At 63.8% G+C, this 115,343-nt stretch carries 94 protein-coding genes and 1 pseudogene (1 of these 95 running past the window's edge); 33 read left to right on the forward strand and 62 right to left on the reverse strand.

All coding sequences use genetic code 11. The annotated features are described in order from the left end of the window. Window positions 1-1,151: outer membrane protein assembly factor BamA (gene bamA, locus G7016_RS05205; protein WP_181111784.1), on the forward strand; the 1,151-nt coding region annotated here is incomplete at its 5' end. Window positions 1,152-1,168: 17 nt separating this feature from the next. On the opposite strand, the gene G7016_RS05210 is transcribed toward bamA, so the two are convergent. From G7016_RS05210 to G7016_RS05220, 3 genes are all read right to left on the reverse strand, one after another. Next, window positions 1,169-1,306 (reverse strand): hypothetical protein, encoded by a 138-nt coding sequence (locus G7016_RS05210; protein WP_181111785.1) that lies wholly within the window; start codon window positions 1,304-1,306, stop codon window positions 1,169-1,171. Window positions 1,307-1,478: 172 nt separating this feature from the next. Then, a complete protein-coding gene (locus G7016_RS05215; RefSeq protein ID WP_181111786.1) occupies window positions 1,479-1,733 on the reverse strand; it encodes a hypothetical protein in 255 nt (84 codons plus the stop codon). 121 nt (window positions 1,734-1,854) lie between these two features. Next, on the reverse strand, window positions 1,855-2,271 hold the full coding sequence (locus G7016_RS05220; protein ID WP_181111787.1) for a J domain-containing protein: 417 nt from the start codon (window positions 2,269-2,271) through the stop codon (window positions 1,855-1,857). A 180-nt stretch (window positions 2,272-2,451) separates the two neighbouring features. Here G7016_RS05220 and G7016_RS05225 point away from each other — a divergent pair, with 180 nt between their 5' ends. Both G7016_RS05225 and G7016_RS25780 read left to right on the forward strand, forming a co-directional pair. After that, the gene (locus G7016_RS05225) at window positions 2,452-3,333 is read left to right on the forward strand and encodes a hypothetical protein (RefSeq protein WP_181111788.1); all 882 of its coding nucleotides are present in this window, start codon (window positions 2,452-2,454) and stop codon (window positions 3,331-3,333) included. A 103-nt stretch (window positions 3,334-3,436) separates the two neighbouring features. Beyond that, window positions 3,437-5,059 carry a methyl-accepting chemotaxis protein gene (locus G7016_RS25780; RefSeq protein WP_181111789.1) on the forward strand — a complete coding sequence of 541 codons (1,623 nt, stop codon included), beginning with the start codon at window positions 3,437-3,439 and terminating at the stop codon, window positions 5,057-5,059. 44 nt (window positions 5,060-5,103) lie between these two features. On the opposite strand, the gene G7016_RS05235 is transcribed toward G7016_RS25780, so the two are convergent. Continuing rightward, window positions 5,104-5,988, reverse strand: a complete 885-nt coding sequence (locus tag G7016_RS05235; RefSeq protein WP_181111790.1) for a LysR family transcriptional regulator — start codon at window positions 5,986-5,988, stop codon at window positions 5,104-5,106. Between the two features lie 124 nt (window positions 5,989-6,112). On the opposite strand from G7016_RS05235, the gene G7016_RS05240 reads away from it, so the two are divergent. From G7016_RS05240 to G7016_RS05255, 4 genes are all read left to right on the forward strand, one after another. Beyond that, window positions 6,113-7,453, forward strand: coding sequence for an MFS transporter (locus G7016_RS05240; RefSeq protein WP_308812133.1), 1,341 nt, complete (start codon window positions 6,113-6,115; stop codon window positions 7,451-7,453). A 36-nt stretch (window positions 7,454-7,489) separates the two neighbouring features. Beyond that, window positions 7,490-8,764, forward strand: a complete 1,275-nt coding sequence (locus G7016_RS05245) for a glucarate dehydratase family protein (protein WP_181111792.1) — start codon at window positions 7,490-7,492, stop codon at window positions 8,762-8,764. 86 nt (window positions 8,765-8,850) lie between these two features. Further along, window positions 8,851-9,777, forward strand: coding sequence for a Gfo/Idh/MocA family protein (locus tag G7016_RS05250; protein WP_181111793.1), 927 nt, complete (start codon window positions 8,851-8,853; stop codon window positions 9,775-9,777). A gap of 77 nt (window positions 9,778-9,854) precedes the next feature. After that, the gene (locus G7016_RS05255) at window positions 9,855-10,040 is read left to right on the forward strand and encodes a hypothetical protein (RefSeq protein WP_181111794.1); all 186 of its coding nucleotides are present in this window, start codon (window positions 9,855-9,857) and stop codon (window positions 10,038-10,040) included. Between the two features lie 5 nt (window positions 10,041-10,045). Here G7016_RS05255 and G7016_RS05260 read toward each other — a convergent pair whose 3' ends face one another. From G7016_RS05260 to G7016_RS05285, 6 genes are all read right to left on the reverse strand, one after another. Continuing rightward, complete coding sequence (locus G7016_RS05260; RefSeq protein WP_181111795.1) at window positions 10,046-11,656, reverse strand: gamma-glutamyltransferase family protein; 1,611 nt, start codon at window positions 11,654-11,656, stop codon at window positions 10,046-10,048. A 21-nt stretch (window positions 11,657-11,677) separates the two neighbouring features. Further along, the gene (locus G7016_RS05265; RefSeq protein ID WP_181111796.1) at window positions 11,678-12,448 is read right to left on the reverse strand and encodes an amino acid ABC transporter ATP-binding protein; all 771 of its coding nucleotides are present in this window, start codon (window positions 12,446-12,448) and stop codon (window positions 11,678-11,680) included. A gap of 1 nt (window position 12,449) precedes the next feature. Continuing rightward, a complete protein-coding gene (locus G7016_RS05270; RefSeq protein ID WP_181111797.1) occupies window positions 12,450-13,217 on the reverse strand; it encodes an amino acid ABC transporter permease in 768 nt (255 codons plus the stop codon). Between the two features lie 11 nt (window positions 13,218-13,228). Next, complete coding sequence (locus G7016_RS05275) at window positions 13,229-14,017, reverse strand: ABC transporter substrate-binding protein (protein WP_375139204.1); 789 nt, start codon at window positions 14,015-14,017, stop codon at window positions 13,229-13,231. A gap of 87 nt (window positions 14,018-14,104) precedes the next feature. Then, on the reverse strand, window positions 14,105-14,776 hold the full coding sequence (locus tag G7016_RS05280; protein ID WP_181111799.1) for a GntR family transcriptional regulator: 672 nt from the start codon (window positions 14,774-14,776) through the stop codon (window positions 14,105-14,107). 268 nt (window positions 14,777-15,044) lie between these two features. Then, a complete protein-coding gene (locus tag G7016_RS05285; RefSeq protein WP_181111800.1) occupies window positions 15,045-15,968 on the reverse strand; it encodes an NADP-dependent oxidoreductase in 924 nt (307 codons plus the stop codon). Between the two features lie 199 nt (window positions 15,969-16,167). Here G7016_RS05285 and G7016_RS05290 point away from each other — a divergent pair, with 199 nt between their 5' ends. The 4 genes from G7016_RS05290 (at window position 16,168) to G7016_RS05305 (ending at window position 33,619) form a co-directional block, all read left to right on the forward strand. Beyond that, window positions 16,168-24,081, forward strand: a complete 7,914-nt coding sequence (locus G7016_RS05290; RefSeq protein ID WP_181111801.1) for a SpvB/TcaC N-terminal domain-containing protein — start codon at window positions 16,168-16,170, stop codon at window positions 24,079-24,081. A gap of 25 nt (window positions 24,082-24,106) precedes the next feature. Then, complete coding sequence (locus G7016_RS05295; RefSeq protein ID WP_181111802.1) at window positions 24,107-32,686, forward strand: Tc toxin subunit A-related protein; 8,580 nt, start codon at window positions 24,107-24,109, stop codon at window positions 32,684-32,686. Further along, window positions 32,686-33,090, forward strand: a complete 405-nt coding sequence (locus tag G7016_RS05300; protein WP_181111803.1) for a nucleotidyltransferase domain-containing protein — start codon at window positions 32,686-32,688, stop codon at window positions 33,088-33,090. The genes G7016_RS05295 and G7016_RS05300 overlap by 1 nt, the downstream gene beginning before the upstream one ends. A gap of 142 nt (window positions 33,091-33,232) precedes the next feature. Continuing rightward, on the forward strand, window positions 33,233-33,619 hold the full coding sequence (locus tag G7016_RS05305) for a response regulator (RefSeq protein ID WP_181111804.1): 387 nt from the start codon (window positions 33,233-33,235) through the stop codon (window positions 33,617-33,619). Window positions 33,620-33,837: 218 nt separating this feature from the next. Here G7016_RS05305 and G7016_RS05310 read toward each other — a convergent pair whose 3' ends face one another. After that, window positions 33,838-34,509, reverse strand: coding sequence for a response regulator (locus tag G7016_RS05310; protein WP_181111805.1), 672 nt, complete (start codon window positions 34,507-34,509; stop codon window positions 33,838-33,840). A 3-nt stretch (window positions 34,510-34,512) separates the two neighbouring features. After that, window positions 34,513-35,898, reverse strand: coding sequence for a sensor histidine kinase efflux regulator BaeS (baeS, locus tag G7016_RS05315; RefSeq protein ID WP_181111806.1), 1,386 nt, complete (start codon window positions 35,896-35,898; stop codon window positions 34,513-34,515). Between the two features lie 61 nt (window positions 35,899-35,959). Between baeS and G7016_RS05320 the strand changes: the two genes are divergently transcribed. The 4 genes from G7016_RS05320 to G7016_RS05335 are packed head-to-tail and all read left to right on the forward strand — an operon-like array spanning window position 35,960 to window position 44,956. Further along, window positions 35,960-37,249, forward strand: a complete 1,290-nt coding sequence (locus G7016_RS05320) for an MdtA/MuxA family multidrug efflux RND transporter periplasmic adaptor subunit (protein WP_258195080.1) — start codon at window positions 35,960-35,962, stop codon at window positions 37,247-37,249. Beyond that, a complete protein-coding gene (locus tag G7016_RS05325; protein WP_181111807.1) occupies window positions 37,246-40,419 on the forward strand; it encodes an efflux RND transporter permease subunit in 3,174 nt (1,057 codons plus the stop codon). The genes G7016_RS05320 and G7016_RS05325 overlap by 4 nt, the downstream gene beginning before the upstream one ends. Beyond that, the gene (locus tag G7016_RS05330; protein ID WP_181111808.1) at window positions 40,416-43,529 is read left to right on the forward strand and encodes an efflux RND transporter permease subunit; all 3,114 of its coding nucleotides are present in this window, start codon (window positions 40,416-40,418) and stop codon (window positions 43,527-43,529) included. The genes G7016_RS05325 and G7016_RS05330 overlap by 4 nt, the downstream gene beginning before the upstream one ends. Further along, window positions 43,526-44,956, forward strand: a complete 1,431-nt coding sequence (locus tag G7016_RS05335) for an efflux transporter outer membrane subunit (protein WP_181111809.1) — start codon at window positions 43,526-43,528, stop codon at window positions 44,954-44,956. Before G7016_RS05330 ends, G7016_RS05335 begins: the two co-directional genes overlap by 4 nt. A gap of 173 nt (window positions 44,957-45,129) precedes the next feature. Here G7016_RS05335 and G7016_RS05340 read toward each other — a convergent pair whose 3' ends face one another. From G7016_RS05340 to G7016_RS05405, 14 genes are all read right to left on the reverse strand, one after another. Then, window positions 45,130-45,528: a hypothetical protein gene (locus G7016_RS05340; RefSeq protein ID WP_181111810.1), complete on the reverse strand. Its 399-nt coding sequence runs from the start codon at window positions 45,526-45,528 to the stop codon at window positions 45,130-45,132. A 397-nt stretch (window positions 45,529-45,925) separates the two neighbouring features. Next, on the reverse strand, window positions 45,926-46,195 hold the full coding sequence (locus G7016_RS05345; RefSeq protein ID WP_181111811.1) for a hypothetical protein: 270 nt from the start codon (window positions 46,193-46,195) through the stop codon (window positions 45,926-45,928). After that, window positions 46,192-46,836, reverse strand: a complete 645-nt coding sequence (locus tag G7016_RS05350) for a cytochrome c oxidase subunit 3 (protein ID WP_181111812.1) — start codon at window positions 46,834-46,836, stop codon at window positions 46,192-46,194. The genes G7016_RS05345 and G7016_RS05350 overlap by 4 nt, the downstream gene beginning before the upstream one ends. After that, entirely contained in the window at window positions 46,823-48,436 is a 1,614-nt protein-coding gene (locus G7016_RS05355; RefSeq protein WP_181111813.1) for a cytochrome c oxidase subunit I, read from the reverse strand. Before G7016_RS05355 ends, G7016_RS05350 begins: the two co-directional genes overlap by 14 nt. Next, a complete protein-coding gene (gene coxB, locus G7016_RS05360; protein ID WP_308812134.1) occupies window positions 48,433-49,380 on the reverse strand; it encodes a cytochrome c oxidase subunit II in 948 nt (315 codons plus the stop codon). The genes G7016_RS05355 and coxB overlap by 4 nt, the downstream gene beginning before the upstream one ends. Beyond that, window positions 49,377-50,177: an SCO family protein gene (locus G7016_RS05365; RefSeq protein WP_181111814.1), complete on the reverse strand. Its 801-nt coding sequence runs from the start codon at window positions 50,175-50,177 to the stop codon at window positions 49,377-49,379. The genes coxB and G7016_RS05365 overlap by 4 nt, the downstream gene beginning before the upstream one ends. After that, window positions 50,174-50,554 carry a hypothetical protein gene (locus G7016_RS05370; RefSeq protein ID WP_181111815.1) on the reverse strand — a complete coding sequence of 127 codons (381 nt, stop codon included), beginning with the start codon at window positions 50,552-50,554 and terminating at the stop codon, window positions 50,174-50,176. Before G7016_RS05370 ends, G7016_RS05365 begins: the two co-directional genes overlap by 4 nt. Next, entirely contained in the window at window positions 50,544-51,518 is a 975-nt protein-coding gene (locus tag G7016_RS05375) for a hypothetical protein (protein WP_181111816.1), read from the reverse strand. Before G7016_RS05375 ends, G7016_RS05370 begins: the two co-directional genes overlap by 11 nt. Further along, window positions 51,515-52,054: a c-type cytochrome gene (locus G7016_RS05380; RefSeq protein ID WP_181111817.1), complete on the reverse strand. Its 540-nt coding sequence runs from the start codon at window positions 52,052-52,054 to the stop codon at window positions 51,515-51,517. Before G7016_RS05380 ends, G7016_RS05375 begins: the two co-directional genes overlap by 4 nt. Then, the gene (locus tag G7016_RS05385) at window positions 52,051-52,584 is read right to left on the reverse strand and encodes a DUF3341 domain-containing protein (protein ID WP_181111818.1); all 534 of its coding nucleotides are present in this window, start codon (window positions 52,582-52,584) and stop codon (window positions 52,051-52,053) included. The genes G7016_RS05380 and G7016_RS05385 overlap by 4 nt, the downstream gene beginning before the upstream one ends. Further along, the gene (gene nrfD / locus G7016_RS05390; protein ID WP_181111819.1) at window positions 52,581-53,930 is read right to left on the reverse strand and encodes an NrfD/PsrC family molybdoenzyme membrane anchor subunit; all 1,350 of its coding nucleotides are present in this window, start codon (window positions 53,928-53,930) and stop codon (window positions 52,581-52,583) included. The genes G7016_RS05385 and nrfD overlap by 4 nt, the downstream gene beginning before the upstream one ends. Beyond that, entirely contained in the window at window positions 53,930-56,845 is a 2,916-nt protein-coding gene (locus G7016_RS05395) for a TAT-variant-translocated molybdopterin oxidoreductase (protein WP_181111820.1), read from the reverse strand. Before G7016_RS05395 ends, nrfD begins: the two co-directional genes overlap by 1 nt. A gap of 4 nt (window positions 56,846-56,849) precedes the next feature. Then, window positions 56,850-57,506 (reverse strand): cytochrome c3 family protein, encoded by a 657-nt coding sequence (locus tag G7016_RS05400; RefSeq protein WP_181111821.1) that lies wholly within the window; start codon window positions 57,504-57,506, stop codon window positions 56,850-56,852. 12 nt (window positions 57,507-57,518) lie between these two features. Then, the gene (locus tag G7016_RS05405) at window positions 57,519-58,517 is read right to left on the reverse strand and encodes a COX15/CtaA family protein (RefSeq protein WP_181111822.1); all 999 of its coding nucleotides are present in this window, start codon (window positions 58,515-58,517) and stop codon (window positions 57,519-57,521) included. Window positions 58,518-58,659: 142 nt separating this feature from the next. On the opposite strand from G7016_RS05405, the gene G7016_RS05410 reads away from it, so the two are divergent. Further along, window positions 58,660-58,827 carry a hypothetical protein gene (locus tag G7016_RS05410; RefSeq protein ID WP_181111823.1) on the forward strand — a complete coding sequence of 56 codons (168 nt, stop codon included), beginning with the start codon at window positions 58,660-58,662 and terminating at the stop codon, window positions 58,825-58,827. A 133-nt stretch (window positions 58,828-58,960) separates the two neighbouring features. On the opposite strand, the gene G7016_RS05415 is transcribed toward G7016_RS05410, so the two are convergent. Continuing rightward, the gene (locus G7016_RS05415) at window positions 58,961-59,245 is read right to left on the reverse strand and encodes a hypothetical protein (RefSeq protein ID WP_181111824.1); all 285 of its coding nucleotides are present in this window, start codon (window positions 59,243-59,245) and stop codon (window positions 58,961-58,963) included. Window positions 59,246-59,447: 202 nt separating this feature from the next. Here G7016_RS05415 and G7016_RS05420 point away from each other — a divergent pair, with 202 nt between their 5' ends. After that, a complete protein-coding gene (locus G7016_RS05420) occupies window positions 59,448-60,593 on the forward strand; it encodes a zinc-dependent alcohol dehydrogenase (RefSeq protein ID WP_181111825.1) in 1,146 nt (381 codons plus the stop codon). Here the strand turns inward: G7016_RS05420 and ftrA are convergent. After that, complete coding sequence (gene ftrA / locus G7016_RS05425) at window positions 60,565-61,566, reverse strand: transcriptional regulator FtrA (RefSeq protein WP_181111826.1); 1,002 nt, start codon at window positions 61,564-61,566, stop codon at window positions 60,565-60,567. The two genes, G7016_RS05420 and ftrA, sit on opposite strands and share 29 nt — an antisense overlap. A 93-nt stretch (window positions 61,567-61,659) precedes the next feature. Here ftrA and G7016_RS05430 point away from each other — a divergent pair, with 93 nt between their 5' ends. Then, window positions 61,660-62,097, forward strand: coding sequence for a rhodanese-like domain-containing protein (locus G7016_RS05430; RefSeq protein WP_181111827.1), 438 nt, complete (start codon window positions 61,660-61,662; stop codon window positions 62,095-62,097). Window positions 62,098-62,109: 12 nt separating this feature from the next. On the opposite strand, the gene G7016_RS05435 is transcribed toward G7016_RS05430, so the two are convergent. From G7016_RS05435 to galB, 9 genes are all read right to left on the reverse strand, one after another. Next, entirely contained in the window at window positions 62,110-63,219 is a 1,110-nt protein-coding gene (locus G7016_RS05435) for an L-dopachrome tautomerase-related protein (RefSeq protein WP_181111828.1), read from the reverse strand. Window positions 63,220-63,323: 104 nt separating this feature from the next. Then, window positions 63,324-64,067: a GGDEF domain-containing protein gene (locus tag G7016_RS05440; RefSeq protein ID WP_181111829.1), complete on the reverse strand. Its 744-nt coding sequence runs from the start codon at window positions 64,065-64,067 to the stop codon at window positions 63,324-63,326. Between the two features lie 82 nt (window positions 64,068-64,149). Then, window positions 64,150-64,584 (reverse strand): hypothetical protein, encoded by a 435-nt coding sequence (locus G7016_RS05445; RefSeq protein WP_181111830.1) that lies wholly within the window; start codon window positions 64,582-64,584, stop codon window positions 64,150-64,152. A gap of 130 nt (window positions 64,585-64,714) precedes the next feature. Further along, entirely contained in the window at window positions 64,715-65,665 is a 951-nt protein-coding gene (locus G7016_RS05450) for a GlxA family transcriptional regulator (protein WP_181111831.1), read from the reverse strand. Between the two features lie 66 nt (window positions 65,666-65,731). Next, window positions 65,732-66,634: an NAD(P)-dependent oxidoreductase gene (locus G7016_RS05455; RefSeq protein ID WP_181111832.1), complete on the reverse strand. Its 903-nt coding sequence runs from the start codon at window positions 66,632-66,634 to the stop codon at window positions 65,732-65,734. Continuing rightward, window positions 66,631-67,932, reverse strand: a complete 1,302-nt coding sequence (locus G7016_RS05460; protein WP_181111833.1) for a cation:dicarboxylate symporter family transporter — start codon at window positions 67,930-67,932, stop codon at window positions 66,631-66,633. The genes G7016_RS05455 and G7016_RS05460 overlap by 4 nt, the downstream gene beginning before the upstream one ends. 67 nt (window positions 67,933-67,999) lie before the next feature. Further along, window positions 68,000-69,073, reverse strand: a complete 1,074-nt coding sequence (locus G7016_RS05465; RefSeq protein ID WP_181111834.1) for a 4-oxalomesaconate tautomerase — start codon at window positions 69,071-69,073, stop codon at window positions 68,000-68,002. Between the two features lie 3 nt (window positions 69,074-69,076). Then, window positions 69,077-69,793 (reverse strand): 4-carboxy-4-hydroxy-2-oxoadipate aldolase/oxaloacetate decarboxylase, encoded by a 717-nt coding sequence (locus G7016_RS05470; protein ID WP_181111835.1) that lies wholly within the window; start codon window positions 69,791-69,793, stop codon window positions 69,077-69,079. After that, entirely contained in the window at window positions 69,790-70,530 is a 741-nt protein-coding gene (gene galB / locus G7016_RS05475) for a 4-oxalmesaconate hydratase (protein ID WP_181111836.1), read from the reverse strand. Before galB ends, G7016_RS05470 begins: the two co-directional genes overlap by 4 nt. Before the next feature lie 130 nt (window positions 70,531-70,660). Here galB and G7016_RS05480 point away from each other — a divergent pair, with 130 nt between their 5' ends. Then, window positions 70,661-71,842, forward strand: a complete 1,182-nt coding sequence (locus G7016_RS05480; protein WP_181111837.1) for a LysR substrate-binding domain-containing protein — start codon at window positions 70,661-70,663, stop codon at window positions 71,840-71,842. Window positions 71,843-71,888: 46 nt separating this feature from the next. Here G7016_RS05480 and G7016_RS05485 read toward each other — a convergent pair whose 3' ends face one another. Then, window positions 71,889-72,200, reverse strand: coding sequence for a hypothetical protein (locus tag G7016_RS05485; protein ID WP_181111838.1), 312 nt, complete (start codon window positions 72,198-72,200; stop codon window positions 71,889-71,891). Between the two features lie 14 nt (window positions 72,201-72,214). Beyond that, complete coding sequence (locus G7016_RS05490; protein WP_308812136.1) at window positions 72,215-72,853, reverse strand: nuclease-related domain-containing protein; 639 nt, start codon at window positions 72,851-72,853, stop codon at window positions 72,215-72,217. A 181-nt stretch (window positions 72,854-73,034) separates the two neighbouring features. Here G7016_RS05490 and treA point away from each other — a divergent pair, with 181 nt between their 5' ends. Further along, a complete protein-coding gene (gene treA, locus G7016_RS05495) occupies window positions 73,035-74,663 on the forward strand; it encodes an alpha,alpha-trehalase TreA (protein WP_181111839.1) in 1,629 nt (542 codons plus the stop codon). 41 nt (window positions 74,664-74,704) lie between these two features. Here the strand turns inward: treA and G7016_RS05500 are convergent, their stop codons facing one another. Further along, window positions 74,705-75,985 carry an MFS transporter gene (locus G7016_RS05500; protein WP_181111840.1) on the reverse strand — a complete coding sequence of 427 codons (1,281 nt, stop codon included), beginning with the start codon at window positions 75,983-75,985 and terminating at the stop codon, window positions 74,705-74,707. Between the two features lie 121 nt (window positions 75,986-76,106). Then, window positions 76,107-77,054, reverse strand: coding sequence for a LysR family transcriptional regulator (locus tag G7016_RS05505; RefSeq protein WP_181111841.1), 948 nt, complete (start codon window positions 77,052-77,054; stop codon window positions 76,107-76,109). Between the two features lie 166 nt (window positions 77,055-77,220). Here G7016_RS05505 and denD point away from each other — a divergent pair, with 166 nt between their 5' ends. Genes denD through G7016_RS05530 form a run of 5 tightly spaced genes read left to right on the forward strand, consistent with a single transcriptional unit; the run spans window position 77,221 to window position 83,511 of the window. Further along, entirely contained in the window at window positions 77,221-78,192 is a 972-nt protein-coding gene (gene denD / locus G7016_RS05510) for a D-erythronate dehydrogenase (RefSeq protein ID WP_181111842.1), read from the forward strand. Window positions 78,193-78,250: 58 nt separating this feature from the next. Continuing rightward, the gene (locus tag G7016_RS05515; RefSeq protein WP_181111843.1) at window positions 78,251-79,624 is read left to right on the forward strand and encodes an MFS transporter; all 1,374 of its coding nucleotides are present in this window, start codon (window positions 78,251-78,253) and stop codon (window positions 79,622-79,624) included. Next, on the forward strand, window positions 79,621-80,529 hold the full coding sequence (locus G7016_RS05520) for an NAD(P)-dependent oxidoreductase (protein ID WP_181111844.1): 909 nt from the start codon (window positions 79,621-79,623) through the stop codon (window positions 80,527-80,529). The genes G7016_RS05515 and G7016_RS05520 overlap by 4 nt, the downstream gene beginning before the upstream one ends. Further along, window positions 80,522-82,306, forward strand: a complete 1,785-nt coding sequence (locus G7016_RS05525; RefSeq protein WP_181111845.1) for an IlvD/Edd family dehydratase — start codon at window positions 80,522-80,524, stop codon at window positions 82,304-82,306. The genes G7016_RS05520 and G7016_RS05525 overlap by 8 nt, the downstream gene beginning before the upstream one ends. A 26-nt stretch (window positions 82,307-82,332) precedes the next feature. Further along, a complete protein-coding gene (locus G7016_RS05530; RefSeq protein ID WP_181111846.1) occupies window positions 82,333-83,511 on the forward strand; it encodes a fumarylacetoacetate hydrolase family protein in 1,179 nt (392 codons plus the stop codon). Window positions 83,512-83,573: 62 nt separating this feature from the next. Here the strand turns inward: G7016_RS05530 and G7016_RS05535 are convergent, their stop codons facing one another. Together G7016_RS05535 and G7016_RS05540 are read right to left on the reverse strand one after the other, a co-directional pair. Then, window positions 83,574-84,152, reverse strand: coding sequence for a plasmid pRiA4b ORF-3 family protein (locus G7016_RS05535; protein ID WP_181111847.1), 579 nt, complete (start codon window positions 84,150-84,152; stop codon window positions 83,574-83,576). 84 nt (window positions 84,153-84,236) lie between these two features. Then, on the reverse strand, window positions 84,237-84,446 hold the full coding sequence (locus G7016_RS05540) for a hypothetical protein (RefSeq protein ID WP_181111848.1): 210 nt from the start codon (window positions 84,444-84,446) through the stop codon (window positions 84,237-84,239). A gap of 125 nt (window positions 84,447-84,571) precedes the next feature. Here G7016_RS05540 and G7016_RS05545 point away from each other — a divergent pair. From G7016_RS05545 to G7016_RS05555, 3 genes and pseudogenes are all read left to right on the forward strand, one after another. Next, window positions 84,572-84,808 (forward strand): annotated as a pseudogene (locus G7016_RS05545) (Na+/H+ antiporter NhaA); the annotation flags it as partial. A 124-nt stretch (window positions 84,809-84,932) separates the two neighbouring features. Continuing rightward, window positions 84,933-89,105 (forward strand): PAS domain-containing hybrid sensor histidine kinase/response regulator, encoded by a 4,173-nt coding sequence (locus tag G7016_RS05550; protein WP_181111850.1) that lies wholly within the window; start codon window positions 84,933-84,935, stop codon window positions 89,103-89,105. A gap of 102 nt (window positions 89,106-89,207) precedes the next feature. After that, window positions 89,208-89,486: a DUF6021 family protein gene (locus G7016_RS05555; protein ID WP_181112217.1), complete on the forward strand. Its 279-nt coding sequence runs from the start codon at window positions 89,208-89,210 to the stop codon at window positions 89,484-89,486. A 40-nt stretch (window positions 89,487-89,526) separates the two neighbouring features. Here G7016_RS05555 and G7016_RS05560 read toward each other — a convergent pair whose 3' ends face one another. The 5 genes from G7016_RS05560 to G7016_RS05580 form a co-directional block, all read right to left on the reverse strand. Continuing rightward, window positions 89,527-89,868, reverse strand: a complete 342-nt coding sequence (locus G7016_RS05560) for an FxLYD domain-containing protein (protein ID WP_181111851.1) — start codon at window positions 89,866-89,868, stop codon at window positions 89,527-89,529. Window positions 89,869-90,041: 173 nt separating this feature from the next. Next, window positions 90,042-90,452 (reverse strand): low affinity iron permease family protein, encoded by a 411-nt coding sequence (locus tag G7016_RS05565; RefSeq protein ID WP_181111852.1) that lies wholly within the window; start codon window positions 90,450-90,452, stop codon window positions 90,042-90,044. A gap of 73 nt (window positions 90,453-90,525) precedes the next feature. Further along, window positions 90,526-92,454, reverse strand: coding sequence for a DNA topoisomerase III (locus G7016_RS05570; protein WP_181111853.1), 1,929 nt, complete (start codon window positions 92,452-92,454; stop codon window positions 90,526-90,528). Window positions 92,455-92,539: 85 nt separating this feature from the next. Next, window positions 92,540-94,879 carry an FdhF/YdeP family oxidoreductase gene (locus G7016_RS05575; RefSeq protein ID WP_181111854.1) on the reverse strand — a complete coding sequence of 780 codons (2,340 nt, stop codon included), beginning with the start codon at window positions 94,877-94,879 and terminating at the stop codon, window positions 92,540-92,542. A gap of 117 nt (window positions 94,880-94,996) precedes the next feature. Next, entirely contained in the window at window positions 94,997-96,034 is a 1,038-nt protein-coding gene (locus G7016_RS05580; RefSeq protein ID WP_181111855.1) for an NADP(H)-dependent aldo-keto reductase, read from the reverse strand. Window positions 96,035-96,346: 312 nt separating this feature from the next. Here G7016_RS05580 and G7016_RS05585 point away from each other — a divergent pair, with 312 nt between their 5' ends. Beyond that, window positions 96,347-96,535, forward strand: a complete 189-nt coding sequence (locus G7016_RS05585) for a hypothetical protein (RefSeq protein ID WP_181111856.1) — start codon at window positions 96,347-96,349, stop codon at window positions 96,533-96,535. A 63-nt stretch (window positions 96,536-96,598) separates the two neighbouring features. Here G7016_RS05585 and G7016_RS05590 read toward each other — a convergent pair whose 3' ends face one another. The 4 genes from G7016_RS05590 to G7016_RS05605 form a co-directional block, all read right to left on the reverse strand. Next, on the reverse strand, window positions 96,599-97,726 hold the full coding sequence (locus G7016_RS05590; protein ID WP_181111857.1) for a mechanosensitive ion channel family protein: 1,128 nt from the start codon (window positions 97,724-97,726) through the stop codon (window positions 96,599-96,601). Between the two features lie 72 nt (window positions 97,727-97,798). Beyond that, a complete protein-coding gene (locus G7016_RS05595; protein WP_181111858.1) occupies window positions 97,799-98,086 on the reverse strand; it encodes a hypothetical protein in 288 nt (95 codons plus the stop codon). Between the two features lie 3 nt (window positions 98,087-98,089). Further along, window positions 98,090-98,263 (reverse strand): hypothetical protein, encoded by a 174-nt coding sequence (locus tag G7016_RS05600; protein ID WP_181111859.1) that lies wholly within the window; start codon window positions 98,261-98,263, stop codon window positions 98,090-98,092. Between the two features lie 56 nt (window positions 98,264-98,319). Next, the gene (locus G7016_RS05605) at window positions 98,320-98,712 is read right to left on the reverse strand and encodes a hypothetical protein (RefSeq protein WP_181111860.1); all 393 of its coding nucleotides are present in this window, start codon (window positions 98,710-98,712) and stop codon (window positions 98,320-98,322) included. Between the two features lie 123 nt (window positions 98,713-98,835). Here G7016_RS05605 and G7016_RS05610 point away from each other — a divergent pair, with 123 nt between their 5' ends. Next, a complete protein-coding gene (locus G7016_RS05610; protein ID WP_181111861.1) occupies window positions 98,836-99,363 on the forward strand; it encodes a DUF4946 domain-containing protein in 528 nt (175 codons plus the stop codon). Window positions 99,364-99,386: 23 nt separating this feature from the next. Then, the gene (locus G7016_RS05615; RefSeq protein ID WP_181111862.1) at window positions 99,387-100,079 is read left to right on the forward strand and encodes a metallophosphoesterase; all 693 of its coding nucleotides are present in this window, start codon (window positions 99,387-99,389) and stop codon (window positions 100,077-100,079) included. A 71-nt stretch (window positions 100,080-100,150) separates the two neighbouring features. On the opposite strand, the gene G7016_RS05620 is transcribed toward G7016_RS05615, so the two are convergent. Further along, entirely contained in the window at window positions 100,151-101,683 is a 1,533-nt protein-coding gene (locus tag G7016_RS05620; protein ID WP_181111863.1) for a sensor domain-containing diguanylate cyclase, read from the reverse strand. A gap of 228 nt (window positions 101,684-101,911) precedes the next feature. Between G7016_RS05620 and treS the strand changes: the two genes are divergently transcribed. Further along, on the forward strand, window positions 101,912-103,978 hold the full coding sequence (gene treS, locus G7016_RS05625) for a maltose alpha-D-glucosyltransferase (RefSeq protein ID WP_181111864.1): 2,067 nt from the start codon (window positions 101,912-101,914) through the stop codon (window positions 103,976-103,978). Window positions 103,979-104,153: 175 nt separating this feature from the next. On the opposite strand, the gene tkt is transcribed toward treS, so the two are convergent. Both tkt and G7016_RS05635 read right to left on the reverse strand, forming a co-directional pair. Beyond that, a complete protein-coding gene (gene tkt, locus G7016_RS05630) occupies window positions 104,154-106,226 on the reverse strand; it encodes a transketolase (RefSeq protein WP_181111865.1) in 2,073 nt (690 codons plus the stop codon). A gap of 196 nt (window positions 106,227-106,422) precedes the next feature. Further along, entirely contained in the window at window positions 106,423-107,145 is a 723-nt protein-coding gene (locus G7016_RS05635; RefSeq protein ID WP_181111866.1) for a pirin family protein, read from the reverse strand. Window positions 107,146-107,256: 111 nt separating this feature from the next. Here G7016_RS05635 and G7016_RS05640 point away from each other — a divergent pair, with 111 nt between their 5' ends. Further along, window positions 107,257-108,144 (forward strand): LysR family transcriptional regulator, encoded by an 888-nt coding sequence (locus G7016_RS05640; RefSeq protein WP_181111867.1) that lies wholly within the window; start codon window positions 107,257-107,259, stop codon window positions 108,142-108,144. Here the strand turns inward: G7016_RS05640 and G7016_RS05645 are convergent. The 7 genes from G7016_RS05645 to G7016_RS05675 all read right to left on the reverse strand — a co-directional run. Continuing rightward, window positions 108,127-109,344 carry an MFS transporter gene (locus tag G7016_RS05645; RefSeq protein WP_375139678.1) on the reverse strand — a complete coding sequence of 406 codons (1,218 nt, stop codon included), beginning with the start codon at window positions 109,342-109,344 and terminating at the stop codon, window positions 108,127-108,129. The two genes, G7016_RS05640 and G7016_RS05645, sit on opposite strands and share 18 nt — an antisense overlap. Continuing rightward, window positions 109,345-109,980 carry a response regulator transcription factor gene (locus tag G7016_RS05650; RefSeq protein WP_181111868.1) on the reverse strand — a complete coding sequence of 212 codons (636 nt, stop codon included), beginning with the start codon at window positions 109,978-109,980 and terminating at the stop codon, window positions 109,345-109,347. Next, window positions 109,977-111,062, reverse strand: a complete 1,086-nt coding sequence (locus tag G7016_RS05655; protein WP_181111869.1) for a sensor histidine kinase — start codon at window positions 111,060-111,062, stop codon at window positions 109,977-109,979. The genes G7016_RS05650 and G7016_RS05655 overlap by 4 nt, the downstream gene beginning before the upstream one ends. A 160-nt stretch (window positions 111,063-111,222) precedes the next feature. Continuing rightward, the gene (locus G7016_RS05660) at window positions 111,223-112,821 is read right to left on the reverse strand and encodes an ABC transporter ATP-binding protein (RefSeq protein ID WP_181111870.1); all 1,599 of its coding nucleotides are present in this window, start codon (window positions 112,819-112,821) and stop codon (window positions 111,223-111,225) included. A gap of 12 nt (window positions 112,822-112,833) precedes the next feature. Beyond that, entirely contained in the window at window positions 112,834-113,856 is a 1,023-nt protein-coding gene (locus tag G7016_RS05665; RefSeq protein WP_181111871.1) for an ABC transporter permease, read from the reverse strand. Further along, a complete protein-coding gene (locus G7016_RS05670; RefSeq protein ID WP_181111872.1) occupies window positions 113,853-114,911 on the reverse strand; it encodes a microcin C ABC transporter permease YejB in 1,059 nt (352 codons plus the stop codon). Before G7016_RS05670 ends, G7016_RS05665 begins: the two co-directional genes overlap by 4 nt. Continuing rightward, on the reverse strand, window positions 114,908-115,343 hold the 3' portion of the coding sequence (locus tag G7016_RS05675) for an extracellular solute-binding protein (RefSeq protein WP_181111873.1). 1,415 nt of this gene lie beyond the right edge of the window; 436 of the gene's 1,851 nt are visible here — the last part of the coding sequence; its start codon lies beyond the right edge, outside the window — the gene reads right to left on this strand; its stop codon occupies window positions 114,908-114,910. Before G7016_RS05675 ends, G7016_RS05670 begins: the two co-directional genes overlap by 4 nt.

Genomic DNA, 115,343 nt, shown 5'->3' on the forward strand with positions numbered 1-115,343 from the left:
GCACCGACGACCAGGTGGACGTGAACTACACCGTGGAAGAACAACCGTCCGGCTCGATCACCGCCAGCGTGGGCTTCGCCCAGAGCGCGGGCCTGATCCTGGGTGGCTCGATCAGCCAGAGCAACTTTTTGGGTAGCGGCAATCAGGTCAGCATCGGGCTTACCCGCTCCGAATACCAAAGCAGCTATAACTTCGGCTTCACCAACCCGTACTTCACGCCAGACGGCGTGAGCCTGGGCTACAACGTGTTCTACAAGAGCACCGACTACAGCAAGCTTTATGACGATGACGATGTTTCCTACTACTCGATCAACAGCCTGGGCACCGGTATCACCCTGGGCTACCCGATCAGCGAAACCTCGCGCCTGACCTATGGGCTGTCGGTGCAGCACGACTCTATCGAGCTGGGCACCTACAGCGCCGACGAGCTGTACGACTTTGTGCAGCGCGAAGGTACCGAGTTCACTAACTTCAAGGCCACCGTGGGCTGGTCCCAGTCGGCATTGAACCGAGGCACGCTGCCCACCAAGGGCTACTCCCAGAACGTAAGCCTGATGGCCACCCTCCCGGGCAGCGACCTGCAGTTCTACAAGCTCGATTACTCGGGCCAGGTGTTCGCGCCAGTGGGGGATAACCAGGCCATTCGCTTCCACACCAAGCTCGGCTATGGCGGCGGCTACGGCGGCACCGACGGGCTGCCGTTCTACGAGAACTACCTGGCCGGTGGCCTGAACTCGGTGCGCGGTTTCAAGGACAGTACCCTGGGCGCGCGCAGCACCCCCGCAACTGGTGCCTACAGCAGCATGGGGCAGGCGTACTACAGCGACCGCGACACCGACGCGCTGGGCGGCAACATCATGATCACCGGCGGGGTGGAGTACCTGTTCCCGCTGCCGTTCATCAAGGACCAGAGGTCGGTGCGTACCAGCCTGTTCATGGACGGCGGCAGCGTGTTCAGCAGCAAGTGCTACCTGGCGACAACAGGCAGTTGCGGCGGGGTGGACTTCAGCGAAATGGCCGCGTCCCTGGGCGTTGGGGTGACGTGGTATTCAGGGCTGGGCCCGCTGAGCTTCAGCCTGGCGCTGCCGATCAAAAAGCCTGACGGCGCCGAAACCCAGGTGTTCCAGTTTTCGCTGGGGCAAACGTTCTGACGTAGGTTTTACAGGGCTCACGCCATCCACAACCAGGCCAGGGATACCGCCCATCCACAGATGGCGGCGCAGGCAGCAGCGAGCAGCGCGCGGTCAGCGCGGAAGAATGCAGCGGGTGTGCGAGATGAAGCGGTGGTGTGATTGTAATGTGGCATGGCTTATGTCCCCTTTTGCTATGGGACGTATCGGCGCAGCCAAGCGGTTCTTTATTAAAAAAGTAACCCGAAGTTCAACTAATTGTGGATCCGCTAGTTAAACGTGTTGGATCCGTTACAGAACTTATTACTTGTGTGCATTCTCTAACGAAAGTTGGGCGAATGGCCACCATTACCAAGGGTCGGCCGAGCCGGACGCCGCCCTGCGCAAGGCCTCCAGCCGCTGGGTGGAAACCGTGTCGATGCGTTCGGCCATGGCCTTGCGCTGGCCCAGGTTCACCAGACCGAAGTCGGTGAGGCATCGCAGGTAACCTGTCGCCCGGGCCGCGCTCTCGCGGATCTCTACGTAGTCCGTGGCCTTGTTGACGCCTTCGAGCATGTGGCGCCAGGTCGGTGCATGGAGATCGTCAAGATGAGGCGTCGGCATATGGAGGCTCCTCGTTACCGCTGCGAATCAGCGTTAAGTTAGGCTCCCAAGTCGCTGGGAACACCGGGTAATGTTCATAGACTCACCCCTGTAGCGATAATTCCCGAAAGCGTTGTGCGGTTCAGCGCCGCCACGAAACGGTCGCGGGCGGCTTGGCCTGGCTGGTGAACTGGCTTGCCAGTCCCATACCCAGGCCGAAAGCCAGCACCAGCGCGAGGCCAACCCAAACGCGGCGAGGGGTGGGGGAGGCTGCCTTGGCGCTGGCTTTGCCGGGTGCCCCCAGTTGTGCCAGCTGCGCACGCAGGCGTTGTTCCTTTTGGGAAGCGATCCATGCATCGTGCCGCGCCCGCTGTTCGGGGTCGTTGAGCACGGCGTACGCCTCGTTGATCAGCCGTACGATCCGTTCGGCGTCGGTGTCTCCCGGGTTTCGGTCCGGGTGATGCTTCTGCATCAGCGCCTTGTACGCGGCGCGGATGACTTCGGGCGGGGCGTTGCGTGCCACCCGCAGGTTGGCGTAATGAGTGGGGACTTCGGGCATTTATAGTATTCCGTCCGGTGGCCGTCCGCGCAGGTGCCTGGGGGTGATCGCCAGGGCGAGGGGCGGCGTGCAAGCGTATCGGCGCTGTTACATGAAACTTTATCCCCATCACCAAAAGTGGAGTTTGCCGGCATCCGCGCCTAGGCTTCACAGCGACATAACTGCCTGGGACCAAACCGAATGTGTTGTAAGCGTCGTCTGCTGCCGCTGGCCTTTGCCTTGGTACAGGGCACTGCCCTGGCCACGAGCATGAGCGGCGTCAAGCCCACTGTCCGGTGGATGACCGTGGATTTTCCGCCGCTGTTCATGGTCACCGGCCCTGAGCACGGCGTAGGCGATTATGCCCAGGGTATCGCCGTGGCCAGGCTTGGCGATTACGAGCATCAGCTTCAGGCCGTGCCCCCCAATTACCAGCGGATAGAACAGGAAATGAAAACCCGCGGTGACGTGTGCTTCGCCGGCTTTCTGAAAACCGCCGCGCGTGAACGGTTTATGGTATTCAGCGAGCCTTACCTGATGATGTTGCCCATTCAGTTGTTCGTCCCGGCCGACCACCCGCAGCCGCCCGCGACCGATAGCGCGGTGGACCTGGCTGGCCTGTTGGCGGCAGGTACGTTCCGCCTCGGCATACTCGGCGGCAGGCGATATGGCGCTTCGGTGGACCCTGTCATAGACACCTACAAGGACAGCCCCTCGGTGTTCCGTCGCTACTCCAAGGACCAGCTCGGCGGCCTGGTAAGCATGATGGCGGCTCACGAGCATGGGCTGGACGGCATTCTGGCCTACCCCAGCGAGATCAACTACCTGCAAAAGCAGCCCAAGGCCACGCCGTTGGCGCTTCGTGCCTACCCGCTCAAGGGCGCGCCCGCCTTCATGTATGGGTATTTTGCGTGCTCCAACAGTGATCTCGGCCGCGCGGTCATCGCAGGCATCAACCAGACCATCCCCGGGATACGCGCGCAAGTGGCCGAGCTCTACGCGCACAATCTCACCCCGGCCGCCCGGGCCTCATACCTGCGCCTGGTGCGGAGCGAGTGGGGCGTGGAGCTGTTCCCCAATTAAGGCGGGGCAAGGGGGCCTGCGGCTAAAGTTCGGCAGTGTGGGGCCGATATACGTAGCACTGGAAACCCGCCCGCGTGCCCGCTGCCTACCTCGGACCCTTGCCATGCTTAGAAAAATAAAGATCGCCCACCGTACGCTGTTGTTTTTTGCCCTGGTAGCACTGTTGCTGGCCGCTGTGGGTGCCTTCAGCCTGATGAAGATGGCTGCGATTCGGGCCTCAGGCGCCACGGTCGAGAATCATTGGATGCAGAGCCAGGCCACTGCCGACAACATCGCGCTGAGCTTCGCCCGCATCCGCGTGGAATCCCTGCGCCAGCTGGCCTTTAAAGACCCTGAGACCTACCGCAAGAGCGACGATCTGGTGGCTGCGTCCATTCAGGACATCAAGCGATTGTTGCAGCAATACGAAGCGTTGATTGCAAGCCCCGAGGAGCGTCAGGTGTTCAACGCGGCGCGGGACACTTTTGGCCAGTACGCCAGCAAGCTCGATGAGCGCCAGCGCTCTATCGCGGCCAGCGCACCCGAGAGTGTGATGGGCCCGATCAACCAGGCGCTCGCAGGCCTGGGCCCGGTGTTGAATGAAAAGCTGTCGGCCCTTCGTGATTTCAACCAGGCGGGCGCCACCCGCGCCGCCGCCTATTCCGACGATACCTACAGCAGCGCACGCAGCGTGATCATCGGCGCTATCATCGCCGCGCTCGCCGCGACTTTGGTACTGGCCCTTACGCTCACACGCAGCATCATCACGCCGATCCGCCAGGCCGTTGGTTTCGCCGATGGCATTGCTCAGGGCAACCTCAGCGGCACCATCCAGCGCGAAGGTGATGATGAAGCCACGCAACTGTTTGCCGCACTCGGCACCATGCAGGCCAACCTGCGTGAAACCATCGGGCAGATCGGCGAATCGGCTCACCAACTGTCCGCTGCCGCTGAAGAAATGAGCGCGGTGATGGAGGAGAGCACCCGTGGCATGCAGCGCCAGAACGACGAGATCGAACAGGCCGCCACGGCGGTTAACCAGATGACCGCTGCGGTGGAAGAGGTTGCCACCAACGCGGTGTCCACCTCCGAAGCGTCCCAGGCTTCGAGTCGATCGGCCGAGCAGGGGCGAGTGCAGCTGACCGACGCCATTGCCTCCATCCAGTCGCTCACCGACGACGTGATGAGCGCCTCCGAGCGCGCCGCCGCACTGGCTACCCAAACCCGAAGCATCAGCACGGTGCTGGACGTGATCCGCGCGGTCGCCGAGCAAACCAACCTGCTGGCCCTCAACGCTGCGATCGAAGCGGCGCGTGCCGGCGACGCAGGGCGCGGGTTCGCCGTGGTAGCCGATGAAGTGCGTGCGCTGGCTCACCGTACGGGCGAATCCACCCGTGAGATCGAGAACATGATCGGCAGTATCCAGCAGGGCACCGGGCTGACCGTGGACGCCTTGCAGCACAGCGCCGAGCGCGCCCGCACCACCATGGACAAGGCCAACGCTGCCGGGCAGGCCCTTGGCGCGATCACCGAAGCCGTGGCCAGCATCAACGATCGCAACCTGCTGATCGCCAGCGCCTCGGAAGAACAGGCCCAGGTGGCCCGTGAAGTGGACCGCAGCCTGGTGAGCATTCGCGACCTGTCAGTACAAACCGCCACTGGCGCCCAGCAAACCAGCGTGGCCACCCACGAACTGGCGCGGCTGGCCACCGACCTCAACGGCCTGGTGAAGCGCTTCTCGCTGTAAGCCTTGGCTTCCCGCAAGGTCCGCGAACAAGGGCGCCCTGTGCTTCAAACCGCCCCGCGTATGGCCTGTATCAACATGCCGCACGCGGGGTTGTCGTTGTCTTCCCGCCAGATCAGGTGCAGCTCGCTCTGTACCCCTTCACCCAGTTCCATCTCGTGGAACACCACGTTCTTGAACACCACGTTAGTGGCGCAGCGGGGCACGAAGGCCAGTCCCAGGCCGGCGTTCACCAAAGCCAGGATCGTCAAGGACGAGCCCAGCCACTGTACGTAGTCGGGCGTAACCCCAGCTGAACGAAACATGCCGGTGAGCAGTTCGTTGAACGGGGCATAGGCGGCGTGGGAGTACATCAGGAACGGTTGCCCTTGCAGGTCCGTAATCTCTACCCGGACCCGCCTGGCAAGGGGGTGCGCTGTGTTCACCGCCAGCACGAACGGTTCGCGCACCAACCGCTCGCTGGAAAACCCTGGCTCGGGCAGCGGCGCCCGTGCAATGCCCAGGTCCAGGCGCCGCGCCCGCAAGGCTTCCTGCTGTTGCGCGGTGTTCATCTCCGTGAGGGCGATGTTCACGTGAGGCTGTTGCACCCGTGCCTCGGCAATCACCTTGGGCAAAAATTCGTACACCGCGCTGCCCACGAACCCTACCGTTACCGAGCCAATATCCCCGGCCGCAAAGCGCCGTGCGGAAACCGCGGCCATCTCGGCTCGCTCCAGCAGGTTCTGCGCTTCCAGAAAGAACGCCCTGCCTGCCGCCGTCAGGGCGACGGTTCGGGTATTGCGGGTAAGCAGCGCCACGCCCAACTGATGTTCGAGCAGCTGAATCTGCCGGCTAAGTGGAGGCTGGGTCATGTTCAAGCGTTCCGCCGCGCGGCGAAAGTTGAGTTCCGTGGCCACAGCGGTGAAGCAACGAAGCTGAGCAAGTTCGAACACTGATTCATTCCGGGTATCAATCGAGAGCCAAACTAGATTAGACCGCAACAATACGGGCGTCCATCATCGGGGTGTATCCAGCAGGATGCGGCCGACCCAGAAAAACAATAGCGGGAGATGCCCAGTGAACCAGCCCCATAGCGCCGTGCAGGCGGACGTGCTCGCCCGGGCGGCGAGCAAGGTCAAGCGCCACGTGTTGCCACTGTTCGTGGTGATGTTCATCGTGAACTACATCGACCGGGTCAACATCGGCTTCGTGCGCAGCCACATGGAAGCCGACCTGGGTATCGGCGCAGCCGCGTACGGCCTGGGCGCCGGGCTGTTTTTCATCGGGTACGCCCTGTTCGAAGTGCCGTCCAACATGCTGCTGCAGCGTTACGGCGCACGGGCATGGCTGGCGCGCATCATGCTCACCTGGGGCGTGGCGGCTATGGCCATGGCCTTCGTGAAAGGCGAAACCAGCTTTTACGTGCTGCGGTTTATCCTCGGTGCCGCCGAAGCGGGCTTCTTCCCTGGCATCATCTATTACTTCACTCAATGGCTACCGGCGGCCGAGCGCGGCAAGGCCATGGCGGTCTTCCTGAGTGGCTCAGCCATCGCTTCGGTCATTTCCGGGCCGGTGTCCGGTGGCCTGTTGAGCCTCGGCTTGCCGATGCTGCATAGCTGGCAATGGATGTTCCTCATCGAAGGTTTTGCCTCGGTGGTGCTGTGCGGTTTTGTGTGGCTGCACCTGCAATCCCACCCCCGGGAGGCCAAGTGGCTCACCCTTGAGGAGCAGCAAGCCCTCACCAGCGCCATCGCCGCCGAACAGGCCGCGCGGGAAGCCGAGCGGGGCGGGCGGCCGTCGATCATTCGCCTGCTGGCAGACCGGCAGATCGTGCTGTTCTGCTTTATCTACTTCTCCGTAGCGCTGACCATCTACGGCGCCACCTTCTGGCTGCCCAGCATGATCAAGAAAATGGGCAGCCTGGGGGACTTCGAAGTCGGCCTGCTCAATTCCATTCCCTGGCTCATTTCCATCGTGGCCATGTATGGCTTCGCCGCATTGGCCGCCAAGTGGCGCCATCAGCAAGCCTGGTGCGCGCTTACGTTGCTGATCGCAGCGCTGGGGATGTTCATGTCCACCACCGGCGGGCCGGTATTTGCCTTCGTTGCCATCTGCTTCGCGGCCATTGGCTTCAAAGCCGCTTCGGCGCTGTTCTGGCCGCTGCCGCAGGGCTACCTGGATGCCCGTATCGCTGCGGCGGTAATCGCACTGATCAACTCCATCGGCAACCTCGGCGGCTTCGTGGCCCCCACGGCGTTCGGTTTTCTGGAGCAAACCACCGGCTCGATCCAGGGCGGCATGTACGGGCTGGCCATTACCTCGGTGCTCGCCGCCGTGGTGGTGATGTTCGCCCGAGGCAAGCCAGGTGCCGGCAAACAACAACTGGGCGGCGGCAAGCCTTCGCCCGTGACCGCTTGAAGCGGCTATCAAACCCTTGAACCGGGAGCCTCGACCTTGAAGATCATCCGCGTAACCGTCACTCCGATTGCTTTCCGCGATCCACCGCTGCTCAACGCCAGCGGCATCCATGAGCCCTATGCGTTGCGCTCGATCATCGAAGTGGAAAGCGACAACGGCTATATCGGGCTGGGCGAAAGCTACGGCGATGCCCCCGCGCTGGCGATCCAGCAGGCCGTACAGGCGCAACTCATCGGGCTGGACCCGTTCAACCTCAATGCTCTGCGCCAGGTAGTGCAGGCGGCGGTGGCGGCTCACAAGCCAGTGAGCGTGGCAGGGGCCGAACTGGCGCCCGGTTCCCACGCCAGCAAGGCTGTGAGCAACGCCTATTCGGCATTCGAGGTGGCATTCCTCGACCTGCAGGCGCGTTCGCTGAATGTGCCGTTGGTGGACCTGCTGGGCGGGGCGCTGCGCGACCGGGTGCCGTTCAGTGCCTACCTGTTCTTCAAGTACGCCCAACATGTGGATTCGCCCTACCCGGCAGACAATTGGGGCGAAGCGCTGAGCGAAACACAGATCGTGGCGCAGGCCGCGCGGATGATCGAAGCCCATGGCTTCAAAAGCATCAAGCTCAAGGCCGGCGCATTGGAGCCGGAACACGAAGTGGCCTGCATCAAGGCGCTGAAACGCGCCTTCCCCGACCATCCGCTGCGCATCGACCCCAACGGCAACTGGTCGCTGGACACGGCGATCCGTATGGCCGAGCTGCTGGGCGATGACCTGCAATATTACGAAGACCCCACCCCCGGCCTGGACGGCATGGCCGAACTGCACCGCCGCACCGGCCTGCCGCTGGCCACCAACATGGTGGTGACCGATTTCGACGAGTTCCGCCGCAGCGTGGCCCTGAACAGCGTGCAGATCGTGCTGGCCGACCACCATTACTGGGGCGGCCTGCGCGATACCCAGATACTGGCCAAAATGTGTGACACCTTCGGGCTAGGCGTGTCCATGCACTCCAACTCTCACCTGGGCATCAGCCTCATGGCAATGACCCACGTGGCCGCCGCCACGCCGAACCTGGGCTATGCGTGCGATACCCACTACCCTTGGCAGGAGCCCGACGAAGAGGTGATCAAGGGCGGTAAGCTGGCGATCGAAGACGGCTGCGTGGCCATTACCCGCGCAGCGGGCCTTGGCGTTGAGCTGGACCACGAGCAACTGGCCAAGCTGCACGATCAATTCCTCAGCTGCGGCATCCGCCAGCGCGACGACGTACGCCAGATGCAGCGCTACAAGAGCGATTGGAAAGCGGTGAAGCCGCGGTATTGAAGTTGGAAGTGGCGGCATTTCCTTCAAAGACCGACTACCATCGACGCTTCGCTTGACCTTCTACAACAACAAAACAGGAGTGTTCGATGCAGCCGATTCGTCTTGGCTTGGTGGGGTACGGGAAGATTGCGCAGGATCAGCACGTGCCGGCGATCCAGGCCAACCCGGCGTTTTCCCTGGTAGCGGTCGCTACCCAAGGGCAGCCATGCCCGGGCGTGGCCAATTTCAGCTCGCTGGGCGACATGCTCCGCGAGTTGCCCGAACTGGACGCCATCGCCTTTTGCACCCCGCCACAGGGGCGTTATGCCCTGGTGCGCGAGGCCTTGGCCGCAGGCAAGCACGTATTGGTTGAAAAGCCACCGTGCGCCAGCCTCGGGGAAGCCACGGCGCTGGTCGAGCAAGCGGCGAGCGTGGGCGTGGGCGGGTTGTTCGCCTGGCACTCGCGGTTCGCCCCGGGCGTGGAAGCGGCCCGGGCCTGGCTGGCGGGGCGCAGCCTCAAAGCCGTGCGGGTGGAGTGGAAGGAAAGCGTACGCAAGTGGCACCCCGGCCAAACGTGGATCTGGCAAGCCGGTGGCCTGGGCGTGTTCGATCCCGGTATCAACGCGCTGTCTATCGTCACCGAGCTGCTGCCTTCTCCGCTGTTCGTGAGCAAGGCTGAACTGCGTGTGCCCCAGAACTGCCAGTCGCCCATTGCCGCTACGCTCTCCCTCACCAATGCCCAGGGGCTGCCCGTGAGCGTGGAGCTTGATTTCGACCATGACCATAACGAGCTTTGGCGCATTGAGCTGGAAGCAGACAACGGTGTGCTGCGGCTCGACCATGGCGGCGCCAGCCTCAGCATCGATGGTGTGGCCCAGGCGCTGCCGGAGGAGGGTGAATACCCCGCGTTGTACCGGCACTTCCATGAGTTGATCGAGGCAGGCGGGCGCGACATGGACACTCAGCCCCTGCGGCTAGTGGCCGATAGCTTCTTCGCGAGCGAGCGGGTGACCGTCGAGCCGTTTTACGAATAACCGGCCAACCCGGCCGAACTCTCGGCGCCTCGGCGTTCTCGAAAGCTTACGGTTCGAAAACGTCGAGGAGCCCTACAATGAAAGAAACCCCGATCACCGATAAATGGCCCACCCGCGATTCCAGGGAAGATGCACGCGGCTTGCCCGGGCGCCCGGAAGACGCCCGTAGCGGTATTACCGGCGGCAAGCCGGACGCTGAGAAGCAGCCGACCCGCAGCGGTAACACACAAAGCACCGAAGACGAGAACCTCGGCGCAGACTGACGCCGTTACCACACCGCTACATGACCGTCCGTGCGGGGCTCGGTGCCCCCGCACAGTACACCGGTGTGCGGGTCGCGCAGGATGATCTGCCCGCGGCCGAAGTCCAGCGAGTCATGGGCCACTTCCACCTCATGCCCCCGCCGCGCCAGTGCCCGGGTCAACTCGGCAGGGGCGCTGTGCTCGATGCCCACCTTGCGCCCCCCCAGCCATTGCCAGCGGGGGGCATCCAGCGCCGCCTGGGGGTTGAGCCCGAAATCCACCAGGTTCATGACCATCTGCACGTGCCCCTGAGGCTGCATGTACCCGCCCATCACCCCGAATGGCCCCAGTGGCACGCTTCCCTGGCTGATGAACCCCGGAATGATCGTGTGGAAGGTTTTTTTGCCCGGGGCCAAGTGGTTGGCGTGGCCGGGGTCGAGGCTGAATTCTTCGCCACGGTTTTGCAGCGAGATCCCGGCGCCGGGCAACACCACCCCGGACCCAAAGCCGTGATAGCAGCTCTGGATAAAGGACACCATGTTGCCCTCGGCGTCTGCAGTGGCCAGGTAAACCGTGCCGCTGGCGTGAGGGTCTCCGTGCAATGGCTCGGCGGCCCGTTCGCTGATGAGGGCCCGGCGGCGTTGCGCGTAACCTTCGCCGAGCAGGTCGGCGGCGGCTACGCGCATATGCGCCGGGTCGGTGATGTAGTGCAGGCCGTCGGCATAGGCCATTTTCATGGCCTCCAGCTGGGTGTGCCACGTTGCGGGGCTGTCGCGGTGATCAAACCTACACCCTTGCAAAATGTTCAGGGTCATCAGCGCGATCAGCCCTTGCCCGCTGGGCGGGATCTCCCATACGTCGTAGCCGCGATAGGTGGTCTTGATCGGCTGTACCCAGCTGGCGCGGTAGCCCGCCAGGTCCGAGGCCTTGAGATAGCCGCCCGTAGCTTGGGCATAGGCCGCCAGCCGCTGCGCCAGCTCGCCACGGTAAAAGCTTTCACATTCGCTGTCGGCGAGGGCCCGCAGGGTGAGCGCCTGCCCGGGGTTGCGGAACAGCTCGCCGGCCTGGGGCGCGCGGCCTTCAATGAGCCAGGTATCGAACCACCCCTCCAGCGCAGGTTGGCGGCTGGCTTCAAAGCCCACCCGCGCGATTTCCCACTGCCTTGCCACCGTGGGCGACACGGGGAAGCCGCCTTCGGCCAGTTCGATCGCCGGTGCCATCAGCGCCGCGAACGGCAACTTGCCGAAGCGGCGCGATAACTCGGCCCAGGCTGAGGGGCAGCCGGGCACGGTGACGGGTAGCCAGCCATGAGCCGGCATGCGTTCGTGCCCAGCGGCCTTCACTGCCTCGATGGACAGCCCGGCCGGTGCGTGCCCGCTGCCGTCCAGGCCGTGCAACTGGCCCTTGTGCCAAACCAAGGCAAAGGCATCGCCACCGATGCCACATCCGGTGGGTTCTACCACCGTCAGGCACGCCGCCGTGGCGATGGCCGCATCAATGGCATTACCGCCCTGGCGCAGAATGGCAATGCCGGCCTCGGCCGCCAAAGGTTGGGAAGCGGCCACCATGCCGCGGCGGGCGAACACGCTCTGGCGTTGCGAAGGGTAGGGGTATTGATGTGCGGAAAACGACAGCATAGGACGATCACCTCGAGGCGCTTACAGCACCCGGCTGAGAAATTCCCGCGTACGCGGATGATGAGGGTTGCCGAATACCTGCGCCGGCGGCCCCTCTTCGATGAGTTCCCCCTGGTGCAGCACCACCACCCGGTCGGCCACCTCCTTGGCAAAGCTCATTTCGTGGGTCACCACCACCATGGTCATGCCGTCCTCGGCCAGGGCCTTCATCACCTCAAGCACCTCGCCCACGGTTTCCGGGTCCAGCGCGCTGGTGGGCTCATCGAACAACATGGCCTGGGGCTTCATTGCCAATGCACGGGCAATGGCGACCCGCTGCTGCTGGCCGCCGGAGAGTTGCGCGGGGTAGTGGTCGGCCTTCTCGGTGAGGCGCACCCGCGCCAGCAGGTTGCGGGCCTCGGCTACCGCTGTGTCGCGCGCCACACCCAGTACCTGTATGGGCGCCTCGATGATGTTTTCCAGCGCGGTCATGTGCGGGAACAGGTTGAAGCGTTGGAACACCATGCCGATGTCGCGTCGGCGCCGGGCGATGTTGCGCTCCGAGTCACGAACGAGGCGGCCGTCGGGCCGTTCGCGGTAGCCCATCAGCGCGCCGTTCACCCGGATGCTGCCGGCCTGGATGTCTTCGAGCAGGTTGATGCAGCGGATGAAGGTGGTTTTTCCGGAACCGGATGCACCGATCAGCACCACAACTTCCCCACGGCGCACGTCCAGGCTCACCCCTTTGAGAATCTCCAGCTCCCCGAACGCCTTATGGACGTCCCGGGCCTGGATAACGATGTCACTGTGCATCTCAGCGCCCCCTCAGCAGTTTCATGGTGTGGCGGCCGAACAGCCGGCGCGGCGCCGAGGCATGGGCATCTGCCTTGCCGAAGCGGCGCTCCAGCCAGCGCTGGAAAAAGCCCCACACGGTGGTCAACGCCAGGAAGTAGATCGCCACTACCAAGTACAGCTCGAACACCCTGAAGGTGGCCGAGGTCACCATCTGCGTGCTGAGCAGCAGCTCCGGCACGCCGATCACGCTCACCAGGGTGGTGTTCTTGAGCATCACGTTGAACTCGTTGCCGATCGGCGGCACGATCACCCGCAACGCTTGCGGCAGCACGATCCGCCGCATCAGCTTCGGGAAGGTCATGCCCAGCGAGCGGCCGGCTTCGTACTGGCCGCGATCCACCGCGCCAATACCCGCGCGGATGATCTCCGCCATGTACGCCCCTTCGTTCAGCCCCAGGGCGATGATGGCGGCCTGGATGTTGCCGGGCAGGGTAAACAGGCCCAGGTCTAGGTCCTCGAAGCGGAAGATCCCGCCTGCCGCCAGCGCGGTGTAGAGGAACACGATCTGTACCAGCAAGGGCGTGCCCCGCATCAGCCACACGTAGAACCGCACCGGGTATTGCAGCAGCGGGTTGCGCGACAGGCGCATCAGCGCCGCCAGCAAGCCCAGCGTGCAGCCCAGCAGCATGGCGAGCACGCTGATGGTGAGGGTAAGCCACAGGCCGTACAGGTAGATGTCGCTCGGCTGCAGCAGGTAATGCCAGAAAATGTCCCAATTGAAGTTCATCAGCGCTTACCTCAATCGAGTGTGTCGCCTTCGATGTGCCACTTGGCCAGGATGGCCTGGTAGCTGCCGTCGGCGCGCATGTCCTTGAGAATCTCGGCCACTGCCGCGCTCATCTGCGGGTCATCCTTGCGAATGCCCAGCCCGGTAAGAATGCGCGCGAAAGCGGGCACGCCCACCTCGAACAGCTCGGGCGCCATGCTCTGGTAGTAGCCCGCCGTTTCCACGGTAGTGCCGTACGCCGCGGCCTGGTTGATCCGCAGGGCCTGGAAGGCGTCGGTGTCGGTGTTGTACACCACGATGTTCATGGGCGGCTTGCCGGCCTTGGTCAGCAACTGATTGTGGGTGTCGAGCAAGGTCCGGATGGTGGAACCATTGAGTACCGCGACCTTTTTGCCAGACAGGTCATCGAGGGTATGGATGCCCTGAGGGTTGCCCTTGGCGACTACCACGGCCTGGCTTGAGTACATGTAATTGACCATGTCGATCACTTCGCGCCGCTCAGGCTTGTCGAACAGCTGGTCCACCAGCATGTCGCACTGGCCCGCGAGCAACGCCGGGATCAGCCCGGAGAAGGGCGTGACCCGCCACTCGATCCGCTTGTTGCCCAGCCGTTTCGCGATCGCTTCGCCGAGGTCGACGGTCACGCCGATAAGCTTCTGATTGGGGTCATAGAAGCCCATCGGCGGCGAATCCATGCCGCCGCAGAACACCAGCTTGTCGCTGTGCTGCAGGCGATCCGGCACCACCGGTGCAGCCTGGCCCAGCGGAGTGGCAAGGGTGGCCACCAGGGTAAGGGCCATCACGGCTAGGGGTAGCTTGCGTTCGAACATTTTCAGCTCCATGGGGTAGGGTTGCCGGGGCAGTTCACAAGCAAGGCGTCACGGGTCTCAGGTGCCCGCTGCCTCGAGAAAATTCAGCAGGGCCGGGACGGTGCCCTCGATGTGCTCGCACACCACGCGCTCGGCCAGCGCCGCGTTGCGGCTGCGCAGCGCCGTGAGGATCTCGGCATGTTCCTGGCGAGCGCTGAGGGGTTTGTCCACGTGCTGCAGCCATAGCCGCATGTGCGGCTCGATCACCGAATACAGCGCGCTGATCTGGCGAAGCAGGCGAGGGCGCATCGCCAGGCTGCACAGGTATTCGTGAAAGGCACGGTGGCGGCCGACCCACTCGGCGCCGTCCTCGCGCACCTCGTCCATGTCGTCAAGCATGCGCTCCAGCGTGGTCAATTGCCGGTCAGTCAAGGTCGCGGTGGCCAGGCGTACCGCCAGGCCCTCCAGCGCACTGCGCATTTCGAACACTTCGCGCATTTCGTCCAGGTTGAGGCCGCTCACGATGGCGCCACGGTTAGGCCTCAGCGTCACCAGGCCTTCGGCGGCCAGGCGGCGGAAAGCCTCGCGCACGGGCATGCGACTCATGCCGATCTCTCCGGCAATGTCCTCGGCGATCAGCCTGTCGCCGGTGTGATAGCGGCCATGGCATATGGCGTCGAGCAGGTAGCGATAGGCTTCCTCCTCGGCAGTGACAGGGGTGCGGGCATGGTAGAGAGACGACGGCGGCATGACGGGCTCTTTGAATTAATGTATCCAATTATCCATGAATGCAATAAAGCACAGCGCATGCCAACATGCGCAGCTGCGCGCAGGTCACTGAAACGTCGGGGTTTAAGAAGAAATACGCCGAGAAGGCCTGCCGCCGTTTGGTTACCGGCGGCTACCTTTGTGTGCACGGTGGGCGGGCAGTGATCCCGGTTGGAACACTTTCATGGCGAGCGGCCAGCTGCGGGCGGCCAGCTGCGGGCGGCTAGCTGCGGGCGGCCAGCTGCGGCAGTCAAACAACCCGCAGCACGATCTTGCCTTCAACATGCTCAGTGGCCAGGTAATGCAACGCATCCACGGCATTTTCCAGGTTGAAGGTACGGTGTACGTAAGGTTTTACCTGCCCCGCCACGATCAACGCCGCTACCTCGTGCAGTTGCTTGCCGTCGGGCCGCACCGTAAAGCGGCGGCCGTGCTTGCCCTGCGCTTGCGGCAGGGTGAGGTCTGGCGCCTGCAAGGTAGAAACCAGCCGGCCGCCTTCGCGTAGCACCGCCCAGGAGCGCTTCTGGGTTTCGCCGCCAATCAGGTCGATCACCAGGTCCAGCGGCGGGCATTCATCTTCGAACGGCCCGGCCTTGTGGTCGATCACGTGATCGGCGCCCAGTTGCCTCATGAACGCCAGGCTGGCCTTCGAGCCGGTGGCAAACACTTCGGCGCCGGTGGCCTTGGCAAACTGGATGGCGAAGTGGCCCACACCCCCCGAGCCGCCATGGATCAACACGCACTGGTTGGCCTGGAGGTCGCCATGGTCATACAGCGCCTGCCAGGCGGTGAGTGCGGCGAGGGGGATAGCCGCGGCGGTTACCTCGTCGATCTCCTTCGGAATGCGGTCGGCATTAGTGGCTTTCACCCGGGCATACTCGGCATAGCCGCCATCGGCACCGATCATGGCAAATACGTTGTCGCCTGGCTTGAAACCCGCCACCGCGCTGCCGACCTCGGTTACCGTGCCGGCCACCTCGCGGCCCAGGGTCAGCGGCAAGGCATCTTCGCCCACCGCCGGGTACTGGCCCTCGCGGATCTTGTAATCCACCGGGTTTACACCCGCTGCAGTGACCTTGATCAACAGTTCGTCAGCTTTTGGCGAAGGCATGGGCACATCCTCCAGGTGCATAACGTCTTCATGTCCGAAGTGGTCGATACGAATGGCTTTCACGGCGCGAACCTCGAAACAAAGGGTTACCGGTGGAGGGCATGCGCGGCCAGTTGGTTCGGCTTGTGTAGGTGCCGCTCGACAAATGGCACGGGCGTCTGTCGCGCTCCATCAACCGTCCGATACCTCCCCAGGGACCGAAGCGGTTTTCAGGATCGGTGATACACTTCTCAAGCCTATCCGCGCATGCGGGAGGGGACCGATGAAGCGTACTGTCCACAATTACGGCGACACGGACCGACCCCACGATCGCGGCCTGGCCCCCGATATCGTTTTGCCCAAAGGCGGCGGCGCCATCCACGGGATGGGTGAAAAATTTGCCGCCAACCCCGTTACCGGAACGGGTTCGATGTCGGTCCCCATCCTTACGTCTGCGGGACGCTCCGGCTTTGGTCCGCAATTGGCAATCACCTACGACTCTGCTGCGGGCAATGGGCCCTTCGGCTTCGGCTGGAGCCTGTCGCTTCCCGCAGTCTCCCGTAAAACGCAGAAGGGGTTGCCGCAGTACCGGGATGCAGACGTCGCCGACGCCTTTATGCTTTCGGGTGCTGAAGACCTGGTGCCCGTTCTGCTACGTGTCGGGGGCGCCTGGCTGCGCGATATCCTGCCGCCGCGTACCGTTTATGGCGCTTCGTACGCCATCCACCGCTATCGCCCCCGCGTCGAGGGTTTGTTCGCGCGTATCGAACACTGGGTGAACACCGCAGACCCGTCGGACACCTTCTGGCGCTCGATTTCCAGAAACAACATCACGACCTGGTATGGCAGAACGGCACAAAGCCGAATTGCCGACCCGCTCGACTCCGGTCGCATCTTCAGCTGGCTGATCTGCGAAAGCCATGACGACAAGGGCAACGCCATCGTCTATGAGTACAAGCCAGAAAATTCGGCAGGTGTCGACCTTTCCCTGGCTCCGGAGCTCAATCGCACGGACCTGACCCGATCCGCGCAGCGTTACCTCAAACGCATCCGCTACGGCAACCGCGTGCCTTATCGGCCGGATTTGACCGCCCCCCAACCAACCCCGCTACCCAGCGACTGGTGTTTCGAAGTGGTGCTGGATTACGGCGAACACGATTTGCTGGCCCCGGTACCCCAGGAAGCCTCCCAAGCCTGGAGCTGCAGGGTTGATCCGTTCTCCGGTTATCGCGCGGGTTTCGAGGTCCGTTCCTATCGACTGTGCCGGCGCGTGCTGATGTTTCATCATTTTGCCGAGGAAGCGAACGTCGGGCTCGATTGCCTGGTGTGCGCAACCGTTCTGGAACATGCCGCCGGCCCATTAGCGGATACCACACAGCCCTTTTACGCGTATTTGCTTTCGGCGACCCAGGCCGGCTACGTGCGTGACGGCGCCGCCGGCTACCGGGCAAGTTCGCTGCCACCGCTCGAGTTCGACTACACCCGAGCCGAGATCGACGAGACCGTGCGCGACCTCGACGCAGAGAGCGTGCGCAACCTGCCGACGGGCCTCAGCGACGCCACCTATCGCTGGGTGGACCTGAACGGTGAAGGTGTTTCAGGCATCCTCACCGAACAGGGTGGCAGTTGGTATTACAAGGCCAACCTGAGCCCAGGCAACCATTCCATCATCGCCGGCACCGAAGTGGTCCGGCCGCACTTGGGGCCCATGCAGCGCGTGGCTCGCCAACCTTCGCCTGCATCCTTGAACGGCGACCATGTACACCTGATGGACCTCTCGGGCGATGGCGAATTGGCTGTCGTAGCGTTCGACGGCCCCACCCCCGGTTATTTCGAACGCACCGATGCACAGGGTTGGGCCCGCTTCAAGCGCTTCCTGTCGCTCCCGGTGCTGCACTGGAGCAACCCGAACCTGCGGTTTATCGACCTGACAGGTGACGGGCTCCCCGACCTGCTTGTCACCGAGGACAGCGCGTTCTGCTGGTATGGTTCCTTATCGACCAATGGCTTCGCGGCTGGGCAGCGGATACCCCGGTCGCTGAATCAGGAAGCGGGGCCGCAGCTGGTGTTGCGCGACAGCACCGAATCGATCTTTCTCGCCGACATGTGCGGGGATGGCCTGACTGACCTGGTTCGCATCCGCAACGGGGACGTCTGCTACTGGCCCAATGTGGGCTATGGCCGCTTCGGGGCCAAGGTCACGATGGCCGGGTCGCCGCGATTCGACAGCGCTGATCTGTTCGATGGCACACGGCTACGCCTGGCCGACATTGACGGGTCCGGCACGGCGGACATTCTCTATTTTGCCAACAACGCGATCCACCTGTACTTCAATCAGTCCGGCAATGCCTGGGGAAGCCGGCGCAGCCTTGGACAATTCCCGGCCATCGATACCGCCTCGTCGGCGACCGTCATGGACCTTCTCGGCAATGGCACGGCGTGCCTGCTGTGGTCATCGCCATCGCCTGCAACAGCGTCCCGGCCCATGCGCTACATCGACCTGCTCGGTGGCCACAAGCCTCATCTGCTGGTTCGCGCGCGCAATAACATGGGGGCGGAGACAGTCATCAAGTACGCACCTTCCACCCGCTTCTATGTCGCCGACAAGCTTGCCGGCACACCTTGGCTGACGCGCCTGCCGTTCCCCGTGCATGTGGTCGAACAGGTGCTCATCCATGACTACATCAGCCGAAGTCGATTCGGTACGCGCTACGCCTACCATCATGGCTACTACGACGGCGTGGAGCGGGAATTTCGCGGCTTTGGCCGTGTAGACCAGTGGGACACCGAAGAGATCAGCGCGGTCGTGCAACACAGCGCTTTCCCACCGCCGAGCAATCAAGACCCTGTGTATTCATCTCCGCCGGTGTGCACCAGAACCTGGCTGCACACCGGTGCTTACTTCGGTGAGTCGATCGTTTCCAGGCAGTTCGCCTCGGAGTACTACGACGAAGGCGACCGCAGCGGCGCCATTGCGGGCTTGAGCGAGGCGGACAAACAAGCCCTGTTGCTCGACGACACGCTATTACCTGGCACCGTGCTGCTGGCCGACGGCAGTCGCGTGCCGTGGAACTTTTCCCCCCAGGAAATGCGCGAAGCCTGCCGGGCACTGACCGGTTCGATCCTGCGCCAGGAAATCTACGCGCTCGATGGCACCGCCGCGGCTGACCGCCCGTACAGCACCTCGGAACGAAATTACACAATAGAAGCCCTGCAACCGCAGGGCGTAAATCTCTACGGGGTGTTCGTGGTACACGCGCGGGAAGCCATCGACTTCCATTATGAACGTGCGCTGTACACCGTGCTCGGCAACCAGCTGGTGGACCCGGCTGCACCGCCACCCGGCGCGAGGGCTGCCTGCGACCCCAGGGTAACCCACGCCCTGACGCTGGCGGTCGATTCGTACGGGAACGTATTGCGGTCAGCCGCGGTTGCCTATGGGCGGCGGTATCTGGACCCTTCGCTCGCACCGCAAGACCAACGCACGCAAGCGGCAACGCTCGGTACCTGCGAGGACGCTACCTACACCAACGCCGTGCTTACGCAGGACGCGTACCGCGCGCCCGCCCTCGCGCAATCGAGCCGCTATGAACTGCTGCAATTGCCGCGATCAGGTGCCCCGGCCGGCGTTGCGCCGCTTCTGGGGTTTGCGCAACTGGCCGACGCCATTCAGGCCGCAGGCGACGGCGCGCACGATATCCCTTTCGAAGCGCCGGATACCGTGCCCGTTGAACCAGGGCAAACGTACCGACGGATGATCGCCCGCACGCGCGCTTATTATCGGCCCGACGATATGGGCGCCGCCGCTTCCGACACGAACGCGCGCCTGGCCCTGGGCATCCTCGAATCGCTGGCTTTGCCGGCTGTCCATTTCCAACTTGTATTCACCCCCGGGCTGGTTTCCCGGGTCTACCGGCGGGGCGGGGCAGCACTTTTGCCCGTGCCCGCCGATGTGCTTGCAAACGTCTCCGGGGATGGCGGTGGCTATACAGACCTGGACGGCGATGGCCACTGGTGGCAACCCTCCAGCCGCGTCTTTTACCTGCCGGCTGCGGCCACCTCTGCCGCCGAGCAAGCCGAGGCGCAGGCGCATTTCTATGTGCCACGGCGCACGGTCGATCCCTTTGGCCATGCAACGTCGGTCAACTATGAGGGGCAGGATCTGTTGCCCCTGCAAAGTACCGATGCCGTCGGCAACTCAGTCACGGCAACCTATGACTATCGCGTGCTATCCCCACTGCTCGTGACCGACGCCAATGGCAATCGCAGCGCCGTGGCGTTCGATGCGCTGGGCAGGGTGGCCGGTGTTGCCGTGATGGGCAAAGGCACTGAACAGCGAGGGGACTCGCTTAGCGGCTTTTCCGCCGACCTTACCGTGGCCGAGCTCGACATTTTTCAGGCCGCTGATGACCCTCATACGCTGGCCACGACATTACTGGGTTCGGCCACCACCCGCATCGTCTACGACCCGTTGCGGTTCTTGCGCTCGCGCAGGGCCTTTCCGGACGACCCTTCGAGATGGCTGCCGGTGTTTGCCGCGACGCTTTCGAGGGAGACCCATGCCAGCGACCTTGGGCAAGGGCAATTGAGCAGGATCCAGCTTGGGTTTGCCTACGGTGATGGCCTCGGCCGGACGGTGCAGCACAAAGTTCACGCCGAACCGGGCCCCGTCGCTGCGAGCGGCCCGGTCATTGATCCCCGTTGGGTGGGCAGTGGCTGGACCCTTTTCAACAACAAGGGCCAGCCGGTTCGCCAGTACGAGCCGTTCTTCAGCGCGCTGGCGGTAAGAGGTCACCAGTTCGAGTTCGGTGTGCAGGCAGGTGTCAGCCCTATCATTTTCTATGATCCGATGGGGCGTGCCGTGGCCACGCTGCACCCGGACCACACCTACGAAAAGGTTGTCTTCGACCCTTGGCATCAGTACACGTGGGACGCAACCGATACGGTGCTCGTGGCCGACCCGTCCTCGGACCCTGACGTGAGTGGCTTTTTGGGCTTGCTCGCCCGCAGTGAGTTTTCACCTACCTGGTATGCCCAACGCATTGGCGCAGCCGCGAATGTGGAAGAGCAGGGCGCTGCGATCAAGGCGGCTGCCCACGCCAATACGCCGGGCATCCGCTACTTCGATACCCTCGGGCGAGCCTTCCTCGCGGTTGCCGACAACGCCGCCGCCGGGAAATACCTGACCCGTACTGAGCTTGATGCCCAAGGGTTGCAACGGTCGGTGACGGACGCCCTTGATCGCAGGGTCGTGGCGTATGACTACGAGATGCTCGGCGGTATTGTGCATCAGGCGAGCATGGAGGCTGGCGAGCGTTGGACCCTGAGCGACGTGATGGGCAATGCTATCCGCGCCTGGGACGCCCGCGGGCACAACCACAGGACTGCATACGACGTACTGCGTCGGCCGACGGATGTGTTCGTGCTGGGTACTGACAACGTAAATTCCGATCCTCGTACCTTATCCGAGGTCCGTTACCACCGGTGGCTTTATGGCGAAGGGCTGCCGGGCGACGTGGCGCTGAACCTTCGCACGCGGGTTTATGCAATCAGCGATACGGCGGGCGTGGTCACCCACATGGACGTTAACCCGGTGTCCGGGCTTCGGGAAGCCTATGACTTCAAGGGCAACCTGCTGCGTGCGCGCCGGCAGTTCGTCGTGGACCATAGGCTATTGCCGGACTGGACTGCACCGCCACCCATGGGCGAGGCCTTTGCCGTCAGTACGCAATACGATGCCCTCAACCGGCCAATTGTCGTTACGGCACCGGACGCAAGCATCACGCGCTTGAGTTACAACGCCACGGGCTCAGTTGAGGGCATTGCCGTGAAGCTGCGCGGCAGCGCAAGCGAGACGCCCTTTATCACGAACATCGACTACGACGCCAAGGGCCAGCGCACACTAATCGACCATGGCAATGGCGCGCGAACTTTCTACGCCTATGATCCCCTCACATTGCGCCTGGCACGCCTGCTCACCCGGCGCGACCCTGCTGCCTTTGCGGGGGACTGCCCACAACCGCCGCCCGCAGGTTGGCCCGGGTGCCAGGTGCAAAATATCGGGTATACCTATGATCCGGTGGGTAACGTCACCAGCATCCGCGATAATGCCCAGCAGGCTGTCTATTTCCGCAACCAGCGCGTGGAGCCGAGCAATGGCTACACCTATGACGCCCTCTATCGCCTGACGCAGGCCACCGGCCGTGAACACCTGGGCCAGGGCGGCAATGGCGCGACGCTGCCGTCAACGGCCAGTTCCTACCACGACGCGCCTCGCATTGGCCACTTGAGCCCCGGCGACGGCAACGCAATGGGGATCTATACCGAGCAATACCAGTACGACCCTGCCGGTAACTTCCTGAAGTTGATTCACCGCGGTAGCCAGCCCAGCCACCCGGGGTGGACGCGTACGTATGCCTACGGTGAAGCCAGCCTCCTCGAGCCGGGCAAGGTCAGCAATCGGCTGACCCAAACCACCCTGAGCGGCACCCAGGCCCTGAGCGAGACCTACCGCCATGACAAGCACGGCAGCATGACTTCAATGCCGCAGTTGCGGGCGATGCAGTGGAACTTCAAGGATCAGCTGCGGATGTCCCAACGGCAAGCGCTCGACAATACTGACAGCGATGGGGTGCTGAAACAGGGCGAGCAGACGTACTACATCTACGACGGCACGGGGCAACGCGCCCGCAAAGTCACCGAAACGTCAGAGGGCATCAAGCGCAACGAGCGGTTCTATCTGGGTGGGTTTGAGATATATCGAAGTTACGGCAACAGCGGGGCCGTTACGCTGGAGCGGGAGGCGCTGCACGTTATGCAGGGCGGGCAACGTGTTGCCTTGGTAGAAACGCGCACGCATGGCGATGACGGCTCGCCGGCACAACTCATTCGCTATCAGTTAAGCAACCATCTGGGCTCGACGTGTGTGGAACTCGATGGCGCCGCTCAAGTAATTTCATACGAAGAATATTGCCCATACGGAAACACCTCGTATCAGGCGGGCCGCAGCGCCGTTGAAGCCAGCTTGAAGCGCTATCGCTATACGGGCATGGAGCGCGACGAAGAAAGCGGGCTGAGTTATCACGGCGTGAGGTATTGCGCCACCTGGTTAGGACGATGGACCGGCTGCGATCCTGTAGCAGCAGTTAACCTCTACGGTTTCAGCAATTGCAACCCGGTGAACCTGATCGACCCCCAGGGAACGGAACCCAAGAAGCCCAAAACAGGCGCCTATGAAAAAGTGAAGGGCGACCATGTGCATCAAGTGGCGCCGCGAACAAAAAAGGTAGGGGATCGGCGTAACACCGCGCCGCAGTTCAAAGAAGCTAACGCAATCAGCACCCGAGACCCCAACGCATACAACGATCCGGCAGCGCAGAAGGTCGAGGCAGCGATCAACCGAGCCCAATGGGGCGCCCACATGGACGATTACCACCCCGCGGGCCAGAACGGCCAGAAGGTGAAGACGGCCTCCGGGGGCAAAACCACTGAATCGGTCGTGAAAATCACCTCAAGCGGTGCAACTACCGTCGGCAGCAAACGCGCAGCCACGCCCAGCAGCTGGTTCGAAGACGTCAAGTCCTATTACAAACTCCGAGAGGGCGGGTTGCCCCCGGACGCGGCGAAGGCCGAAGTGTTCAAGTCTGCCGCGCAACTCGAACAGGCCGGCGCGGCGCCTACCCGCGTACCTGATACGCCTGCGGACTTTCGTAAGCCTTCGGCACCGCCTGTCCGTGCAAATGAGCCCAGTGTGTTCCGACGCGGAGCGAATGGCCTCGAGCCGGTCAAAACGACCGCCCCCGAGCCACCCGTTACCGTGAAACAGCACGGCAGCCTGGGCGGTTCCCCGGGCAATGTGCGCAGCACCGGTCTTCAGGTAGCAGCCATCGTCGTACCAAAGGTGGTGGAAAGCACGGTGAGGCGCCTAGGCGGCGACCACACTACCGTGAGAAGGGCAGGCTTCCTTGCCACCGTGGGCACCATGGCGCTTATCGGCGCGGAAATGGGCGCCCCCGCAGATGGAATCGGGGCCCTGCCGGGCGCGGTTCTGGGCGGGATCATCGGCGCGTTGTCGTACGGGTTCGACGGCCTGATGGGTGAGCATACGGCCAGGTCCAATCCTGTGCTCGAGATCGAGACCGACGAGAACAACCCGTATCCGACCGGCGCGCAGTGGGGCGATCCCACGGTGCAGTGAGCACATCATCGAGGCTGATACCGTTATGGACATTGAACTCAAACAGGGCGCAGCGGACGACGGCGCCGGTCAGGGCAGTGTTCACGGCGCAGTTGTGGATGCAGAAGGCGCGCCCATCGCCGGTGCACAGCTGTCGCTGTTTTCCCAGCGGTTGCGTGATCGCTTACCGCTTGCATCGGCGGCCACGGATAAATCCGGCGCGTTCATCCTGATGTACCCGCGAACGAATGCCCTGAACCTGGTCGTGCAGCTGTTGGGGGCTAACGGAGTGGTCGCTGCGGAGTCGGCAACAATCTTCAACGCCAAGGCGAGTGTCGAAATCAACCTGACCACCGCGCGGTCCGGCGGTATACCAATGCCATCGGCCTACGCGCTGCTGAACGGCAGAGTCGAACGGCAGTTGCTCAAGATCCCCCTCACGGACCTCAAGCAGAATAAGGGCGCCCAGGAGCTGACCTTTGTCGCGAAGGCCAGCGACGCTGAGTTCGCCGACGTCGCCCGGCTATACCTTGCGCAACGCCTCGCAGCGCCCAGCGGGCTTAGCGACCTCACGCTGTATGGCCTTTTCAGTCAGGGCATTCCGGCCCCTCTCGGTACCGCACTGGCAAGCCTGCCCGATGCCGGCATCGACGACGCCTTTATGGCGCAGGTGCTGGCCGGCGTGCTGGCGGAGTCGAGCACGTCCCTCGCGCAGTCGCTGGGTGCCGCAGTCGCCGCCAATGTATTACCCGCGACCTATGAAGCGAAACAAGCCTTTGAATTGGCGCAACTCGATGTACTGCGGGCCCAGCGCGCAGCCTCTACGCCTTACATCCGCGGCAAAACGCCGCTTGACGACGTATTGAGCGCGGCCGGCGTAGCCGCTGCGGTGAGCACGGCGTTTATCCACGCCTATGCCGCGTCAGGAAAGCGGCTAGGGCCGACCTGGAAAGTGTTGCGTGCCGATAAATCGCTGACCAAGGCGCAGCTGGCAACCCTCAACGCCGCGCTCAATGCCAGTGAATTACTCGGCGGTAACTTACCGCTCGTGAGGGACACCATGCAGCGCCTGGCACAAGGCACCCTCGACAGCGTGCAGGCGCTGGCCCTGCTCGACGAGGCGGAGTGGGTTGCGAGAATCGAGCAAATCGATCCGCAGGCCATGACCATTGCGCCGGTCTTTCCCGACGACACCCCGGCGCAACGCATTGCCCGCTTCGCCAAGGCACTGGCCGAGCGGTTCGCGTCGCGCTACCTGACCACGGCCTTCCTTGGTGGCCTGACCAAGGCCCAGGCCTCCTCATTTCCTGCCAGGGAAGAACTGGTGGCGGTGCTGAGCGCGAACCCTGCATTCAACCTGCGCCGTACCCACATCGACCCCTATGTGGCCAAGAATAAAGTCGAGATTTCCCCCCAGGCGCTCAAGTCACTCAAGGCCCTGCAACGGCTGTCGCTGCTATCTCCCCACTATGCGGCGGTGGAGGCCCTCAAGGGCGCGGGATACCTGTCGGCGCAGGCCGTTTACCTGAAGGGTCGCGCACCTTTTATTGCACAGATGGCGCCCCTGCTCGGTAGCGCCTCCCGGGCCCGTGCAGCGTGGGTGCGCGCGCAGGCCCGATACGCCAGCGCATTGTCCGCGTTCGGGCGCTACAACCTCGCGCTCAATGGCACCACGGTTGCCTTGATGGCTTCGCCGGTGCCGGAGCCGGGCTCGCTGGCCAACCTGCCGGATTTGCAGGCGCTGTTCGGTTCGCTCGATTTTTGTGAATGCACCCCATGCCGCTCGGTGCTCAGCCCCGCTGCCTATTTCGTGGACCTGCTGCAATGGCTCAAACAACGCGGGGCCCTCACCGCACTATTATCGCGCCGGCCCGACCTCCAGTTCATTGCCTTGGGATGCAGCAATACGGACGTCACGCTGCCTTACATTGACGTGGTCAATGAGCTGCTGGAATCGGCGATAGCACCGCCCACGGTGCCGGTTACCCTTGTCCAGACCATGGGCACCGTGGCGGAGCGGCGTGCCTTGCCCCAGCAAGTGTCGCAAACGGCCTACGATAAAACAGCGGCTGCAGTATTCCCGCTAACGCTTCCCTTCGACCTGCCCTTTGCCCGGACAACTGCGTTTTTGAAGGCGCTGGGTACGCCGCTGGCGACGGTTATGCGCCTGTGCGGAAACACCAGTGCAGCGGCGGGCGCGTCCGTTCGGCTTGGCCTTGACCCCAACCAGCGGGCGGTGATCAACGGAACCGATGCCCACCCCGCCTGGGTGCGCTGGGGCTTCAACGCCGAGGCCAGCCCCGCCAACGTATACGACCCCAGAACGCGTCAGCTGCTGAGCCCGGCGCCGGCGGACTGGATCGCCGCCCTGTCAAAAGTTCCTGTGCTGCTGAACCGCTCGAACCTTGATTTCGGGGGTTTGTGCCAGTTACTGGAAGTGGCTTGGGTCACAGGCGGCAACGTGACCCTCAAACTCGGTTCAAATCCGGACACCCCGAACATCGCAAGCTGCGATACCGCGTTGATGACCTTCGAGGGGCTCGACGCTTCGGTGCTCGACCGGGCCAATCGCTTCCTGCGCCTGTGCGCGTTCAGCGAGCTGACAATGTGGGAACTGGATTGGGCACTCAGCAGCGCAAATGGCACGCTCGACGATGCGTTCCTGGTGTTCCTCGCCGATGCACTGGCCTTGCGCGACCCGCTGCAACTGCCACTGCAGGAGTTGTTGAGTTTCTGGGGGCCAATGCCTACCCATGACGTGATCAGCCACCTCGGCGAAGTGGAGGTCGCTGTACCCTCGACCTACACCCAAGCGTTTCGCAGCCCAACGTTGTTGGCATCCTGGGCTGCGGTGTTTGTCGAGCCCACTGCATTACCCGGTGGCCCGGTCGAGCCTAACGCCATCAAGGCAGCGCTGGGGCTGAGCGTCGACGATCTCTCGGCAATCGCGGCTACCCAGGGCGTTCCCATGGAGCTGTCCCTCGATGGCCTGAATGTCCTGTTCCGGCACGCCCGGCTGGCTTCTGCCCTGTCACTGAGTGTTCGTGACCTGCTGTTGTGGATGACGCTCTGCGATGCGTTGCCGGCCGGCACAGCGCCGGCGTTTGGTGGCACACCCGCCGACACTGCGGCGTTTTTGCATCGGCTGGCGTTGCTGCAATCAACTGGCCTTGGCCTGCACGACCTGGACTATCTGCTGCGCAATGGCTCGGCCAGCCAGAGCGTAATGACGTTCACAGCGACCCAGGCCGGGGCGCTATTGCAGTCGATCCGGGATGCAATCGTGAAACTCGCACCTGCAGCCCAGACCGACCCCGCTACGGTACAAACCCTGTTCGTGAGCACGCTGGCTGCGGCCACCCGGGTTACCGCCGACGTAATAACGCCCGCGCTTGTGAGTACCGGGGTGCTGCCGCTGCCCGCTGCAATGTTCGCGCAGTTGCTGACGCAAACCGGCGGCGTGAACCCCGGGCAATTCCAGCCACTGGTAGATGCCTTCACTCGCATCGCCAAGGCGGCTTCAATGTTCAATGCGCTAAAGCCGACCACACCTCAATTTGCGTTCCTGATACGGAACGCCATCGCGTTCAACTGGCTGAACCCGGCGGCGCTGCCACTCATCGTTCCGGCCGATAGCGTTTATCTCCCGTTCGAACGCCTTCTCCAGGCGCTGCAACTCGATCGCCGGCAAAACGCCCGCGGGCCCAGGGTGTTCGATGTATTGGGCGATTGGACACTGGCGTTGCCCGCTGATCTTTCTGCGGCTATCGCCAACGATAACGGGGCCCTGGCGGTGGCCCTGAACGCCAGTATCCCTGACCTCACCGTGCTTGCGAACGCGCTGGCGGTGAAGGCGCCTACCCTGGATGCGGGTGCCCAGCCCGGGACGCTGGCTGACATTGGCATGCTCGCGGCCATCGGTGCCGCGCTCGACACAACGGCGCGCTATCGCATCAGCGCCGCCGCGTTGGTACAGATTGCCAGCTTACCCTCGGCCGCTGCCAGTGCATCCGCGGCCATGGGCATTTTTCAGGCCCAATACGCGCTTTCGACCTGGTTCAGCGCCGTGCAGCCGGTTGAGGACAGCTTGCGCGAACGACGCCGTGATGCCTTGGTGGCCTACCTTCTGGGGCAAGGCGCAGCGGCTGAGATATCACCGCCACTGCTCAACGGCGATGACATTTTCAACCGCTTCCTTATAGATCCTGGCATGTGTGCCTGTGGCATGACCACACGGTTGCTGGAGGCCACCCTGGCGCTTCAGCAGTTCGTGCAGCAGTGCTTTCTCGGCCTGGCCGTGGGCGTTACGGTGGAAGCGACTGCCGACCCTGGATGGAATCAATGGTCCTGGAGGAGCCAGTTCCGGTACTGGCAGGCCAACCGCCAAGTATTTCTCTATCCTGAAAACTACTTGCTACCGGAGTTGCGCACCGATAAGTCTCCATTCTTTATCGACCTCGAAAACGAACTCAGGCAAAGCGACTGCGATGCGGATGCGACCACTGCAGCGTTCGAGAACTACCTGCGCAAACTGGTAGAGGTGAGGAACCTTGTCGTTTGCGCCCACTATCGCGAAACCCGCGCCGACGGATCGCACCTTTTGCATGTGTTTGCCCGCACCCGGGGTGCACCGCCCAGGTGGTACTACCGCAGCCGCGCCGAAGGGGCGCTCGGCACCGGCGGCTGGGGCGCCTGGCAGGCACTGAGCCTGGACATCGCAGCTGATCAGATTGTGCCGTTCGTGTGGGACCAGCGCCTGCATCTGGTATGGCCGATCTTCAAGCAGATCTCGGAGAGAGCGGGCACCCAAAGCATCCCGACGTCCAGTAATGGAACACCGACCCCCTCGAGCGCGCCGTCGGCGGCGAAATTCTGGGCCATTGAATTCGCCATGAGCGAATTGAGCGCAGGCCAGTGGCAGGCTAAACGCGTCTATGCCGAAAAATGTTACGTCGCGAACGAGGAGCCGGCGCTCGCCTATACATTCCGCGCCTATGCGGACCCGCAATCCACGCTTCAGCTCGAGGTGTACCTCGATGTGCACTGGGTGAGCAGTGGCACGTATTCGAGTGTGCTGATGTCCAGCGGCGAATTGCGCACGCCAGATTCACCGCTGGCGGTGTATTCGGAGAATTCCTTGCCTGCCGCCGCCTCCATCGACCTGTCGCAAGAGCCCAGTTACGCACTGGTCACACCGAAAAACCAGTTCCCGAACACCTTGACGACGGCCCCCAATTACCGGTTCCGTGGTCAGGAACTGGTGTGTTATGGCCCCGATCCGGGGCCGGTCAACCCGCTGGCAGTGCTGGCCCTGCCCGCAAGCCAGGGGGCTCCGGTATCGGTGACCCTGCTCGGCACCATCGAAAACCAGCGGTTGGTGGTTTCGATGGATGACCGGTTGTTCGATTCCGCAGGCCCGTTCTTTATTGCAGACCCGGCGCGCACCTTCTTCGTCAGCCCGCACTATTACACGGTGTCGAGTTCGCCTCAGGAACTGGACGAGCTGGCCTATATCCCGCGGTGGAATACCAACTACGCCTTTACACCGTTTTACCATCCCTTCGCACGCACCTTCCTTCGCGAACTTGAACTTGGCGGTATCGACCGCCTGATGGAGCGCAGGCTGCAAATAGACCCGCAAGCCGTACGTGGCCAGGCAAGCTTCGACTTCGCCACGGTGTACGCACCGAAAGCGCCGGTGATGGCGCCGTACCCGCTCGAAGAGGTGGATTTCAGCGTCAGCGGCGCTTATGCCCAATATAACTGGGAGCTCTTCTACCACGCGCCGATGCTTGTGGCCACGCAGCTCATGCGCAATCAGCGGTACGAGGGCGCGATGCACTGGCTGCACTATATTTTCGACCCTACCGATCCCAATACCGCGCCGGTGCCGAGCCACTTCTGGCGCACGCGGCCCTTCTATGAAATGAATGCCAACGATTGGCTGGCACAGCAGATCCAGAACATCCTGACCACGCTGTCGACCACCCCCCAACAAGGCGGCTCGGCCCCGGACACCGCCGCCGCGCTTCAAGACTGGCTGGCGCACCCGTTCGACCCCCACCGTATCGCCCGGCTGCGCATTGGCGCCTACGCCAAGGCCACAGTGATGACGTTCGTGGATAACCTCATCGCCTGGGGAGATGCTCTCTACGTTCAATACACCATGGAGAAGGTCGCACAGGCCGAGCAGCTCTATGTGTTCGCCCAGCTCATTCTTGGCCCGCTTCCTGAGCAGGTAAGGCTACGCGCCGGCGATTTGGCCACCGGGCCAGACGCCACGACCTACCTCCAGATCCAGGCCGGGATAGATGAATTCTCCGATGTGCTGGTGGCCATCGAGAACGTAATCGCTGCGCCATCGCCTGCGCTGGAGGCAGGGGATAGCGTGGGCGAGGCGCCGGACCTGCCCACGCTGTCCACGCTGTTTTTCTGCATCCCGCCGAACGATCAACTGCTTGCTTATTGGGACAGAGTCGCCGACCGGCTGTACAAGATCCGCCATTGCCTGAACCTGCAGGGCGTTGCCCAGCCGTTGCCGCTGTACGCTCCGCCGATCAACCCTTTACACGTGATGGGGCAGGGGGCTTATGCCGCCGGCGCGATCGGCGCAGCGGCGGCCTTTACGCCGGTGTACCGGTTCTCCGTATACCTGGAGCGCGCCCTGGAGTTGACCAACGATGTACGCGCCTACGGTGCAGTGGTGCTCGCAGTATTGGAAAAAAAGGACGCCGAGGCGCTCGCTGTGCTGCGCGCCAATCAGGACATTGATATCCTCACGCGCCTGCTGGACATCAAGACCCGCGCCGTGGAGGAGGCCGCTAACCAGGTTGCCGCCCTGGAGGGTCAGAAGGCTGCTGTGGACATTCGCCATAGCTTTTATGCCAGCGTCGAATTCATGAATGCCTGGGAGTTTGCCGCGACCGCCCTGCAGCTCCAGGCGACGGTGCTTAACGGCTTGGCAGTTACGCTGGACCTTACCGCAAGCGTCGCCCACCTCACCCCACACCTTACCTTCGGCGCGACAGGCTGGGCAGGCAGCCCGACCTCGCTGGTGGACGTGAGCGGTGCACAAGTGGCGGCCTCGGTGACTTCTGTGGCCGCTGCCCAGCGCGGCACTGCCGGCGTGTTGAGCGAAGGCGCCGCAATGGCTGCGACCCTGGGCAGCTACCAGCGACGCATGGACGAATGGAACCTGCAAAGAGACCTCGCCGCCGCTGAACTGGCTCAGCTCGACAGCCAGATCGCCGCGGCCAACGACAGGCTGACCATGGCCAATAGCGAAGTGGCTTTGCATGCCCGGCAAATTACCAACGCCCGCGCCGTCAGTGATTTTCTGACCGGCAAATACACCAATGAACAGCTGTACGACTGGATGCTCACGCAACTGACCACCGTGCACACCCAGGCCTACCAACTCGCCTTCACGCTGGCCCAGCAGGCCCAGGCGGCATATGGATATGAACTGGGCAGCCAAGGTAGCTTCGTCCAATACGGTTACTGGGATGCCCAGCACAAGGGGCTTATGGCAGGAGAAAGCCTGCTGTTCGACCTGCGTCGCATGCAGGCCCAATACCTGGAAGCGAATACCCGCGAGCTCGAACTGGTCAAGCATGTTTCACTGGCGCTGACTCAACCCATGGCGCTGATCCGGCTATTACAGGCAGGTACCTGCGATATCGCGCTGGATGAATCGCTGTTTGATCGCGACCACCCTGGCCAATACTTCCGTCGGCTGCGCTCGGTAGCGCTCACGGTGCCATGCGTCACCGGCCCCTACACCGGCGTGAACGCCAGCCTGACCCTGACCCGGGCCAAGGTGCGCGTGCAACCGCCGGTATCGCCGTACACACCGGCACTTGCGCGCGATGCGGCGACGGCACCGGCGTTCGCTGCCAGCCTGCCCGCAGCCACCTCCACTATCTGCACCAGCCACGGCCAGAACGACGCCGGCCTGTTCGATGTGAACCTGCGTGACGAACGCTGGCTACCGTGCGAAGGGCAGGGCGTGATCAGCACCTGGACCCTGGAACTCGACCCGCGCGACAACAGCTTCGACCTCTCCACCGTCACCGATGTTGTACTGCACCTGCGCTATTCGGCTCGCTCGGCGGGCGGCGATCCACAGGCGGTGCGCCAGGCCCTCAAGCCGCTAGGGCCGCAGCAGTTCCTGCTCAGTGTGCGCAGTAATTTCGGCGACGCCTGGTATGCATTTTTCAACCCTGCGAACACGGGGGCGACGCAGCAGGTGCTGACATTGCCATTGGAGGCCAATGTTTTCCCGTTCTCCAATCTTGGTGCTGCCGCCATTACCGATATTTCGATCAACCTGATGCTGACCGAGGTACCGCCGGAGGGCACGCAGATCACCGACGCCACGTTTGGCCCCGTCGGTGGGGCTGCCGCTCCTGTATCGATCCGCCAAGTGCCGCCTTTGCCTGGCGGCAGCGCTGTCGCGGCGCTTGGTGGTGTTACCGGGCAGGCCGGGCAACCTGGCGCCTTTACGCTCACCGTACCAGAGGCTGGCATTCCCCCCGTGGTTGCAGTCTCCCGCGATGGCCACACACGGCTGAACGCCTCGATGTTCAACGACATTCTGCTGACAGTCAGCTACCGGGTGGCCTGATGCTCAGTGAAGGGGATATCCAGAGGATTGTTTCGCGCATCGTGGATGGATGCGGCCCGATTGCGGTGGGCACCTTTGGCTCTTATGCGGTCGGTCTGGCCCGTGAGGGCAGCGATCTGGACGTGTTTGTCATTCAGCGGACACGGCTTTCGAAGCCGGCGCGGCGGCGGGCGGTTTATGCGTGTTTATTTGGGGTGATGCACCCGCTGGATGTGCATGTGTTTACGCCTGAGGAATTCGAGGAAGGGGCGGGGGAGCAACTATCGTTCGCGTGGGTGATCGTGCGGCAGGCGCGGTTGTACTACTGGACAGGGGAGCCAGGGAGGGGAGCGGTGGCCCAAATGCACGCTCGATGCAACCAGGCCGGCCCACAGGGTGGTAAGGGATCAAAGCCAGATCCGTAACTCCAGGCGCGGCCCGGCCTTGGGACCTGCCATCGCTATTCGCTTGGCAAACAGCGGTTTTGGTTCCCCCGATATTGACGCCGTTCACACATCTGATGAAACTCAACGGGCCCTACCTGTATCAGCGGCAGAGTTTTTTCTTATGAAAGCAACCGGCGCCCTTTGGGCGGACCGTATGAAGGACCTTCGGGTGCTGGTGGTCGAGGACGATACCCTGGTGAGCCTGTTCGTGGAGGCGTTGTTCGAATCCGTGGGCGTGGGCCATGGCGTGCAGGTGGCGCAGTCGCTGGATACCGGTCAATGGCTGGCCGAAAGCGGCGAGTTCGACGTGGCGCTGCTGGATGTGTACCTCGGCGGTGAACCGAGCTTCGTGGTGGCGCACACGCTGCAGCAACGCGGCATACCCTTCGCCTTCGCTTCGGGCTTCGCCAGTGGTGAGGTGCAGGCGCGCTTCCCCGGTGTGCCTTTGCTCGCCAAGCCGTTCAAGGCCGCGGAGCTGGAAGCGGTGTTGCGGGCTTTACTCGCTTAGCGGAGCCCTGCGGCAAGCAACTGTCTTGAATGGTTTGCTTAAGCCCTTATTCGCGAGCTTTGCCTTGCGGCTCCGCCCAGCTCCCACAGGGTTCGCACTGATGCCCTAAGGCGTTCCGGTTCACTTTGTGGGAAGCGGGCGAAGCTCGCGAATAGTTTTCTAACCTCATTCGCGAGCTCCGCCTGCGGGAATGGCCACCCCCCCCAGCCCCCACAACGTCACAACTGCCACTTGTACCCCACGCCGTACAGCGACTGGATCGGATCGTCCACAGCGCTGGCCTGGGCCAGTTTGCGGCGCAGGTTGCGTACGTGGCTGTCCACCGTGCGGTCGGTGACGATACGGCGGTCGGGGTAGAGGCGGTCTAGCAGTTGATCGCGGGAAAATACTCGGCCAGGGGCGCTGGCCAGGGTGTCCAGCAGGCGCAGCTCCACACGGGTGAGGTCAAGCAGCACGCCGTCGAACGTTGCGGTGTGGGCGCTATGGTCGATCACCAGCCTGGCCACGGCGTCGTTGTTCGACTGGGCAGGGGCCCGGCGCAATACCGCCTTGACCCGGGCCACCACCTCGCGCGGGCTGAAGGGTTTGCAGATGTAATCGTCCGCGCCCAGGTCCAGGCCCTGCAGGCGATCGCTTTCCTCCATGCGGGCGGTGAGCATGATGATGGGCACAGCGCTGAAGGAACGTACCTCACGGCACACTTCAAGCCCATCGCGCCCGGGTAACATCAAGTCCAGCAGCACCAGGCACGGCTGGTACACCTGTACCGCCGCTACCACCTCCAGCCCGTTGGCAACGCATTGCACCGGGTAGCCTGCGGCCTGCAGGTAGTCGCGCAACAGCGCAGCCAGCTTGGGTTCGTCTTCAACAACCAGCACAGGGTGATCCATCGCTCAGCCCTCCAGTGGCAGGCGCAGAGTGAGCCAAAGCCCGCCGCGGGGTGAATGGGCGGCGGTGAGGCTACCGCCGTGGGCCTGGGCGATGCTGCTGCAGATCGCCAAGCCAAGGCCGGCACCACCGCTGGCCCGGCTGCGTGAACCCTCGGCGCGGTAGAACCGCTCGAACAGTCGCTCCAGCTGAGCCGCATCCACACCGGGCGCAGAGTCGAGGAAATCCACCCGCACGGTGTTCTGCTCCCTGCGCGCGCTCAGCCGCAATTCGCCACCGCGGTCGGTGTAGCGCAAGGTGTTTTCCAGCAGGTTATGGAACAGCTGGCGCAGGCGACGATCATCCGCCTGCACGGGCAAGGGGTCGCTGTGGATTGCCAGCTCCATGGTCAGGCCATGTTCAGCGTAACGCTCCTGGAAGCTGGTGACGCAATCGGCGAGCAGCTCGGCCAGGTCACAAGGCAGCTTGCGGTAGGCCAGGGCGCCAACGTCCGCCAGGGACAGTTCGTAGAGGTCGTCCACCAGTTTGCTCAGCATGCGCACTTCGCCCTGCAGGCTTTTTACCGAATTGTGGTCCAGGGTACGCACGCCGTCTTCGATGGCTTCCAGCTCGCCCCGCAGGATGGACAGCGGCGTGCGAAGTTCGTGGGACACATCGGCCATGAATTCGCGGCGTACCTGCTCGTTGCGTTCCAAGGTGTGCGCCAGGTGATTGAAGTCCCGCGCCAGCTGCCCCACTTCGTCCTGGGCCGCGACCGCCACCCGGCTGTTGTAATCGCCAGCAGCGAGGCGGTGGGTGGCGGCGGCCACGCGCTTGATCGGCGCCAGCAGCACGCGGGAAATCCATAGCGCAATCAGCATCGCCAGCAGAAGGGACACGGCGCCCATGGCCAGGCTGGTGCGCAGCTGGTACTGCTGGAAACGTTCACCCCCAGCTTCGCTCACGCTCTGGAAAGGCGATACGGCCAGCCAGCCAACGGTGCGCCCGCCCACCTCCACCGGTTGCAGCAAGGCGTCGGCGGCAATGGCCTGGTAGCCCGCCACGCGCTGGTGCCGTTCATCGAGCAAGGCGATACGGAATACTGTGCCAGTGAGGTCTGATGCAGGCGGCAGCCGTAGTTCGTGCTCTTCGTAGCTTTGCGGTGGCTCCGGGCGCAGCAGATCGAACCACCGCTGTGGATGGTTGTGCAAAAACTCCCAACTGCCTTCGCGTTGGTAAGCGTCGGTCATGCGCGGCACCAGCGAGCTCACCCGCTGCATCGCCAGCTCATTGAGGTAGCCAAGAAAGCCACGGCCGAAGCTCCAGTTGCTGGCCATGCCCATGCTGATGATCACCAGCAGCACGCTGGCGAACACGGCAAGGAAGAGTTTGCTGGAAATGCTGAGTTTCATGGCAGATACATACGGTGAATGGCCCGGCTATTTAGGCCCCTGCCAGCGGGCTAATCAACCCATGCCGACAAACTCCATTTTCCCTGCACATTTGCACGCCATCATCTGCCCGTATTCGATCAGCAGTGAGCAACAGATGGCCCAGCATTCCAGGCGCACCCTTCGCACCCTCTTCGCCGTAGCGGCCGTGTTGGCCGTGGCGTTCGCCGCCCTTGGCGTGTGGCATTCGTTCACGCAGGGGCATGGCGGTGGCGGTGCGCCCGGTGCAGGGGCCAAGCCACTCATGGGTGCGCCGGGCGCGGCGATGGGGGGCGGCGTGACCGTGGCGGTCGGCCAGGCCCGCCAGCAGGACGTGCCCGTATACCAGCAGGCGCTGGGTACGGTGATCGCCAACGCCTCGGTTACGGTCACCAGCCGTGTGGATGGGCAACTGCAGGCGGTGTATTTCAGCGAAGGCCAGAAGGTGAAAAAAGGCCAGTTGCTGGCGCAGATCGACCCCCGCGCCTACCAGGCCACGCTGGACCAGTACCAGGGCGAACTCGCCGAAAACCGGGCCCTGCTCAAGAGCGCGCAGCTTACTTTGGCCCGCTATCAGCGGCTGTTCGATAAGGATTCGCTCGCCCGCCAGGACCTGGACACCCAAACGGCTACCGTCGGCCAGTACCGGGGCACCGTGCAGGCTGATCAGGCGCAGATCGCCGCCGCCCGGCTGAACCTGGAATACGCCCGCATCGTTTCGCCCATCGATGGCTACGTGGGCCTGCGCCTGGTGGACCCCGGCAACATGGTGCATGCCAGTGATACCACCGGCATCGTGACCGTGACCCAGACCGACCCCATCGCAGTGACGTTCAGCCTGCCCCAGGCGCAACTGGCAACGCTGCTGCCCAAACTGCGCAAGGGCGAAAAGCTCCCAGTTCAGGCACTGGACGCGCAACAGAACTCCGAAATTGCCAGCGGCGAGTTGAAGTTCATCAGCAACGAGATCGACACGGCCACGGGCAGCATCAAGCTCAAGGCGCAGTTTGCCAACCCCAACGATGCGCTGTTCCCCAACCAGTTCGTAAACGTGAAGGTGCAAACCGACGTGCTGGCCAAGGCGGTCACGGTGCCGTCGGCAGCGGTGCAGTTGGGCGCCAGCGGCAACTTCATCTATGTGGTGAAGGCCGACGGCAGCATCGAGCGGCGCAGCGTGACCACCGGCCCGGTGGTGGATGACCGCACCGCGATCCTCACTGGCATGCAGGCCGATGAGCGCGTGGTTACCCGCGGCATCGACCACCTGCGCGATGGCATCAAGGTGACAGTAGAGCAACCCACCGAGGTCGCCAGCGGCGGGGCGGCGCAATGAACCCGTCCCGCCTGTTTATCCAGCGCCCGGTCGCCACGGTGCTGCTGATGATGGCAGTACTGTTCGCCGGCCTGTTCGCCTATCGGCTGCTGTCCACCTCGGCGTTGCCGGAAGTGGAATACCCCACCATCGAAGTGACCGCGCTGTACCCCGGCGCCAGCGCGACGGTGCTGGCCACTTCCGTCACCGCGCCGCTGGAGCGCCAGCTGGGGCAGATGGCCGGGCTGTCGCAGATGTATTCGACCAGCTCCGCCGGGGCCTCGGTGATCACCCTCAAGTTCGCGCTTACGCTATCGTTGGATGAAGCCGAACAGGAAGTGCAGGCCGCGATCAACGCCGCCGACAGCCTGCTGCCCTCGGACCTGCCCAACCCCCCGACCTATAAAAAGGTGAACCCTGCCGACACGGCAGTGATCACCCTGGCCGCCACCTCCGACAGCCTGCCGCTGACCCAGGTGCAGGACCTGATCAACACTCGCGTGGCATTGAAGCTCTCGCAGATCAACGGCGTAGGGCTGGTGAGCCTGGCCGGGGGCAACCAGCCCGCAGTGCGGATCAACGCCGACCCCGCTGCGCTGGCCGCCCACGGCCTGACGCTCGAGGACGTGTACGACACCATCAACAACGCCAATGTGAACGGCTCCAAAGGCGGCTTCGATGGCCCGGACCATTCAATCACCATCGACGCCAACGACCAGCTGCGTGACGCCGGGCAGTACGGCGCGCTGGTACTCAAGTACGAGAACGGCGCGGCGCTGTACCTGCGCGACGTCGCCACCACCGAGGACGGCAGCGAAAATGCCTACCTCTCGGCGACCGCCAATGGCCAGCCGGCCATCGTGATCAACGTGCAGCGCCAGCCCGGCGCCAACGTGATCCAGGTGGTGGATGCGATCGAGGCGCAGCTGCCGGCCCTGCGCCAGGCCTTGCCTGAAAGCGTGAAACTCGAGGTGCTGGCCGACCGCACCCAAACCATCCGCGCGTCCATTCATGACGTGCAGTTCGAGCTGGCGCTGTCCATCGCCCTGGTGGTGATGGTGACCTTCGTGTTCCTGGGCAACCTTACCGCCACGCTTATTCCCAGCGCGGCGGTGCCGTTGTCGCTGGTGGGCACCTTCGGCGTGATGTACCTGGCCGGGTTCAGCCTCAATAACCTCAGCCTGATGGCGCTGACCATCGCCACCGGCTTTGTGATCGACGACGCCATCGTGGTGGTGGAGAACATCTCACGGCATCTGGAGGAAGGCGACAGCCCCATGGAGGCCGCGCTAAAGGGTTCGGGCGAGATCGGCTTTACCATCATCTCGCTCACCTTTTCGCTGGTGGCTGTGCTCATCCCGCTGCTGTTCATGGGCGATGTGGTCGGGCGGCTGTTCCGCGAGTTCGCCATCACCCTGGCAGTGTCCATTCTGGTGTCCATGGTGATCTCCCTTACCCTCACGCCGATGCTGTGCGCCTACCTGCTCAAGCATGTGGCGCCCCAGGAGCAAAACCGCTTCGCCCGCTGGAGTGAACACCAGTTCACCCGCCTTACTGCCGCCTATGACCGTGGCCTGGGCTGGGTGCTGGCGCACCAGCGGATCACGTTGCTGGTAGCGCTCGGCACGTTCGTGCTCACGGCGATGCTGTACCTGGTGGTACCCAAAGGGTTCTTCCCGGCGCAGGACACCGGGCTGATCCAAGGCTTCAGCCGTGCCTCGCAGGACGTGTCATTCAATGAAATGGCGCGCCGCCAGGCTGCGTTGGTGCAGGTGGTGTTGCAAGACGCGGCCGTGGCCTCCGTTTCGTCCACGCTGGGGGTGGACGGCACCAATGCCACCCTGAACAACGGGCGCTTGCAGATCCAGCTCAAGCCGTTCGATGCGCGTGACGACCGCGCGAGCGTTGTAATCGAGCGGCTGAACGCGGCGAGCAAGGCCGTGGCCGGCATCAGCCTGAACATGGTCGCCGCCCAGGACCTGAGCGTGGATGACCAGCTCACCCCCAGCCAGTACCAGTTCACCCTGGATGACGCCGACAGCAGCCGCCTCGCCGCGTTGTTGCCCACGTTGATGGCCAGCTTGCAGCAGCGGCCGGAACTGCGCGACGTGATCGACAACCTGCAGGACCAGGGCCTTACCGCCTACGTGGACCTGGACCGCCAGGCCGCCGCGCGTTACGGCATTACCGCTGCGGACGTGGACACGGCGCTGTACAACGCGTTTGGCCAGCGGCTGATTTCCACCATTTTCACCCAGGCCAATCAGTACCGCGTGGTGTTGCAAGTGCCGGGCAAGTTCCAGCAGTCGATGGCGGCGTTCGAGCAGATTTACCTGGCGCCGGCGAGTAACACCAGCACCAGCACCAGCTCGACCGTTACGTCCGCGACTACTACAAGCTCCAGTTCCAGCACCACGAGTACCACCACTGCCACGGGCCTGGTACGCCTGAGCACCATCGCCCGGATCAGCCAGCGCACCGGCGCACTCTCCCTGAACCGGCTGGGGCAGTTCCCGGCGGTGACCGTGTCGTTCAACATTGCCGACGGCTATGCCCTGGAAGATGCGCAAAAGGCCGTGGACGCGGCCATGCAACAAGTGGACGCCCCCAGCTCGGTAACCCTGCGCTACCAGGGCGCGGCGGCCTCGTTCCAGCAGGCGTCGGCCAACACCCTGTGGCTGATCCTGGCCGCGTTGCTCACCATGTACATCGTGCTGGGCGTGCTGTACGAAAGCTACATTCACCCGCTGACCATCCTGTCCACGCTGCCCTCGGCGGCGATCGGTGCGTTGCTGGCGCTGTTGCTCAGCGGCAGTGATTTCTCGCTGATTGCTCTGATCGGCGTGATCCTGCTGATCGGCATCGTGAAAAAGAACGCCATCATGATGGTGGACTTCGCCTTGCAGGGCAGGGCAGACGGGCTTTCAGCGCAGGACGCGATCCACCGTGCCTGCCTGCTGCGCTTGCGGCCGATCCTGATGACCACTATGGCGGCGCTGTTGGGCGCGGTACCGCTGATGCTCGCCACCGGTGCCGGCGCGGAGTTGCGCCGGCCGCTGGGCCTGGTGATCGTGGGCGGGCTGTTGTTGAGCCAGTTGCTCACGTTGTTCACCACGCCGGTGATCTATCTGGCCTTCGACCGCCTGGCTGAGCGCCTGCAACGTCGCCTGAGCGCGCGGAGCCCGGCATGAACCTGAGCCGTGTGTTCATCGCCCGGCCTGTGGCCACAGTGCTGCTGACCCTGGCGTTGCTGCTGCTCGGCGCGCTGGGTTACAGCCTGCTGCCGGTGGCGCCGCTGCCCCAGGTGGATTTCCCCACGGTGATGGTGGAAGCGAGCCTTGCCGGCGCCAGCCCCGAAACCATGGCTGCCACCGTTGCCACGCCACTGGAGCGCACCCTCGGGCAAATCGCCGGGGTAACGGAAATGACGTCCACCAGCAGCCAGGGGTCCACCAACATCATTCTGCAGTTCGATCTTGACCGGGACATCAACGGCGCCGCCCGCGACGTGCAGGCTGCGATAAACGCCGCGCGCAGCCTGTTGCCCAGCGCGATGAAATCCCTGCCCACCTACCACAAGGCCAACCCCTCCGATGGCCCGGTGGTCATGCTGGCGCTGACCTCCGCCAGCCGCGACGCCGGCCAGCTGTACGACCTTGCCTCCAGCCTGTTGCAACAGAAAATCGCCCAGGTGCAGGGCGTGGGCCAGGTATCAGTGCGCGGTGGCTCGCTGCCCGCGGTGCGGGTAGACGTGCAGCCGCAGCAGCTCAGCCACGCCGGCATCAGCTTGAGCAGCGTGAGCACCGCCATCGGCAACGCTACCCGCAACAAGCCGCTGGGCGCCTTGCAGATGAGCGACCAAAGCTGGGCCATTGAAAGCAACCAGCAACTGGAGACCGCCGCCGACTACCGTGACCTGATCGTGGGCTACAACGACGGCGCGGCCGTGCACCTCAAGGACGTGGCCAATGTGTACGACGCCGTGGAGGATGTTTACGTGAGCGGCTACTACAACGGCCAGCCTTCGGTAACGCTTGGAGTTACCCGTTCGGCCGGCGCCAACATGCTGGAAACCATCGACGCGGTGAGCGCGCTGATGCCGCAACTGCAAGCGATGCTCCCCGGCGACGTGCAGTTAGTGAAGGTGATCGACCGTTCGCCCACCATTCGTGCCTCCCTGCGCGACACCGAAAAAACCCTGCTACTGGCCGTGCTGCTGGTGGTGGCCGTGGTGTTCGTTTTTCTGCGTAACCTGCGCGCCACGCTGATCCCGGCCGTGGCGCTGCCGGTGTCGCTGGTAGGTACCTGCGCGGCCATGTATGTGCTGGGTTACAGCCTGGACAACCTGTCGCTGATGGCCTTGATCATCGCTACAGGCTTTGTGGTGGATGACGCCATCGTGGTGCTGGAAAACATCGCCACCTGGCAGGAGCGGGGCATGCGCCCGCTGCGCGCGGCCTTGCAAGGCACCAAGGAAGTAGGCTTTACCGTGCTGTCGATGACGATGTCGCTGGTAGCCGTGTTCATTCCGCTGCTACTGATGGGCGGCATCGTCGGCCGGCTGTTTCGTGAGTTCGCGGTCACGCTCAGCATCGCGCTGGGCATTTCCATGGTGGTGTCGTTGAGCATCACGCCGGTACTGTGTGTGGCCCTGCTGCGCCCGGCGGACCCGCGCCGGCCGGTACCCCGCCTGTACCGCTGGATCGAAGGCGTGCTGGACGACCTTCAGGCGCTGTATCTGGAGGCCCTCGCCTGGGTAATGCGCCATCGGCTGCTTGCTGTGTTCAGCCTGCTGCTGACCTTGGCGCTGAACGTTTACCTCTACACCGTGGTGCCCAAGGGCTTTTTCCCCAGTCAGGACACCGGCGTTCTGATGGGGGCGATCCGGGCAGACCAGAACATCTCCTACCAGGCGCTCAAGCCGTACATTCTGGAAATCTCCCAAGCCATGGCCAAGGACCCGGACGTGGCGGCGGTGATGGCGTCCACGGGCAGCGGCGGCTTCGGCTCGCGCAACACTGCCCAGCTGTTCATTCGCCTGAAAGACTTCGACCAGCGCCACGCCACGGCCCAGCAGATTGCCAACCGCCTGAGCGCCACCTACAGCAAGCACGCCGGCATCCAGATCTTCGCCATGCCCCTTGAAGACCTGCACATCGGCGGGCGCAGCGCCAACGCGACCTACCAGTTCAGCCTGCAAGCCGACGACCTCGCCGTGTTGCGCGAGTGGACCCCCAAAGTGGAGCAAGCCCTGCGCCAGCTGCCACAGCTCACCTCGGTGGACTCGGACGCCCAGACCGGTGGCCAGGAAGTGATGCTGACCATCGACCGTGCCGCCGCCACGCGCCTGGGCGTGAACGTGGACGACGTGGATACCTTCCTGGGCAATGCGTTCAGCCAGGCCAACGTGGCAACTGTGTACCGAACGCTCAACCAGTACTACGTGATCATGGACGTGGCTGCCCGCTACAACCAGGACCCGGAGGTGCTTCGCCAGCTGTACCTGGTCACTGACAGCGGGGCCCAGGTGCCGCTCTCGGCCATCGCCCACTTCAGCAGCGCCGAGGCGCCCCTGTCTGTGGCCCACGCCGGGCAGTCGGCCACCAGCACGGTGGCGTTCAACCTGGCGGACGGCGTTACCCTGGAAGCCGCCCAGGCCGCGGTGAAGGTCGCGCTGCAAGGCATCAACTTACCCGCCACGGTGCACGGCAGCTATTCCGGGACCGCTGCCGCCAGTGCCTCGCTCGCCAGCAGCATGCCGTGGCTGATCCTTGCCGCGCTGGTGGCGGTGTACATCGTGCTGGGCGTGCTGTACGAGAGTTACATCCACCCGCTCACCATCCTCTCCACCCTGCCGTCAGCGGGGCTGGGCGCCTTGCTGTTGTTGCAGATCACCGGCACCCAGCTCACGGTGATCGCGCTGATCGGCATCCTGCTGCTGATCGGTATCGTGAAAAAGAACGCGATCATGCTGATCGACTTCGCGCTGATCGCCGAAAGGCAACAGCGGATGAGCCCGGAGCAAGCGATTCTCGAAGCCTGCCGGCAGCGCTTGCGGCCCATCCTGATGACGTCGCTGGCGGCGTTCTTCGGCGCCTTGCCCATGGCCCTGGCCAGCGGCGGTGATGCGGACCTGCGTCGCCCGCTGGGGTTGGCGATCTGCGGTGGGCTTGCGCTCAGCCAGCTATTGACTTTGTTCACCACGCCCGTGCTGTACCTCTATTTCGACCACCTGAGCCGCGCCACGCGCCGCCTGTGGAATACCCGTGTTCGCCGTCTTGCCCCCGAGAGTTCGCTATGAAGTTGCCTGCCGCTTTGCGTTTCGTCCCCTCCCTGTTATTGCTGGCCGTGCTCGGCGGCTGCATGGTGGGCCCTGACTACCAACGCCCGGCGACCGTGGCGCCAGTGGTGTTCAAGGAGGCCGCGGGCTGGACGGCCGCCGCACCGAAGGACGACCAGGCCAAAGGCCGCTGGTGGACGATCTACGGCGATGCCACGCTCGATGCGCTGATGGACCAGGTAGCGCTGAGCAACCAGACCGTGGCCCAGTACGAAGCCCAATACCGCCAGGCGCTGGCATTGACCCGCGCGTCGAAGGCGGACCTGTTGCCATCGGTAAGCGCCACCCTGGACAGCGCCCGCAGCGAAACGGCCACCAGTTCCTCCAGCGCCTATTCCACCAGCCAGGGCGGCGCCAGCAACACCCACTCCGCCACCTTGAGCGCTAGCTGGGAACTGGACCTGTGGGGTAAGTTGCGCCGCACGGTGGAGGAGGATCGCGCCAGCGCCCAGGCTAGCGCCGCCGACCTTGCCGCTGCCACCTTGAGCGCACAATCGGAGCTAGCCCAGGACTACTTCAAGCTGCGCCTGCTGGATCAGCAACTGGACCTCTACCGGGATACCGTGAACGCATATGAGCGTTACCTGAAGGTGATCAGCAACAAGTACGAAGAGCAGATTTCCTCCCGCGCCGACCTGGCCCAGGCCCAGACCCAGCTGGAAAGCGCCCGCGCCACGCTGCTCGATTACCAGTGGCAGCGGGCCCAATACGAGCACGCCATTGCCTTGCTCATTGGCAAGGCGCCGGCCGAGTTCAGCCTGGCAGCCTTACCCTCCAGCGGGCCCGATGCCTGGGCGTGGAAGGTACCGGCCGTGCCTGTAGGGGTGCCCAGCCAGCTGCTGGAACGCCGCCCCGACATCGCCGCCGCCGAGCGCAACGTGGCGGCTGCCAACGCAGCCATCGGCGTGGCCACCGCAGCGTATTACCCGGACCTCACCCTCAGCGCCAGTGGCGGGTATCAAGCCTCCAGCCTGGCGACTCTGATCAACGCACCTACGCGGTTCTGGTCCATCGGGCCGTCCTTGACCGGCACTGTGCTGGACTTCGGCGCCACCCGCGCCAGTGTCGACCAGGCCCGCGCCGCCTACGACGCTCAGGTTGCCAGCTACCGACAAACCGTGCTCACCGGCATCGGCGAAGTGGAGGATTACCTCGTACAGCTACGCACTCAGGCCCCCGAACTCGCCGCCCGCACCCGCGCTGCCCAAGCCGCCGCCGAATCCGCCCGGGTGACCGCCGACCAGTACGAAGCCGGCAAAATCGACTACCTAGACGTCGCCACCACCCAAGCCACGCTGCTTAGCGAACAGCAAAGCCTGCTCAGCCTGGTGAGCACGCAACTGGTGACCAGTGTGCAGCTGGTGGCGGCGTTGGGTGGGGGGTGGTAGCGTTTGCTGCCCGGCCCATGCCCGTTGCTACGCTCCGGGTTGGCGTGGAGCAGCTTCGGCCTGCGTGCTCATCTCCTTGATGCGGCCTTCCAAACCGCCACTCTCTTGATAACTTGCATACAGCGTCATGAAGCCGAACAGCGCCAAGGCGACGGCAACCGAAGCTACTCCGCTTAGCGCATGGTTGCCGATTGACCGCCAGAAGCGGGCTTCAGGCTATCGATCCTTTCCACAACCACGCTGGTGGTGATCGCTTCCTTCATCTCTGCGCCGAGCTGATCCAGGGACTCTTCGATAAAATTCTTCGCAAATTGCTCCGCCTGGTCGCGGTACATGCCCAACTGGAGCGGCGTGCAGGCAATCTGTTTGAAGGTAAGTGTGCTTTGCTCAGGATGAAGACGGATCCATTCGATCTTGTGTCGCTTGTATAGGGAGTAAGCGATCAGCCCAAGAAAGTCGTCGTCGCTGGCTACCAGCTTGCTGAAGACGTCGAAGCCCGCGCAGTGCAGGGTATCGTCAGGGCAGGGAGACGGGGAAGCATTACTCGCTGAGTCTTGGCTGGCTTCGCGCAAAAGCGCCGCGTCCCCAGTCACTGCGACAGGCGTTCATAAGCCCGCTTCAACATCCCATTGATCATCTCCTTGGACAACCGGGCTGAGCGTGTAGGTGCGCTCGTTCTGCCGGAAGAGAGTCGTTTGTTGCTTTCTCTGACGAGAGCTATGGATACATTGATCATTTAGCCTCCTGGTATTGAAAATTCGCTCCCGCCGAGGCGCCTTGAGCGTGGAAATCAGCGGCCATTTTCCGGGTAGGGAACGCCAGGGTCAAGCCACCTTGGGCGGCCGTGCTGCTACAACCGTGGCCCGAGCCTGTAGCAGCATGCCTTGGCCGCGACCGGCCCGGAAGGGCCGAAAGTTTCAGGTTATGCCGAGAGGCAGATCCAGGAGCGCTGGAAGCGCTTTGCTTCGCCTACCCACCCCCCATCCGCTTCCACAGGTCCATCAGCGTCATCCCGAACAGGATCAGGAAGAAAAACACCGTCCCCAGCGCGAACACCTGTACCAGTGGGCTGCTGCGTTGCAGTTCGATGAAACAGCCGAGCACCAAGACGGCTTCGAGGGTGGCGCAGGCGAACATCCAGACCGGGCGCAGAGGCAGGGGGGAGATGGCGATGGCGATGGTAATGCCCAGCAGCGCCATGCCGGCGGCGTAGGCGAGGAGCAAGCGAGGCAGGGTCATGCAGGCCTCCCTATCAGGTAAAGGGTGGGGTACACGAAGATCCAGATGATGTCGACCACGTGCCAGTACAGGGCGAAGGTTTCCAGCACCAGGTAGCGTTCGGGCATGCGCAGCCGGCCGACCTGTAGCCGCCAGTAGATGCCCAGGGCGAAGAGGATTGCCACCGTCACGTGCAGGGCATGCACGCCGGTGATCACCAGGTACAGCCCTACGAACATCTTCGCCGCCGGCGCCTGCAAGGGATTGTCGGCCTGGCCCGGCAGCAGTTTTTCTTCGAATTCGCTGTGGTACTCGAAGCCCTTCAATACCAGAAACGCCGCAGCCAGCGCGCTGGCCAACAGCAGCCAGTTCTGCACGCTGCGGCGATTGGCGGCGCGGGCGGCGTACAAAGCGAGGGTAACGGTCAGGCTGCTGGTGAGCAGCAACGCGCTGTTCACCCCGGCGAGCAGGTAGTGGAAGTGCTCTACCGCCTCGGCAATGGCGGCCGGGTGCGCGAGGCGGAAGTAGGTGGCGGCGAACAGCAACACGCCGAACATCATGGTTTCAGTGGCCAGGAACAACCACATGCCCTGATGCACCGCCTCGCGGCGTTGTTCTTCGCTGACGAACTGCTCGGTAACGGCCCGTTCAATCCCGGCCATGGGTGGCCTCCGGCGGGTAATCGTAGGCTTCGAAGTCCACGGTGGGGATGTGCTCGAAATTATGCTCCGGCGGCGGTGACGCTACCTTCCATTCCAGCCCGGCGGCGCCCCATGGGTTGGCCGGGGCAATGGGCCCCCGGTACCACGACCACAGCAGGTAACAGAAGGGCAACATGTAGGCCACTGCCAGCACCCCAGCACCTGCGGTGGAGAGCACGTTGAGCACCTGGTATTCGGGCAGGTAATGGTGATACCGGCGCGGCATGCCGTCGTAGCCCAATATGAACTGCGGCAGGAAGGTGAGGTTGAACCCCAGGAAAATCAGGATCGCCGCCAGCTTGCCCAGGGTTTCGGGGTACATGCGCCCAGTGATCTTCGGCCACCAGAAGTGCAGCCCGCCAAAGAACGCCGACACCGCCGCGCCCACCATGATGTAGTGGAAGTGCGCCACCACAAAGTAAGTGTCATGCACGTGCAAGTCCGCCGCCAGCAGCGCTACGAACAGCCCGGCACAGCCCCCCAGCAGGAACAGCGCGATAAAGGTGCAGCCATAGAGAAAGTGCGCGGTGATCGCCAGCCGGCTTTTGTAGAGGGTCGCCGTCCAGTTGTACACCTTGATGGCCGAGGGGATGGCGATGAGAAAGCTCAGCAACGAGAACAGCAGGCTGGCGTACATCGACTGCCCGGCCACGAACATGTGATGGCCCCACACCATGAACCCCAGAATGGCGATGGCGATGCTGGAAAACGCGATAAAGCCGTAGCCGAACACCCGTTTGTGCGCCGCCGCGGTGATCAGTTCGTTCACCACGCCCATGCCAGGCAGCAGCATGATGTACACCGCCGGGTGGCTGTAGAACCAGAACAGGTGCTGGAACAGCAAGGGGTCGCCGCCCAGGGCGGGGTCGAAGATGCCGATCTTGAACAGGTGCTCGGCGGCGATCAGCACCAGGGTAATGGCCAGCACCGGCGTCGCTAGAATCAGGATCACCGAGGTGGCATACAACGCCCAGATGAACAGCGGCAGGCGGAACCAGGTCATGCCCGGCGCGCGCATGGTGTGCACCGTCACCACGATGTTGATGCCGGTGAAGATCGAGGAAAAGCCCGTCACGAACACGCCAACGATCACCGCTACCACATGGCCGTTGCTGAACATCGTGGACAGCGGCGTGTAGAAGGTCCAGCCGGTATCGACGCCACCCGCCAGCAGGGCGAACAGGGTGAACAACCCACCGCCCATGAGCAGGTACCAGCTGGCCAGGTTCATCCGCGGCAGCGCCATGTCCTTGGCCCCGATCATCAGCGGCACCAGAAAATTGCCCAGCACCGACGGAATCGACGGGATGAGAAAGAACCACACCATGATCACCCCGTGCAGGGTGAAGGCGCGGTTGTAGCCGTCGGAGGACAGCACATCCCCCTCTGGCGTAAGCAGCTCTACCCGGATCACCCCCGCAGCCAGCCCGCCAATGAAGAAGAAGAACGTCACGGCCAGCATGTACAGCACGCCGATGCGCTTGTGGTCCGTGGTCAATAGCCAGGAGCGCAGGCTGTGGCCGGCCTCGAGATAGCTGGGCACCGGGGTGTGGGCGTTCATCGAGGCGGCTCCGTGTTACCAAGGGATTGAATGTAGGCGACCAGGCGCACTACGGCGTCCTCGTCCAGTACGTTGCTGTAGGTGGGCATGATCGGCGCATAGCCGGCGGCTACCTGCTTTTGCGGCAGCAGGATCGAGTCCCTCAGGTAACTGGCGTCGGCGGTGACCACACTGCCGTCGGCCAGCGGCACCGGCCGGCCATACAAGCCTTCGAGCTTGGGCGCATGCACTGCCGCCGACGGCCCGTGGCATCCGCTGCAGCCCATTTGCTGGTACAGCGCCTCGCCTTGTTCGGCCAGGCTGCCGGGCGCATCGGCCACCCCTAGCCAACGGGTGTAATCGGCCGGCGTTTGCACCACCAGCTTGGCCAGCATGGCGGAGTGGTCGGTGCCGCAGAATTCCGCGCAGTACACCTGATAGGTGCCCGGCTGGTCGGCCTGGAACCACATCTGCGTGTAACGGCCCGGGAGCACGTCCTGCTTAACCCGCATCACCGGGATGTAGAAGCTGTGAATTACGTCCTCGGAAATCATGTTCAGCTTGATCGGCCGCCCCGCCGGCACGTGCAGCGCGTTCAGCTCGCGCTGGCCGCTGGCGTGCTGGAATTTCCACATCCATTGCTTGCCGGTGAGCTGTATTTCCAGCGCATCCACCGGCGGTGTGCGCGCTTCGAAGAACAGCCGCGCCGACAGGCCGAAGAGGATCATGGCCGCAATGAACGGGATCACGATCCAGGCGATCTCCAGCTTGTGGTTGCCGATGGCGGTGCTGTCGCGCACGGCCTCGCGCCCTTCGCGGTAGCGCCAGGTGAACACAACGAGGCACACCACCACCGGCACCACGAACAACAGCATCACGCCGGTGAACGTCATCACCATCCAATCCACCCGGCTGGCGTAGGCGGAGCCGGCCATCGGCCACATGTGTGCGAAGAATCCGTTCACCCGGTCGCCCTCCTGCGTTCACGCATTACCGCGATGGCAATGCCCCCGCCCAGTAGCAGCGAGGTGAGCACACCGCCAACCTGAAGCGCCTTGATCACAAGGTTGTCGTAGGCGCCAGTGCGGGGGTCGTAGTGGAAGCACAGCAACAGCAGCTGATCGCCCAGGCTGCCTACCTTCCCCTGGCCCGCTTCGGTCAGGGCAAGGCGCAGGTCGCTGGCCTGATAGCCCAGCCCGTACAGCCAGCGGGCGAGGGTGCCGTCTGCGGTGACGGCGGCGATGGCGGAGGTGTGCGCGTATTCGCCGACCTGTGGGTCCAGCCGATAACGGAAGCCCATGGCCTGGGCCAGCCCTGCGCTTGAGGCTTCGGGGCCTACCAGGAAATGCACGGCCGGGTTGTTCGCCAGTTCGGGCCAACGGCGGGCGAGGGCATTGAGCTGGGCGACGGCATCGGCAGGTGTTTCTTCCGGCTTGAAGCTGAATGCCACCAACTCGTAATCCTGCCCGGGCCGGTAATCCAGCGCGGCCAGCAGCATGAACAGGTTTGCCAGTTGCGCCGAGCATACGTTAGGGCAGGTGAAGTACACCGGCACTACCACCATTGGCCGCTTGCCGCTGTATTGGCGCAGGGTAACGGCCGCGCCGTGCTGGTCGGTGAAGGGCGCATCCAGCGGTAGGTGCTTGCCCAGGTGGTCATCGATGCCTGCGGCGGCAAACGGCGACACGAGCTTGCCCTCCACAGCACCGGCCAGCCCCGGCGCAAGCAAAAGGATGCATAGCCACAGCGCTTGGCGAATCATGGCGCACCGCCCGGCTTTTGTGCTGGCCAACCCTGTTGGCCGAGCATTTCCATGGCGCGGGAAATAGGGATATGGGCCACGCCGGGCTGCCCGGGCACCCAGCCGTAGCCTTGCAGTTTTTCCCGGCCGGCAGTAACGACATGCTCGCCCTCGGCCGGGCTGTTCACTTCCAGGTTTGGCTTGGGCGGCGGTGCGCGTTGCTGTTCAACCTGTGTGAGGGGAGGCTGGTTGCGCTGATAGATCACCGGGTAGTAATGCATGATCACGGCGATCACCGTGGCACTGACCAGCAACATGACCAGCAAGCCCGCGGCGGTCCACAGAATGCCGCGCACCGAAATGGCATCAGGCTCTACCCCGGGCTGATCATGCTTCATGACGGCGCCTCCATAAGGTGAGCGAAGCGATTGCCCCGGCCCAGGCCAGCCAGGCCAGCGGCAGCCACACCGAAGGCGCCAGCCCGACCGAGGGCAGGCCCAGCCAGGCGCTTTCCACAAAGCCGCTGAACAGCGTGAGGCCGCTGGCCCAGCGCAGCGCCCGCGGCCGCTTGCCCCACGGTAGGGTAAGCAGCACCAGCGGCAGGATCGCCTGGGTGAGTGCCAGCAGCCCGCCAACCGCGCCCCAACCGTGGGCCGTGCGCTCCAGGTACCAGTGAATTTCCCGCGGGAGGTTGCCGGCCCACACAATCAGGTACTGCATGAACTGCAGGTACACCCAGAAGATGCAAGCACCCACCAGCAGCCCCCGCAGCAGCCGCTGGCTATGCGGGCCGCTGGTGAGCCCAGCCCAGGCGAGGCCCATCAGCACCGCCCGTAGTACGAAGAACAAGCCGAAGATGGTCGACGCCAGTTCGGTATCCAGGCTCATCAGCCAGTCGATGCCCGCTGCGGATAGACTCAGCACCAGCACGATCAGGCCCAGCCCCGCCCGCGCTTCGCCCACGCCGCGACTCACCCAGCTGGCCAGCCACCACCACAGCCCGGCATAAATCAGCACCCGCGCTACAAAGCTCAACGGGTGCAACCAGAAGCCTCGAAAGCCCTCGGCCCCCGCCTGGCTCCAGGGGTACAACAGCCACGCGGCCGGCACCAGCACCAGCAGGCCAAGCAATGCCCAGGGCAAGCTGGCCATACCGATCGCCAGGCTGGGGGTGAGGGTGGTTCGCCACTCGCCCCGAATCAACGGCATCAGCAGGCGCCACAGCAGGCAACCCAGCGCCAGGGTCACGCTGGTGACCGCAGCGCTCAACCCGGCGCCCAGCACCCCGCGGACATCGAAGAAGGCGCCCACCACGAGCACGGCGATCACGCCGAGCAGTGCCAGCAAGGGTGTGCGGTTCATGGCGCTGCCCCCAAGGCCTGGCGATCTTCGGCCGAGAGCTGCCCAGCTGGCGCGTGGCGGCTCAATTGCAACGCGCGGATATACGCGGCGATGGCCCAGCGATCGGCCGGTGCTACCCGTGCGGCGTAGCTGTACATCTGCCCGTAGCCATTGGTGATCACGTTGACGAAGTAACCGTCGGGCATCGCCAGCAGCCGGGGCTCGGTGAAGTCGGGCGGGGCGGGGAAGCCACGCGCTACCACGGTGCCATGGCCGTCGCCGGCCAGCCCGTGGCAGGGCGTGCAGTACACCTGATAGCGGTCCTGGCCCCGTTGCAGCAGTTCGGCGGTCATGGCCGGGCGAGTAGCCAGGGTTTGCTGGCGGGCGCCATCCCCGCGGGCGATGGTGCCGCGTGGTGGTACCTGCTGCACCTGGCCGTTGGGGAAGAAGTCACTGGCAGCCTGGTCCCGGGACTTGCGCTGGCGCTCGAGGTTGTCGCACCCGGCCATGCCTACCAGAACGGCCAATACGATGCCGGTTCGCAGCAGCGCGTTCATTGCCACACCTCCGTGACCGACTCGGCCCGCTCGGCGAGCCAGGCGCGGGTATCGGCCAGGTGGAAGTGGACGTCGTCGGCCAGCAGGCACAGCAGGAAGCGGTCGTCGGAAGCACCGGCGAAGGCGCTGGCATCGAACAGCGGGTGGTGCAACCGCGGCAACCGGCACAGCATGAACAGGCCAAGCACCGTGGCAAGGCAGGCGAACAGCACGGCCAGCAGGAAGGTAATCACCATGAAAGCCGGCAGCGCAATCAATGGCCGGGCACCGATGTTCAGGGGGTAGTCCAGGTTGGCATACACCTGCAGGCCAAAGCCGCACGCCGCGCCCAGGACCCCGCCGACGATGGCGAACGCCTGTACCCGGCGGTCGCTCAGCCCCAGCGGCGCGTCCAGTTCTTCCAGCGGGAAGGGGCTGAAGGCTTCCAGCCGCCGATACCCCGCTGCCCGCGCGCTTTCGCAAGCATCGATCAAAGCCTCGGCACTGTGGAATTCGGCCAGCAGGCCGTAGGGGGTAGGCTCGGTCTTCATGCGCCCTCCCGGCTACGGTGCAGCGCCTGCTTCACTTCGAAGGCCGACACCATGGGCACGAAACGCAGGAACAGGCAGAACGGCACGCCGAACACCCCGAACGTGCCGATGAACAGCGCCACTTCCCAGAAGGTGGGGCTGTAGGCATCACTCCAGGCCGAGGGCATGAAGTCCCGGGTTTGCGGCGTTACCAGCAACATGTAGCGCTCGCACCACATTCCCACCAGCACCGCGAGCGCGATCAGGCTGAGCCAGCCGGCGTGGCGGCGTACCCAGGGCCACCACAGGGCTTGCAGAACCACCACGTTGCAGAAAATCGCCAGCCAGAAGCTCCATGCGGTGGGGCCGACCATGCGTGCCAGGGTCACCACGCGTTCCTGGGCCTCGCCGGAGTAGAACGCCATGAAGATATCCGCCAGGTAGCCGTAGGCGGTGAGCCAGCCGGTGGCCAGGATCAGCCGACCGAGCATGTCCAGGTGGCGTGTAGTAATGAGGTTGTCCAGCAACAGCAAACGGCGCACGCCGCAGGCCAGCAGCGCTACCAGGGCAAAGCCGGAGAACACCGCGCCGGCCACGAAATAGGGTGGGAACACGGTGGAGTGCCAACCCGCTGCCAGCCCCAGATTGAGCAGGAACGAGTAGCCGCTGGAAACCGAGAACACCAGCGGCACCGCCAGCAAGGCAATCACCCGATACGCCTGGTGCCAGTAGCGCCAGTGGGTGGCGGCATTGCGCCAGCCCATGGCCAGAATGCCGTAGACCACCTGCTGGCCGCGGCCCTTGGCGCGGTCGCGGGCGGCGGCGAAATCCGGTATGGCGCCGATGTAGAGGAACAGCACCGACACCAGCAAATAACTGAGCACGGCGAAGAAGTCCCAGGCGGTGGGGCTTTTGAATTGAGGCCACAGGCCAAGGGTGCTGGGGTAGGGCGCGATCCAGTAGAAGTACTGCGGCCGCCCCAGGTGCATGATCGGGTACAGCCCGGCGCAGCACACTGCCATCAGGGTCATCAATTCGGCCAGGCGGTTGAGGGAGTTGCGCCACGGCCGCTCCATCAACAGCAGAAGCGCCGAGATGAACGTGCCTGCATGGCCGATCCCCAGCCACCAGATATAGTTGAGGATGTCGAACGCCCAATTCACCGGCGTGTTGCTGCCCCACACACCCACCCCGCGGGTGAACAGCACAATCACCGCGATCACGAATATGCCCAGCAAGGTGGAGCAGGCGCCGAGCAGCATCCACCAGCGGCGGCGTTGCGTGAACTGCAACGGAATGTCCATCACCTGCGCGGTCACCGCACCCGCAGGCATGTCCAGGGGCAGGAAGTGCGGGGTATCGGCCATCAGCTGTCCTCCGCTGCAGGGGTATCGTTGATTTCCCCGAGGTAGGTGGTCTTGGGCCGGGTATTCAGTTCTTCGAGCAGCCCGTAGTGGCGCACCGAGTTTCTGCCCTGGCTTACGCGGCTGCCGCTGTCGGCCAGGTTGCCAAAGGTAATGGCCTGGGTGGGGCAGGTTTGTTGGCACGCGGTGACCACTTCGCCGTCAGCCACGGCGCGGCCTTCCTTGCGCGCGGTGATCCGCGCCTCACTGATGCGCTGCACGCAGTAGGTGCATTTTTCCATCACCCCACGGGCCCGCACCGTTACGTTGGGGTTGCGCTGGGCCTTGACCGAAGCACTGTCGTCGGCGGTCCAGTCCAGCCAGTTGAAGCGGCGCACTTTGTAAGGGCAGAACGATGAACAGGTACGCGTGCCGATGCAGCGGTTGTAGACCATCTCGTTCAGCCCACCGGTACCATGTACCGTGGCGTTCACCGGGCAACCGGCCTCGCAGGGCGCCTGGTCACAGTGCATGCACGGCACTGGCAAAAAGTGCGAAGCGGGTGCTTCGGGCGCGCCTTCGTAGTAATGGTCCACCCGCAGCCAGTGCATCTGCCGGCCCTTGAGCACTTCGTCCACCCCTACCACGGGAATGTTGTTCTCCGCCTGGCACGCGACCACGCAGGCATTGCAGCCAATGCACTGGTCGAGGTCGATCAGCATGCCCCAGCGGGTGTCGCTGGCGGGGATCGGCGGGTACAGCGACGGTTGCGGCTCAGGCGTGGCCGGCGGGTGGGCCAGTTCGTCACGGGTGAACTGGCGGATCAAGTCAGTGGGGCCCATGTCGTGCTGCAACTGGGTGCTGGCCAGGCGCTGGTGCTCACCTACCGCTGTCAACTCGGCACTGTCGCGCTGGAATGGCGACAAGGCCGTTTGTAGCGGGGTGATGGAAAAGCCCACGCCGTCGGCAACCTTGCCTGCGCGGTGGCGGCCGTGGCCGGCATACAACACCAGCGTATGTTCGTGCTGGCCGGGCATGATCCACACCGGGCCGGTGACGGACTTGCCCGCTATGGCTACCGTCACGTGGTCGCCATTGGCCAGGCCCCGTTCGCTGGCGAGCGCGGGCGCCATGGCGACCACGTTGGCCCAGGTAAGTTGGCTGATCGGCTTGGGCAATTCCTGCAGCCAGCCCAGGTTGGCAAAGCGACCATCCCATACGGTCGGGTCGGGGCGCATGATCACCTGCAGGCCTTGGGCCGGTGGGTCGGCTTGCAAGCGCAGGGGGGCGGCTTCGGCTTCAATGGCCGGTAATGCACTGCCCTGCACGAAGCCCAGCTCCAACGCCTTGCGCCAGGCGTCGTTGTTGAGCGCGGCGTGGGTTTTGCGTACTTCGGCGAGCGCGTCGGCGCTCGCTTCTCCTGCGAACAGCGGAAGGATTTCGGCCAAAGCCTTGCCACTGTAGAAAGGCGATACCAGCGGCTGCTGGATGCACAGGCTGCCGTCCACCGCGCGGGCGTCGCTCCAGTTGTCCAGCGCGTCGCTCAGGGGCAGGTGCCAATGGCACAGGGCAGCGGTCTCGTCGTAATACAGGCTGGCGCACAGGCGCAGCGGCACCTTTTCCATGAGGGTCGCGAAGTCCAGCTCGCCCGGGGCATTGAAGGCGGGGTTGCTGTCCAGTACCAGCAGCGTTTGCACTTGCCCGTCACGGATGGCCTGGGCCAGCGCGGGGAGGTTTTCCATCGGCGCGGCTGCCAGGCTCAGCAAGGGTATTGGCGCGGTATAGCTAAGGGTACGGCCCACGTTGCCGAGCCGAGCGTTCAACCGGTGCACCGCCGCTTGCACATCGATGGGAGCATAGCCGCCCGCGGTGATCAGGCAACGGCCCTGGCGCGCCGTCAGGCCATCGGCGAGGCGCTGCACCCACTGCTGATCTTCAGCATTCAACGGGGCGCCAGCGGGTGTTTCGCCCAAGGCTGCCGCCAATGCCTGCACATAAGCCCGTTGTTCGCCGGGGGCGATGCGCTTGCGCTCGGTGGCATTGGCGCCGGTCAGGCTGCTTCCCGGTTCCAGTACCACCAGCCGGGCCTCGCCGTTACCGCCAGCTGCGGCGGCACGCCGTTGGCCCCAGCCCACGCCATGGGCGGTTTGCCACGGGCCGGGGCCGAGCAGGTCATCGTCGAAGGCAACCACCCATTCGGCGGCCTCCAGGTGCAAGCGGGTTTCAAGCGGGCGGCCAAAGGCTGCCTGCGCCGCTTCGTAACGCAGACCTTCGTAGGGCTCGTGCCGATAAGTTCGCATGTTCGGCCAGCGCGCCTTGAGCGCTTCCAGCTGGCGCGCGAGGGTGGGCGAGGTGTTGCCGCTGATCAGTACATGAAAACCTTCGCCGTGTTGGGCGTCCAGGGTCGGCAGCACTGATTGCTGGTGCAAGGCAAAGGCTTGCCAGCTGCTTTCCTGGCCCTTGTTGCGCGGTGCCGGGGCGCGGTCGGGGTCGTACAAGCGCAAGATCGCCGCCTGAGTGAAGGCATCGCAGCGGCCCAGGCTGGCGGGATGGTCAGGGTTACCCTCCAGCTTTGTGGGCCGGCCCACGTGGGTACGGCCCAGCACCGGTTGTGCGTAGCCGCCCAGGCACACTGACGTCGCGTACCAGCGCGGTACGCCGGGGACGATCGTTTCCGGCTGGAACACATAAGGCACGGCCGTGTCTGGCGCCGGCCCGCAGGCCGCCAGCCCGCCCAATGCCAGCGAAGCGCCCATCAGTTGCAGGAAGCGCCGGCGGTCCATGCCCTCGGGTGTCGCCGCCTCGGGGAACTCGGCTTCCAGCCGCGCCAGTGCTTCGGGTGAGTCCACCAGGGCGTCCAGGCTACGCCAGTAGCGCAAGCCGCTGGCGTCGGTCGGCAAGCTGCCAGGAAGCTGGGGGTCGAAGGTGCGCACGGTCATGGCTTCACCTATGGCAAACGCTGCAAGAGGTCAGGTCGCGGGTATCGATGTGATACTCGCGCAGCAGGCGCTGGCCCAGTTCGCGACGGTCTTCGCGGGTTTGCCAGTCCATCTGGGTGACCGCCTCGCGGGGGCGCAAACGTGGCGCCGGGTCCCGGTGGCAGTCCACGCACCATTGCATCTGGAACGGCTCGGCCCTGCGCATCAGCGGCATGGTGTCCACCCGGCCGTGGCATTCCACGCAGCCCACGCCCGCAGTCACATGCACGTCGTGATGGAAGTACACGTAATCGGGCAACTGCGCCACGCGGTTCCAGTGCAGCGGCTGATTGCGGGTGAGGCTCTGGCGCAGCGGCTCCAGCAGGTCGGCGTTGGTCCACACCTGAGAATGGCAGGTCATGCAGGTTTCGGTGGGCGGCAGCGTCGCCTGCGCGCTGGTGGCCACGCTGGTATGGCAATACTGGCAATCGAGCTTGAGGCCGCCTACGTGATGCTGGTGTGAGAAGGGCACCGGCTGGTCGATGGTCCACCCGCGCAGCGTGGCGTAATCCGAGCGTGCCAGCAGCGTGGCACACAGAAATACCGTTGCCAGCCCACCGAACAGTCCGAGCAGCCCAAGGCGAAGCCACAGGTCCGCGCCGCGCGAGAATATCTGTCCCATGGGCGCCGCCGGTCACGGTGCGTCGCGCAGCAGCGAAGGCCGCGGCAGCCAGCGCGCGGGCGCTTCGCCTCGGTCGGCTGCCTGCGCGGCAAGGTTGAGGCGGTGGTTCACTTCCACCAAGAGCAGCGCCAGCACAGCGGCGCCTCCGGTATGCGCCAGGGTCAAGGCAATAGGGGTGGCAAGCAGGGCGCTGAGCAGGCCGAGCACGGCCTGGCCCAGGCCAGCGAGCACTATCGCCACTGCCGGGCGGCGCAGGCCGCGGCGATACAAGCCCCAGGCAAGCGCGGCCAGGATCACCAGCAACGCCACCGCGCCGAGGCGGTGCAGCATGTGCAGCCCAGCGCGCTCGTTCAGGCCAAGGTTACCGGCAAGGTAGCTTGGCCCCACGGGTTGGCCCAGCTGCAGGGCATTGGAAAAGTCCAGTGCGGCCCAGGCCACCGCGCCACACCCCGGCATCGAGGGGCAGATAGCGCCGGCGTGATTGGTGCTTACCCAGCCGCCCAGAGCAATTTGAACGCCTACGGCCAACAGCCCCAGCCATGCGAGGTGGCGCAAGCGGGGCGGGCTGCCTGTTGGGCGTGCATTGGCTTGCAGCCGGCGAAAATGAAGGTAGGCAAGGCAAAGCGTAGTGACGCCGCCCAACAAGTGAAGGGTCACGACCTGCGGCCATACCTTGAGGGTGACTGTCCACATCCCCAGCATCGCCTGGAACGTGACCACCGCCAGCAGTATCAAAGCGGCGGGCTCACGCCAGCCGTAGCGGCGCCAGCTGAGCCAGGCCTGGAGGGTGACCAGCACCATCAAGCTCCCCGCAACGTAACGGTGGACCATTTCAGTCCAGGCCTGTACGGCTCCGGGCGCCCCATCTGGTACGCCAATTTCGCCATAACACCCCGGCCAATCCGGGCAGCCCAGGCCAGCACCGGTCACCCGGGTATAGGCGCCCAGCAGCACCACCAGCAAGGCCAGGAGGGTGATACCCAATGCGAGCGACGGCTGGAGGCGGGGCATTGTATTACCTCATGTTTCGGGCGGTAGTACTCCTAGACCGCAGCGAAACGGGTAATGCTCCATCGAAGATTGAACGTGGGCAGGGGGCAACGGTCTCCCGAAAACAGGCTTTTCATACCAAGCCATATTGGAGCGCGCCGCCATGCCGGACCCACTGCAACCCTCTGCTGACCCCGCTGCGGTACCGGGTAACCCTGACCCCGTGACGCCTGCGCAAGCGCCAGTGCCAAGCGGGCCTCCCGACAGCGACAAGCGCCCGGAAGACTGGGTAGATCCGGTGGCCGATCCGAATGTGCTGCCTCATCGCTGAGGCTGCGTATTCGGAGCGTATGGGCGGCACAGCCTTACAGCTGGCCGCCTCGCCCCGGGCGGCCTGATTGCAAGCTTAGGCCATTTGCCAGATATCGCTACGAACGCGTTCGAGAGCCCGGGCAGGGCTCAGGTCACTCGGCCTTTTTCTTGGTGCGATCGGTTTCGTACTGGTTGTCGTACATTTTCTCCGATTTCCCGGATTTCTGATCTTCCGGGCGTTGCTTCACGGGGCCCATGTCCAGGATGCCACCGCCTTTGCCCTTCACGTCCGCAGGGGTTTCGGCCGCGCCAGAGCGGATCTCGGTATGCACGCCGGTGTCTTTCTTTTCCTTTGCAGTGTCTTCGGCGTATGCACTTGCGGTTGCCAGCGACGTGGCCAGAACCAGGCCAGCCATGGCAGTTTTATAAATATTCATCAACTTCTCCTTCAGGGTTGGCAGGCGAGCCGCTCTACAGGCCTCGCCAGGCTCACTTCAACCGACCGGTGAACGCGCCCTCGCGTTCCCTGTTTGTGAACCGACCATCGGTCTGCGGTGTGCGGTTTTTTTCAAACTCCGCGGGCGCGCTTCGCCTCTACCGAAACGTGTTTTCGATCATCCGCTTCGAAGGAGGTGACTCATGAAAGCAGTCGTATTTCACGGCCAGGGCGACATCCGTGTGGACGATGTCCCGGACCCGCAATTGCAAGCACCCACAGACGCCATCGTGCGCCTCACCGCATCGGCCATCTGCGGCACTGATCTGCATTTTATTCGCGGCAGTTTTCCCGACATGCAGCCGGGCACCATTCTTGGCCATGAAGGCGTCGGGATTGTGGAAGCGCTGGGTGACGACGTGCGAAACCTCAAGGTCGGGGACCGTGTGGTGATTCCGTCCACCATCGCGTGCGGTAACTGTTCCTACTGCCGGGCGGGGTATTTCGCTCAATGCGATGTGGCCAATCCCAACGGCAAGTCGGCAGGCACGTCATTCTTCGGCGGGCCCAAGGCCACGGGGCCATTCCATGGGTTGCAGGCCGAGAAAGCACGCATCCCTTACGCCAACATCGGCTTGATCAAACTCCCCGATGCCATCAGTGACGACCAGGCCATTGCTCTGTCGGATATTTTCCCTACCGCCTGGTTCGGCGCAGAGATGGCCGAGATCAAGGACGGCGACAGCGTGGCGGTGTTTGGCTGCGGGCCGGTGGGCCTGTTTGCCATCGTGAGCGCGAAGCTCATGGGGGCCGGGCGGGTGTTCGCCATCGACGGCTTGCCCGACCGCCTGGAGCGCGCCCGCGAACTGGGCGCTGAGATTATCGACTTCGAGAAAGAGAACCCCGTCGAGACTTTGCAGCGGCTCACGTCAGGCATAGGCGTAGACCGTGCCATCGACGCCGTGGGCATCGACGCGAACCATTCACACGGCGACCACAGCCATACCCACGCCCAATGGCAACCGGGCGATGCGCCCGCGCAAGCACTGCAATGGGCCATCGAAGGGCTGGCGAAAGCCGGCACGCTGTCGATCATCGGCGTGTACCCGCCAGGGTTCGATACCTTCCCCATCGGGGCGGCCATGAACAAGAACCTTACCCTCAACATGGGTAATTGCCATCACCGCAAATACATTCCCAAGCTGATCGAACTGACCCTGGCTGGCCGCGTGGACCCCGCCAAGGTGCTCAGCCAGGCCGAGCCCTTGACCGACGCCGTGGGCGCCTTCGAGGCATTCGATCGCCACGATACTGGCTGGATCAAGGTAAAGCTTCAGCCCCAGGCGTAGGTATCGAGGGCCCCCGTGCCTTGCCGAACCGCTCTCGGTAGGCCGAGGGGGCCAGGCCGCTGTGCTTGCGGAACGCCAGGCGCAAGCTCTCGATGGAGCCGAACCCGCAGCGCTCGGCCAGCCGCTCCAGCGGCAGCGTGGTCCCTTCCAGTAGTTCTCGCGCCAGCGCCAGCCGTGACTGCTGCAGCCAAGCCTTGGGCGTCAGGCCAGTGGTTTCGGTGAAACGCCGCAAGAAGGTGCGTTCGCTCATCAGCGCACGATCGGCCATGGCCGCCACGCTGAGGGGTTTATGCAGTTGCTGCCGGGCCCAGTCCAGTACCTGGGCAAGGTCGTTGCGGCTGTTGCGCGCCACTGGCGCCGGAATGAACTGCAACTGGCCGCCGGCCCGCTGCGGGGCCATCACCAGCCGACGCGCCACGCTGTTGGCCACCGCCGTGCCAAAGTCCCGGGCTACCAAGTGAAGGCAGGCATCGATGCCGGCGGCACTGCCTGCCGAGGTGATGATCTGCCCGGCGTCCACGTACAACACGTCCGGGTCCACTTCGATGGCGGGGTAACGCTCGGCCAGCTCGTCGGTATAGCGCCAGTGAGTAGTGGCCCGCTGGCCGTCGAGCAGCCCAGCGGCCGCCAATACAAATACCCCGGAGCAAATGGACACCAGCCGGGCTCCCCGCGCATGGGCGGCTTGAATGGCATGGAGCAAGGCCGCTGGCGGGCGCTCGTCGCGGCTGCGCCAGCCCGGAATCACCACGGTATTCGCCTGGGCCAGTGCGTCCAGGCCCACGTCTGCGATGACCTGGATACCTCCCATCGCGCGCATTGGTCCGCTGTCAGCGGCCACGATGCGATGGCTGTACCAGGGGAAATCGAATTCCGGGCGCGCCAGGCCAAAGATCTCGACAGCGATGCCAAATTCGAACGTGCAAAGGCCGTCATAAGCCAGGATTGCGACAAGGCCGGGGGAAGTGTTCATTGGCGGAAACTTACCGATGGATGTCGAAGCCGCCACTGTAGCCGGAGTGCCGATGGAAATACAGTAGGCGCCTCAGAACCCTGGAGACACACCATGCCAAGCCTCGTCAGCCACACGCCCGCCGCGTTGCCCTCCGTTGCGTTGATGCATTTCAGTAACCGCCTGGCGTACGAAACCGATTGCTCGGACGTGTACGCCAGCCAGCAAGCCGGGGAGGTGGACTACGTGCTGGTGGACGTGCGCAGCACCGACCTTTTTGCCGCCGGCCATATTGCGGGTGCGATCAACCTGCCGCATCGCACGCTTACCCGCGAACGCCTGGCGGAGTACCCCGCGGGTACGCTCTTCGTCGTGTACTGCGCTGGCCCTCACTGCAACGGCGTACATCGGGCTGCGGTGCGCCTGGCTGCACTGGGCTTCGCGGTCAAGGAAATGCTCGGCGGGATCACCGGCTGGCTGGATGAAGGCTTTGCCTTGAGCACGCCAGCCGGCGTAGCGGCCAACCCGACATTGGCCTGTGGGTGTGCCTGAAGCAGCGGTCGGTCAGTCCTTGGCGGTGATCTTGTACAGCGTGGTTTCCAGGGCAGGGCCCTGTTTCGGGTTGTAGAAGCTCATGTCGGGTATCCGAGAATCGGTCACGTATACAGTGCCGTCCGGGCCCTGGGTGAAGGTATCCGGCCAGCGCATGTCCTTGTCCTGGAGCAATACCTTCACCTCACTGCCCTGGCGAACCTTGATCGAGTGATCCTCGACGGAGCTGATATAAAGCCGGCCCTCGGCATCGAGCAACAATCCGTCGGCCGGGCCGTTCTCGCCCACGGTGTGCACCTTGCCGGAAAGCTCGGCAAGGTTGGCGCTACGCAGGGCGGCGGTGTCGATGCTGTAAAGCGTGTTGCCTTTCACGGCCTGCCAATAGAGCGTACCGCCGTCGGCCGACAGGGCGATGCCGTCCGCCGAGAACTGCACGCCGCGGCCGTCCGGGCGCTGCAACGGCTTGCCGTCCACCTTGACCATCACGCCTTTCTCGAACTGGGTGCTGGGGGCGCCATCGAGCGCGCGCCGCGCCTTGCCGGTTTCAAGGTCCAGCACAACGATTGCGCCGCTGGTGCCGGAGTCGGTGATATAGGCGAACTTGCCATCCGGGCTCAGGCGCACGTCGTTGAGATAGCTGCCCTGAGGCGCGATATCCGGGCCGAAAGGGTACACCTTGGCCACGCGGTTGCTGGCCAGGTCGATCTGCACCAGCTTGGGCGCGCCCGGCACCACCTGGGCCTGGGCCGGCGCCCCGGCGTCGATCACCCACAGGCTGCCACGCTTGTCGGCCACCACCGATTGCACGCACACCCAGTGGTCGCCTGGCGTCATGCTGTCCTGTCGCGCGTTGCGCCAGGCATTCCAGCTGGCATCGGGGAAGGGCTTGAGACCGCCATTGGGCAGCAGTTCGGCCACTGACGTTTCGGTGTCTTCGGTCCAGCGCGGGAAGTTCACAAACATCCGCCCGCTTTCACTGGCCGTGACGCCTGTTACCTGATGATCGAACTCGGCGACTTTTTCCAGTTTATAGGTGGGGGCGGCAATCGCGGCCTGGCCCAGGGTGAGGCTACTGACCAGTGCTGCGGCGGCGCAAAGGGCGAAACGGTTAATTCGGGCCATGGGTAACTCCTGTGGGCGGTCACTGGGTTGAGCCAGCCGCGCCGGTTGGAGTTCCTTTTTTATGCCCGGCGCTGATGGCCTCGCACCCTATGGGAGGTACCCGTTCATTGCGCCCAACAGAAGCACCGCTTGCCTTGGCTTTTCGCGGCGTACATGGCGCGGTCGGCGGCATTGATCAGGCTGCGGCGGTCATCGCCATGGTCAGGGAACACCGCCATGCCGATACTCACCCCTACCAGGCTGTCGGGATGGTCTTCCAGCAGCGGGCCCACGGCGAGGTCGATCAGCCGCTGCGCCAGTACCTCTACACCGGGGCCGCTACCGTAGGCCAACAGCGCAAATTCATCCCCACCCAGCCTGGCCAAGGCTTCGTCATCGCGTACGGTGTCCTGCCAGCGCTCGGCGAGGCTATGCAACAGCCGGTCGCCCGTGGCATGGCCATGGCGATCGTTGATCGCCTTGAAGCCATCAAGGTCAAGGTACAAGAGGGTCACGGACCGCTGCTCCCGCCGAGCATGGGCCAAGGTCAGGTCCAGGTGGAGGTTGAAGCCGCGTCGGTTGATCAGGCCCGTGAGCGGGTCGTGCTCGGCTTCGAAGGCATACTGGTTGAGAAGGTTCGAGCGTTGTAGCAGCGCGCGGCGCAGGGTGAGAAACAGGTACACCCAACCCAGCAGCAACAGCACGCAAAGGGTGGCGCCGCCGTGCAACCAGAACCGCGCCGACGGGCCCAAGGCTTCCGCTCGTGCCCAGCCATAGGCCACTGCGATGCTCATGCCGGCCCAGTTGAGTGCCGAGAAGCCCAACAGGGCAAAAAATTTGCGACGCACGGGATTGCGAATGGCGGGCAACGGGCTACCTCCCGTGCGCATGCACGGCCTGGGCAATTGGCCCAGACGATAGCATATGGATCGGCCGTGCGCGGCCGCGCCCTCAGTGCCTGGCGGTCGCGGTTGAGCGTTGGCGCTGCGATGGAGCGCTGGACGAATCACCGACCTGGCGCCGCCAACCAAGGGCGTTGGGCAGCGTGAACGGCCCTGCGCCCGTAAAGGCGAGCACGGCGAACAGCACCGCCAGGGTAGTGACGCTGAGGTGTGCTTCGCCGCAGGCCAGCAGTGTACCCAGCCACCCGACCACGGCCGCGGCAGCCCATCGTGGCCACAGGCCCAGCGCTACCAGGCAGGGGCACAGGGCGCTCGTGAACAGCCCCAGGCTCAGGGCCAGCGCGTTGCTTAGCGCCATGGGGGCCGAGCTTGTGTCCAGGAACTCGTACCAGCCACTCATTGCCGGCCAGCCATACATCAATAACAAAAGGCAGGCGCCGCTTGCGCGAGTGGCAAGCAGCGCCCAGGCGACAGACGCCGACATGATGGTCCTCCGAAGGAGCGCGGTCGTTCCGTTCGGGTAATGGTGGCAGCTGCCGCGCGGGCCGTTATCGGCAAGAGGGACGTAAAACGGCCAACCGGGGGCCCAATACGGCCATTGGGCCCCGCGGCCGCTAAGTGAACTGCCGCCGATACTGGTCCGGGGTAAGCCCCAGCCGCTCGCTGAAGGACAGCCGCATATGGCGCGTGCTGCCGAAGCCGCTGCGAAAAGCCACGGTCTTGAGCGGCAGGTCGCTGCTCTCGAGCAGCTGGCGGGCACGGTCTACCCGGGCCCGCTGCACGAAGTCCATGGGGGTAGTATTGGCCTCCCGGCTGAACAGCCGGGCGAAATGGCGCGGGCTCAGAGCGGCCAGGCCCGCCAAACGTTCGACGGAGAATGGCTCCTCGAGGTGCTCGAGCACGTAGTTCTGCACTCGGGCGATGGGTGAATCCTCCTTGGCCAGCGCAGCCACCAGTGGGCTGAACTGCGCCTGCCCGCCCTGGCGCTGCATGACGACCAGCAGCACCTTGGCCACATCCAGCGCGATCTGCCGGCCGTGGTCTTCGCTCACCACCGAAAGCGCCAGGTCGATACCCGCCGTAACGCCGCCCGAGGTCAGCAACTCGTCATCCTTCACGAAAATCTTGTCGGTTTCGATATCGGCCCGGGGGAAACGCTGCTTCAGGCGGCTGATGTAGTGCCAGTGCGTGGTGACGTGGCGGTGGTCGAGCAGGCCAGCCTCGCCCAGCACAAACGCGCCGGTGCAGATCGACCCATGGCGCCGTGACGCTCGGGCAGCTTCGCGCAACCAGGGTACGGCGGTTTCATGCCGGTCGTTATAGGCACCCGGCCCACCGGGCACCAGCAGCAGGTCCCAGGCGGTAGGCGCGTCGCTCAGAGGCAGGTCGGCCTGCAAGGTAATGCCGTTGGAGGCACGCACCGAAGTGCCAGTGGTGCCAAGGGTAGAAATGCGATAGCGCTGGTCCTCACCCAGGTAGCGGTTTGCTATGGAAAACACTTCCACCGGCCCGGCCATGTCCAGCATGAGCATGTCTGGATACAGCACGATAGCGATGTCTTTCATGTTTCCCCCGGATGCGTCAGGTCGGCGCAGGCGGGGGAACTATAGCAAGCTTGACGGTACGAGGCGCTACCCGCGGTGCGCGAGCGTGTCAGCAAGGCGGGTCCAGTCGAAGGGCTCCAGCGCCGCATAGTTGAGGCCTTGCGCCGCCATGGCGTCCACCAGCCCACGCTGCGCCAGCACGGTCGCCTGGCTCATGTGCGGAGTAATGCCCACGTCGGCAGCGGTCTTGGCCACTTCTTCCATTTCCTCGGCGCGGCGGCGGCCATGTTCGGCGATCCGGCTGATCAGGTAGTGGGGCTGCTGGTCGTTCCAGCCCATCTGCGGAAAGCTCTGGTGCAGCGAGCGCAGTACTTCTTCTTCGGCGCCGTAGCGGCGCGCGGTGGCCATGGATTCGGCGGTAAGGGCTTCCAGGCCCTTGATCATGATGCTGCGGCACATCTTGATCGCCGAAGCTACCCCGATCTCCTCGCTCACCGCGCGCACGTTGAAGCCCAGCTGCGTCAGCTCCGGCACCAATGCCGCCGCTTGAGCGCCGCCGAGCAGGATCGGCGTTTTCAGCCGTTTCGGCGGCACCGGTGCCATCACCGCGGCGTCGATATAGCCGGCACCTGTGGCTTCAATCAACTCGCGCGCGGCGCGCTTGGTATTGGGCGCCACCGAGTTGATGTCGATAAACAACTGGGCTGAGTCCAACACCGGTGCCACTGCGCGGGCGACGTCCAGCGCAGAGCCTGCGGTCACCGCTGAAATCACCCAGGTAGCCCCTTCAACGGCCTCGGCCGCGCTTTCGGCCAGGCGCACGCCAGCGCCGGCGGCACGGGCTTCGAGCAGCGAACGGGTGGACGGCTCCAGCACCAGACGGTCGTAGGTGCTGACCGCCACGCCCTGGGCGGCCAGGTCGGTGCCCAGGATACCGCCGGCTTCGCCGAAGCCGATCAACGCAATACGGGGCAGGGTAGCAGTGCTCATTTCAATTCCTCTTGCAGGGGCATTGGGGCTTCGGCGGGGCTTTGCAGTTGGGGCGCGCCGGCGTCACGGGCGCAGGCTTCGAAGCGGTCGCGATCGAACAGGCCTTCCCAGCGGCTGATCACGAACACCGCCACGCTGTTGCCGATCACGTTCACGGTGGAAGTGGCAATGGCAAGCACCCGGTCGATGCCAAACAGCAGGCCAATGGCGCCGTCGGGTAGCAGCTTCACCGATTGCAGCGTGGCGGCGAGCTTGATCACGGCGCCACCGGCGGCGCCGGCACCGCCCTTGCTGGTGAGCAGCATCACCCCCAGCAGGCTCAGCTGTTGGCCGATGGACAGTGGGGTGTCGGTCGCCTGGGCCAGGAAGCCCAACCCGCAGGCCATATAAATGCAGGCACCGTCGATATTGAAGCTGTAACCGGCTGGCAACACAAAGCCAACCACGGCCTCGTCGCAGCCGGCTTTCTCCAGCTTGGTCACCAGGCGCGGGAAGGCGGCTTCGCTGGACGCGGTGCCCATGGCGATGATCGCTTCTTCCTTGATGATCTTGAGGATCTTGAACAGCGACAACCCGGCCAGTGCCGCCACGCTGCCCAGGATCAGGAAGATAAAGATGAGCACGCTGGCGTAGTAGGTGAGGATGTAGCGCAACAGATACAGCAGGGTGGAGTGACCGTAGCTGCCAACCGCCGCCGCCATGGCGCCGAATGCGCCCAGGGGCGACAGCCGCATGATGTAGCTGAGCAGCTTGAACACGACGGTCTGGCCCTCGTCGAGCAGGCGCAGGCCGATCCAGTCCGGTTTGGCGCAGGCGGCCAGGGCAATGCCCACCAACACCGAGACGAACAGTGCCGGAAGGATCTGATCACCAGTGAACGCGGACACCAGGGTTTTTGGGATGATCGCGAGGAAGAAGTCCACGGTGTTGAACTGGCTGTCCGCCAGCTTGGGCACTGCGTGGGCCAGGTTGCCATCGAGGTTGGCGTGCAGCCCGGCGCCGGGTTGAACCAGGCTGACCACCACGAAGCCGACAATCATGGCCAGGGTGCTGACCACTTCGAAGTACACCAGGGTTTTTACCCCGATCCGCCCCAGCCGGCGGAAGTCGCCGATGTGGGCGATGCCGCGCACTACCGTGAAGAAGATGATCGGCCCCAGCAGCATCTTGAGCAGGGCGATAAACGCGGTGCCCAGCGGCTGCATTTTCACGGCCACGCTGGGCGCCAGTAACCCCAGCGCAATGGCCAGGACCATGGCGATCAATACCTGAATGTACAGCTTGCCAAGCATTTTCATTGAAGGACCTTCGCGTTTTGTTTTTGTGTTTCGCGGTGGGTACTGCATGTGATGCATTTGCACAGGTTTACAGCCACACCCCCCGGGGTATCTGCACCCTTCCGTCGAACAGCAGCCGTGCCGTGCGTAGCAAACCGCAGCCGGCGATCTGGCCGTTGTCCAGGTGCAGCTCTACCGTGAACTCGCCACCGGGGTGTTCCACCGACAGCAGCGGCCGATCACCCACTGGGACGAATGCAAGCTGCCGGGCGACGCCACCTTCGAGCAGGCAGGCCGACGCCACGCTTACGGCCGCGAATACCCCGATGGAGGCATGGCAGCGGTGAGGGATGAAACTGCGGGTATGGATGGCGCCGCCGTCACGCGGCTCCGCCACCAGGCACATCTTCGGCACGGTGCGCTGGCTGACATCGCCCAGGTTCATCAACGGTCCGGCCTGCAACCGTATGGCCTCGATGCGGCGCTTGAGGGCGTCGTTTGCGTCCAGTTCTGCGGGGGTTTCGTAACCGGTCACGCCCAGGTCGCTGGCGCGCATCACGATCACCGGCATGCCGTTATCAATGCAGGTCACCTCAATGCCATCGAAGGTGTCCACGGCATTGCCAGTAGGCAGCAAGCTGCCGCAGCTGGAGCCGGCAACGTCGGTGAATTCAACCAGCAGCGGCGCGGCGGTACCGGGTACGCCGTCGATGCGCGCGGCGCCTTCATAGCACACCTCGCCGCCCTGGGTAGGGACCTGAGCAATGGCGATCTGCCCAGTGTTGACCATGTGAATGCGCACCAGGGTCATGTCACCGGTAACCGCCACCAGCCCGCGCTCGATGGCGAAGGGGCCAACGCCGGCGAGAATATTGCCGCAGTTCTGGCCGTAGTCCACCCGGGGCTCGTTTACCACCACTTGGCCGAACAGGTAATCCACATCGGCATCGGCGCGCTCGGACGGGCCGATGATCGCCACCTTGCTGGTGAGCGAGTCGGCGCCGCCGATCCCGTCGATCTGACGCGGATCGGGAGAGCCCATCACCGCGAGCAATACCTGGTCCCTCAGGGCTGGGTCTTGCGGCAGGTCAGTGGCCAGGAAATACGCGCCCTTGGAGGTACCGCCGCGCATCATCAGGCAGGGAATGGCGCGTTGAGCCATGGCTCAGCCCTCCAGGTCTTCAAGACGGTCCACGTAGCGCAAGCCTTTTTCGGCCAGGCGTGGGCGCATGTTGTAGATGTCCAGGCCCAGCTCGCCGTCCGCCAGGCGCACGCGCTTTTGTTCTTCCACGTCGGCGCGCTTGCGCGTTGCCGCGAGTACCGGTTGCACTTCGGCGCGGCGCACTACTACAACGCCGTCATCGTCCGCGACGATGGCATCGCCGGGGTAGATCAACTGATCGCCGCATACCAGCGGGATGTTCACCGACCCGAGGGTTTCCTTCACCGTGCCTTGCGCGCTGATGGCGCGAGACCACACTGGGAAGCCCATCTCGCGAAGGGTGCGGGTGTCGCGCACGCCGGCATCGATCACCAGCGCGGCCACACCCCGGGCCTTGAGCGAGGTGGCCAGAAGGTCACCAAAGTAGCCATCGGCGCAGGGCGAGGAGGGTGCTACCACAAGGATGTCGCCGGGCTGGCACAGCTCCACGGCAACGTGGAACATCCAGTTGTCGCCTGGTGCTACCAGCACGGTCACGGCGCTGCCGGCGATGCCGAAATCCTGCTGGATGGGGCGGATGTCCCGGCGCAGCAAACCTTTGCGGCCTTGGGCTTCGTGCACGGTTGCCACACCCAGGGTGGCTAGCTCCTTGAGCGAAGCACCCTCGGCGCGCTCGATGTTGCGCACTACTACACCAGTTTTGCCGATCAGCGCGCTCATCCCAGGTTCTCCGTCACCCGTGGGAAGACGCTTTGGTAGCCTTCACCGTACTGGATGTTTTTGGTGGAGGTGATGCCCACGTTGCGCTTGGCCTGTACGCCGCGCTGCAGCGCCACGCGGGTGTAGTACTCCCACAGGTGTTCCTGGCCAGCCATGCACTGGATAGCGGCGTACTTCTGTTCCCACACCGAAGTGATGTCCAGCAGCACATCCGGGCACCAGCCGCATTGCTCGGGCTGGTGCGGCTCAAAGCTGTACACCGGCGGCGCGCCCACGATGGGCTGGCCCGGGTCGAAGCCTTCGGCCTGGGCGATGATGCGGGCTTCTTCCGCCAACGCCAGCGCACGGGGGTGATCGTAGTTGTACGGGTCCAGGCGTGAGTGGCTGAGCACAAATTCAGGCAGCACGCGGCGGTACACACGGGCGAGGCGCAGCAGGGCCTCGTTGTCGATGCGCAGGGGGTAGTCACCCAGGTCGAAGAACTCGACAGTGGCACCCAGGATGCTGGCCGCGGCTTCGGCTTCGCGCTGGCGCGATTCCTTCACCTTGGCTTCGGTCATGTCCGCGCCCTTGCGCCACAGCTTGGCCGATTCGCCGCGCTCGCCATAGGACAGGCACACGATATGAACGTCGTAGCCTTGCTGGGCGTGCAGGGCGATGGCGCCACCGGCCCGCCATACGAAGTCGGCGGAATGCGCGCTGACCACCAGCGCTGTTTTCTTGTTGGATTCAGACATGGACGGCTCCTCGTTCGATAAGGAAGGTTTGCATGTGGCGCCGCGCTGGCATAATGCGATGGCTTACAACGGGTATGCGTTTTAATTATCGAAGTTTATGAGGGTGGCTGCGGCTGGCCCGGGTGATCCGATGGACGTTCCAAACCTTATGCAAATCCGCGCGTTTGTGCGGGTGGCCGAGCTGGGAAGTATTTCCCGCGCGTGCGAAACGTTGTATCGGGCGCAGTCCGTGGTTACCCGGGCGGTAGCAGACCTGGAGCAGCGCCTGGGCGCCGTGCTGTTCGAGCGCCGCGCCAACGGCATGCTGCTCACCGAATACGGCAAACGGGTGATGCCACGAGCCAAGGCAGCGCTCAATGACCTGGCCTCGGTGCCGGCGATCCTCGGCGATACCACGGGTGCAGAGCCGCTGTACCTGCTCAATGCCCGCCGGCTCGAAGTGTTCGTGCGGCTGTGCGCCAGCCGCCACATGCAAACCGTGGCCAGCCATTTCGGGCTGACCCAGCCGGCGGTGAGCTCAGCGCTGAAGGTGCTGGAGAACGGCAGCGGCCAGGTGTTGTTCGAGCGCACCCCGCGCGGTTTGCTGCCCACGCGCATGGCCACTGACATACTGGTGCCCATTCGCCGGGCGCTGAACGAGTTGCGCCATATCGACGCCGACCTCGCCGCCTTGCAGGGCAACGTACAAGGTGTGGTGACCATCGGGGCGCTGCCGTTGTGCCGCACCCGTATCCTGCCCCAGGCCATCACCGCGCTGTTGCACGCCCACCCTCAGGTGCGCATCGCCACTCACGAAAGCCCGTTCGAATGGCTGGCCAGTGAATTGCGCGCCGGCGAGCTGGATTTCATCCTCGGCGCGCTGCGGCCCAGCGACTACGCCTCGGACCTTCACAGCGAGGCCTTGCTGAACGAGGAAATGGTGGTGCTGGCACAGCGCGGGCATCCTCTGTTGGATCAGGGCGTAAGCCCCGCCGACCTGGCTAATGCCCGCTGGGTGCTGCCCCGCGCGGCAACGCCGGCGCGGCAGTTGCTGGAAGGGTTTTTCGAAGCAATGGGGCTGGAGCCGCCTGTGCCGGTCGTGGAAACCGGAGACCTTGCGCTGATCCGTGGGTTGCTGATGAACTCGGACATGCTTACCGCGGTGTCTGCGCATCAGCTCGAATACGAGATCGCCGACGGTAGCCTGCAACGCCTGCCGCTGCAACTTCGCCATACCAGCCGGGCCATCGGCCTGATCCACCGCGCCAACGCGCTGCACTCGCCCGCAGCGCAGGCGTTGATGGAGGAAATACGGCAGGTGGTGAAGGGGTGAGCCCGGGCAGGGCCCTTCCCAAAGGTTCGGTCAGGTCACCCGGCGCTCACCAATCCCGGCTCCGGGTACCGTTCATGCATTCGCGCACGTCGTCGTCGATCAGGTTGCCTGGCTTGATGCAGGCTTGCATGGTTTGGCGGTTGCCGCGGTTAGCGACGGCATCCGCCTGTGCCTGGGTAGTGAGGTTGTGCTGCGCGCCTTTGCCTAACAGCCCACCCGAGCCGGCAAGAAACTGCAGGAGGGTGGTGTTAATACCTTTGCCAACCGGCTGCAGTGCTTCGGCGGCCTGAGTCGCTAACGGTTTTTCCTCGGCGTTGGCGCCAGCGCTCAAGGAAATTACCCACAAGACGGCAGCCACCCGCGCCACGCGCCTCATTTTCGGGCCCTCAAATGCGCCACATGTGCTCGGCTCGTCGCCCACGTGGCAGGCAGACGCTGGCGCCGCAGTTCCCGGCTCATCGCATCGACCTGCGCCTGGCTGAATACCGGCTCACGGAAGCTTTTGATGTAGGCGACAAACCCCCGCCCTCGTGTCACGTTCGCAGGCATGCCAGTTTTGAAGGTCGCCGCGCCGCTGAACACCACCACCGAATGCACATGCTGCGGGCCAATGCCTAGTGCCGCTTCCAGCGCTTTCACATGTTTGTAGTTCTGGCGCAGCGGGTTCTGGAAGCGCCACGTCTTGCGGTAGAGCTTCTGGGTCCACTGCGCCTGGCGCTCGCCGCCGAAGATCCAGCCGCGCATGTGTTTGGTTTCCAGCACAAATACACCATAAGGCGACACGAACACGTGGTCGATCTGGGTAGTGCCGTCCGGCGTGCGCAAGGTCACGTTATGCAGGCGTTGGTACAGGGTGTCGGGCAAGCCTCGGCGCGCCTGCGACCGCACCAGCAGCTCGCCTACATAGCCACGAGCCCAGGGTGTTTTAAGCAGGTTGCTCGCAACCAACGCTGCAACGCCCCAGGCGGCGGGCTTGAGCATGAGCAACAATGCAGGGGTAATCAGGACCACAGCGGCAGGTACCAGAAGAAACGGATCCGATTGATATCACATCGCCAGTTTTTCGGCAAATTCTGCAGCGCACGCGTCTGTTGCGCGCGTCCCTGAAGTTTTCTTCCTGCAATCCAAACGAACACCTGCTGCTGCCGTCGGTCGACTTCAAGGTGCCCGGAACGCTTGAGAGGAAGTACCTATGACGTCATTCCCCCGCGCGACCACGCTCGCGGTGTCCATTACGCTGGCGGCGATCTACGGATGTTCCACCGCCGAACAGCAGCCGGTAACGCCGCAATGGACCTGGCAGGCGGTATCGGCCAGCCGAGAAATTCCGCCGGATCAAGCCTATCCCGAGCTGTTCCTGGCAGTGCAGCAAAGCAACCTCTTCACCGACCAGAAGCATTTCGTGGACGCCTTGCCTCGCAAGGCTCCAGCGGATATTCGCGCGGCGTATCTTGCCCAGAAGGACCAGCCCGGTTTCGACCTCAAGGCCTTTGTAACCGCCAATTTCGAAGAGTCCGGTACTGCAGATGTGCAGCCTCCCAAGCCGGGCGCCGATCTGCCTACTCACATCAACGATTTGTGGCCTGTGCTCACCCGCAATTATCAGCAGGTGCCGGCCTATAGCAGCCTGTTGCCCTTGCCGCGTTCGTTCGTGGTACCGGGCGGGCGTTTCCGTGAGATGTATTACTGGGATTCCTACTTCACCATGCTGGGCTTGGCGGAAAGCGGCCGCACCGCCCAGGTGCGTGACATGGTGGACAACTTCGCCTACCTGATCGACACCTACGGTCACATTCCCAACGGCAACCGCACCTACTACCTGAGCCGCTCGCAGCCGCCGTTCTTCGCGTACATGGTGGACCTGCTGGCACGGCTGGAAGGGGACAGCGCCTACCAGCGTTATTTGCCGCAGCTGCAGAAGGAATACGCCTACTGGATGGAAGGCGCGCAAACCCTCAAACCGGGCGAGGCCACGGCGCATGTGGTGAAGCTGGCCGACGGCAGCGTGCTCAATCGCTACTGGGATGCCAGCGATGCACCACGGCAGGAGTCCTGGGCCGAAGACCGCGCCACCGCCGCGCAAGCACCGGACCGGCCGGCCCCCGAGGTGTACCGCGACTTGCGTGCCGGGGCCGAGAGTGGCTGGGATTATTCGTCACGCTGGCTGGGCGACGCAAAATCCATGGCAACCATTCGCACTACCGCCATTGTGCCGGTAGACCTCAACAGCCTGATGTTCCACTTGGAGCAGACTATCGCCAAAGCCTGCCAGCAGAGCAGCCAGCCCGCCTGTACCGCGCGCTATACCCAATGGGCGCAGGCGCGACAGAAGGCGGTGGAGCAGCACCTGTGGAACCCGGCGGGCTTCTATGCCGACTACGACTGGCAAAAGCAGGCCCTGAGCGACCGCATCAGCGCCGCAAGCCTGTATCCGCTGTATGCCGGCCTTGCAACCCAGGCCCACGCCGAGCAAACCGCCGCCAGCGTCAACCAGCAACTGCTGCGCCCCGGCGGCTTGGCCACCACTACTCAGAATAGCGGCCAGCAATGGGACGCCCCCAACGGCTGGGCGCCCTTGCAGCTCATTGCCGTGCAGGGCCTGCGCGGCTATGGCCAGGATGCGCTGGCCGAAACCATCGGCCGCCGGTTCCTGGAACAAGTGCAAAACCTGTATGGCCGCGAGGCCAAGCTGGTCGAGAAATACGACATCGAAGGCGGGCAGGGCGGTGGCGGCGGCGAGTACGCCCTGCAGGATGGCTTCGGTTGGACCAATGGGGTGACGTTGGAGTTGTTGAAACTGTATGGCAAGTCGGCGCGGTAGGTACTCATAAGGCTAAGGGCAGTGCCGCCCGTGGGCAGACCCTACACTCCCGCCCGCACCGCCTCCCCACCCGCAACGATCGGCGCCTTGACCTGTGGCTCCTTGAGCAGGGCGAAGTAGGCCAGGGCCGAGCAGGCGGCCACCACCGCGCTGATCACGAAGGCCGATGAAAACGAGCCGCTTTGCTGCACGCTGAAGCCGGTAAGGATAGGCGCGATGGAGCCGGCCAGGTAGCCGCCGAAGTTCTGGATCGAACCGAACGAGGCCACGCGTTCGGAGGGCACGATGGTGTTCACGATCATCCAGGCGGTGGCGCTGGAGATGCTGATGAAGAACATGGTGAGGCACAGCAGCACCACGCAGGCCACCACGTTGGTGGTGAAGGCCACGATGAGCGTGAACAGCGCGCCGCCAACCAGGCCGAGAATCACCATCAGCTTGCGGCTGGCCAGTACTTTCATACCCTTGGCTACCAGCCGGTCGCAGGCCTTGCCCGCCACGATGGTGCCTACCGCGCCGCAGAGGTAGGCCAGTGATACCACCCAGGCGGTGCGGTACAAGTCCAGGCCGTGCTCGCGCTCGAAGTAGCCGGGGAGCCAGGTGAGGTTGAGCCAGATCATGTAGATCACGCCCATGAACCCCAGGAACGCCCCCCAGGTATTGCGCTCCTTGAACATCGCCGCCCAGCGCAGCCGTGGGGTGGCGCTGCGTTGGGCCGGCACGGGCTCGGCGCGGCCGGTTTCCGCCATGTACTGCGCCTTGCTCTTGTAGAACGCGAACCAGCAGGCGGCGAGCACCAGGCCAATTGCCCCGGTAAGGATGAACATGCCTCGCCAGCCCAGGTGCACCATGAACACCGTGAGCAGCGGCGGGGCGAGGCAGGGGCCGATGCAGGTGGACGACCACACCCAGCCCGTAGCGGTGCCGCGCTCCTGGGTATCGAACCATTCGGAAAGGGCCTTGGCCGCCGACGGGAACACCGGCGCCTCGCCGATGCCCAGCAGCACCCGCAACGCTACCAGGTGGGTGAAGCCGCTGAACAGGCCGAACGCCGCTTGTGCGATTGACCAGACGATCAGCGAGCCGCCCAGTGCCAGCTTGCTGCCCAGCTTGTCGATCAGCGCCCCCAGCGGCAGCTGCGAGAAGGCATAGGCAATGGAAAACGCCGACAGCATCACGCCCATTTGCACCGGGCTGATGGCCAGGTCTTTCTGGATGGACGTATTTGCAATGGACAGCGCACTGCGGTCCAGGTAGTTGACCACGCCGATCAGGAACAGGAACCCGATCGTCAGGGCCTTGTAGCTCTTTATTGTTTTCATGCACGCCTCTGCTGAGCGGTGGCGCTCGGCAGCGCGAGCGTGAGAGGCAGGCTAGCTGGCGATCGCAACGGCGCCAAATGATAGCTTTCGATCATTCGATAACCCGGGGTTATCGAGGCCTCTAGCGTGCCGCGCGCGGCCCTTCCACACCGCTCAGCAATTCCTCGATAAACGCCTGCGCCGACCAGCCCGGTAATTCGTTGCGCCGCGTGATGATCCCGTAATCGGCCAATACCAGCGGAAAGGGCAATTCCAGGCGGGTCAGCCGGCCGGCTTGGATATCGGGTTCCACCATGGATTCCCCCAGCATGGCCACCATGGGTGAGGTCTGTAGCAGTTGAAGGGTGGTTTGCATGGAGATCGTTTCCACGGTGTTGGTGGGCGTTTGCATGCCAGCTTCGGCGAAGGCCCGCTCCAGCCGCGCGCGCATGGGCGTGCCGGTGGGGTAGACGATCCATGGCCAGGTTCCCAGCTCTGCCAGAGGCAGCTCGCGCGCACCCGCCAGTGGATGCTGGCTACCGGTGACCAGGCACAACGGCTCGGGCGCCAGCGGCTGGAAGTCGAACAATTGGCGATGGCGGTCCAGGGTGAAGCGGGCGATCACCAGGTCGAGCTGCTTGTGTTCCAGCCGCTCCAGCAGGTTGGCGCTGGTGCCTTCGAGCACTTCGAGGGTGAGCAATGGCCAGCGCTGCTTGATGCCCACAATGGCGGCAGGCAGCGCCACGGCGGTAGGCGCGAAAATAGTCCCGACTTTCAGCAGGCCGTGCCCACCGTGGCGCAGGTGATTGACCTGGCCGACGAAATGGCGCGTGTCGTTGAGCGCGATCTGCGCATAGCGCGCCACGTGGCTCCCAAGGTCGGTCAGGCACATGGACCGAGGCAGGCGCTGGAACAGGGCAAAGCCCAACTGGTGTTCCACCTCGCGCAGCATCTTGCTTACGGCCGGTTGGCTGATGCTCATCTCTTGCGCAGCGGTGTGCATGTTCTGCGTGCGCGCCAGCGTGTCGATCAGCACCAGGTGGCGAAAGCGTAACCAGTTGCACAGCTGGGTAAACCCTACATCGGCCATTCGATAACCTCCTGTTATTGAGGCTTGAGATTATCTCATTGGCGATTATCGGCAAGGCGTTCTACGGTTTCTCACGCGGCTGCTCCATACCGCTGCGTTCAAGAATAAAAAGGACAGTGCCCATGACCCTTGCGATCTTCTTCGGCTCTACTTTCGGGAGCCCGCTATGCGCATCCTGATCACCGGTGGTACCGGCTTCATTGGCAAGCAACTGGCCGAGCGCTTGCTCGCGCTGCACAGCCTGGCGCTCGATGGCCAGCCCCCGCAGGCGATCGAGAGGATCGTGCTGTTCGATGCCTTCCCTGGCGAAGGTGTGCCCAGCGACGGGCGGATCGAACTGGTCACTGGCAACATTGCCGACCCCAAAGTGCTGGCGCGGGTAACCGACGGCGTGGACCTGGTATGGCACCTGGCAGCCGTGGTGAGCTCGGCGGCAGAAGCCGACTTCGACCTGGGCATGCAGGTGAACCTGCATGGCCTGATGAGCCTGCTGGAAACCCTGCGCAAACAAGGCAACCAGCCTCGGCTGGTGTATGCGAGCGGTTTCGCGGTGTTCGGCGGCGCGCTGCCTGAGGTAGTGAATGACAATACCGCGCTAACGCCGCAGTCCTCTTATGGCATGCAAAAGGCAGTAGGTGAATTGCTGGTCGCCGATTACGCCCGCAAGGGCTTTGTGGATGGCCGCGTGCTGCGCCTGCCCACGGTGGCGGTGCGCCCGGGCAAGCCGAACAAGGCGGCGTCTACCTTCTTCAGCTCGATCATTCGCGAGCCATTGGCAGGGTTGCCGGCAGTGTGCCCGGTGCGCCCGGACACCGCCGTCTACCTCACTTCACCGCGCCGGGTGGTGGAGGCGATGTTGAGGGCGATGACCCTGTCGCCGGACACCCTGGGTAGCCAGCGGGTGATCCCGCTGCCTGGGGTGAGCACTACGGTCGCCGAAATGGTCGCGGCGCTCCAGCGCGTAGCCGGCGCGGAAGTTACGAAGCTGATTCGCTGGGAACCGGACGCAACCATCCAGCGCATCGTTGAAAGCTGGCCGAGCAAGGTCGACGCGCCCCGCGCCCGCGCCCTGGGCTTTACCGCAGACCCGGACTTCGACGCCATCGTGCGGGCGCACATGGAGGATTGCCCCACCTGAGACTGCGCCACCGTCATCACAGCCCTTTCCAACAATAAAAAACGCGAGGCCGTGCGTCATGATCACTCCACACCCGGACATTTCCGACATCGAAAGGCAAACCATCAAGCGCGTTACCAAGCGCTTGATTCCATTCCTCGTGCTGCTGTTCGTGGTGGCGTTCCTGGACCGGAACAACGTCGGCTTCGCTGCGTTGCGCATGAACGATGACATCGGCATCAGCCAGACCATCTATGGCCTGGGCGCAGGCATTTTCTTCCTTGGCTATTTCATCTTCGAAGTCCCCAGCAACGTATTGCTGCATCGCTTCGGCGCCCGCGTGTGGCTGGCACGGATCATGGTCACCTGGGGCATCATCGCTGGCGCCATGGGTTTTCTGCAGACGGCCGGGCACTTCATCACCCTGCGGGTGTTGCTGGGGATCGCCGAAGCGGGCTTCTTCCCAGGGGTGATCTACCTGCTGTCGCTGTGGTTCCCGGCGCGCTACCGCGCTCGCATGATCGCCACCTTCTATCTCGGCGTACCCATCGCCCAGGTGGTGGGCGCACCACTGTCGGTAGGGCTTATTTCACTGGGCGACAGCATTGGTGTGGTGGGCTGGCGGCTGATGTACATCGCCGAGGCCGTTCCAGCGATCATTCTCGGAGTGGTGTGCTACTTCTACCTCACCGATCGCCCGGCGGACGCCAAATGGCTCACCAACGAGCAACGCGCCTGGCTGATGAATACCCTGGACCAGGAAGAACGGGCCAAGCCGTTGGTCGTTGGCGTGCAGCCTACCAAGGGCCAGATGATTCGCAGCGCCCTGGCCAGCCGGCAGGTGTGGATGCTGGCGTTGGTGTACTTCGGTATCACCTCTGGCTCCAACGCCATGAACTTCTTCATGCCCACCGTGCTGGCATCGTTCCGTGCCTCCTTCGGGCTGGACATCGGCCTGATGCAGAACGGCTTTATCACCGCCATTCCTTACGCGGTGGCTGCGGTGGCGATGATTGCCTGGAGCCGTCGCTCCGATCGGCTGCAAGAACGCCACTGGCACGCGGGCGGGGCCGCGATACTCGCTGCGGTGTCCATCGCGCTGGCGTTGTTGATCAACCAGCCCTGGATCATCGTGATCGGCTTTGTGCTGTTGGCCATCGGCGTGTACAGCGCGATCAACGTGTTCTGGGCAGTACCGGGGCAAGTACTCACCGGTGTGGGCGCTGCGGCCGGTATCGGCCTGATCAACTCCATCGGCAACCTCAGCGGCTTTACCGGCCCGTACCTCACCGGCTTTTTGTTCAGCGCTACCGGCAGCTACACGCCGGGGTTCCTCATCATTGCGGCGCTAGTGGGCGCCGGTGGCCTGGGCATGGTGCTGATGCCACGAAACCCGGTGCCCGTGGCGGCCAACCCGGGTACCCCTGTTGACGTAGTGGGAGGCAAGGCATGAGGGGTACACACGGGGCCTTTATCGGTACGGGGATCATGGGCATGCCCATGGCCCGCAACCTGCTGAAGGCCGGTTTCGCGGTGCGGGCATGGAATCGCTCGAAGGAAAAGGCTGCACCGCTGGCGGCGGAAGGCGCCCGGGTGTGCGATACAGCTATCCAGGCGGCCGAAGGGGCGGGCGTGTTGGTGTGCATGCTCAGCGACGGGCCCACGTGCGATGCGGTGGTATTCGGTGAGCAGGGCGCCGCCACGGGCCTGGCCCCCGGCGCGCTGGTAATCGTGATGAGCTCTATCCCCGTTGAAGCTGCCGCCGCTCACGCCCGCTGGTGCGCCGGGCACGGCCTGGCTTACCTGGACGCGCCGGTGTCTGGTGGCGAGCGCGGCGCCCACGCCGGCACCCTGGCAATCATGGCCGGTGGCGAACCGGCTGCCTTCGCGCAGGGCCGTGAAGTGTTGGCGGCCATGGGCACGCCAGTACATGTGGGGCCGGCCGGCACTGGCGAACTGGCCAAGCTGGTGAACCAGCTGATCGTGGCCAGCACCATCGCCACCGTGAGCGAGGGCCTGCTGCTGGCCGAGCGTGGTGGCGCCGACCCCGCCAAGGTACACCAGGCCCTGTTGGGTGGTTTTGTGGATTCACCCATCTGGCGCCAGCACGGGCAACGCATGCTCACCGAGGATTTCGCCCCGGGCGGCATGGCCAAGTGGCAACTCAAGGACACCCATACCGCCTTGGCCTATGCACACAGCCTGGGCCTGCGCTTGCCGGTCGCCAGCCTGGTGGATGGCCTGTTCCATGCGATGGTCGAGGCCGGCGATGGCGAGCTCGACCACGCCGGGCTGATCCGCCAGCTGCGCCGCCATAATAACCTTGCCCCTACTTCTGCCGGAGCCCCACATGACTGACACCACACCCCGCCGGCTGCGCAGCCAGGATTGGTTCGATGACCCGAGCCATGCCGACCTCACCGCGCTGTACGTCGAGCGCTACATGAACCAGGGCCTTACCCGGGCCGAGCTGCAATCCGGGCGCCCGATCATTGGCATTGCCCAGACCGGCAGCGACCTCACCCCGTGCAATCGCCATCACCTGGAATTGGCCAAACGTGTACGCGACGGCATTCGCGACGCCGGGGGCATTCCCATGGAATTCCCGGTGCACCCGATCGCCGAACAGTCCCGCCGCCCCACCGCCGCGCTGGACCGCAACCTGGCTTACCTCGGGTTGGTGGAAGTGCTCCACGGCTACCCCCTGGATGGCGTAGTGCTGACCACTGGCTGCGACAAAACCACGCCAGCCTGCCTGATGGCTGCGGCCACCACCGACCTGCCGTCGATCGTGTTGTCTGGCGGGCCGATGCTCGATGGCTGGCACAAGGGCCAGCGGATCGGCTCGGGCACCGTACTGTGGCATGCGCGCAATTTGCTGAGCGCCGGAGAGATCGACTACGAAGGCTTCATGACCCTCACCACGGCAGCATCGCCATCGGTGGGCCACTGCAACACCATGGGCACGGCCCTGTCGATGAATGCCCTGGCCGAGGCGCTGGGAATGTCGCTACCGGGCTGCGCGAGCATTCCCGCGCCTTACCGTGAGCGTGGACAGATGGCCTATGCTACCGGCGTGCGCATCGTCGACCTGGTGCGCGAAGACATTCGCCCGTCCCAGATCATGACCCACGCCGCGTTCGAGAACGCCATAGCCGTGGCCTCGGCCCTTGGCGCCTCCACCAATTGCCCGCCGCATTTGATCGCCATCGCGCGCCATAGCGGGATCGACCTGTCGCTCGAAGACTGGCAACGGGTAGGCGAAGACGTGCCGCTGTTGGTGAACTGCATGCCGGCAGGCGAATACCTGGGTGAAAGCTTCCACCGCGCCGGCGGCGTGCCAGCGGTGATGCACGAGCTGGACAAGGCAGGCCGCCTGCACCGCGACTGCCGCTCGGTCAGCGGGCGCAGCATGGGCGAGATCGTGAACGATGCAATGACGCAGGACCGCGACGTGATCCGCAGCTGTGAGGACCCGCTCAAACACCGCGCCGGCTTTATCGTGCTCAGTGGCAACTTCTTCGATAGCGCGATCATGAAGATGTCGGTGGTGGGCGAAGCCTTCCGCAGTACCTACCTCAGCGACCCGGCCCAGCCCAATTGCTTCGAAGCCCGCGCCATCGTGTTCGAGGGCCCGGAAGATTACCAGACGCGCATCAACGACCCGGCGCTGGACATCGATGACCGCTGCATCCTGGTGATTCGCGGCTGCGGCACGGTGGGTTACCCCGGGAGCGCCGAGGTGGTGAACATGGCGCCGCCATCGGCCTTGATCAAGGCGGGGATCGATTCGCTGCCGTGCATGGGCGATGGGCGCCAGAGTGGCACCTCGGCCAGCCCCTCGATCCTGAACATGTCGCCGGAATCGGCCGTGGGTGGTGGCCTGTCGCTGCTGCGCACAGGGGACCGGCTACGGGTGGACCTCAACGCACGGAGCGTGAACCTGCTGGTGGACGAGGCCGAACTGGCCGCCCGCCGCCAGGAGCCTGTGCCGGCGTTGGCTCCTGCGCAAACGCCCTGGCAGGAACTGTATCGGCAATTGGTGGGCCAGCTGTCCACCGGCGGCTGCCTGGAGCCCGCCACCTTGTATTGGCGAGTGATCGCTGAAAACGGGCCACCGCGCCACTCTCATTGATTTGTTTACGGGTATGGAATGACGTTATGGATGCGCTGCGACTGACTATCGAAAACACCCTGCCGACGGATTGGCAGCGGGCAACGTTGATTGGCCGTGTGTGGCTGCCGGCAGTGGAAGGGCCAGCGGTGGTTGTGGTGCGCGATGGCGAAGTGATCGACTGCACCTCCCGCTTTGCCACGCTCAGCCAACTGTTGAACAGTGACTCGCCTCTCCAGGCCGTACGCGATGCGCAAGGGCCGTCCCTGGGGCGGATCGAGGTGTTGCTTGAAAACACTGGGGAAGGGCATGACGCCAGCCAGCCCAGCCTGCTGGCCCCTATCGACCTGCAGGTGATCAAGGCCGCCGGGGTTACCTTTGCCGCCAGCATGATCGAGCGGGTGATCGAGGAAAAGGCCGGCGGCGACGCCCAACGGGCCGAGGCCATTCGCAGCCTGGTGCAGGACGTGATCGGCGATAACCTGCGCGACCTGCGGCCCGGCTCACCCGAGGCCATGCGTTTGAAAGCGCTGTTGATCGAGCAGCAAATGTGGTCCCAGTACCTGGAGGTGGGCATCGGCCCCGACGCCGAAATCTTCACCAAGGCCCCGGTGTTGTCGGCGGTTGGCGCGGGCGCGGCCATTGGCGTGCACCCCGCGTCGCGCTGGAACAATCCCGAGCCGGAAGTGGTACTGGCCGTAGACAGCCAGGGGCGCATACAGGGCGCAGCGTTGGGCAATGACGTGAACTTGCGCGACGTGGAAGGCCGTAGCGCGCTGCTGCTGGGCAAGGCCAAGGACAATAACGCGTCCTGTGCCTTGGGGCCGTTCATTCGGCTGTTCGACGAACACTTCAGCCTGGACGATGTGCGCCGCTGCGACGTGACCCTGCGGGTAGAAGGCCAGGAGGGTTACGTGCTGGAGGGCACCAGCGCCATGAGCCAGATCAGCCGGGACCCGGCCGACCTGGTGCAGCAAACGTTGAATGCCAATCACCAGTACCCGGACGGTTTCGTGCTGTTCCTCGGCACGCTGTTCGCCCCCACCGACGACCGCGACCAGCCAGGCCAGGGGTTCACTCACAAGGCAGGCGACCTGGTGAGCATCGCCTCGCCGACACTGGGCGGGCTGCACAACCGGGTCACCGGCAGCGATCAGGCGCCGCCGTGGGTGTTCGGGGTAGGGGCACTGATGCGCAACCTGGCGGGGCGAGGGGTGCTGGGTTGATCGTTGGGTGGTGCCTGTTCGCGAGCTCCGCCCGTCTCCTACACCCCTACAGGTGAGTGAGCTTACCCCCAGAAGTTATTACAGATGCGCTGCGTCGCCGCGCTGGCGGCGCGGGGGTCGAAAATGTCGGGATCGAAGTTGGGGCCCACCCACTGCCGGAAATGCCGGGCTTCTTCACCGTCAGGGTCTTGCCTGAGCACACCGAGGATGTGCTGGTAGGTGCCTACGCCGCCACAATCCTCGGGTGGGCAGGCGCGCTCGCCGTCCATCACCATGCACCAGCTGCCGCTGCCTTCGTCCGGCGCCTGGGCCTCTACCGCGATCACATGCTGCCAGCTGTCCCCGAAGTCATAGGTGTAACGCAGGCGGTCGCCCACCTTCAGGAGGCGCTTGAGCTTGAACTTGCGATCATCGAGCACCCGTGTATCGGGGAACTCCCGGTCCGGTAGCCCGTAGCGTTTTTCATTCAGGTCGAATTCGTACAAATGGCTGCTGTGCCAGCCCATCGCCGCCTGAATGAAGTGGTGAAGCCGCCGCAGCGTAGTGTCCCCGTTTACGACGATGCGCCGCCACACTGGCGGGTTCAGCTGCAGGGGTTCCAGCTGAACGAAGAGTACGAAACACGTTGAAGCCTCAGCCATGGGCAGGTCCTGAGAAGGAGGGCGGCCCATAGGGTCGGCGCATCAAGGAAGTTTTTCAACGGGTTATGGCAAACAAGTAGTGCTTCAAACGCCCTTTTTTGTGTCGCAGCGGTATAGAACGCTCAGGTCCTCCCGCTTGGCGTTGAGCTCCGCAGCCTTTTCAGCACATTGCTCTACGCGTTTATCTTCCCGCACGAAGGTTTCGGCAACCCATACGAATTGAGGCGGCATGCAGGTGGTATGGGCTTCACTGGTGCAAAACACCGCATTGAGGAACAGAGCGGGTAAGGGCATCGCAAACTCCAGGCAAGGTCGGCGCCTTGTTTGACGCCTGACTAAACGGACCGGCACCTGGGCCCTTGGTTCAGGATGTAGCGGTTTTGTTGCACGATATGTGAACCCGCTCTAAGCTCGGCGCGGGTGTTGGCGTGCGAGGACGCGCGCCGCTCGCACTGCTGACAGGGGTGGGCTTTACCATGGCCATTTTCATGGCCGGGCTTTCGTTCACCTCGCCTGCGTGGCTGGCGGCGGCCAAGCTGGGGGTGCTGCTGGGCTCGACACTCGCCGCCGTGGGCGGGCTGCTGTGGGGGCGTTTCAGGGTTAACACAACTACGGAACGACTTGCCGTGTCATCATGCCCAACGGGGGAGCGCTGAGCGCTGCTGCAAGCTACCCTGCAGGGGCCGGGCTTCCCGGCTGGCGAGGGCACTTTGATCGTTCGGAGGCTATCCTGAACACACCGGGCAGGCAGTTTGAAGGGGCCCACAGGGAAAAGTCACGATGAGCACAAGGACGCGTTCCAGTTTTTATCCCACTGCGTTGGTAACGCTGGTGATCGGCTTGCTGTTGTCCGCAACCGGCGCCTGGCTGATGGGCCAGGCCAACCAGGCGCGGATCGACCAGGCGGTGGACGACATCGTTCACGACACCACCGAGGCGATCTTCAGCCGCGTGCAGATGTATCAGTATGGGCTGCGCGGCGTACGCGGGGCGGTGCTTACCGCCGGGCCGGAAAACCTGACCCTGTCGTTGTTCCGGCGTTACAGCGAATCCCGCGACATCGGCACTGAGTTCCCGGGTGCGCGCGGGTTCGGGTTTGTCCGGCGAGTGCCGTCCACGGCCGAGGCCGCGTTCGTGGCCCGTGCGCGCGCCGACAACCGGCCGGATTTCACCATCAGCAACCTGGGCCCCCATGAAGGCGATCGCTGGGTGATCGAATACATCGAGCCCAACCGAGGCAATCGCAGCGCCCTGGGTTTCGATATAGCGTCAGAACCCAACCGGCGCCGCGCCGCTCAAGAGGCGGTCGATACCGGGGAGGTTCGCCTTACCCAGCCTATTACGCTGATGCAGGAGCAATCGAAGCCGCAACAATCCTTCCTGATGCTGATGCCGATTTATCGTGTGCCCAGAACCCCGGCCACGGTGGATGAGCGACGCGCGGAGCTGGTGGGCTTCAGTTACGCCCCGCTGCTGATGACCGAAGTGCTGCAGGGGCTTCGCATCGACCCTCAATTGCTGAACGTGCAGCTATCGGACGTTTCGGCTAATGGCGTGCCGGGGATCTTCTTCAACAATCATCAGGGAAATGACGTTGCATCGGCGCTACGCCCGCAGCATTTTGAACGCGACATGTTCGGTCGCCGCTGGTCGTTCGAATTCAGCGTCACTCCCGCCTTCATTGACCGCCAGGGGGTAATCCCGGCGGCCTACCTCTGGCTGGGCGGTATTCTTGCCAGCCTGGTGCTTGCCGGGCTGGCTGGCGCCATTGCTGTAAGCCGGGCGCAGCGGCGTGAAATCCTGTACGCGCGGATGGAGCTGGGTGCCATCGTGGAGAGCGCCTCGGATGCCATCATCGGCAAAAGCCTGGACGGCATTATCAGCAGCTGGAACCGGGGCGCCGAACACTTGTTCGGATTCACGGCCGAAGAGGCAATCGGCCGACCAATTACCCGGCTGATCGTACCGGCGGACCGTGTCGACGAAGAGAACAGCATGCTGGCGCGGATCGCACACGGCGACCCGGTGACACACTACGAGACCGTGCGCTTTCACAAGAATGGCCAGCAGTTGCAGGTTTCCATTACCCCGTCGCCGGTACACGGGCCCGGGGGGCAAGTGGTCGGGGCTTCGGTCACCGCCCGGGACATCACCCTGCAAAAGGCCCAGACCGCCCGTATCCAGGTGCAGAACGAAGAGCTGAAGGAGCAGGTGCATGACAGCCAGGCCACCACCCAGGCGATCCTGGATACCGTGGTGGACCCGGTAGTGAGCATTGACGAGGGCGGCAAGGTGCTCTCGTTCAACCCCGCCAGCACCCGGGTATTTGGCTATTCAGCCGAGGAGATCATCGGCCAGCATGTGACGCGCCTGATCCCCGAAAGCGATTGGTCAGCCTACGAACGTTTTGTCGAGCGCACCCTGGAAAAAGCTGTGCCTTCTTCCCGCAGCCAGGAAATCCGCGGCCTGCGCAAGGATGGCAGCGTGTTCCCCGCCAGGGTGTCCGTGGGCCTGAAGTACAGCGCCGAAGCCCGGGTATTCGTGTGCGTGGTGACCGACATCACCAGCGAGCAGAAGCAGCGCAACGACCTGCTTGCTGCCCGCGACCACCTGCTGTTGGCTGCCGATGCCGCTGAATTGGGCATCTGGACGTTCAATCTGCAGGACCGCTCGCTGAGCTGGAACGACCGCATGTACGAACTTTACGGGCTGGTGCCTGCCCGTGGCGAACGCACGCTGCACTATGAAGACTGGCTGCGTTGCCTGTATCCCGAAGACCTCCCGCGCTGCGACGATGCCATGCGTGCCCTGCTGGAGCATGAGGAGCCTTACGCGCTGGTGTTCCGTGCCCGCTTGCCGGACGGCCAGTTGCGCCATATCCAGGCCAGCGCCCGCGCGGAGCGGGACCCCGGCGGCAAACCTCTGCATGTGACCGGCATCAACCGCGACATCACCTTGCAACAGGAAATCGAGGCCACGTTGCGCCAGGCCAAGGCCAGCGCGGACGAAGCGAGCGCGGCCAAATCGGCATTCCTGGCCAACATGAGCCACGAGATCCGTACGCCGCTCAACGCGGTGCTGGGCATGCTACAGCTGGTGCAGCGCACTGCGTTGGATGCCCAGCAGCGCGACTATGTGGCCAAGGCACGACAAGCGGCCCGTTCGCTGTTGGAACTGCTGAACGATATCCTCGACTATTCGAAGATCGAGGCCGGCAAGCTCAAGCTGGATAACCATACGTTCGAGCTGGATGGCCTGTTGACCGAGCTGGCGGTGATCATTGCCGGTAACCAGGGCACGCGGGATGTGGAGGCGGTGTTCGACATCGACCCGGCGGTGCCCTCGATGCTGGTGGGCGACGCACTGCGGCTCAAGCAGGTGCTGGTCAACCTGGTGGGCAACGCGCTGAAGTTCACACTCGACGGTGAAGTGGTGATCCGGCTCACGGTGGTGCACCGCGAAGACGGCCACGTCACGCTGCGCTTCAGCGTGAGTGACAGCGGGATCGGCATCAGCCCGGAACAGCAGGAGCGTATCTTCGAGGGGTTCAGCCAGGCCGAAACGTCCACCTCGCGCCGCTTTGGCGGAACAGGCCTGGGCCTTGTGATCAGCAACCGGCTGGTGTCGCTGATGGGCGGCGAGCTCAAGCTGGAGAGTGAAGTGGACGTGGGCAGCCGCTTCTGGTTCGACGTGCCGCTCAAGGTTCAGGATGGCGGCGACGTGCCGCTTCCCGTACCGGGCCGGCGGTTGCCGCTGCGGCTGCTGGTGGTCGATGACAACCCCACCAGCGCAGACGTGCTTTCCCGCACCGTGGAAGCGTTGGGCTGGACCGCCCAGCACGCCTTGTCGGGGCACGAGGCATTGGAGCGCATCCGCCGTGTGGCCGGAACCGCCGCGCCTTATAACCTTATCCTGATGGACTGGCGCATGCCCGACCTCGACGGTGTAGCCACGGCGCGGCTGATTCATGATGGCCTCCCGGAAGGCCAGGTGCCGCACATGGTGATGGTGACCGCCTATGCCGATCAGCTGTCGCTGGTAGCGCCGGAACAACACCGAGGCTTGTTTGCAGCCACCTTGAGCAAGCCGGTAACGCCTCGGCAATTGCGCGACTGTGTACTGGGCGTGGTTGAAGGGCGCCCGCTGGTGCCGGCATTGCCCCCGCCCGAGCGCCAGCCCAAGCGCCTGGCCGGGTTGCACGTACTGGTAGTGGAAGACAACGCGGTGAACCGGCAGGTTGCCAGTGGCCTGTTGCACCTGGAAGGCGCGAATGTGACCCTGGCCGGTAATGGCTTTGAAGCCATCGCGGCACTCGACGAGGCGCCCAATACGTACGACGCGGTGCTGATGGACGTGCAAATGCCGGAAATGGATGGTCTGGAAGCGACCCGGCGCATACGCCAGGACTTGCGCTTCGAGGCCCTGCCGATCATTGCCATGACCGCTAACGCCGCAACCGAAGACAGGCACGCCTGCCTGGCCGCTGGCATGGACGATCACATCACCAAGCCCGTCGACCTCGCAGGGCTGGTAAGCAGCTTGACTAGGTGGGTAGAAGGCGCACGCCCAGTGCCCGTGCTTGTACCGGTCCAGGAGGAGGGGGGCCTGCTTGAGGCCTGGCCAACCGTGACCGGCCGCTTTGGCGGGGATCTGGACCTACTGCGCAACGTGCTGGAAATCTTTGCAACGGATACCCGTGAACTGCTCAAGCGCCTGGATGAGCTTGCCCGCAGCGGCGATCGCGCTGCCGCCAGGGCGATCTTCCATGCGATAAAAGGTAGCGCGGCCAATATCGGCGCCAAGGCGCTTTCCCAGCGTGCCGGCAAACTGGAAGCAAGCCTGGAGCGCGGCGAGGCGGAAACGGTGGAGGGCGTGGCTACCGGTGCCTTTGCTCAAGAGCTGGTCATGCTGCTGGAGGCTAGCGAAGCGCAGATGCAGGATCGGCTCAAATAACGAGTGGCCTACGCTGGGCCACTCGCCACTCGTCTTTTGAAGGGCACCAACGGCTCCGCTGGGCTTCCAACTCAAGTACCCCTGATAAAGAGAGCGAGTACCATGGCAATCGAAGGCAAAGACCCGCAACCTCAGAACCAGGGCCTGGCGCCCGAGCGTATCGAACCTGACCTTACACCAGCCCCTGGGACTCCCCGCCCAGGTGCCAGTGGCGCAAAGAGCGACGAGGCCGAGCTGGGCTTCGATCCAGAGTCGCCGGACCTCAAAGACCCCCAGATTGATCCGATGCACCCGGCCAAGGCACCTTCGGGGCCGGCGGGGAACACCGAAAAACGCGCCAAGGGCGACAGCTATCCCCCGTATGGCGGCGCCAAGGGCTGATCGGTGGGTTTAGAACGTCAGGAGCATCGTCGCCGAGGGCCTACTGTGCAAGCAAGGCTCTGTCCACCGGCTCCAGACGGGTGCTTACACTGATTTGGGGGTCTCTTGCGCTGATGGCGTGAATACCCCCGCTTCCCTCGTCCAACGGTTGCCATAGGCGCCAGGCCTGCCCGGGCTCCAGTGGCGGCACGGCCACTGTGGCGCGGCTGATCACCTGATTCGCCTTGGCGACGGCAAGGGCGATCGTCGCCCCGGTGACTGGCTGGTCGCTGACATTGATAACCGTACCCGTCACGCTCGTAATGTGCCCGGTGTCCACCAGGCGCACGTTACGCACTTCCAGCTCCGCGCCGAGCGCTGGGGCCGCGCAAACGATGCCCATACATGTTGCCAGTGCCCAATAGCGCATGTTCCAACCCCTGGGTTGCGTTTCGACGAGCGATGCTACGCAGGGCCGCTGCGCATTCGCACGGCGCGGGTGATTTGGAAAGACCAGCGGTCAATCCGGCAGGAGAGCCCGTCAAGCACCCGGCATAAGCGGGCGTCAACATCCATTCAGGTGCCTTGTGGCTCATCCTTGGCGGTGAGGGTGGTTTCTTCCTGCAACAGCTCTACCTGTTCACCCTTGCCCATGCTCTTGTACTGCTTGCGAATTGTTTTCAATTGGCGAGCATCCAGGTCGTCCAGGTTAAGCACCGCCATGCGGGCCTCCTTGGTGGCCCTGAGCAGTTCGTCGATCTTGATGTGCAGCACATCGTTGTCACGGTTTTGCGTGTTCTGGATCACGAACACCATCAGGAAGGTGATGATGGTGGTAGAGGTGTTGATGATCAGCTGCCAGGTGTCGTTGTAATGGAACCAGGGGCCGGTCGCCGCCCATAGCACTATCAGCACAAGCGCCGTAGCGAAGGCTTTGGGGCTGCCGGCGCGCTTGGAGAGCGCCTGGGAGAAACTGGAAAAATTCATCGTGGTTACCTCGTTGTTTTACAAGATAAAAGACCACGCGAGTGAGCGAACGGCAGCAGGCCTGAATGATATTTCATTCAGCCGGGGCTGTTCGCTTGCGCCCCTTGCCAGCGGGAGCACGGCGAGTTCCGGCAGGTTTGCGCTTCTTTTTCCATGCCGGCGCCTTCGCCTGGCCCTTGATAGTGACGTTCAGGCCCTTGCATCGCTCCACCAGTTTGCTCATCCATGCCGATTGCCGCGCAAGGAACTCTTCCAGCGGCATCTCCCCGCTTTGCACCATGTCCAACGCCTGTTCCCAGATGGCCGTGGTACCGGGATCGGTGATCGCCCGGGGTACGGCGTCCACCAGGCTGCAGCCGGCAGGTGTGGCCGCAAGCGCCTTGCCCGCCTTGGTGAGGTAGCCGCGGTCGAGCAACCCTTGAATGATGCCGGCACGCGTGGCCTCGGTACCGATGCCGGTGGTTTCCTTGAGCTTCTGTTTGAGCTTGGGGTCTTCCACCAGCCGGGCGACGTTCTTCATGGCGCTGATGAGGTCGCCTTCGGTGAAGGGCTTGGGCGGCTGGGTCCAGTTATTCTTTAGCTGCACGTCGCGCACCGGGCACTGATCCCCCCGGGCAAGCGGCGGCAGCGGTTGCGCCGGCTCTCGCCCTGGCTGCGCAGCGAGCGCTTCCGGCAAGGCGCGCTTCCAGCCCGGTTCGATCACCTGCTTGCCGGTAGCCAGCAGCGTTTCCCCGGCGCACTCGAAGGTGGCCCGGGTGCGGTCGTAGCTGTGCTCGGGCAGAAACTGCGCCAGGTACCGCGCGCGGATCAATGAGTACACCTGGCGGTGCCGCGGCGGCAGTTTGTCCAGGTTGGGCGCCACGGTGGTAGGAATGATGCCGTGGTGGGCAGAGACCTTGGCATCGTTCCAGGCCCGGGAACGCCGGCCAGGGTTGATGTGGTCGAACAGCGGCGCAAGGGTTGGGTCTGCCCGCTTCAACCCGGCCAGTACCGCAGGGGCCTCGGCATGCTGGCTCATTGGCAGGTAGCCGCAATCGCTGCGAGGGTAAGTGATCGCCTTGTAGGTTTCGTACAAGGCCTGGGCGATGTCCAGCGTTTCCTGGGCGCCCAGCCCGAATTTGCGCGAGCACAGCTGTTGCAGTGTGCCCAGGTCGAAGGGCAGCGGTGCCGTTTCCTTCATGCGCTCGGTGCGCACGTCTGTAACCTGGGCGCTGGGCGCGCTGGCCATTTTAGCCCTGGCGGCCTCGGCAATCGGCTGTTGCAGACAGCGGCCTTCTTCATCACACGCCGACTTCGGCGCCTGCCATTGTGCGATGAAAACTTGCCGCGCGGCCTCCAGCTTCACGTCGATACCCCACCAGGCCACAGGCTGGAACGCGGCAATGCTGCGGTCGCGATCAACCACCAGCCGCAGGGTTGGGGTTTGCACCCGGCCAACGGGCAGTACGCCTTGATAGCCCGAGCGCTGACCGAGCAACGTGAACAGGCGGCTGAGGTTCATCCCGATCAGCCAATCGGCGCGGGACCGGCCAAGGGCGCAGTGATACAGGCTGAAGGTGGAGGCGCCCGGGCGCAACGCTGCCAAGGCCTTTTGAATGGAGGCGTCGTCGAGCGCCGACAACCATAGCCGCTGGACCGGGCCCCGGTACCGGCAGTGGTCGAGCAGCTCGCGGGCGATCATTTCTCCTTCGCGGTCTGCGTCGGTGGCGATCACCACCTCACCGGCCTGGCCCAGCAACCGCTTCACCGCCTTGAACTGCGAGGCGGTCTTGGGCTTGACCTGCATGCGCCACTGCTCCGGCACGATGGGAAGGTGCTCAAGGCGCCATTGCTTGTAGCGGGGGTCGTAGGCGTCGGGCGGGGCGGTTTCGAGCAGGTGCCCGATGCACCAGGTTACGGTAACCCCGGCGCCCGTAAGGCAGCCGTCACCCTTGCCACGGGCGCCGAGCGCCTTGGCGATATCCCGCGCCTGGGAAGGTTTTTCACACAAAAACAGCCGCATCACGTTTACCCATTGCCACACCCGCCAAGGATGGCGGGGGCAGCGGCACGATGCAAGCAAATAAGTGTATATCTGTACAGTAGGTTCAGCCGCGCTTGAGCTCGATCGGCACCGCGCCAGGCTCCATGCTTGCACGCATCAGGGTCACGGGAATGGACTTGGCCGCCGGTACCTTGCTCTTCTCGGCGTAATGCCATAAAGGCACCAATGGATTGCATTCGGGGTAGTACCCGCCGCAGCATCCGGCCGGGATGTCATACGCAAGGACTTGTAACGGCCCCACCGTGCGCGGCACGTCGGTTTCCACTGCGGTGGTCACTTTCACCCAAGCCCCGGGCGCGAAGCCCATGCGCGTGATGTCGTTGGTGTTCATCAGCAGCACCTTGCGGGTGCCCTTCACGCCACGGAAGCGGTCGTCATAGCCGTATATCGTAGTGTTGAACTGGTCGTTGCTGCGCAGCGTCATCAGTTGCAACACGTCGCGGCGGCCCTCGCCGGCGTTCACATCGTCGTTGGTGTCCAGGGTGGGCATGGTGGTGAATTGCGCCTTGCCGCTTTCGGTTTTCCATTGCCGTTGGGCAGCAGGGATGGGACGATGGAAGCCGCCGGGCTCGGCCATGCGCACTTCCAGGTCGTGGAAGGTTTCCGGGTAGACCGCCGCAATGGCCTCGCGAACCTTGCGGTAATCGCGCCGCCAGGCGGCCCAGTCCAGTTTCGGATTCGGCGGGAGGGTAGCCTGGGCGATGCCCGCGATAATCGCAGGTTCGGACAACAGGTCCTCGCTGGCCGGTTCGCTCTGGCCCCGCCAGCCGTGAATGCACCCTGTGCTGTCTTCGGTCGCCCATTGCTGTTCCACGCCGTCCTGGCGATCGATTTCGATACGCCCCAGGCAGGGCAGCAGCCACTGGCTTGCACCCGGCAGCAGGTGGCTGCGATTCAGTTTGGTAGCTACCTGTACGTTAAGCTCCAGGCGCTGCCACGCGGGCTCCATACGGGAGGTATCCGGCACGGCGCGCACGAAGTTGCCACCCAGGCCGATAAACCCCTTTACACGGCCGTCCAGCATGCCTTCGCAGGCGTCCACGGTGCAAAAGCCTTTCTCGTCCGGCACCTTGATGCCCAGCACCTGCTCGATCAGCTCACCAGGTACTTTCTTCGGGTCTTCGGTAATCCCCACCGTGCGCTGGCCCTGAACGTTGGAGTGCCCACGCACGGGGCAGATCCCGGCGCCGGGCTTACCGATATTGCCTCGCAGCAACAGCAGGTTTACCAGCATCTGTACATTGGCTACGCCGTGGCGGTGCTGCGTGAGCCCCATCCCATACACGCCCATTACCCGTTCACTTGGCGCATACACTCTGGCAGCGGCTTCCATTGCGCCGCGGCCAAGGCCGGCGCGGCGTTCGAGCGTTTCCCAGGAGTAGCCGTCGATCTGGGCAATCAAGGCCTCGAAGCCGGTAGTGTGCTCGGCAATGAATGCGCGGTCTATCACACCGGGCTGGCCAGCCGCCAAAGCCTCTGCGTCCAACGCCAGCAGGGCCTTGATGATGCCTGCCATGGCGGCCAGGTCCCCGCCGATCGCAACCTGATGGTACTGGGTGCTGATAAGCGTGGACTCAGGCCCCAGCATTTCCACCGGGCTTTGTGGGTTCACAAACCGCTCAAGGCCCCGTTCGCGCAGCGGGTTGAACGTGATGATCTGCGCGTCGCGCTTACGCGCTTCCTGTAAGGGGTGAAGCATCCGCGGGCTGTTGCTGCCAACGTTCTGCCCGAAGAAGAAAAAGCAATCGGTGTGCTCGAAATCCGCCAGGGTAACCGTGCCCACTGGCACGCCGATGCTCTCTTGCAGGCCCACCGACGTGCTTTCATGGCACATATTGCTGCTGTCGGGCAGGTGGTTATTCCCATAGGCCCGCGCCAGCAGCTGATACATGAACGAGGCTTCCAGCGAGGCCCGCCCGGAGGCATAGAACACCACGCTTTCCCGAGGCAACCGTTTCAGGGTTTCACCGATCGCGGCGAAAGCGTCTTCCCATGCCACGGGCCGGTAGGTGTCGGTGGTGGCGTCGTAGCGAAGCGGGTGGGTGATGCGCCCCTGTTGCTCAAGGTCGTGGTCCGGCCAGGTGCGCAACTCGGTCAAGGTGTGTTTGCTGAAAAAATCCACGTCAGCACGCAGGGAGGTGAGCTCCCATGCGGTGGCCTTCGCGCCGTTCTCGCAAAACTCCAACGGGTGAGGTTTGCCGGGTTTGGCCCAGGCGCAGCTTACACAGGCGAAGCCGTCAGGCTTGTTCTGTTTGAGCAGCGCTGCCGGGCCCTTGCCCAGGGCCTTCTCGCGCAACAGGATGGCTGCCACCGACTGCGCCGAGCCCCAGCCGCCCGCAGCGTGGGTGTAAGGTTTGAAGCGGGCATGAGGGGGCAGGTGCATGATGGCGGCCTTCGCGAAGTCATATTCTGTTACGACTTTACGAAGCGGCCAAAGGTTCGGCTAGGCGGCCCGGTGGCCTGGCGCTCGATGAGCGGCCAGGCTAGCGGCTTCGCAGGATCAAGGGGCAGGGTTGGGATGACGGGTGTGAATCGCCTCGATGCCTGCGCGAACCTCGTCGGTAAGTTTCACCTCGATGCTGGCCAGGTTGCTGCGCAACTGCTCCAGGGTGGTAGCACCGATGATGTTGCTGGTCACGAACGGCTGTTCGGTCACGTATTGCAGCGCCATCTGGGCTGGGTCCAGGCCGTGCTGGCGAGCCAGCGCAACATAGGCTTCGGCGGCGGCTTCGGCTTGCGGGTTGTTGTAGCGCTGGAACCGTTCGAACAGGGTCAAGCGACCCGCCTCCGGGCGCGCGCCGCCCAGGTATTTGCCCGACAACACACCGAACGCTAGTGGCGAGTACGCCAGCAGGCCGATCTGCTCGCGCAGGGCGATCTCTGCCAGGCCCACTTCAAAACTGCGGTTGAGCAGGTTGTAAGGGTTCTGGATCGACACCGCGCGCGGCCAGCCGCGGGTTTCGGCCAGGTGCAGGAAGCGCTGGGTGCCCCAGGGCGTTTCGTTGGACAGGCCGATATGGCGAACCTTGCCCGCTTTCACCGCTTCGTCGAGTGCCTCGAGGGTTTCTTCGATGGGGGTGAACACGTCGGTCTCGTCGTGCTGGTAGCCAAGCACACCGAAGAAGTTGGTTTTACGGTCGGGCCAATGCAGTTGGTAAAGGTCCAGGTAATCGGTATTCAGGCGCTTGAGCGAGGCGTCGAGGGCCGCGTTGATGTTCTTGCGGTCCAGCCGGGGGTTGCCGTCGCGGATGTGGTCCATGCGGCCCGGGCCGGCCACCTTGCTGGCCAGTATCCAGTCGGCACGGTCCCCGTGTTCGCGGAAATAGTTGCCAATGATCTCCTCGGTGCGGGTATAGGTTTCGCCGCGCGGCGGTACCGGGTACATCTCGGCCGTGTCCATGAACGTCACGCCGGCATCTTTGGCGAGGCGAATCTGCTCGAACGCTTCGGCCTGGGTGTTCTGCTCGCCCCAGGTCATGGTACCCAGCGCAATGGCGCTGACCTTGAGCTCGGTTTTCCCCAATACGCGATAGTGCATGAAAGCTCCTGTGTGCAAGCGGGCCTCGATGGCCCCGGAATATTGAACGGATGGTGCGTCACCTTTCGTGCATTCGCCCGACCGGTGAGACAGATTGCCGCACGACTGTTCGTCGTAATGCCTAGCAGGCTAACTATTTGGCTACCTCTGGTTCGGTTATCATACAACCGCTGCGACAGCCGCATGGCGGTCGTCATCGCCCGTGCCCAGCCAATCCCGACGTATCCACATTCAGAGAGGTCAACCCAAACCATGGGGCGCCAAGTATTGCTCTACTTGACACATTTCTTCAAACGCCTGCAGGACATTTTCATGTCCCCGGCCCAGGATGAGGCCGAGCGCGGCACCCCGCCGCTGGCCGTGCTGACGATCGTTGTATTGGGCATGTACATCGCTGGTGGCCTGGGCTTCTTCGTGAAAACCCACTACTGGGATCACCTCACCGACGCGCAGAAAGCCGTGGTGATCGAATCGATGGCTTCTACCGAACAAACGTTGTAAACCCCAGCGGCCCGTGCCGCCCGGCTGTACTACCCGCACTGCGGGCATCTCACAAGAACAAATTCAAACAGGTGGTTGGCGCTCGACGATATCGGTCTTCACAGGCTGATGCGCATCGGGACGGACGGTCTTTGTCTGCAATTCGGCACGCAGCTGAGGCAGACATTGCGGAAATTCGTGGTTGATGAAGGTGATCAGCCGCTCGCGCATATGGCAACGCGCGTCCCAATTGCGGGAAGAGTCCAGCGAGCTGAGCAATATCCGCAGCTGCATGGACTTTTCACTGGTATCGGTGACCTGAAGCACGCATACACGGCCATCCCACAGGTGAGGGATTTCCGCGCAGATGCGTTTCACTTCCTCGCGCAATACCTCCAGCGGGAGCGAGTAGTCGACCCACAGGAATACCGAGCCGATGAGGCTGGACGCGCTGCGGGTCCAGTTCTGGAAGGGTTTTTCAATAAAGTAGGTAAGCGGCACCACCAGCCGACGCTCATCCCAGATTTTCACCACCACGTAGCTGCCGGTGATTTCCTCGATTCGCCCCCATTCGCCTTCCACGATCACCACGTCGTCCAGGCGGATGGGCTGGGAAATGGCGATTTGCAGGCCGGCAATCAGGTTGCCTAATACCGGCTTGGCGGCAAAGCCCGCCGCCAGCCCTGCCAGCCCCGCCGAGGCAAGCAGGCTGGTACCCACCTGGCGCACCGCCGGGAAGCTCATCAGAATCAGGCCGCTGCCGAACAGGATGACCACCACATTCAAGCAACGCACCAGCACCCGCACCTGGGTCTGAATGCGCCGCGCGGTGAGGTTGTCCTCGATGTCCAGCGGGTTGCGGATGGCGATGGTATCCGCGACAGCCGCCACGCAACGCAAGCCCAGCCAGGTGAAGGCGATGACCACGAGCAGCCCGTTCACGTGGCGCACGGTGTTGATCATCGGCAGGTCGTCGGGCGCAGAGGTCCATACCGATTGCAGCGCCAGCAATGGCATCAGCCATAACGAAGGCGGCCGCGCCTTGGAGATCAACTGCTGGGCCAGCAACATGCGGCGGGCGATACGCTTGAGCACGGTGAGCCCAAGCCAGCGCACCACCAGCGTGAACAGCACGGCGGCCAGCGCCGCGATCAGCGTACTCAGCCAGGGCAGGGGGATGCGGTCCAGCCAGGATTCGGGAATCAGGTCCATCGGTACGCCTCGGGTAGCTTCAAACGATACCGACCCGAGGCAGGCCGGCGCGGTTCCCGCCGAGGTGTCTATTCAGCGGTTGCCAGCGGTTTGGGGCCCATTACTGCGCTTGGAGGGGGCTTCGACGATTACGCTTGCGTTGCGCCTCAAGCCGCGGCAGTTCATGACGCACAAACACCCCTGCAACACGATCAGCGCCCAGGCCTGGCTGTGCACCCCCCATATGACCCACAGCAGGTTGCTGAGCAGGAACAGCCAGAACCCGGCCATGCGCCGCCGGGGCTGTTGCGAGCCTACCAGCCAGGCGGCGACAACGGTGGCCAGCATCGCCGGCCACTGAGTCCAGTCGACGTACAGCATCGCTCACTCCTGATCGTCGTCCTCGATCAGCGGAACGGTGGCGTCGTCCATCTCCGAGCCGGGGTCTTCATTGAAAGGATCGTTGAGCACCTTGGCATTGGCGGGCTTGGCGGGGTCGTTGACGAAGGGTACGCCACTGGGGCCTTGCTGCTCGGTGCCTTTGGTTTGCGGGTTCATGGTCAGCTCCTTTGCGGTGGGTGATAAATGACACACCTGCATAAGGGAGGCGATCGTCAGGCCAAAGGTTCCCGCCATTGCACCAGGTTGCCCTCCGGGTCATAGCCCTCGCAGGCGCGGAAGCCCGGGCCCACCCACTCGGCCTCTTCGCTTTCGACCCCCCCGCCCAGCATCGGGCTCAGGGTATGCACCAGTGCCAGCGAGGCCACGGGAAAGATCAGCTTGACCGGCACATCGGTACGCCGCAGGGGCGGGGAGGCAATGATCAGGTTGTCCGCCACGATCTGCGGCAGCGCGTGCAATACCAGCATGTAATGGGGCGATTCGAGCACGATGCGCCCTTCGGCGCGAACCTTGACCGGCAGCCCGGCGACCTGCGAGTAGAACGCCGCCATGCGCTCCAGGTCTTTGGCGAACAACAAGGCGCCGGCTTTGGGCAGTTCGGACATTACACGTCTCCGCAACAAGGTGCGTCACCCTAAGAGAGCCCGCACGCGCTGTCCAGTCTACCGCGCTGTACGAACTGTAGCGCGGCTGCGAGACTAGGTGCTTTTTCGAGGAAGGCTGCGCTCATGCAGAACCGCTTGGCTGTGCTGGTGGTCTCTATCTTCGGTGCTGTGGCCTGTGCCATGGCGGACGACACCGTGGTCGCGTGGCCGCCGGGGTGGCAGGTGGAGCCGATCCCCGCCGAGGCGGGCAGCGATGTAATACGCCAGCGCGCGGTGATGCTTGATACCCGTGGCGACCCTGCCATGGTGGTAGAGCTTAGTCAAAGCCCGGTAGAGGCAGGGCACGTGGTGAACGTGGCAGGGGTGGTGCTGGAAATGCGCAAGGCGGTACAAAAGAACTTTTCCCAAGGCGGCTATCAAAGTGCTTGCACGCGAGTCAAAGCCAGTAGCCTGAACGAGGTACCGGCGGCCGAAACGACTTGCACCATCACCCTCAATGGCGGGCATGTGATTACCCAGACACTGGTGGCGGCAGCCGGGGCGCGCAAGGCGTGGGCGCTGTCGTACGCGGGAACGCCTGCGGGATACCAGGCCAACGAAGGCGCGGTGCTGGAGATTCGCAACTCGTTGGTGCTGGACGCAGAACAATGACCGGGCCGGCACAGGAGCACGCCATGGCGCGATTCGAACACTTTGGGCCAAATCTGGTTGGCCGCGATTATGCGGTGGGGGACATTCACGGGCATTTCAGCCGCCTTGAGGCAACCTTGGACCGTGCGCGGTTCGATGCGTCGCGCGACCGTCTGTTCAGCGTGGGCGACCTGGTAGACCGCGGCCCGGAAAGCCCGCGCGCGCTGGAGTGGCTGGAGCAGCCGTGGTTCTACGCGGTGCAGGGCAACCATGAAGTGCTCACTCGCCAGTTCGTGGACGGCGACCCGCAGCTCAACCCTCGTGATTACCTCAACAGCGGGGGCGCCTGGTTCATGCAAAGCCCGGTGGAAACCCAGCGGCGCTTCGCCGACCGCTTCGCCAGGTTACCCGTGGCGCTGGAAGTGGAAACCGCCCAGGGCCTGGTTGGGCTGGTGCACGCCCATTGCCCGTTTTCCAGCTGGACCACCCTGCGTGAATACCTGACCGGCGCCTTGCCGTATGCGATCGAGCTCGAGGAGGCCTTTCAATGGTCCCGCGCCCGGCTCAAGCAACGGGACGAAAGCGAGGTGCGCGACGTGCGCGCGGTGGTGGTAGGCCATACGCCCTTGCGCCGGCCGAGGCGCCTGGGGAACGTGTGGCATATTGATACGGCTGGCTGGAGCGAGGGCTATTTCAGCCTGCTCGAATTGGGGCAATTGCGCGTGGTGCAAGCGTAGCGCGCCTGCCTCTGTAGAAGTGGGCGCAAGCCCTCGAACGTGGCCCATCGGACTCCGAGCCGCGATTATTCCTACACCGGTTGCGTGCAGGCGGGGTACACCTGATTCCTGCCCTGGGCCTTGGCGCGGTACAGCGCCGCATCCGCCGCCTCCACCAGTGCCTGAGGCCTTGGCGGCAATTCACGGTCGAACCACATGTAGGCGCCGGCGCTCACGGTCACGGTGCCATACGGGCTGCCCGTATGAGGAATGCTCAACCCGCGTACGGCTTCGACCATACGTTCGGCCACGCGTACCGCGCCGGCCAGGTCGCACTCAGGCAGCAGCACCAGCAGCTCCTCGCCGCCATACCTTACTACCAGGTCGCCGGCACGCCCCACGCTCGCCACAACGGCTTGGCCCACATCGCGAATGCAGGCATCCCCCGCCGGGTGACCATAGATGTCGTTGTAAGCCTTGAAGTGGTCGATATCCAGCATGATCACGCCCAACGGGCGGCCATTGCGCCGCGCGCGGCCGATCTCCATCGGCAGTGCCTGGTCCAGCTGGCGGCGGTTGGCCAGGCCCGTGAGGCTGTCTTGCATGGCCATCAGCTCCAGCGCGGCATGGGCATTGCGCAGCTCAGCTTCGGTTTGTGCCGTTTGCCGGATCTGCCGGATCAGCATCGCACCGAAAATGCCCGTGGCTGACAGCAGCAGAAGGATCACCATTGCCGTGCGCAGCATATTCTGCCGCCAGTTGGCGAGCAGGAAAGTCTTGGACTCGGCCGCCAGTACCACCAGTGGGTACTGGCTCACTGCCCGGTAGCCGTACAAGCGCTCTACGCCATCCACCACGGAAGGCAGCATGCGGGTGCCAGCGGTGGCATTGGGCAATAGCTGGGAAAACACCACACCCTTGGCAATGCTGGTACCGATCAGTTGCTCGTCATAGGGGCGGCGCACCAGCACTGTGCCGTCGGCCAGTACCAGGTTTATTACCCCGTCGGGATCAAGGCTGTAGCTTTCGTAGAAGCGCTTGAAGTACTCGACCTTGATGGTTGCAAGTGCCACCCCGGCGAAGCGCCCGTCGCTGTCGTTGATACGGCGCGACAGTGTAATGATCAGGTCACCGGTGGAGCGGCTGCGGATCACCGGGCCCAGATGCGCGTTGAGGTCGTTATGGGTGCGGTGGTAAATGAAGTAATCGCGGTCAGCGTTATTGGCATTAGGTGGGTTGGCCTCGTTGGAACTGACCACCCAGCGGCCGTCGCGGTCGTAAATGAACAGGCCGTGCAATTGCTCCAGTGAACCGGTGAGCCGCTTCATCAGCCGGTGCAGGCGCAGCCGTTGCAGCTCGCCCTCGGTACCATCCACCTGGGCCCGCTCCACCATGCCGATCAACACGGTATCGGCTTCCTCGAACGTGTGGCCCGCGTGTTCGGCCAGCGAACGTGCCATGTTGGAGGCGTTGGTTTGCGCTGTGAGCAAGGCCTGGTGCCGGGAGGTCCAGCTTTGCCAGATGTCCAGCCCCACCAGGGACGACACAACGATCACGATCAGCATCAGCGCTACCGTGACCGGGCTCCTCTGGGCGAGGGGATGAGGGGGGCGGCTATCAGGCATTCGCGCTCGCTGTACAGGTTCTGACTATGGGCAGGTCGCCCGACGAAGCCGGTGCGCTGCAAGCGAAGCCGGGGGCGGGGCCGCTACAGCTGGGAGCGTAGCGGGTGACCGTCGGGGCGAATGATGACTGCCGCGCCGCATGGCTGCAACAACAGGGCGTGTTTTCCCATGCAACGTTCGCCGTGCGCGGCACTCTGAACAGAATCCATTGCAACGGAAGGTAGCCCTATGACCACTCCTGATCCGGATTACGTGCGCTGGCTGGTGGAGCGCTCCATGCTCAACGCCGCCAAGCAGCGGGCCAAGCTGTATTCAGGGCAAGCCCGGCTATGGCAGAGGCCCTTCGCCCAAGCCCGGCCACGGGACGCCTCGGCCATCGCTTCGGTGTGGTTCACGGCTTATCCCGCGTCGATCGTGACCCGTGAAGGGGGCTCTGTGTTGCAAGCGCTGGGCGATGAAACCCTGTGGCATGCCTTGTCGGAGATCGGCATCCAGGGCATCCATAACGGCCCGCTGAAGTTATCCGGCGGCCTGCGCGGGCGCACCCAGACGCCTACCATCGACGGTAACTTCGACCGCATCAGTTTCGATATCGACCCGGCCCTTGGGACCGAGGCAGAGCTTGTGGCCCTCGCGCGCCTGGCGGCAGCGCACAACGCGGTGGTGATCGAGGATGCCATCCCGTCTCATACCGGCAAGGGCGCGGACTATCGCCTGGCTGAAATGGCCTACGAGGAGTACCCGGGGCTGTTCCACATGGTGGAAATCCGCGAGGAAGACTGGGGCCTGCTGCCGGAAGTACCGCCGGGGCGCGATGCGGTGAACCTGCCGCCGGCGCTGGTGGATACCCTGCGCGACAAGCACTACATTGTCGGCCAGCTGCAACGGGTGATCTTCTTCGAGCCGGGCGTGAAGGAAACCGACTGGAGCGCCACGCCAGTGGTCACGGGTGTGGACGGCAAGGCGCGGCGCTGGGTGTACCTGCATTACTTCAAGGAAGGCCAGCCTTCATTGAATTGGCTGGACCCAAGCTTTGCGGCGCAACAGATGATCATCGGCGACGCCTTGCATGCCATTGACGTGGTGGGCGCGCGCATTCTGAGGCTCGATGCCAACGGTTTCCTGGGTGTGGAGCGCCGGCCGGAAGGCAATGCCTGGTCCGAAAGCCACCCGCTGTCGGTCAACGGCAACCAGTTGCTGGGCGGCGCTATACGCAAGGCGGGTGGTTTCAGCTTCCAGGAACTGAACCTGACCATCGATGACATCGCGGCCATGTCCCATGGCGGTGCCGATCTGTCTTATGACTTCATCACCCGCCCGGCTTATCAGCACGCTTTGTTGACCGGGCGCACCGAATTCCTGCGGCTGATGCTCAAGGAAATGCACCGCTTCGGCATCGACCCGGCCTCGCTGATCCACGCCTTGCAGAACCACGATGAGCTTACCCTGGAGCTGGTGCACTTCTGGACCCTGCACGCCCATGACCAATTCATGTACCAGGGCCAGACCTTCCCGGGGAACATCCTGCGCGAGCACATTCGCGAGGAGATGTACGAGCGGCTCGCGGGCGAACACGCGCCGTATAACCTCAAGTTCGTCACCAATGGAGTGTCCTGCACCACCGCCAGTATCATCACCGCCGCGCTGGGGATCCGCGACCTGGACACCCTCACTGCCGAAGACGTGAAGCGTATCCAGCACATTCACCTGTTGCTGGTGATGTACAACGCCATGCAGCCAGGGGTGTTCGCGTTGTCCGGTTGGGACCTGGCCGGCGCATTGCCGGTGCCGCCGGACCAGGTGGCGCATTTGATGGGCGATGGCGACACCCGCTGGATTCATCGCGGCGCCTATGACCTGGTGGATCTGGACCCTGACGCCGAGGTCTCTGTGGGCGGCATGCCCAAGGCCCGCGCGTTGTACGGTAGCCTGGTAGAACAGTTACAGCGCCCGGATTCGTTTGCTTCGCAACTGAAGAAAATCCTCGCGGTACGCCGTGCCTATGACATTGCCGCCAGCAAGCAGATCATGGTGCCGGACACCGAGCACCCTTCGTTGCTGATCATGGTTCATGAGTTGCCCGCAGGCAAAGGCACCCAAATCACCGCGCTGAACTTCGGCAACGAAGCGCTCGTGGAAACCCTTCACCTGCCTGGCATTGCGCCCGGCCCGGTAGTGGACATTATCAACGAGCGGGTGGAAGGGGACTTGAGTGAACACGGAGACTTCACCATCAGCCTCGACCCATACGAAGGCCTGGCGTTACGCGTGGTGAGCGCGTCATTGCCGTTGTAGCGCCCATTGTGGGAGGCGGGGGCCGGCCTTCCGGCGAAGCCGACACCAAGGGGTTTAGTGGTGCTCCTGTTCGCGAGCTTCGCCCGCTTCCCACAGAGGTACAAGCTCCCTCAGGGTATCAGGATGAACCCTGTAGGAGCCGGGTGTAGCCGAAGGCGGAACTCGCGAATAGGGGCTATCGGATCTGCTCTTTCGCCAGCTTCACCACGTTCTCGACGGTAAAGCCAAACTGCGCCTGCAGCTTGCTGATGGGGGCGGAGGCGCCGAAGGTGTTCATCACTACTTTGGCGCCGGTGTTGCCCACATACCGGTCCCAACCCAAGGGGCCGGCCTGTTCGATGGCCACCCGGGCGGTGATCGCTGGCGGCAGGACGCTGTCCTTGTAGGCGGTGTCCTGCTCCTCGAACAACTCCCAGCACGGCATCGAAACCACGCGGCTGTCGATACCTTCAGCCTTGAGCTTGTCATGGGCTTCCACTGCCAGGCTCAGCTCGCTGCCCGTGGCCAGCAGAATCACTTTCGGGGACTCACCGTCGGCCAGCACGTAGGCGCCTTTCTCTACATTGTCCGCGCTGGCAGAGCGCTCCCGATCAAGGGTCGGCAGCGGTTGCCGACTGAGGATGATGCAGGAAGGACGATCGGTCTGCTTCAATGCGATCTTCCACGCCTGCGCGGTTTCGTTGGCGTCGCCCGGGCGAAGTGTGAGCACGCCTGGGGTGGCGCGCAGTTGCGCCAATTGCTCGATCGGCTGATGGGTCGGCCCGTCTTCGCCCACGCCGATAGAGTCGTGGGTGAACACGAACACCACCGGCAGCTCCATGATCGAAGCCAGGCGGATTGGCGGCTTCATATAGTCGCTGAATACCAGGAACGTGGAGGTGTACGGCCGCAGGTAACACAAGGCCATGCCATTGGCGATGGCGCCCATGGCGTGCTCGCGCACCCCGAAGTGCAGGTTTCGCCCGTTGTAGCTGGCGGCCTGGAAGCTGCCCGCGCCTTCGAACGTAAGGTTGGTCTTGGTGGACGGGGACAGGTCGGCCGAGCCGCCGAGCAGCCATGGGATTCGCTCGGCGTAGGCATTCAACACCTTACCGCCCGATTGCCGGCTGGCGACGCCTTTGGCATCGGTCGGGAAGGGTTCGATAGACGCATCCCAGCCTTCAGGCATCTGGCCGGCCCGCATGCGTACCAGATCATCGGCCAGCGCCGGCTCCTGGTTTTCCAGCGCCGCGAGCGCCGCTTCCCAAGCGCAATAAGCCTCCTGATTCCGTTCGCGCAAGGTGGCTTGCAACCAGCCCTTGGCATCCTCGGGCACGCTGAACTGCGCGTCCGGGTCCCAGCCGTAGGCTTTCTTGGCGAGGCGGATTTCCTCTTCGCCCAACGGCTCGCCGTGGGCAGCCGCCGAATTGTGCTTATTAGGCGCGCCATAGCCGATCACGCTGTCCACCACGATGAGCAGGGGCGCGTTGCCGCCGCCTTCGAACTGTTCCAGCGCTTGGGAAAGGGCCGTAGTGTCGTTCGCATCGGTCACGTGCAGGGTGTTCCAGCCGTAGCCTTGGAAGCGGGTGATCACGTTCTCGCTGAACGCCAGTTCCGTATGGCCTTCAATGCTGATGGTGTTGTTGTCGTAGATCCAGCACAGGTTGCCCAGCTTCAGGTGGCCTGCCAGGGAAGCGGCTTCACCGCTGATCCCCTCCATCATGTCGCCGTCACCGCAAATGGCGAACACGCGGTAGTCGAACAGCGTGTTGGCGGCGCGGTTGAAGCGTTCGCCAAGCCAGTGGCTGGCCATGGCCATGCCCACACTGTTGGCGCAGCCCTGGCCGAGCGGGCCAGTGGTGGTTTCCACGCCGGTGGTCATGCGGTATTCGGGGTGGCCAGGGGTTTTGGAGGACATCTGCCGGAACTGCTTGATGTCGTCCAGGCTCACTGCCGGTTCACCGGTGGGTTTGCCATCGGCGTCGATCTCCACCACACCGGCCAGGTGCAGGATCGAATACAGCAGCATCGAGGCGTGGCCGGCCGACAACACGAAGCGATCGCGGTTGGGCCAGTCAGGGTGATCGGGGTGGTAACGAAGGAAGCGGCTCCACAGCGTATACGCCACAGGCGCAAGGGCCATGGGCGTGCCGGGGTGTCCCGAATTGGCCTTTTGCACGGCATCCATGCTCAAGGTACGGATGGTGTCGGTGCACAAGCGATCGCGCGCATCGCGGTCGGCGGCAGGGAGGGAGGAGGGTGCTTGCATGGTTGGGGGTCCTTGGTCGACAGTGAGTCGATTAGCGGACCGGCGCGCGGCCGGCTCCGTAACCGTGCTGGTTATGAAGCTGACCGCCGTAGCGCTGATGAGTTGCCTTGGGTTATGCGGTGTTCATGTTGCTAACCCGTAACAGCAAGCCTTGGCCCCGACCGGCCGCATGGGCCGCAAGTCGGGGATGGCCCGGTCACGCCATGCCTGGCAGCTCATGGGGGCGCAGGTCGAACACCAGCACCTCGGCGTTATCGCCGTCGGTCAACGCCAGGGTGCGTTCATTGCGTACCCGAACGCCGTCGCCTTCCACCAGTTTCTGCCCGTTGAGGGTGATGCTGCCTTGAGCCACGTGGACATAGGCGTAGCGGTCTTCGGCCAGGGTCAGCTCGGCGCGTTCTTCGCCGTTGAACAAGCCGGCATACACGCGGGCATCCTGGCGAACCGACAGCGAGCCGTCCGTGCCTTCCGGCGAGATGATCAGCCGCAGGCGGCCGCGCTTCTCTTCGTGGGTGAAGTGCTGTTGCTGGTAGCGCGGTTGGGCGCCTTGCACCGAGGGCACGATCCAGATTTGCAGGAAGTGCACCGGGGCATCGGCCGAGTGGTTGAACTCGCTGTGGGTCACGCCACGGCCGGCGCTCATCAGTTGCACGTCGCCAGGGCGGATGACCGAGCCGGTGCCCAGGCTGTCCTGGTGTTCCAATGCGCCTTCGAGCACATAAGAGAAAATTTCCATGTCCCGGTGCGGGTGCTGGCCAAAGCCCTTGGCAGGCGCCACACGGTCATCGTTGATCACCAGCAGGTCGGAGAACCCTTGCTCGCGAGGGTCGCGATAGGAGGCGAACGAGAAGGTATGGAAAGATTTGAGCCAGCCATGGTTGGCTTCGCCGCGTTCGTTGGATTTGCGCAGAGCGAGCATGTCGTGCACCTCGTGTGAGTGGGTATGGGACTAGTGTACTGTCGCACTGCCGATGTATTAAGTAGCTGAAACACGCCATACTGTCTCGCACACGTTGACAGTGAGTGCGCCATGAACCCATTCGAAGACATGCGGTTGTTTACCCAGGTACTGGAGTCCGGCAGCTTTACGGCCGCAGCGGAGCACCTTGGGATTTCCAAGCAATTGATCAGCCGCCGGGTGATGCAGCTCGAGGAGCGCCTGGGGGTACGCCTGCTTAACCGCTCCACCCGCAGGCTGGATGTGACGCCGCTTGGCCATGCCTACCACGAAGCGGCATTACGCCTGCTCAATGAAGTGGAACAGGTGGAGCAGAGCATCGCCGGCGAGCATGGCCAGCCTCGCGGTACCGTCCGCCTGAGCGCGCCCTTGTCGTTCGCCGTGGAGCATCTGAGCGGGTTGTTTCCGCTGTTCATGCAGCGCTATCCGGACGTAAGCGTTGAAGTGGACTTGAGCGACCGCTCCGTGGACCTGCTCGCCGAGGGCTTCGACATGGCCTTGCGCATTGGCGACCTTGAAGATTCGAGCCTGATTGCCCGGCGCATTGCCCAGGTGGAACGTGTGTGGGTATGCAGCCCGCAGTACCTGGCAGCCCGCGGCGAACCGGATAGCCCCGCAACGTTGGCCAGCCATGAGTGCTTGCCGTACGGCCATGGCCGCACGTCCCAGTGGCGCTTCGAGCGGGAAGGGAAGACACAGGTGGTGCACGTGAGCGGGCGATTGCGCGCTAACAACGGGGAAGTGTTGCGCGACGCGGCAGTGGCTGGGCTGGGTATTACCTATCTGCCGCTGTTTATTGTGCGTAACGCCCTGGCCGAAGGCCGCCTGGCCCGGGTGCTCGATGAATGGCGGCCGCCGGCCCTGGCGTTGTCTGCCCTGTACCCCCAGCATCGCCAGGGCTCGCGAGCGGTACAGGTGCTGGTGGAGTTTTTAAGGGAGCAGCTACAAGACGCCCTGTGACGCCCTGCGCGAGCGCACCAGGAATATCACTAGCCCCACCAAGGGCAATGCCATGCCCAGCACCACCACGCCATGCCAGCCGGCGGCTTCGTACAAGCTACTGGCGAAGGCAGAGCCCAGCGCGCCGCCGATGAAGATACTGGTTACGTACAGCCCGTTGAGCCGCGCGCGGCTGTTGGCGTCCAGGGCGTAGATCACCCGCTGGCCAGTGACCATGCTCATTTGCACCGCAAAATCCAGGAGTACGCCAGTAAGCGCCAGCCACAGCACACCGCCGGGCAGTTCCCCCAGCAAAAAGGCGCAGGGCGCCATCACCAGTGCCAGCAGCGTAGCGGCCTGGCTATGCCCGGCATCCGCCAGGCGGCCGGCAACGGGCGCCGCGATCGCGCCCATGGCCCCCACCAGTGCGAACAGGGCGATCTGCGTCTGGCTCAAGCCATATACGCGGGACAGCTCCACCGGCACCGTGGTCCAGAACAGACTGAACGCGGCGAACATCAAGCCCTGGTACAAGGCGCGCTCGCGCAAGGCGGGGAAGCGCTTGAGCAATACCAGCATCGAATGCAGCAACTGTATGTAAGTCGCGCTGTGTTCGGGTTGCCGACGGGGCAAGGTGAACATCAACAAGGCCAGGATGGCGACCATCACCACCGCCGCTACGATGAACACCGCGCGCCAGCCCAGATGGTCGGCAATCACGCTGGCCAACGGCCGGGCCAGCAGGATGCCGAGCAGCAAGCCGCTCATGATATTGCCCACTACCCGGCCCCGGATGGCTTCGGGCGCCATGTGCGCGGCCATGGGAATAAGCATTTGCACCGCGACCGAGCTGAAGCCGATCAGCAGCGAGATCCCCAAAAATACCTCTGGCCGAGCCGTGAATGCCGCCCCCACCAGGCTCAATGCCGCCAATACCACGGTAGCGAGAATAAGCCTGCGGTTCTCCAGCAAGTCGGCCAACGGCACCAGCAGGAACAACCCCAGCGCGTAGCCGACCTGGGTCAGCGACACCACCAGGCTGGCCCCGTGGGGCGAAAGGCCGATGGCGGGCGCGATCAGCTCGATGATCGGCTGGCTGTAGTAGATGTTGGCAACAATCGCGCCGCAGCAGAACGCGAACAGCACTACCAGCGCGGGGGTGATCGCCGCGTGGGCACGGGAGGTAGAGGTCATTTCCAGGTCCGGGATAGGAGGGTTCATTCAGGCATTGCTGGAGAGGCTTCTGGACATCACCACCAGATCGGCAAACGATGTGGCGGCCATTTTCTTCATGGCACGGGCGCGGTGGATCTTCACGGTGATTTCGCTAAGCCCGAGTTCACCGGCAATCTGTTTGTTCATCATGCCGCTGGCAGCGTAGTGCATCACCTGGCGCTCGCGCTCGCTGAGCAGGGCATAGCGGCAACGAAGCTCGGCTTCCCCTTTGCGTGCCTGGTGCTGCTGGCGCGCGGCCTGCAGCGCAGTGTCCACGGCCTGCAGCAGGTCCTGGTCGCGAAAGGGCTTTGGCAGAAAATCCACGGCGCCGGCCTTCATCGCTCGTACAGTCATTGGAATGTCCCCATGGCCGCTCATGAAAATCACCGGCAACGTCGCGCCCTGTTCAGTGAGGTGCTGTTGTACCTCGAAGCCGCTGCTGCCGGGCAGTTGCATATCAAGCAGGAGGCAACTGGGTACCTGCGGCAAGGGGGCTGCCATCAGTTGCGCGGCGCTGGCGAAGGTATCGACCGGGTGGCCGGCCGATCGAAGCAGGCGGCTGAGTGAGTCGCGCACCCCATGGTCATCGTCGACCACCAGCACTATGTGCGAGGTATCACCGGGAGCGAAGCCGGCGCTCATCGGGCCGCCTTTTTGCTGACCAGGGGAAGGCGAAAAACGAAACAGGCCCCGCCTTGGGACGCATTGGTGGCGGATATCCGGCCACCCTGGGCTTCGATCAGCGACCTGCAGATAGACAGCCCCATCCCCAGGCCGTCCTGGCGGGTGCTGAAAAACGGCGTGAACAGGCCTGGCAGCACTGAGGCTGGAATGCCAGCGCCGCCATCGCGGATGCTTACGCTGAGCCAAGGGCCTTGCACGCGGCTTTCGATGTACAGTTCGCGCGCCTTGGGCGCCACGCCGGCCATGGCCTGGCATGCGTTGATCAAGAGGTTGATCAGCACCTGCTGTACCTGGACCGGGTCCGCCGACACGCGCGCTTCTGCCGTTTCGAGGGAAACCCGGGCACGAACCCGGTGGCGGCTCAGTTCGCCGCGGATCAGGGCCAGGGTATCGGTGATCAAGCCATCCATGCACAGGGATTGCCGCACGGGTTCACTCTTGCGTGCCAAGGCCCGAATGCGAGCGACCACTTCGCTGGCGCGGTGCGCATCCTCGGCCACTCGCTGCAGGGATTCACAGGCTTCCTCCAGCTCGGGCTGAGGGCGTTGAAGCCAGCGCAGGCCCGCGCCACTGTTATTGGCAATGGCGGCCAGGGGCTGGTTCACTTCATGGGCAATCGAGGCCGCCAGTTCGCCGAGGGTGGTCACGCGGCTGGCGTGGGCCAGTTGGGCCTGCGCTTCGAGCAACGCCTGGGTGGCGCGCTTGCCCCGCAGGGCCAGGAGCGCTGTGATGCCGATGGCGGCCAGGCTGATGAGGCACCGCGCCCAGGCGGCCCCAGTGTCTACCGCCGGATGGCCATGTACTAGTGCAAATGCCAGCAGGGTAAGCCCTGCGCAAGCGGCGGCCACCCACAGCAGGGTTTTCGCCGAGCTTCGATTTGCGAGCATCAGCAGTACCGCGACATAAAGCACCGCAACGGCGGTGTCCAGGCGGGTGACCGTATCCACGATGAAGATACAGCAGGCTACTAACAGGGCAGTGAAGCCCCAGAGGCCCTGCCACTCCATGGAGAGGTGCCGGCGAATGCCCAAGCTGGTCATAGGTTTGGCCCCGAAACGAAAGGGTGAGCGCAATGGCCCGTGGCGGCAAGCGTGGCAAAACAGCCGGGTTTGAAGTTCCGCTATTTCATAAGCAGTTACAGAATAGTCGCAAATGTATCGTGTTTGCGGCGGCGTTGCTACCTCGTGCCATGCGCGCGTGCTAGAGCGGCTGGGCGGGTAGCGGCGAGAGCATCGAGGCCGCGAGCAGCTCCCGGGTATAAGGGTGCCGGGGCGCCTCGAACAGCTCGTGGCTGGGCCCGCGCTCCACGACCTGGCCGTCTTTGAGCACGATGATGTCGTGGGCCAGGGCGCGCACCACGGCCAGGTCATGGCTGATGAACAGGTACGTCAGCCCGTGGCGCTCCTGAAGCTGGCGAAGGAGGGCCACTACCTGCTTTTGCACGGTGCGGTCCAACGCCGAGGTCGGTTCGTCCAGGAGAATCAATTCAGGCTTGAGTACCAGCGCCCGCGCGATTGCGATGCGCTGGCGCTGCCCGCCAGAAAACTCATGGGGATAGCGGTCCCGGGTGCTCGGGTCAATGCCCACTTCGCGCAATGCCTGTGCGACCACGTCCTCGCATTCACGTGCACTGGCGTCCAGGTGCACCTCCAGGCCCTCGGCAATGATCTGCCCCACCGACATGCGCGGGCTGAGGCTGCCATAGGGGTCCTGGAAGACTACCTGCATCTTTTTGCGCCACGGCCGCATCTGCTTCTGGCTCAGCCCATGCAACTCATGCCCCTGGAAGCGAATGCCACCCTCGGCGTCGATCAACCGCAGAATCGCCTGGCCCAGGGTTGACTTGCCTGAGCCGGACTCACCCACAATGCCCAGGGTTTTGCCGCGTTCCACCGAAAGGCTTACCCCATCCACGGCTTTCACATGGCTCCAAGGCTTGCGAAACAACCCGCCGCCAAGGGCGTACCACACCTTCAGCCCGCTCACGTTGAGCACTTCTTCACGGGTGTCTCGGGGCAGGGCCTCGCCGGCGGGTTCGGCATCGAGCAACAGCCGGCTATAAGGGTGCTGCGCCGCGGTGAACAATTGCTCGCATGGCGCCTGCTCGACGATTTCCCCACCACGCATCACGCACACCCGTTGGGCGATGCTGCGTACCAGGTTCAGGTCGTGGCTGATCAACAGCAGCGACATGCCCAGGCGCTGTTGCAGCGACTTGAGCAGGGCAAGGATCTTGCGCTGCACGGTCACGTCCAGCGCCGTGGTGGGTTCGTCGGCGATCAGCAGCTCCGGCTCGCAGGCCAGTGCCATGGCGATCATCACCCGCTGGCGTTGGCCGCCCGACAACTGATGGGGGTACGCCTTTAGGCGGGCACCCGGGTTGGCAATGCCCACCAGTTCCAGCAGCTCAAGGATCCGTGCCTTTGCCGCCTTTCCGGCAATGCCCCGATGCACCAGCAGGGTTTCGCCGATCTGTTGCTCTACCGTGTGCAATGGGTTGAGCGAGGTCATCGGCTCCTGAAAGATCATTGCGATGCAGTTGCCGCGAATATCGCGCAGGGTTTTGTCATCGGCGCCAATCAGCTCCTGCCCGCGGTAGCGGATGCTGCCTTGGCTGTGACTACCGTTGGCAGGGAGCAACTGAAGAATGGCGTTGGCGGTGACCGACTTGCCAGAGCCGGACTCGCCCACCAGCGCCAGGCATTCCCCGGGGCGAATATTCAGCGACAGGTTACGTACCACCGGTTCGCCGTTGAAGGCGATCCACAGGTCACTGATTTCGATCAGGTGTTCGCTCATCAGAAGCTCCGGTCAGGCGCGAGGGTCAAAGGCGTCGCGCAGCGCTTCGCCGATAAACACCAGCAGGCTCAAAATCACCGCTAGCGAAAAGAACGCAGTGAGCCCCAGCCAGGGCGCCTGCAGGTTTTGCTTGCCCTGGGCGATCAGCTCGCCCAGCGAGGCGCTGCCGGCCGGCATGCCGAAGCCGAGAAAATCCAGTGCGCTGAGCGTGGTAATGGCGCCCGTGAGAATGAACGGCAGGTAACTGAGGGTTGCGTTCATGGCATTGGGCAAAATGTGCCGCACGATCACGGTGCGGGTGGGCAGGCCCAGGGCGCGCGCCGCTTTCACGTATTCCAGGCTGCGCCCGCGGAGGAATTCCGCCCGCACCACGTCCACCAGCGCCAGCCATGAAAACAACGTCATGATCCCCAGCAACCACCAGAAGCCCGGCTCCACGAAACCGGACAGAATGATCAACAGGTAAAGCACAGGCAGCCCCGACCACACTTCCTGCAAACGTTGCCCGAACAGGTCTACCCAGCCGCCGTAATAGCCTTGCAAGGCCCCGGCGGCCACGCCAATCAGCGAGCTGAGGACAGTGAGCGCCAGAGCGAAGAGGATCGAGATGCGCGCACCATAGAGCACCCGTGCCAGCACGTCGCGCGCCTGGTCATCGGTGCCGAGCCAGTTGATGCCCGTGGGCGGGCTGGGGGCAGGGCGGGACAGCTCGTAGTTGGGCGTGTCCGGGCCGAAAGAAATGGGTGGAAACAGCATCCAGCCGTCTTGCTCAGCCACCAGCTTGCGCACGTAGTCGCTGCGGTAGTCGGGCTGGAACGGCAGCACGCCGCCCAGCTGCTGCTCGGTGTACCGCTTGAACACGGGGAAGCAATAGTGCCCGCCGGCCTTGAGCACCAGCGGCTTGTCGTTAGCCACCAGCTCGGCGCCCAGGCACACCACAAACAGGCCCAGGAACAACCACAACGACCACCAGCCACGGCGGTTCTTGCGAAAACGGTGAAGGCGCCGCTGCGCCAAGGGGGACAGGCGCATCAAGCGTTCCTCGAAAAGTCGATACGAGGGTCTACCAGGGTGTAGCACAGGTCCCCTACCAGTTTTATCAGCAGCCCGAAGAGGGTGAAGATAAACAGCGAGCCGAACACCACCGGGTAATCACGCGAGACGGCGGCTTCGTAGCTCATGCGGCCCAGGCCATCGAGAGAGAAGATCACTTCCACGAGCAGCGACCCGGCGAAGAACACGCTCACGAATGCCTGGGGCAAGCCGGCCACCACCAGCAGCATGGCGTTGCGCAGTACATGCCCGTATAGCACCCGGCGCTCGCTCAGGCCCTTGGCGCGCGCGGTGACGACGTACTGGCGGGTGACCTCGTTGAGGAAGGCGTTCTTGGTGAGGATGGTCAGGCTGGCGAAGCCGCCAATGACCAGCGACAGCACTGGCAGTACCAGGTGCCAGAAGTAGTCCGTTATCTTGCCCAGCGTGGACAGCTCGTCGAAGTTGTCGGACACCAGCCCGCGCACCGGAAACCAGTTCAGGCCAGTGCCGCCGCAGAACACCACGATCAACAGCATGGCGAACAGGAAGGACGGCATGGCGTAGCCGACGATCACCGCGCTGCTGCTCCACACATCGAAGGGGCTGCCATGGCGTACAGCCTTGCGGATGCCCAACGGGATCGACACCAGGTAGGTAATGAGCGTGGCCCAGAAGCCAAGAGAGAGGGTGACCGGCATCTTGTCCAGGATGAGGTCCGTTACCTTGGCACCGCGGAAAAAGCTGTCGCCGAAGTCAAACACCGCATAGTGCTTGAGCATCAGCCAGAGCCGCTCGTGGGCCGGCTTGTCGAAACCATACTGGCGTTCGATGTCCTTGATCATTTGCGGGTCCAGCCCACGGCTGGCGCGAGAGCTGCCCTGCGCCGAATCACCGCCACCGCCGCCAGCCGGGCTACCGCCCACACCTTGCAGCCGGGCAATGGCTTGCTCGACCGGCCCACCGGGCGCGGCCTGCACGATGACGAAGTTCACCAGCAGGATTACCAACAGGGTAGGGATGATCAACAGAAGGCGTCGCAGGATGTACAGGGTCATGGTCGCGCTCCCGTGGCTTTGCGCTGCGCCATCTGTTCGGTAGTGAGGGCCGTGGGGCTGACTTCCCACCAGGTTTCCGGTGCTTCGTCGTATGCCGCCTGAATGTCAGGTATGCCAAACCGGTTCCACCACACCGTGGATGTTCCCGGCGGGTAGTAATTGGGAATCCAGTAATCGTTCCATTGCAGCACCCGGTCCAAGGCATGGGCGTGGTTGACCATGTCGTCGAAATTCGTGGCTTTCACCACACCGTCGATCAGCCTGTCCACAGCGGGGTCGCGCAACACCATGTAATTGCCCGAACCGGTATCGCTGGCGGCGGACGAGCCGAAGTAGTTCACCAACTCAAGGCCGGGCGACGCCGACACCGGATAGCCGGCCACAATCATGTCGTAGTCCCTGGCCATCAGCCGATTGAGGTATTGGGAGGGA

This window comes from Pseudomonas japonica, from assembly GCF_013522925.1.
GTDB classification, from domain to species: domain Bacteria; phylum Pseudomonadota; class Gammaproteobacteria; order Pseudomonadales; family Pseudomonadaceae; genus Aquipseudomonas; species Aquipseudomonas japonica_A.

Excerpts from the sequence above, each read along its gene's own strand:
- G7016_RS05410 (WP_181111823.1), top strand. The coding sequence starts at position 58,660 with ATGCCGGACCCACTGCAACCCTCTGCTGACCCCGCTGCGGTACCGGGT.
- G7016_RS05550 (WP_181111850.1), top strand. The coding sequence starts at position 84,933 with ATGAGCACAAGGACGCGTTCCAGTTTTTATCCCACTGCGTTGGTAACG.
- ftrA (WP_181111826.1), bottom strand. The coding sequence starts at position 61,566 with ATGAACACTTCCCCCGGCCTTGTCGCAATCCTGGCTTATGACGGCCTT.
- G7016_RS05600 (WP_181111859.1), bottom strand. The coding sequence starts at position 98,263 with ATGAACCCGCAAACCAAAGGCACCGAGCAGCAAGGCCCCAGTGGCGTA.
- G7016_RS05530 (WP_181111846.1), top strand. The coding sequence starts at position 82,333 with ATGGATGCGCTGCGACTGACTATCGAAAACACCCTGCCGACGGATTGG.
- G7016_RS05405 (WP_181111822.1), bottom strand. The coding sequence starts at position 58,517 with ATGCCCCGCCTCCAGCCGTCGCTCGCATTGGGTATCACCCTCCTGGCC.
- G7016_RS05655 (WP_181111869.1), bottom strand. The coding sequence starts at position 111,062 with ATGACCAGCTTGGGCATTCGCCGGCACCTCTCCATGGAGTGGCAGGGC.
- G7016_RS05505 (WP_181111841.1), bottom strand. The coding sequence starts at position 77,054 with ATGGCCGATGTAGGGTTTACCCAGCTGTGCAACTGGTTACGCTTTCGC.
- G7016_RS05375 (WP_181111816.1), bottom strand. The coding sequence starts at position 51,518 with ATGAACCGCACACCCTTGCTGGCACTGCTCGGCGTGATCGCCGTGCTC.
- G7016_RS05660 (WP_181111870.1), bottom strand. The coding sequence starts at position 112,821 with ATGAGCGAACACCTGATCGAAATCAGTGACCTGTGGATCGCCTTCAAC.
- G7016_RS05420 (WP_181111825.1), top strand. The coding sequence starts at position 59,448 with ATGAAAGCAGTCGTATTTCACGGCCAGGGCGACATCCGTGTGGACGAT.
- G7016_RS05605 (WP_181111860.1), bottom strand. The coding sequence starts at position 98,712 with ATGTCCGAACTGCCCAAAGCCGGCGCCTTGTTGTTCGCCAAAGACCTG.
- G7016_RS05345 (WP_181111811.1), bottom strand. The coding sequence starts at position 46,195 with ATGACCCTGCCTCGCTTGCTCCTCGCCTACGCCGCCGGCATGGCGCTG.
- G7016_RS05295 (WP_181111802.1), top strand. The coding sequence starts at position 24,107 with ATGGACATTGAACTCAAACAGGGCGCAGCGGACGACGGCGCCGGTCAG.
- G7016_RS05445 (WP_181111830.1), bottom strand. The coding sequence starts at position 64,584 with ATGTCGGCGTCTGTCGCCTGGGCGCTGCTTGCCACTCGCGCAAGCGGC.
- G7016_RS05380 (WP_181111817.1), bottom strand. The coding sequence starts at position 52,054 with ATGAACGCGCTGCTGCGAACCGGCATCGTATTGGCCGTTCTGGTAGGC.
- G7016_RS25780 (WP_181111789.1), top strand. The coding sequence starts at position 3,437 with ATGCTTAGAAAAATAAAGATCGCCCACCGTACGCTGTTGTTTTTTGCC.
- G7016_RS05430 (WP_181111827.1), top strand. The coding sequence starts at position 61,660 with ATGCCAAGCCTCGTCAGCCACACGCCCGCCGCGTTGCCCTCCGTTGCG.
- G7016_RS05580 (WP_181111855.1), bottom strand. The coding sequence starts at position 96,034 with ATGCACTATCGCGTATTGGGGAAAACCGAGCTCAAGGTCAGCGCCATT.
- G7016_RS05320 (WP_258195080.1), top strand. The coding sequence starts at position 35,960 with ATGCCGACAAACTCCATTTTCCCTGCACATTTGCACGCCATCATCTGC.
- G7016_RS05670 (WP_181111872.1), bottom strand. The coding sequence starts at position 114,911 with ATGACCCTGTACATCCTGCGACGCCTTCTGTTGATCATCCCTACCCTG.
- G7016_RS05470 (WP_181111835.1), bottom strand. The coding sequence starts at position 69,793 with ATGAGCGCGCTGATCGGCAAAACTGGTGTAGTAGTGCGCAACATCGAG.
- G7016_RS05500 (WP_181111840.1), bottom strand. The coding sequence starts at position 75,985 with ATGAAAACAATAAAGAGCTACAAGGCCCTGACGATCGGGTTCCTGTTC.
- G7016_RS05350 (WP_181111812.1), bottom strand. The coding sequence starts at position 46,836 with ATGGCCGGGATTGAACGGGCCGTTACCGAGCAGTTCGTCAGCGAAGAA.
- G7016_RS05255 (WP_181111794.1), top strand. The coding sequence starts at position 9,855 with ATGAAAGAAACCCCGATCACCGATAAATGGCCCACCCGCGATTCCAGG.
- G7016_RS05585 (WP_181111856.1), top strand. The coding sequence starts at position 96,347 with ATGTCCCCGGCCCAGGATGAGGCCGAGCGCGGCACCCCGCCGCTGGCC.
- G7016_RS05210 (WP_181111785.1), bottom strand. The coding sequence starts at position 1,306 with ATGCCACATTACAATCACACCACCGCTTCATCTCGCACACCCGCTGCA.
- G7016_RS05225 (WP_181111788.1), top strand. The coding sequence starts at position 2,452 with ATGTGTTGTAAGCGTCGTCTGCTGCCGCTGGCCTTTGCCTTGGTACAG.
- baeS (WP_181111806.1), bottom strand. The coding sequence starts at position 35,898 with ATGAAACTCAGCATTTCCAGCAAACTCTTCCTTGCCGTGTTCGCCAGC.
- G7016_RS05250 (WP_181111793.1), top strand. The coding sequence starts at position 8,851 with ATGCAGCCGATTCGTCTTGGCTTGGTGGGGTACGGGAAGATTGCGCAG.
- G7016_RS05640 (WP_181111867.1), top strand. The coding sequence starts at position 107,257 with ATGAACCCATTCGAAGACATGCGGTTGTTTACCCAGGTACTGGAGTCC.
- G7016_RS05270 (WP_181111797.1), bottom strand. The coding sequence starts at position 13,217 with ATGAACTTCAATTGGGACATTTTCTGGCATTACCTGCTGCAGCCGAGC.
- G7016_RS05590 (WP_181111857.1), bottom strand. The coding sequence starts at position 97,726 with ATGGACCTGATTCCCGAATCCTGGCTGGACCGCATCCCCCTGCCCTGG.
- G7016_RS05565 (WP_181111852.1), bottom strand. The coding sequence starts at position 90,452 with ATGAATTTTTCCAGTTTCTCCCAGGCGCTCTCCAAGCGCGCCGGCAGC.
- G7016_RS05260 (WP_181111795.1), bottom strand. The coding sequence starts at position 11,656 with ATGCTGTCGTTTTCCGCACATCAATACCCCTACCCTTCGCAACGCCAG.
- G7016_RS05515 (WP_181111843.1), top strand. The coding sequence starts at position 78,251 with ATGATCACTCCACACCCGGACATTTCCGACATCGAAAGGCAAACCATC.
- G7016_RS05215 (WP_181111786.1), bottom strand. The coding sequence starts at position 1,733 with ATGCCGACGCCTCATCTTGACGATCTCCATGCACCGACCTGGCGCCAC.
- nrfD (WP_181111819.1), bottom strand. The coding sequence starts at position 53,930 with ATGGCCGATACCCCGCACTTCCTGCCCCTGGACATGCCTGCGGGTGCG.
- G7016_RS05595 (WP_181111858.1), bottom strand. The coding sequence starts at position 98,086 with ATGCTGTACGTCGACTGGACTCAGTGGCCGGCGATGCTGGCCACCGTT.
- denD (WP_181111842.1), top strand. The coding sequence starts at position 77,221 with ATGCGCATCCTGATCACCGGTGGTACCGGCTTCATTGGCAAGCAACTG.
- G7016_RS05305 (WP_181111804.1), top strand. The coding sequence starts at position 33,233 with ATGAAAGCAACCGGCGCCCTTTGGGCGGACCGTATGAAGGACCTTCGG.
- G7016_RS05575 (WP_181111854.1), bottom strand. The coding sequence starts at position 94,879 with ATGCACCTGCCCCCTCATGCCCGCTTCAAACCTTACACCCACGCTGCG.
- G7016_RS05300 (WP_181111803.1), top strand. The coding sequence starts at position 32,686 with ATGCTCAGTGAAGGGGATATCCAGAGGATTGTTTCGCGCATCGTGGAT.
- G7016_RS05460 (WP_181111833.1), bottom strand. The coding sequence starts at position 67,932 with ATGAAAATGCTTGGCAAGCTGTACATTCAGGTATTGATCGCCATGGTC.
- G7016_RS05435 (WP_181111828.1), bottom strand. The coding sequence starts at position 63,219 with ATGGCCCGAATTAACCGTTTCGCCCTTTGCGCCGCCGCAGCACTGGTC.
- G7016_RS05220 (WP_181111787.1), bottom strand. The coding sequence starts at position 2,271 with ATGCCCGAAGTCCCCACTCATTACGCCAACCTGCGGGTGGCACGCAAC.
- galB (WP_181111836.1), bottom strand. The coding sequence starts at position 70,530 with ATGTCTGAATCCAACAAGAAAACAGCGCTGGTGGTCAGCGCGCATTCC.
- G7016_RS05525 (WP_181111845.1), top strand. The coding sequence starts at position 80,522 with ATGACTGACACCACACCCCGCCGGCTGCGCAGCCAGGATTGGTTCGAT.
- G7016_RS05635 (WP_181111866.1), bottom strand. The coding sequence starts at position 107,145 with ATGCTCGCTCTGCGCAAATCCAACGAACGCGGCGAAGCCAACCATGGC.
- G7016_RS05645 (WP_375139678.1), bottom strand. The coding sequence starts at position 109,344 with ATGAACCCTCCTATCCCGGACCTGGAAATGACCTCTACCTCCCGTGCC.
- G7016_RS05555 (WP_181112217.1), top strand. The coding sequence starts at position 89,208 with ATGGCAATCGAAGGCAAAGACCCGCAACCTCAGAACCAGGGCCTGGCG.
- G7016_RS05395 (WP_181111820.1), bottom strand. The coding sequence starts at position 56,845 with ATGACCGTGCGCACCTTCGACCCCCAGCTTCCTGGCAGCTTGCCGACC.
- G7016_RS05570 (WP_181111853.1), bottom strand. The coding sequence starts at position 92,454 with ATGCGGCTGTTTTTGTGTGAAAAACCTTCCCAGGCGCGGGATATCGCC.
- G7016_RS05400 (WP_181111821.1), bottom strand. The coding sequence starts at position 57,506 with ATGGGACAGATATTCTCGCGCGGCGCGGACCTGTGGCTTCGCCTTGGG.
- G7016_RS05480 (WP_181111837.1), top strand. The coding sequence starts at position 70,661 with ATGGACGTTCCAAACCTTATGCAAATCCGCGCGTTTGTGCGGGTGGCC.
- tkt (WP_181111865.1), bottom strand. The coding sequence starts at position 106,226 with ATGCAAGCACCCTCCTCCCTCCCTGCCGCCGACCGCGATGCGCGCGAT.
- G7016_RS05650 (WP_181111868.1), bottom strand. The coding sequence starts at position 109,980 with ATGAGCGCCGGCTTCGCTCCCGGTGATACCTCGCACATAGTGCTGGTG.
- G7016_RS05615 (WP_181111862.1), top strand. The coding sequence starts at position 99,387 with ATGGCGCGATTCGAACACTTTGGGCCAAATCTGGTTGGCCGCGATTAT.
- G7016_RS05560 (WP_181111851.1), bottom strand. The coding sequence starts at position 89,868 with ATGGGCATCGTTTGCGCGGCCCCAGCGCTCGGCGCGGAGCTGGAAGTG.
- G7016_RS05620 (WP_181111863.1), bottom strand. The coding sequence starts at position 101,683 with ATGCCTGATAGCCGCCCCCCTCATCCCCTCGCCCAGAGGAGCCCGGTC.
- treS (WP_181111864.1), top strand. The coding sequence starts at position 101,912 with ATGACCACTCCTGATCCGGATTACGTGCGCTGGCTGGTGGAGCGCTCC.
- G7016_RS05335 (WP_181111809.1), top strand. The coding sequence starts at position 43,526 with ATGAAGTTGCCTGCCGCTTTGCGTTTCGTCCCCTCCCTGTTATTGCTG.
- treA (WP_181111839.1), top strand. The coding sequence starts at position 73,035 with ATGACGTCATTCCCCCGCGCGACCACGCTCGCGGTGTCCATTACGCTG.
- G7016_RS05355 (WP_181111813.1), bottom strand. The coding sequence starts at position 48,436 with ATGAACGCCCACACCCCGGTGCCCAGCTATCTCGAGGCCGGCCACAGC.
- G7016_RS05280 (WP_181111799.1), bottom strand. The coding sequence starts at position 14,776 with ATGCCGCCGTCGTCTCTCTACCATGCCCGCACCCCTGTCACTGCCGAG.
- G7016_RS05275 (WP_375139204.1), bottom strand. The coding sequence starts at position 14,017 with ATGGCCCTTACCCTGGTGGCCACCCTTGCCACTCCGCTGGGCCAGGCT.
- G7016_RS05415 (WP_181111824.1), bottom strand. The coding sequence starts at position 59,245 with ATGAATATTTATAAAACTGCCATGGCTGGCCTGGTTCTGGCCACGTCG.
- G7016_RS05265 (WP_181111796.1), bottom strand. The coding sequence starts at position 12,448 with ATGCACAGTGACATCGTTATCCAGGCCCGGGACGTCCATAAGGCGTTC.
- G7016_RS05540 (WP_181111848.1), bottom strand. The coding sequence starts at position 84,446 with ATGCCCTTACCCGCTCTGTTCCTCAATGCGGTGTTTTGCACCAGTGAA.
- G7016_RS05310 (WP_181111805.1), bottom strand. The coding sequence starts at position 34,509 with ATGGATCACCCTGTGCTGGTTGTTGAAGACGAACCCAAGCTGGCTGCG.
- G7016_RS05370 (WP_181111815.1), bottom strand. The coding sequence starts at position 50,554 with ATGAAGCATGATCAGCCCGGGGTAGAGCCTGATGCCATTTCGGTGCGC.
- G7016_RS05520 (WP_181111844.1), top strand. The coding sequence starts at position 79,621 with ATGAGGGGTACACACGGGGCCTTTATCGGTACGGGGATCATGGGCATG.
- G7016_RS05465 (WP_181111834.1), bottom strand. The coding sequence starts at position 69,073 with ATGGCTCAACGCGCCATTCCCTGCCTGATGATGCGCGGCGGTACCTCC.
- G7016_RS05610 (WP_181111861.1), top strand. The coding sequence starts at position 98,836 with ATGCAGAACCGCTTGGCTGTGCTGGTGGTCTCTATCTTCGGTGCTGTG.
- G7016_RS05325 (WP_181111807.1), top strand. The coding sequence starts at position 37,246 with ATGAACCCGTCCCGCCTGTTTATCCAGCGCCCGGTCGCCACGGTGCTG.
- G7016_RS05290 (WP_181111801.1), top strand. The coding sequence starts at position 16,168 with ATGAAGCGTACTGTCCACAATTACGGCGACACGGACCGACCCCACGAT.
- G7016_RS05330 (WP_181111808.1), top strand. The coding sequence starts at position 40,416 with ATGAACCTGAGCCGTGTGTTCATCGCCCGGCCTGTGGCCACAGTGCTG.
- G7016_RS05365 (WP_181111814.1), bottom strand. The coding sequence starts at position 50,177 with ATGATTCGCCAAGCGCTGTGGCTATGCATCCTTTTGCTTGCGCCGGGG.
- G7016_RS05385 (WP_181111818.1), bottom strand. The coding sequence starts at position 52,584 with ATGAAGACCGAGCCTACCCCCTACGGCCTGCTGGCCGAATTCCACAGT.
- G7016_RS05535 (WP_181111847.1), bottom strand. The coding sequence starts at position 84,152 with ATGGCTGAGGCTTCAACGTGTTTCGTACTCTTCGTTCAGCTGGAACCC.
- G7016_RS05455 (WP_181111832.1), bottom strand. The coding sequence starts at position 66,634 with ATGAGCACTGCTACCCTGCCCCGTATTGCGTTGATCGGCTTCGGCGAA.
- G7016_RS05450 (WP_181111831.1), bottom strand. The coding sequence starts at position 65,665 with ATGAAAGACATCGCTATCGTGCTGTATCCAGACATGCTCATGCTGGAC.